The sequence below is a fragment of the Burkholderia sp. Bp8994 genome (genome assembly GCF_003853805.1).
Classification (GTDB): domain Bacteria; phylum Pseudomonadota; class Gammaproteobacteria; order Burkholderiales; family Burkholderiaceae; genus Burkholderia.
Window position 1 is genome coordinate 1 of the sequence record NZ_QTQH01000018.1, and the last position, 113,024, is coordinate 113,024.

The 113,024-nt window shown below is 68.0% G+C and carries 106 protein-coding genes (1 of these 106 running past the window's edge); 71 read left to right on the forward strand and 35 right to left on the reverse strand.

The window, feature by feature from the left end; translation table 11 throughout:
* Positions 1–888: isocitrate dehydrogenase kinase/phosphatase AceK regulatory subunit (locus DIE04_RS20210; RefSeq protein WP_185500390.1), on the reverse strand; the 888-nt coding region annotated here is incomplete at its 3' end.
* A 337-nt stretch (positions 889–1,225) separates the two neighbouring features.
* On the opposite strand from DIE04_RS20210, the gene DIE04_RS20220 reads away from it, so the two are divergent.
* Positions 1,226–2,302 carry an MBL fold metallo-hydrolase gene (locus DIE04_RS20220; protein WP_124520654.1) on the forward strand — a complete coding sequence of 359 codons (1,077 nt, stop codon included), beginning with the start codon at positions 1,226–1,228 and terminating at the stop codon, positions 2,300–2,302.
* A 175-nt stretch (positions 2,303–2,477) separates the two neighbouring features.
* On the opposite strand, the gene DIE04_RS20225 is transcribed toward DIE04_RS20220, so the two are convergent.
* From DIE04_RS20225 to argS, 6 genes are all read right to left on the reverse strand, one after another.
* Positions 2,478–4,118: an ABC-F family ATP-binding cassette domain-containing protein gene (locus DIE04_RS20225; RefSeq protein WP_124520655.1), complete on the reverse strand. Its 1,641-nt coding sequence runs from the start codon at positions 4,116–4,118 to the stop codon at positions 2,478–2,480.
* A gap of 192 nt (positions 4,119–4,310) precedes the next feature.
* Positions 4,311–5,906 (reverse strand): ABC transporter substrate-binding protein, encoded by a 1,596-nt coding sequence (locus DIE04_RS20230; RefSeq protein WP_124520657.1) that lies wholly within the window; start codon positions 5,904–5,906, stop codon positions 4,311–4,313.
* Positions 5,907–6,325: 419 nt separating this feature from the next.
* On the reverse strand, positions 6,326–7,099 hold the full coding sequence (locus DIE04_RS20235) for an SDR family oxidoreductase (protein WP_124520659.1): 774 nt from the start codon (positions 7,097–7,099) through the stop codon (positions 6,326–6,328).
* Positions 7,100–7,118: 19 nt separating this feature from the next.
* Entirely contained in the window at positions 7,119–7,760 is a 642-nt protein-coding gene (locus DIE04_RS20240; protein ID WP_124520660.1) for a thiol:disulfide interchange protein DsbA/DsbL, read from the reverse strand.
* Positions 7,761–7,829: 69 nt separating this feature from the next.
* On the reverse strand, positions 7,830–8,741 hold the full coding sequence (locus DIE04_RS20245; protein ID WP_044846189.1) for an SPOR domain-containing protein: 912 nt from the start codon (positions 8,739–8,741) through the stop codon (positions 7,830–7,832).
* Between the two features lie 113 nt (positions 8,742–8,854).
* Positions 8,855–10,636 (reverse strand): arginine--tRNA ligase, encoded by a 1,782-nt coding sequence (gene argS / locus DIE04_RS20250; protein WP_124520661.1) that lies wholly within the window; start codon positions 10,634–10,636, stop codon positions 8,855–8,857.
* Positions 10,637–10,836: 200 nt separating this feature from the next.
* On the opposite strand from argS, the gene DIE04_RS20255 reads away from it, so the two are divergent.
* Entirely contained in the window at positions 10,837–11,160 is a 324-nt protein-coding gene (locus DIE04_RS20255; RefSeq protein WP_044846191.1) for a DUF1840 domain-containing protein, read from the forward strand.
* A gap of 121 nt (positions 11,161–11,281) precedes the next feature.
* On the opposite strand, the gene metH is transcribed toward DIE04_RS20255, so the two are convergent.
* The 5 genes from metH to DIE04_RS20285 form a co-directional block, all read right to left on the reverse strand.
* Complete coding sequence (metH, locus tag DIE04_RS20260) at positions 11,282–13,999, reverse strand: methionine synthase (RefSeq protein WP_185500391.1); 2,718 nt, start codon at positions 13,997–13,999, stop codon at positions 11,282–11,284.
* A gap of 46 nt (positions 14,000–14,045) precedes the next feature.
* On the reverse strand, positions 14,046–15,113 hold the full coding sequence (locus DIE04_RS20265) for a homocysteine S-methyltransferase family protein (RefSeq protein WP_124486572.1): 1,068 nt from the start codon (positions 15,111–15,113) through the stop codon (positions 14,046–14,048).
* Between the two features lie 319 nt (positions 15,114–15,432).
* Complete coding sequence (locus DIE04_RS20270; RefSeq protein ID WP_006477667.1) at positions 15,433–15,690, reverse strand: DUF3567 domain-containing protein; 258 nt, start codon at positions 15,688–15,690, stop codon at positions 15,433–15,435.
* Between the two features lie 244 nt (positions 15,691–15,934).
* A complete protein-coding gene (locus DIE04_RS20280) occupies positions 15,935–17,218 on the reverse strand; it encodes a DUF3108 domain-containing protein (protein ID WP_124520663.1) in 1,284 nt (427 codons plus the stop codon).
* A 137-nt stretch (positions 17,219–17,355) separates the two neighbouring features.
* Entirely contained in the window at positions 17,356–18,231 is an 876-nt protein-coding gene (locus DIE04_RS20285; RefSeq protein ID WP_044846196.1) for an IclR family transcriptional regulator, read from the reverse strand.
* A 127-nt stretch (positions 18,232–18,358) separates the two neighbouring features.
* Between DIE04_RS20285 and DIE04_RS20290 the strand changes: the two genes are divergently transcribed.
* From DIE04_RS20290 to rfaE2, 6 genes are all read left to right on the forward strand, one after another.
* Complete coding sequence (locus DIE04_RS20290) at positions 18,359–19,351, forward strand: fumarylacetoacetate hydrolase family protein (protein ID WP_124520665.1); 993 nt, start codon at positions 18,359–18,361, stop codon at positions 19,349–19,351.
* Between the two features lie 130 nt (positions 19,352–19,481).
* Positions 19,482–20,309, forward strand: coding sequence for an enoyl-CoA hydratase/isomerase family protein (locus DIE04_RS20295; RefSeq protein ID WP_124520667.1), 828 nt, complete (start codon positions 19,482–19,484; stop codon positions 20,307–20,309).
* A 79-nt stretch (positions 20,310–20,388) separates the two neighbouring features.
* Positions 20,389–21,141, forward strand: coding sequence for a PhaM family polyhydroxyalkanoate granule multifunctional regulatory protein (locus tag DIE04_RS20300; protein ID WP_124520669.1), 753 nt, complete (start codon positions 20,389–20,391; stop codon positions 21,139–21,141).
* Positions 21,142–21,165: 24 nt separating this feature from the next.
* Complete coding sequence (locus DIE04_RS20305; RefSeq protein ID WP_044846772.1) at positions 21,166–22,392, forward strand: patatin-like phospholipase family protein; 1,227 nt, start codon at positions 21,166–21,168, stop codon at positions 22,390–22,392.
* Between the two features lie 486 nt (positions 22,393–22,878).
* Entirely contained in the window at positions 22,879–23,757 is an 879-nt protein-coding gene (locus DIE04_RS20315; RefSeq protein WP_059451551.1) for a ferritin, read from the forward strand.
* Between the two features lie 162 nt (positions 23,758–23,919).
* Entirely contained in the window at positions 23,920–24,405 is a 486-nt protein-coding gene (gene rfaE2, locus DIE04_RS20320) for a D-glycero-beta-D-manno-heptose 1-phosphate adenylyltransferase (RefSeq protein WP_060110665.1), read from the forward strand.
* Positions 24,406–24,421: 16 nt separating this feature from the next.
* Here the strand turns inward: rfaE2 and DIE04_RS20325 are convergent, their stop codons facing one another.
* The 3 genes from DIE04_RS20325 to DIE04_RS20335 all read right to left on the reverse strand — a co-directional run bounded on the left by DIE04_RS20325 (position 24,422) and on the right by DIE04_RS20335 (position 26,590).
* Entirely contained in the window at positions 24,422–24,664 is a 243-nt protein-coding gene (locus DIE04_RS20325; protein ID WP_044846779.1) for a hypothetical protein, read from the reverse strand.
* A 220-nt stretch (positions 24,665–24,884) separates the two neighbouring features.
* Positions 24,885–25,673, reverse strand: coding sequence for a type III pantothenate kinase (locus DIE04_RS20330; RefSeq protein ID WP_124486564.1), 789 nt, complete (start codon positions 25,671–25,673; stop codon positions 24,885–24,887).
* Positions 25,670–26,590 (reverse strand): biotin--[acetyl-CoA-carboxylase] ligase, encoded by a 921-nt coding sequence (locus tag DIE04_RS20335; protein ID WP_124520671.1) that lies wholly within the window; start codon positions 26,588–26,590, stop codon positions 25,670–25,672. Before DIE04_RS20335 ends, DIE04_RS20330 begins: the two co-directional genes overlap by 4 nt.
* 570 nt (positions 26,591–27,160) lie before the next feature.
* Here DIE04_RS20335 and DIE04_RS20340 point away from each other — a divergent pair.
* Positions 27,161–27,670: a hypothetical protein gene (locus tag DIE04_RS20340; RefSeq protein ID WP_124520673.1), complete on the forward strand. Its 510-nt coding sequence runs from the start codon at positions 27,161–27,163 to the stop codon at positions 27,668–27,670.
* 43 nt (positions 27,671–27,713) lie between these two features.
* Here DIE04_RS20340 and DIE04_RS20345 read toward each other — a convergent pair whose 3' ends face one another.
* Complete coding sequence (locus DIE04_RS20345) at positions 27,714–28,559, reverse strand: tetratricopeptide repeat protein (protein ID WP_124520675.1); 846 nt, start codon at positions 28,557–28,559, stop codon at positions 27,714–27,716.
* A 14-nt stretch (positions 28,560–28,573) separates the two neighbouring features.
* A complete protein-coding gene (locus tag DIE04_RS20350) occupies positions 28,574–30,643 on the reverse strand; it encodes a bifunctional 2',3'-cyclic-nucleotide 2'-phosphodiesterase/3'-nucleotidase (RefSeq protein ID WP_124520677.1) in 2,070 nt (689 codons plus the stop codon).
* A gap of 225 nt (positions 30,644–30,868) precedes the next feature.
* On the opposite strand from DIE04_RS20350, the gene DIE04_RS20355 reads away from it, so the two are divergent.
* The 10 genes from DIE04_RS20355 (at position 30,869) to DIE04_RS20400 (ending at position 39,979) form a co-directional block, all read left to right on the forward strand.
* Positions 30,869–31,993, forward strand: a complete 1,125-nt coding sequence (locus DIE04_RS20355; protein ID WP_044846763.1) for an ABC transporter permease — start codon at positions 30,869–30,871, stop codon at positions 31,991–31,993.
* Positions 31,990–32,919, forward strand: coding sequence for an ABC transporter ATP-binding protein (locus DIE04_RS20360; RefSeq protein ID WP_124486560.1), 930 nt, complete (start codon positions 31,990–31,992; stop codon positions 32,917–32,919). The genes DIE04_RS20355 and DIE04_RS20360 overlap by 4 nt, the downstream gene beginning before the upstream one ends.
* A gap of 27 nt (positions 32,920–32,946) precedes the next feature.
* Entirely contained in the window at positions 32,947–33,888 is a 942-nt protein-coding gene (locus tag DIE04_RS20365; protein ID WP_124520679.1) for an MlaD family protein, read from the forward strand.
* A gap of 89 nt (positions 33,889–33,977) precedes the next feature.
* A complete protein-coding gene (locus DIE04_RS20370; RefSeq protein ID WP_044846778.1) occupies positions 33,978–34,601 on the forward strand; it encodes an ABC-type transport auxiliary lipoprotein family protein in 624 nt (207 codons plus the stop codon).
* 19 nt (positions 34,602–34,620) lie between these two features.
* Positions 34,621–35,772 (forward strand): VanZ family protein, encoded by a 1,152-nt coding sequence (locus DIE04_RS20375; protein WP_124520681.1) that lies wholly within the window; start codon positions 34,621–34,623, stop codon positions 35,770–35,772.
* A gap of 146 nt (positions 35,773–35,918) precedes the next feature.
* Entirely contained in the window at positions 35,919–36,236 is a 318-nt protein-coding gene (locus DIE04_RS20380) for a ferredoxin (protein ID WP_044846759.1), read from the forward strand.
* Positions 36,237–36,249: 13 nt separating this feature from the next.
* Entirely contained in the window at positions 36,250–36,894 is a 645-nt protein-coding gene (locus DIE04_RS20385) for an alpha/beta hydrolase (RefSeq protein ID WP_124486557.1), read from the forward strand.
* Positions 36,895–37,379: 485 nt separating this feature from the next.
* Positions 37,380–38,696 carry a D-alanyl-D-alanine carboxypeptidase family protein gene (locus DIE04_RS20390; RefSeq protein WP_044846757.1) on the forward strand — a complete coding sequence of 439 codons (1,317 nt, stop codon included), beginning with the start codon at positions 37,380–37,382 and terminating at the stop codon, positions 38,694–38,696.
* Positions 38,697–38,744: 48 nt separating this feature from the next.
* On the forward strand, positions 38,745–39,671 hold the full coding sequence (locus DIE04_RS20395; RefSeq protein ID WP_124520683.1) for a D-amino acid aminotransferase: 927 nt from the start codon (positions 38,745–38,747) through the stop codon (positions 39,669–39,671).
* Positions 39,671–39,979, forward strand: a complete 309-nt coding sequence (locus DIE04_RS20400; RefSeq protein ID WP_044846755.1) for a YbeD family protein — start codon at positions 39,671–39,673, stop codon at positions 39,977–39,979. Before DIE04_RS20395 ends, DIE04_RS20400 begins: the two co-directional genes overlap by 1 nt.
* Here DIE04_RS20400 and DIE04_RS20405 read toward each other — a convergent pair.
* Positions 39,963–40,952 (reverse strand): transcriptional regulator GcvA, encoded by a 990-nt coding sequence (locus DIE04_RS20405; protein ID WP_044846754.1) that lies wholly within the window; start codon positions 40,950–40,952, stop codon positions 39,963–39,965. The two genes, DIE04_RS20400 and DIE04_RS20405, sit on opposite strands and share 17 nt — an antisense overlap.
* A gap of 102 nt (positions 40,953–41,054) precedes the next feature.
* Here DIE04_RS20405 and DIE04_RS20410 point away from each other — a divergent pair, with 102 nt between their 5' ends.
* The 3 genes from DIE04_RS20410 (at position 41,055) to lipA (ending at position 43,205) form a co-directional block, all read left to right on the forward strand.
* On the forward strand, positions 41,055–41,381 hold the full coding sequence (locus tag DIE04_RS20410) for a DUF2917 domain-containing protein (protein WP_044846777.1): 327 nt from the start codon (positions 41,055–41,057) through the stop codon (positions 41,379–41,381).
* A gap of 83 nt (positions 41,382–41,464) precedes the next feature.
* Positions 41,465–42,220, forward strand: a complete 756-nt coding sequence (gene lipB / locus DIE04_RS20415; RefSeq protein ID WP_044846753.1) for a lipoyl(octanoyl) transferase LipB — start codon at positions 41,465–41,467, stop codon at positions 42,218–42,220.
* The gene (gene lipA, locus DIE04_RS20420; protein ID WP_124486554.1) at positions 42,213–43,205 is read left to right on the forward strand and encodes a lipoyl synthase; all 993 of its coding nucleotides are present in this window, start codon (positions 42,213–42,215) and stop codon (positions 43,203–43,205) included. The genes lipB and lipA overlap by 8 nt, the downstream gene beginning before the upstream one ends.
* A gap of 134 nt (positions 43,206–43,339) precedes the next feature.
* On the opposite strand, the gene DIE04_RS20425 is transcribed toward lipA, so the two are convergent.
* Genes DIE04_RS20425 through DIE04_RS20435 form a run of 3 tightly spaced genes read right to left on the reverse strand, consistent with a single transcriptional unit; the run spans position 43,340 to position 45,483 of the window.
* A complete protein-coding gene (locus DIE04_RS20425; RefSeq protein WP_124486553.1) occupies positions 43,340–44,008 on the reverse strand; it encodes a hypothetical protein in 669 nt (222 codons plus the stop codon).
* A 12-nt stretch (positions 44,009–44,020) separates the two neighbouring features.
* Positions 44,021–44,935: a glycine zipper family protein gene (locus DIE04_RS20430; RefSeq protein ID WP_124486552.1), complete on the reverse strand. Its 915-nt coding sequence runs from the start codon at positions 44,933–44,935 to the stop codon at positions 44,021–44,023.
* Positions 44,932–45,483: a PAAR domain-containing protein gene (locus DIE04_RS20435; protein ID WP_124486551.1), complete on the reverse strand. Its 552-nt coding sequence runs from the start codon at positions 45,481–45,483 to the stop codon at positions 44,932–44,934. Before DIE04_RS20435 ends, DIE04_RS20430 begins: the two co-directional genes overlap by 4 nt.
* A 372-nt stretch (positions 45,484–45,855) precedes the next feature.
* On the opposite strand from DIE04_RS20435, the gene tauA reads away from it, so the two are divergent.
* The 3 genes from tauA to DIE04_RS20450 are packed head-to-tail and all read left to right on the forward strand — an operon-like array spanning position 45,856 to position 48,675.
* Entirely contained in the window at positions 45,856–46,872 is a 1,017-nt protein-coding gene (gene tauA, locus DIE04_RS20440; protein ID WP_124486550.1) for a taurine ABC transporter substrate-binding protein, read from the forward strand.
* 40 nt (positions 46,873–46,912) lie between these two features.
* A complete protein-coding gene (locus DIE04_RS20445) occupies positions 46,913–47,710 on the forward strand; it encodes a taurine ABC transporter ATP-binding protein (RefSeq protein WP_044846750.1) in 798 nt (265 codons plus the stop codon).
* Complete coding sequence (locus DIE04_RS20450; protein WP_124520764.1) at positions 47,710–48,675, forward strand: ABC transporter permease subunit; 966 nt, start codon at positions 47,710–47,712, stop codon at positions 48,673–48,675. The genes DIE04_RS20445 and DIE04_RS20450 overlap by 1 nt, the downstream gene beginning before the upstream one ends.
* A gap of 38 nt (positions 48,676–48,713) precedes the next feature.
* Here the strand turns inward: DIE04_RS20450 and DIE04_RS20455 are convergent, their stop codons facing one another.
* From DIE04_RS20455 to DIE04_RS20465, 3 genes are all read right to left on the reverse strand, one after another.
* Positions 48,714–49,349, reverse strand: a complete 636-nt coding sequence (locus DIE04_RS20455; RefSeq protein ID WP_124520685.1) for a LysE family translocator — start codon at positions 49,347–49,349, stop codon at positions 48,714–48,716.
* A gap of 64 nt (positions 49,350–49,413) precedes the next feature.
* On the reverse strand, positions 49,414–51,306 hold the full coding sequence (gene ggt, locus DIE04_RS20460; protein WP_124520687.1) for a gamma-glutamyltransferase: 1,893 nt from the start codon (positions 51,304–51,306) through the stop codon (positions 49,414–49,416).
* Positions 51,307–51,377: 71 nt separating this feature from the next.
* The gene (locus tag DIE04_RS20465; RefSeq protein ID WP_124486547.1) at positions 51,378–52,340 is read right to left on the reverse strand and encodes a LysR family transcriptional regulator; all 963 of its coding nucleotides are present in this window, start codon (positions 52,338–52,340) and stop codon (positions 51,378–51,380) included.
* Between the two features lie 244 nt (positions 52,341–52,584).
* Between DIE04_RS20465 and DIE04_RS20470 the strand changes: the two genes are divergently transcribed.
* The 9 genes from DIE04_RS20470 (at position 52,585) to DIE04_RS20510 (ending at position 65,550) form a co-directional block, all read left to right on the forward strand.
* Positions 52,585–54,720, forward strand: coding sequence for a 3-hydroxyacyl-CoA dehydrogenase NAD-binding domain-containing protein (locus DIE04_RS20470; protein WP_124520689.1), 2,136 nt, complete (start codon positions 52,585–52,587; stop codon positions 54,718–54,720).
* 29 nt (positions 54,721–54,749) lie between these two features.
* On the forward strand, positions 54,750–55,946 hold the full coding sequence (locus DIE04_RS20475) for an acyl-CoA dehydrogenase family protein (RefSeq protein WP_124520691.1): 1,197 nt from the start codon (positions 54,750–54,752) through the stop codon (positions 55,944–55,946).
* 14 nt (positions 55,947–55,960) lie between these two features.
* Positions 55,961–57,106, forward strand: a complete 1,146-nt coding sequence (locus tag DIE04_RS20480) for an acyl-CoA dehydrogenase family protein (protein ID WP_124520693.1) — start codon at positions 55,961–55,963, stop codon at positions 57,104–57,106.
* A 30-nt stretch (positions 57,107–57,136) separates the two neighbouring features.
* Positions 57,137–58,342 (forward strand): CaiB/BaiF CoA-transferase family protein, encoded by a 1,206-nt coding sequence (locus DIE04_RS20485; protein ID WP_124520695.1) that lies wholly within the window; start codon positions 57,137–57,139, stop codon positions 58,340–58,342.
* A gap of 97 nt (positions 58,343–58,439) precedes the next feature.
* Positions 58,440–58,745, forward strand: coding sequence for a DUF485 domain-containing protein (locus DIE04_RS20490; protein ID WP_014895931.1), 306 nt, complete (start codon positions 58,440–58,442; stop codon positions 58,743–58,745).
* Positions 58,746–58,756: 11 nt separating this feature from the next.
* Positions 58,757–60,442 (forward strand): cation acetate symporter, encoded by a 1,686-nt coding sequence (locus tag DIE04_RS20495; RefSeq protein ID WP_124520697.1) that lies wholly within the window; start codon positions 58,757–58,759, stop codon positions 60,440–60,442.
* Between the two features lie 361 nt (positions 60,443–60,803).
* A complete protein-coding gene (locus DIE04_RS20500) occupies positions 60,804–62,093 on the forward strand; it encodes a dicarboxylate/amino acid:cation symporter (RefSeq protein ID WP_044846742.1) in 1,290 nt (429 codons plus the stop codon).
* Positions 62,094–62,097: 4 nt separating this feature from the next.
* Entirely contained in the window at positions 62,098–64,122 is a 2,025-nt protein-coding gene (locus DIE04_RS20505) for an ATP-binding protein (protein WP_124486543.1), read from the forward strand.
* A gap of 72 nt (positions 64,123–64,194) precedes the next feature.
* Positions 64,195–65,550: a sigma-54 dependent transcriptional regulator gene (locus DIE04_RS20510; RefSeq protein ID WP_044846740.1), complete on the forward strand. Its 1,356-nt coding sequence runs from the start codon at positions 64,195–64,197 to the stop codon at positions 65,548–65,550.
* 103 nt (positions 65,551–65,653) lie between these two features.
* Here the strand turns inward: DIE04_RS20510 and DIE04_RS20515 are convergent, their stop codons facing one another.
* A complete protein-coding gene (locus DIE04_RS20515) occupies positions 65,654–66,190 on the reverse strand; it encodes a peroxiredoxin (RefSeq protein WP_044846739.1) in 537 nt (178 codons plus the stop codon).
* Between the two features lie 163 nt (positions 66,191–66,353).
* Between DIE04_RS20515 and DIE04_RS20520 the strand changes: the two genes are divergently transcribed.
* Positions 66,354–66,926 (forward strand): hypothetical protein, encoded by a 573-nt coding sequence (locus DIE04_RS20520; protein ID WP_124520699.1) that lies wholly within the window; start codon positions 66,354–66,356, stop codon positions 66,924–66,926.
* Between the two features lie 334 nt (positions 66,927–67,260).
* Here the strand turns inward: DIE04_RS20520 and DIE04_RS20525 are convergent, their stop codons facing one another.
* Both DIE04_RS20525 and DIE04_RS20530 read right to left on the reverse strand, forming a co-directional pair.
* Positions 67,261–68,925, reverse strand: a complete 1,665-nt coding sequence (locus DIE04_RS20525) for a YifB family Mg chelatase-like AAA ATPase (RefSeq protein WP_124520702.1) — start codon at positions 68,923–68,925, stop codon at positions 67,261–67,263.
* A gap of 309 nt (positions 68,926–69,234) precedes the next feature.
* On the reverse strand, positions 69,235–69,486 hold the full coding sequence (locus DIE04_RS20530; protein ID WP_006398174.1) for an accessory factor UbiK family protein: 252 nt from the start codon (positions 69,484–69,486) through the stop codon (positions 69,235–69,237).
* A gap of 365 nt (positions 69,487–69,851) precedes the next feature.
* On the opposite strand from DIE04_RS20530, the gene DIE04_RS20535 reads away from it, so the two are divergent.
* From DIE04_RS20535 to ptsP (DIE04_RS20565), 7 genes are all read left to right on the forward strand, one after another.
* Entirely contained in the window at positions 69,852–70,190 is a 339-nt protein-coding gene (locus DIE04_RS20535) for a P-II family nitrogen regulator (protein ID WP_006398175.1), read from the forward strand.
* Between the two features lie 33 nt (positions 70,191–70,223).
* Positions 70,224–71,741, forward strand: coding sequence for an ammonium transporter (locus DIE04_RS20540; protein WP_124486541.1), 1,518 nt, complete (start codon positions 70,224–70,226; stop codon positions 71,739–71,741).
* 241 nt (positions 71,742–71,982) lie between these two features.
* Positions 71,983–73,272: a glutamate--cysteine ligase gene (gene gshA / locus DIE04_RS20545; RefSeq protein ID WP_044848231.1), complete on the forward strand. Its 1,290-nt coding sequence runs from the start codon at positions 71,983–71,985 to the stop codon at positions 73,270–73,272.
* Positions 73,273–73,297: 25 nt separating this feature from the next.
* Positions 73,298–74,254: a glutathione synthase gene (gene gshB / locus DIE04_RS20550; protein ID WP_124520704.1), complete on the forward strand. Its 957-nt coding sequence runs from the start codon at positions 73,298–73,300 to the stop codon at positions 74,252–74,254.
* Positions 74,255–74,485: 231 nt separating this feature from the next.
* The gene (locus DIE04_RS20555; protein ID WP_044848229.1) at positions 74,486–74,956 is read left to right on the forward strand and encodes a PTS sugar transporter subunit IIA; all 471 of its coding nucleotides are present in this window, start codon (positions 74,486–74,488) and stop codon (positions 74,954–74,956) included.
* Between the two features lie 74 nt (positions 74,957–75,030).
* Positions 75,031–75,300 carry an HPr family phosphocarrier protein gene (locus DIE04_RS20560; RefSeq protein ID WP_006752075.1) on the forward strand — a complete coding sequence of 90 codons (270 nt, stop codon included), beginning with the start codon at positions 75,031–75,033 and terminating at the stop codon, positions 75,298–75,300.
* Positions 75,301–75,507: 207 nt separating this feature from the next.
* Positions 75,508–77,280: a phosphoenolpyruvate--protein phosphotransferase gene (gene ptsP, locus DIE04_RS20565; RefSeq protein ID WP_044848237.1), complete on the forward strand. Its 1,773-nt coding sequence runs from the start codon at positions 75,508–75,510 to the stop codon at positions 77,278–77,280.
* A 100-nt stretch (positions 77,281–77,380) separates the two neighbouring features.
* Here the strand turns inward: ptsP (DIE04_RS20565) and DIE04_RS20570 are convergent, their stop codons facing one another.
* The 3 genes from DIE04_RS20570 to gpmA all read right to left on the reverse strand — a co-directional run bounded on the left by DIE04_RS20570 (position 77,381) and on the right by gpmA (position 80,800).
* Positions 77,381–78,133 (reverse strand): HesA/MoeB/ThiF family protein, encoded by a 753-nt coding sequence (locus DIE04_RS20570; protein WP_124520706.1) that lies wholly within the window; start codon positions 78,131–78,133, stop codon positions 77,381–77,383.
* Positions 78,134–78,265: 132 nt separating this feature from the next.
* Entirely contained in the window at positions 78,266–79,807 is a 1,542-nt protein-coding gene (locus DIE04_RS20575) for a S41 family peptidase (RefSeq protein ID WP_124486538.1), read from the reverse strand.
* A 246-nt stretch (positions 79,808–80,053) separates the two neighbouring features.
* On the reverse strand, positions 80,054–80,800 hold the full coding sequence (gene gpmA, locus DIE04_RS20580) for a 2,3-diphosphoglycerate-dependent phosphoglycerate mutase (protein ID WP_044848226.1): 747 nt from the start codon (positions 80,798–80,800) through the stop codon (positions 80,054–80,056).
* A gap of 136 nt (positions 80,801–80,936) precedes the next feature.
* Between gpmA and DIE04_RS20585 the strand changes: the two genes are divergently transcribed.
* The 5 genes from DIE04_RS20585 (at position 80,937) to DIE04_RS20605 (ending at position 83,862) form a co-directional block, all read left to right on the forward strand.
* Positions 80,937–81,359, forward strand: coding sequence for a rhodanese-like domain-containing protein (locus DIE04_RS20585; protein WP_050014781.1), 423 nt, complete (start codon positions 80,937–80,939; stop codon positions 81,357–81,359).
* Complete coding sequence (gene grxC, locus DIE04_RS20590) at positions 81,356–81,616, forward strand: glutaredoxin 3 (RefSeq protein WP_044848224.1); 261 nt, start codon at positions 81,356–81,358, stop codon at positions 81,614–81,616. The genes DIE04_RS20585 and grxC overlap by 4 nt, the downstream gene beginning before the upstream one ends.
* A gap of 107 nt (positions 81,617–81,723) precedes the next feature.
* Entirely contained in the window at positions 81,724–82,206 is a 483-nt protein-coding gene (gene secB, locus DIE04_RS20595) for a protein-export chaperone SecB (RefSeq protein WP_014895954.1), read from the forward strand.
* A gap of 26 nt (positions 82,207–82,232) precedes the next feature.
* Positions 82,233–83,231, forward strand: a complete 999-nt coding sequence (locus DIE04_RS20600; protein WP_044848223.1) for an NAD(P)H-dependent glycerol-3-phosphate dehydrogenase — start codon at positions 82,233–82,235, stop codon at positions 83,229–83,231.
* 106 nt (positions 83,232–83,337) lie between these two features.
* The gene (locus DIE04_RS20605) at positions 83,338–83,862 is read left to right on the forward strand and encodes an O-acetyl-ADP-ribose deacetylase (RefSeq protein WP_124486536.1); all 525 of its coding nucleotides are present in this window, start codon (positions 83,338–83,340) and stop codon (positions 83,860–83,862) included.
* A 24-nt stretch (positions 83,863–83,886) separates the two neighbouring features.
* Here the strand turns inward: DIE04_RS20605 and trmL are convergent, their stop codons facing one another.
* Together trmL and DIE04_RS20615 are read right to left on the reverse strand one after the other, a co-directional pair.
* Entirely contained in the window at positions 83,887–84,357 is a 471-nt protein-coding gene (gene trmL / locus DIE04_RS20610) for a tRNA (uridine(34)/cytosine(34)/5-carboxymethylaminomethyluridine(34)-2'-O)-methyltransferase TrmL (RefSeq protein ID WP_044848221.1), read from the reverse strand.
* 106 nt (positions 84,358–84,463) lie between these two features.
* Positions 84,464–85,276 carry a ComF family protein gene (locus tag DIE04_RS20615; RefSeq protein WP_124520708.1) on the reverse strand — a complete coding sequence of 271 codons (813 nt, stop codon included), beginning with the start codon at positions 85,274–85,276 and terminating at the stop codon, positions 84,464–84,466.
* An 83-nt stretch (positions 85,277–85,359) separates the two neighbouring features.
* Between DIE04_RS20615 and DIE04_RS20620 the strand changes: the two genes are divergently transcribed.
* From DIE04_RS20620 to DIE04_RS20650, 8 genes are all read left to right on the forward strand, one after another.
* Positions 85,360–86,325, forward strand: coding sequence for a methyltransferase domain-containing protein (locus DIE04_RS20620; protein WP_124520710.1), 966 nt, complete (start codon positions 85,360–85,362; stop codon positions 86,323–86,325).
* Positions 86,326–86,520: 195 nt separating this feature from the next.
* Entirely contained in the window at positions 86,521–87,042 is a 522-nt protein-coding gene (locus tag DIE04_RS20625) for a DUF2244 domain-containing protein (RefSeq protein ID WP_044848219.1), read from the forward strand.
* 56 nt (positions 87,043–87,098) lie between these two features.
* Positions 87,099–88,694, forward strand: a complete 1,596-nt coding sequence (gene coxB / locus DIE04_RS20630; RefSeq protein ID WP_124520712.1) for a cytochrome c oxidase subunit II — start codon at positions 87,099–87,101, stop codon at positions 88,692–88,694.
* A 43-nt stretch (positions 88,695–88,737) separates the two neighbouring features.
* Positions 88,738–90,345: a cytochrome c oxidase subunit I gene (ctaD, locus tag DIE04_RS20635; RefSeq protein ID WP_044848217.1), complete on the forward strand. Its 1,608-nt coding sequence runs from the start codon at positions 88,738–88,740 to the stop codon at positions 90,343–90,345.
* Positions 90,346–90,436: 91 nt separating this feature from the next.
* On the forward strand, positions 90,437–90,577 hold the full coding sequence (locus tag DIE04_RS29830) for a cytochrome oxidase small assembly protein (protein WP_027789063.1): 141 nt from the start codon (positions 90,437–90,439) through the stop codon (positions 90,575–90,577).
* 37 nt (positions 90,578–90,614) lie between these two features.
* A complete protein-coding gene (locus DIE04_RS20640; RefSeq protein WP_044848216.1) occupies positions 90,615–91,223 on the forward strand; it encodes a cytochrome c oxidase assembly protein in 609 nt (202 codons plus the stop codon).
* Between the two features lie 16 nt (positions 91,224–91,239).
* Positions 91,240–91,440: a DUF2970 domain-containing protein gene (locus tag DIE04_RS20645; RefSeq protein WP_006760730.1), complete on the forward strand. Its 201-nt coding sequence runs from the start codon at positions 91,240–91,242 to the stop codon at positions 91,438–91,440.
* Between the two features lie 138 nt (positions 91,441–91,578).
* Positions 91,579–92,436 carry a cytochrome c oxidase subunit 3 gene (locus DIE04_RS20650; protein ID WP_044848214.1) on the forward strand — a complete coding sequence of 286 codons (858 nt, stop codon included), beginning with the start codon at positions 91,579–91,581 and terminating at the stop codon, positions 92,434–92,436.
* A 186-nt stretch (positions 92,437–92,622) separates the two neighbouring features.
* On the opposite strand, the gene DIE04_RS20655 is transcribed toward DIE04_RS20650, so the two are convergent.
* Positions 92,623–92,832 (reverse strand): twin transmembrane helix small protein, encoded by a 210-nt coding sequence (locus DIE04_RS20655; protein WP_044848213.1) that lies wholly within the window; start codon positions 92,830–92,832, stop codon positions 92,623–92,625.
* 84 nt (positions 92,833–92,916) lie between these two features.
* Here DIE04_RS20655 and DIE04_RS20660 point away from each other — a divergent pair, with 84 nt between their 5' ends.
* From DIE04_RS20660 to DIE04_RS20680, 5 genes are all read left to right on the forward strand, one after another.
* Positions 92,917–93,627 (forward strand): SURF1 family protein, encoded by a 711-nt coding sequence (locus DIE04_RS20660; protein ID WP_260426278.1) that lies wholly within the window; start codon positions 92,917–92,919, stop codon positions 93,625–93,627.
* A gap of 62 nt (positions 93,628–93,689) precedes the next feature.
* The gene (locus DIE04_RS20665) at positions 93,690–94,316 is read left to right on the forward strand and encodes a cytochrome C oxidase subunit I (protein WP_124486530.1); all 627 of its coding nucleotides are present in this window, start codon (positions 93,690–93,692) and stop codon (positions 94,314–94,316) included.
* Between the two features lie 25 nt (positions 94,317–94,341).
* Entirely contained in the window at positions 94,342–95,454 is a 1,113-nt protein-coding gene (locus tag DIE04_RS20670; protein ID WP_124486529.1) for a heme A synthase, read from the forward strand.
* A gap of 8 nt (positions 95,455–95,462) precedes the next feature.
* Positions 95,463–96,365, forward strand: coding sequence for a heme o synthase (gene cyoE / locus DIE04_RS20675; protein ID WP_124520716.1), 903 nt, complete (start codon positions 95,463–95,465; stop codon positions 96,363–96,365).
* Positions 96,366–96,383: 18 nt separating this feature from the next.
* The gene (locus DIE04_RS20680; RefSeq protein ID WP_124486528.1) at positions 96,384–97,001 is read left to right on the forward strand and encodes an SCO family protein; all 618 of its coding nucleotides are present in this window, start codon (positions 96,384–96,386) and stop codon (positions 96,999–97,001) included.
* 158 nt (positions 97,002–97,159) lie between these two features.
* On the opposite strand, the gene DIE04_RS20685 is transcribed toward DIE04_RS20680, so the two are convergent.
* Positions 97,160–97,450 carry a YciI family protein gene (locus tag DIE04_RS20685; protein ID WP_044848209.1) on the reverse strand — a complete coding sequence of 97 codons (291 nt, stop codon included), beginning with the start codon at positions 97,448–97,450 and terminating at the stop codon, positions 97,160–97,162.
* A gap of 245 nt (positions 97,451–97,695) precedes the next feature.
* On the opposite strand from DIE04_RS20685, the gene DIE04_RS20690 reads away from it, so the two are divergent.
* From DIE04_RS20690 to DIE04_RS20700, 3 genes are all read left to right on the forward strand, one after another.
* A complete protein-coding gene (locus DIE04_RS20690; protein ID WP_044848208.1) occupies positions 97,696–98,511 on the forward strand; it encodes a MetQ/NlpA family ABC transporter substrate-binding protein in 816 nt (271 codons plus the stop codon).
* 437 nt (positions 98,512–98,948) lie between these two features.
* Complete coding sequence (locus DIE04_RS20695; protein WP_124520718.1) at positions 98,949–99,404, forward strand: STM2901 family protein; 456 nt, start codon at positions 98,949–98,951, stop codon at positions 99,402–99,404.
* Positions 99,398–99,730, forward strand: coding sequence for a DUF1493 family protein (locus DIE04_RS20700; protein WP_124520720.1), 333 nt, complete (start codon positions 99,398–99,400; stop codon positions 99,728–99,730). Before DIE04_RS20695 ends, DIE04_RS20700 begins: the two co-directional genes overlap by 7 nt.
* A gap of 100 nt (positions 99,731–99,830) precedes the next feature.
* On the opposite strand, the gene DIE04_RS20705 is transcribed toward DIE04_RS20700, so the two are convergent.
* Positions 99,831–100,139, reverse strand: a complete 309-nt coding sequence (locus DIE04_RS20705; RefSeq protein WP_124520722.1) for a VF_A0006 family four-cysteine protein — start codon at positions 100,137–100,139, stop codon at positions 99,831–99,833.
* 318 nt (positions 100,140–100,457) lie between these two features.
* Here DIE04_RS20705 and imuA point away from each other — a divergent pair, with 318 nt between their 5' ends.
* From imuA to nagE, 8 genes are all read left to right on the forward strand, one after another.
* Entirely contained in the window at positions 100,458–101,165 is a 708-nt protein-coding gene (gene imuA, locus DIE04_RS20710) for a translesion DNA synthesis-associated protein ImuA (RefSeq protein ID WP_124486526.1), read from the forward strand.
* On the forward strand, positions 101,098–102,594 hold the full coding sequence (locus tag DIE04_RS20715; protein ID WP_124520724.1) for a DNA polymerase Y family protein: 1,497 nt from the start codon (positions 101,098–101,100) through the stop codon (positions 102,592–102,594). Before imuA ends, DIE04_RS20715 begins: the two co-directional genes overlap by 68 nt.
* A gap of 6 nt (positions 102,595–102,600) precedes the next feature.
* On the forward strand, positions 102,601–105,816 hold the full coding sequence (locus tag DIE04_RS20720) for an error-prone DNA polymerase (RefSeq protein ID WP_124520726.1): 3,216 nt from the start codon (positions 102,601–102,603) through the stop codon (positions 105,814–105,816).
* A 306-nt stretch (positions 105,817–106,122) separates the two neighbouring features.
* Complete coding sequence (locus tag DIE04_RS20725) at positions 106,123–106,857, forward strand: GntR family transcriptional regulator (protein ID WP_124486523.1); 735 nt, start codon at positions 106,123–106,125, stop codon at positions 106,855–106,857.
* A gap of 97 nt (positions 106,858–106,954) precedes the next feature.
* Complete coding sequence (gene nagA / locus DIE04_RS20730; RefSeq protein WP_124486522.1) at positions 106,955–108,058, forward strand: N-acetylglucosamine-6-phosphate deacetylase; 1,104 nt, start codon at positions 106,955–106,957, stop codon at positions 108,056–108,058.
* Positions 108,051–109,058, forward strand: a complete 1,008-nt coding sequence (locus DIE04_RS20735) for an SIS domain-containing protein (protein WP_124520766.1) — start codon at positions 108,051–108,053, stop codon at positions 109,056–109,058. Before nagA ends, DIE04_RS20735 begins: the two co-directional genes overlap by 8 nt.
* Before the next feature lie 15 nt (positions 109,059–109,073).
* Positions 109,074–111,656 carry a phosphoenolpyruvate--protein phosphotransferase gene (ptsP, locus tag DIE04_RS20740; RefSeq protein WP_124520728.1) on the forward strand — a complete coding sequence of 861 codons (2,583 nt, stop codon included), beginning with the start codon at positions 109,074–109,076 and terminating at the stop codon, positions 111,654–111,656.
* 87 nt (positions 111,657–111,743) lie between these two features.
* A protein-coding gene (nagE, locus tag DIE04_RS20745) for an N-acetylglucosamine-specific PTS transporter subunit IIBC (RefSeq protein WP_124520730.1) crosses the window boundary here: on the forward strand, positions 111,744–113,024 show its 5' portion. The gene runs 483 nt beyond the window's last position; 1,281 of the gene's 1,764 nt are visible here — the first part of the coding sequence; it begins with the start codon at positions 111,744–111,746; the stop codon falls past the right edge of the window.

Here is a 113,024-nt window from a genome sequence, read left to right on the forward strand (position 1 = left end):
GTAGATCTCGGCCTTCGGCTTGCCCGGCATGATCGTGCAGAGAAAATCCACGTACGCGGACGGCACGCCCATGTCGACGAGGAAATACGAGTGCGAGAAGCTGAAGATGATCTGCAGCAGGTCGCGGCGCAGCAGCACGGTGTCGAGCGCGAGCAGGCCCGGGCGCACGTGGCGGATCGGCACCGCGAACGGCAGCACGCGATCGGCGTTGATGATGCGGCCGACGATGTACGCGCTCTTGTTGCGGAAGAACAGCGACGACAGCACGTGGATCTGGAAATTCGGCGCGGCGTCGAACTGGCCGAATTCGTCGCTGATCGCCTGCATCACGCAGCCGATGTCGCGCGTGAGATCCTCGAACGGCGGCTCGAGCTGGAAGTTCGTGACGATGCGCTCGAGCGTGGCCGCGAGCCCGTCGGTGCCCGGGTAGTACGCGCGATAGGTCGGCTTTGCGGCCGGCTCGTCGTTCTCGAGGTATTCGGTCGAGATCGCGGGCCGCACGAAGATGAAATCGTTGCTGAAATACGAGCGGTGCAGGATCTTGCAGCACACCGAATTGAAGAACGTTTCCGCGCACTCGGGCTGGCGGTGCGACGTGAGCAGGCCGATGTAGTGCAGCTTGATCTGCTGCCACACCTCGTCGTCGATGTTCTCCGCGTCGTATTCGTCCTCCAGCAGCTCGACGCACTCCTGCACGCGATCGTCGTACGACGTGATCCGCTCGCGCGCGAGCCGCTGCAGGCCGTGCCAGTCGGCGCGCTCGAATAGCGTCTTCGCCTCGACGGCGGCTTCCCGGAAGATCCGGTAGTGGCGGTCGAAGTATTCGAGCATCGTCTGCGCGACGTCGAAGCCGATTTGCGACGACAGCAGTTTGGGGAAGTGATTCATCGCGTGCAGGCTCGTTGAAGAGGGGCTGTAAGCACTCGCCATTTTAGCGCCCAAGTCGGCGTTTCAATGACTTTCGGGGTCCCGCGCCCAAGCGCCGTCAATGGGCGGGTTGCTCGCCGTTGCATGCCGTTCGATGCATCTTCGCGTAAAGATACGGGTACGGAACCGATTCTGACACGAACTTTTTTTGACCGTCCGGCGCGCGCCGGCACGCGTTTCGCGCGACGGCGATAGAATCGACGCGATGCCCGCCGCGGCATGCCGCGCGCTCCTGCACTTGCATTCGCACCCGCGCCCGCATTCGCATTCGCACCGATAACGACGAGACACCCCACCGATGAACGCACTGGAACACCAACTCGACTATCCCTTCGCCGACACGCTGCCCGTCGCGGGCGACACGTTCGAGGTCGCGCCCGGCGTGCGCTGGCTGCGCATGCCGCTGCCGTTTTCGCTCGATCACATCAATCTCTGGCTGCTGCGCGACGAGATCGACGGACAGGCCGGCTGGACGATCGTCGACTGCGGTATCTCGTCGGATGCGATCCGTACGCACTGGGAACAGATCTTCGACACGCATCTCGACGGGCTGCCGGTGCTGCGCGTGCTCGTCACGCATTGCCATCCCGATCACTTCGGCCTGGCGAACTGGATCTGCGAAGGCGGCGACCGGCGCCGCTGGAACGTGCGGCTGTGGATGACGCTCGGCGAATACATGTTCGGCTGCCTGATGGCGGCCGGCAACGGCTCGAACGCCGGCGGCGCGGCCGCCGCCGATCACTTCGCGCGTCACGGGCTGACCGATCCGGCCGCGCTCGACAAGCTGCGCAACCGTCGCAGCTATTACTCGGACCTCGTGCCGGCCGTGCCGCCGCGCTACCGGCGCCTGCGCGAAGGCGACCCGGTGACGATCGGCGCGCGCACGTGGCGCGTCGTCACCGGCTACGGCCATTCGCCTGAACATTGCGCGCTCTACAGCGAAGCGGACGGCGTGCTGATCTCCGGCGACATGGTGCTGCCGCGCATCTCGACCAACGTGTCCGTGTTCGATCTCGAACCGGAAGCGAACCCGCTCGCGCTGTACCTCGAATCGCTCGGCCGCTACGAGACGATGGCGCCCGACACGCTCGTGCTGCCGTCGCACGGCAAGCCGTTCCGCGGCGTGCGCACCCGCATCGCGCAACTGCGCGCGCACCACGACGCGCGGCTCGACGAAGTGCGCGTCGCCTGCGCGGAGAAGCCGGCGAGCGCCGCCGACATCGTGCCGATCATGTTCCGCCGCCGCGAGCTCGACATCCATCAGATGACGTTCGCGCTCGGCGAGGCGCTCGCGCACCTGAACCTGCTGTGGCTTGCGGGCGAACTCGTGCGCGAGCAGGGCGACGACGGCGTGATTCGCTTCGCGCGGGCCTGAGCGCTGCCGGCCCGACGTTCCCTCGTTTTCAGCGTTCAACCCGGTCCGTGCCGTTCCAACAACGCGAAATCCGTCGTCCCTATCGGCAAAGGCCTGCTCGAATCGGAGCGGCTCGTCAGGCAGCGGTTCGTCGAATCGGACATCACGCGAAACGACGAACGACCGTGAGCGTCAATCACGCGACGGGTTCGTAACGCCACCCGTCGCGCTGCCATTGCATCGTGTGCGTCGGCGCGAGCGCCGCGAGAAACGCGGCGTCGTGCGACGCGACCACCAGCGCACCGGGGAAGCCGGCCAGCGCGGCTTCGATCGCGCGCACCGATTCGAGATCGAGGTGATTGGTCGGCTCGTCGAGCAGCAGCAGCTGCGCGGGCGTGCCGCGCCACAACGCGCACGCGAGCGCGGCTTTCAACCGCTCGCCGCCGCTCAGGCGCTGCACCGGCTGCGTCGCGCGCGCGGCATCGAGCTGCAGCAGCGCGAGCCGGCTGCGCAGCTCGCCTTCGGCGAGCGGCGTAGCGAGGCTGCCCAACTGGTCGACGATCGAGCGCTCGGGATCGAGCAGCGCGAGCCGCTGGTCGAGATACGCGGCGCTCACGTGCGTCGCGCAGGTGCCCGCGCGCGGCGCGAGTTCGCCGGAGAGCATGCGCAGCAACGTCGATTTTCCGCAGCCGTTCGGGCCCGTCAGCGCGATGCGCACCGGGCCGCTGGCCGACCACGTGATCGCGTCCGCGCGCCCGGCGGTGCGCCACGGCAGTCGGGCGCGCTCGAGCGTGAACAGCTGGCGGCGCGCGCTGACCTCGGTGCCCGGCAGCGACACGAGCACCGGCGCGTCGGCTTCGACGCGCGCGGCTGCGTCCTGCACGCGTTCGTCGAGCGTCGCCTTGAACGCGCTCTGGTCGCGGCGCACCTGCCCCATGATGTTGCGCGCGGCGCCCTTGCGCCGCTGCTTCGCGCCCGACGACAGGTTGGCCGTCTTCGCATCGCGCAGCGAGCCGGCCGCGTGGCGCTGGATCGTGTCGTGTTCCTGTTCGAGCCGGCGCCTGGCGCGCCCGCGCTCGGTGCGCGCATGCTCGAGCGCGGCCTGCGCGGCATCCTGTTCCGCGTCGCGTTGCGCGCGATACAGCGCGTAGTTGCCGCCGTAAGTACGCACGCCGTGCGGCGTCAGCTCGACGATGCGCTGCACGTGCGCGAGCAGCGCGCGGTCATGGCTGACGATCACGATGCCGCCGCGCCAGCCGTCGAGTGCCGTGCGCAGCCACGCGCGGCCCGGCGCGTCGAGGTGGTTGGTCGGTTCGTCGAGCACCAGCAGCCCGGCCTCCGAGAGCAACGCGCCGATCAGCGCGACGCGCGCCATCTGGCCGCCGCTCAACGCATGTGCCGGTGTATCGGCGCGCACGTCGTGCAGGCCGGCTGCGTCGAGCGCCGCGCGCAGCCGCTCGGCGAGGTCCCAGCGATCGCCGATCAGGTCGAAGTCGTGTGCGCTCGCGCGGCCGTCCGCGAGGCGCGCGAGGGCCGCGAGCGGCGCATCGAGCGTGGCGAATTCCGCGACGGTCCGCGTGGTGTCCGGTGCGTCGTCGTGCTGCTGCGCGACGTAGGCGACGGGCGTGTGCCGGTCGATCGCGCCCGCGCTCGGCGTGCGCCGGCCGGCGATCAGTTGCGCGAGCAGGCTCTTGCCGGCGCCGTTGCGGCCGACGATGCCCGTCGGCGTGCGGTCGATGGAAAGGTCGAGCGAATCGAACAGCGTGACGCCGTCGTCGAAGCGGAAGGAAACGTGATGAAGCGCGACGAGCGCGCCGGTCGGCGTGGCAGCAGCCATAAGCACCTCCGAAAATGCGTGAAACCCTTCGCGCGCGGCGTGCGAGGCACGGCGGCGAAAACATTTTTGGGAAGGCTTAGTTGTTCACTTCGGCTGGCGTCCGGTATGAGGAATGAGCGCGCAGTGTAGCAAGCGCGGCGCGCGGGCCGCAAGCGACGGGCCGGGGCGCCGTCGCTTGCGCGCCACGCGCGGTTACTGCACGGCGACTGCCGCGAAGTTCTGCCGGCCGAACGGGCTGACGTGATAGCCGCTCACGTTCGCACGCGTGAGCGCGGCCGCGGTCGGGTAGCCGAGCGGAATCCACAGCGCCTCGTCATGGATGATCTTCTGCGCCGATTCGTACAGCTTCGCGCGCTTGCTCTGGTCGGCGGTCGACTTGCCGTCGGCGATCAGCTTGTCGAGCTGCGCGTCGCAGAAGCGCGCGAAGTTGATGCCCGACTTCACCGCGTTGCAGCTGAACAGCGGCGACAGGTAGTTGTCCGGATCGCCGTTGTCGCCGGCCCAGCCCATGAACAGCATGTCATGCTGGCCGAGCTTCGCCTGCTTGATCAGCTCGCCCCACTCGATCACCTTCACCTCGGCCTTCACACCGATCTTCGCGAGGTCGGCCTGCAGCAGTTCCGCGCCGGCCTTCGGGTTCGGGTTCAGCACGCTGCCGGTCGGGCGCGTCCAGATCGTCGTCGAGAAGCCGTTCGGGAAACCGGCCGACGCGAGCAGCTGCTTCGCCTTCGCGGGATCGTACGTATACGGCGCGACGTCCTTCGCGTAGCTCCACGTGTTCGGCGGATACGGGTTGTTCGCGGCCGTCGCCGTGTTGTCGAACACCACCTTCAGGTAGGTCGCGCGATCGAACGCGAGGTTCAGCGCCTCGCGCACCTTGTCGTTGTCGAGCGGCTTCTTCTGCGTGTTCAGCGCGACGAACGCGGTCATGAACGCGGGCGTCTGCACGACCTTCAGCGCGCCTTCGCCCTTCGCGGCGAGCACGTCCTGCGGTTTCGGCGACAGCGCGATCTGGCATTCGCCGGCCTTCACCTTTTGCATGCGCACCGACGGGTCGGGCGTGATCGCGTAGATCAGCCGGTCGACCTTCGGCTTCGCGCCCCAGTAGGCCGGGTTCACGTCGTAGCGGATCAGCGCGTCCTTCGTGTAGCTCTTCAGCACGAACGGGCCGGTGCCGATCGGCTTCGCGTTCAGGTCGGCCTGCTTGCCGGCCTTCAGCAGCTGGTCCGCGTATTCGGCCGAGTAGATCGACGCGAAGCCCATCGTCAGGATCGGCACGAACGTCGCGTTCGGCTCGTTCAGCACGAACTTCACCGTGTTGTCGTCGACCTTCGTGACCGACTTCACGAGTTTCACGAGGCCCATCGACTGCGCGTGCGGGAAGCCGCTCGCGCCGGCCACCTTGTGCCACGGGTTCGCATCGTCGAGCATCCGCGAGAACGTGAACACGACGTCGTCCGCGTTCAGCGGGCGGCCCGGCTTGAAGTAGTCGGTGGTCTGGAACGCGACGTTCGGGCGCAGATGGAACGTGTACGTGAGGCCGTCGGCGCTCGCTTCCCATTTGTCGGCGAGCGCGGGCACGACCTTCTTCGCCGCTTCGTCGTACGACACGAGCGTGTTGAAGATCACGTCGGCCGATGCGTTGGTCGTGACGAGCGAGTTGTACTGCACGACGTCGAAGCCGTCCGGGCTCGATTCCGTGCAGACGGTGAGCGGCTTGGCGGCGGCGAGGCCGGGGGCGGCGAGGGCGGCGGCGACGGCGGCCGCGGCGAACAGCTTGACGTGCATAGGTTCTCCCACGTTGCTTGTGATTTTTGCTGGGTGTCGGAATGCGGGCGTGGCCCGGTAACAGGCGGGGCCGGCGCGGCTGGCGGATAGCATACCGTCAAAGCGCGCGGTGCGTGAAAAAAGGCGCCGGAACGCAGCGAATTGAGCGAGAAACGGCTGCGTTCGCGACGGAATGCGTGCTGGGGCGGCGCAGCGGCGGGGAGATGAGACAGGCGCGACGGCGAACGACCGGCGGCCGAGATGGGGGGCGGGGAAAGCGCAGGCCAAAGCGGATCGGCGAGGATCGGTGCTGATCGACGCGAATCGGCTGGATCACCGAATCACCGAATCACCGAATCACCAGAATCGGCAGAATCGCCGCGCCGGCTGCGGCGAGTCGTGTGGAAGGAGGAGCGGTGCGTGCGACGTTGGCGCCGCACTCAATGCGCGCCGGCCTTCGGCTTGCGCGGTGCCTTCTCGAACAGGCGGTCGTAGAGCCAGCGCGGCAGCACGTGCAGCACCTTCGCGACGACGCCCATCTGCCACGGAATCACGCGGAACGCGTGCTGCCGCGCGATCGCGCGCGCGGCGCGGGCCGCGAAGCGGTCGGCGTCCATCAGGAACGGCATCCGGTACGGGTTGTGCGCGGTCATCGGCGTGCGGATGTAGCCGGGCGCGATCGTCACGACGCCGACACCGGCCGGGCGCAGTTCGACGCGCAGCGCCTCGAGATACTTGATCGCGGCCGATTTGGACGCGCTGTACGCACCTGACCCGGGCAGGCCGCGCACGCCGGCGACGCTCGCGACGCCGACCAGCGTTCCGTGGCGCGCGGCCGTCATCGGGCCGACGAACGGCTCGAACGTCGCGACCATCCCGTAGTAGTTGATGTCCATCACGTTGCGGAACGTGGCGAGATCGCCCTGGCCCGTGACGGCGCCCTGGCTGATGCCAGCGTTCGCGATCACGACGTCGGGGCAGCCGTGCGCGGCGATGAACGACGCGGCGGCCGTCGCGAGCGCGTCGGCGTCGCGCACGTCGGCGGAATAGACGGAGACGGACAGCTTGGGAAAGCGTCGCGCGAACGTATCGAGGGCATCAGTGCGGCGCGCGACGAGGGCGAGCGTGGCGCCCTGGCGGGCGTATTCCTCGGCCATCGCGAGGCCGAGCCCGCTCGACGCGCCGGTGATGAAGACCTTCAGCGGAGTAGTCATGCCGGCGCGCGGGCGGGGATCAGAGCTTCTTGTCCTGAACCTGCTTCACGAGGTAGTCGAGCACCTGCGCGGTACCCGGGATGCTGTTCGTGTAAGCCGGGCCCGTCTTGTACTTGCCCTGGACCACGATCGTCGGCACGCCGTCGATCGCGTAGTTCTTCAGCAGCTCGGCCGACTGCTTCACCTGGCCCTGCACGCTGAACGAGTTGTACGCGTCCATGAACTGCTTCTTGTCGACGCCCTGCGTCGCCAGGAAGTCGGCCTGCGCCTGCGGCGTCAGCAGGTAGTTCTTCTGCTTGTGGATCGCGTTGAAGATCGCCGGCGTGACCTTCTCCGAAATGCCGAGCGCCGACACCGCGTAGAACAGCTTCGAGTGCGGGAGGAAATCGTCGCGGAAGGCGACCGGCACGCGCTTGAAGTCGATGTTGTTGCCCTGCTTCTTCACCCAGGCCTCGACCGTCGGCTCGAATTCGTAGCAGTGCGGGCAGCCGTACCAGAAGAACTCGATGACTTCGACCTTGCCGGCCGGCGCGGACACCGGCTGCGGCGACTTCATCACCTCGAAGTCCTTGCCGGACACCGGCGCCGTGGGCGAAGCCTGGGCGAAGCCGGCTGCGGCCAGGCCGAGGGACAGAAGGAGCGTGCTAAGCAGTTTTTTCATGTTGTGGACGTCGAATCAGTTGCTCGGGTTACGAAACGTAACGGGTTCTGCGTGGGCGCGGCCGGTTGCTTACTGCTTCGTGAAACGGATCACCGCCGTGTCGACACCTGCATCGGACAGGCGCTGGCGGGCCGAGTTCATATCCTCGAATTTCGAGAACGGGCCGACGCGCACGCGGAAATAGGTCACGCCGCTGACATCGCGCTTCGACACCTTCGACTCGAAGCCCTGGAAGCCCAGCCGCGCGCGCTGCTGCTCGGCGTCGCCTTCCGTCTTGTACGCACCGACCTGCAGGAAGTAGCCGGTGTTCGCGTCGCTTGCGGTCGGCGGCTTCGCTGCCGCGGCGGACGTCGCGGACGGCGCCGGCTTCGGCGTGTTCGCGGCCAGTTGCTGTTGCTGCTGTTTCTGCGCGGCAGCCTGCTGCGCCTGCTTCTGCGCGGCGAAGCGCGCGAGGTCGTCCTCGCCGCCTTGCTGCTGCTGTTGCTGCTGTTGCTGCGCCTGTTGCGTCTTCTTCGGCGGCGGCGGGTTGTCGGCCGGCTTCGGCGCGACGGCGACGCCATTGCCCGACGACGCGTTGTTCGATGCGGTGGTGTTGCTCGAGCCGCTGGTGTTGCCGGAGCCGTTCGTGTTGCCCGACGGCGGCACTTCGACGATCTGCGGTTCGGGCAGCAGGCCGCCCTGGGTCTGGTTCGCGGCCTGGCCCGGCGCGGTGTTGGGCGGCGCGGATTGCGCGGCCTGCGGCACCGGCTGGCCGGGCGTCTTGCCTTGCAGCGCGCGGTTCGGGTCGAACTGCTGCGGCTGGCTCGCGGCGTTGTCGGCCGGCGGCGGCGCGACCTTCGACACGAACGGCGACGGCGACCGCGTGATGTAGAGCGCCACCACCACCGCGATCGCGAGGCCGACGATCAGGCCCAGCACGATTCCAAGAAATGTCCCTCCGGCTTGTTTCGATTGCTTCGAAGTTCGGCGTGGTTGTGCCATTGCTTGAGTCACCTGCAAAAAGAATCGTGAAAAGGCTGCGACGGGCATCCGGCGGCGGGTGCTCCCGTCGCAGGCGCGCCTGCCGCAGCCATTCGCTGCCCGGTCCGGGCCGCTTACATCTTGGCGGGCGCGGACACGCCGAGCACCGCCAGGCCGTTCTCGAGCACTTGCCGGGTCGCGGCGAGGAGCGCGGCGCGCGCGTTGCGCGGCGCTTCGTCGTCGACCAGCACGCGCTCCGCATTGTAGAACGAGTGGAATTCACCAGCGAGATCGCGCAGGTAGAACGCGACCGCGTGCGGCGCCAGTTCGTTCGCCGCGTGCGTGAGCATGTCCGGATACTCGGCGAGCTTCTGCATCAGCGACACGGCCTGCGGGCTCGTGAGCTGCGACAGGTCGGCACCCGGCAGCTGCGCCGCTTCGACGTTGTAGCGGGACTTCAGTTCGTTGAGCACCGAGCAGATCCGCGCATGCGCGTACTGGACGTAATAGACCGGGTTCTCGTCGTTCTGTTTCAGCGCGAGGTCGATGTCGAACACGAATTCGGTGTCGGCCTTGCGGGAGATCAGGAAGAAACGGACCGCGTCGCGGCCGCGCGTGATGGTCGCCTCGTCGATCAGGTCGGGGGCTGCTTCCTGGCCCGGCGTCGCGCCGCCCGACCATTCGATCAGGTCGCGCACCGTCACGTAGCTGCCCGCGCGCTTCGACAGCTTCACTTCCTGGCCGTCGCGCATCACGGTGACCATCTTGTGCAGCACGTAGTCGGGATAGCCCTTCGGGATGCCGATGTGCAGGCCCTGCAGGCCCGCGCGCACGCGCGCGATCGTGCCATGGTGGTCCGAACCCTGGATGTTGATCACCTTCGAGAAGCCGCGCTCCCACTTCGTCACGTGGTACGCGACGTCCGGCACGAAGTACGTGTACGTGCCGTCCGTCTTGCGCATCACGCGATCCTTGTCGTCGCCCTCGTCGGTCGTGCGCAGCCACAGCGCGCCGTCCTGCTCGTAGGTCATGCCGGCCTTGATCAGCGCGTCGACCGTCTTCTCGACCCGGCCTTCGCTGTACAGCGACGACTCGAGGTAGTACTGGTCGAATTTCACGCCGAACGCCTGGAGGTCCATGTCCTGCTCGTGACGCAGGTACGCGACCGCGAACTTGCGGATCGCGTCGAGATCGTCGATGTCGCCCGCGCCGGTGACCGGCTCGCCGTCCTTCGCGGCAACCGTCTCGCGGTTCAGGTAGTCGCGTGCGATGTCGGCGATGTATTCGCCGTTGTACGCGGCTTCCGGCCAGCCCGCGTCGCCCGGCTTCAGGCCGCGCGCGCGCGCCTGCGTCGAGATCGCGAGGTTGCCGATCTGCACGCCGGCGTCGTTGTAGTAGAACTCGCGGTGCACCGCGTAGCCCTGGCTCGCGATCACGTTCGCGAGCACGTCGCCGAGCGCCGCCTGGCGGCCGTGGCCGACGTGCAGCGGGCCGGTCGGGTTGGCCGACACGAATTCGAGCAGCACCTGCTTGCCCTTTTCGCGATCCGACGTGCCGAACGCGCGGCCCTGGTCGAACACGGCGGCGATCACCGCCTGCTTCGCGGCGGCCGTCAGGCGCAGGTTGATGAAGCCGGGGCCGGCGATTTCGGCCGCGTCGACGAGCCCTTGCGCGGCCGGCTGGGCCGTCAGCGCGGCGACGATCTGCTCGGCGAGCTGGCGCGGGTTCGTGCCGAGCGGCTTGGCGAGCTGCATCGCGACGTTGCACGCGACGTCGCCGTGCGCGGCGACCTTCGGGCGCTCGAGCGTGATGGCCGGGGCGACGAACGCTGCGTCGGCGCCTTTCAGCGCGTGTGCGACCTGCGTGACGCTATCCGCGAGCAGGGCTTCGAGGGTCTGTTTGTGAGCTGGCAGCATGCTGGTAGAAGGCTTCGTTGGTGGCGGCCGGAAACGCCGGCCGGCCGGCGCGCTTTTTAAGCGCGCGTTTCAGGGATCGCAGAATTTTAACAGGTGCTAATATGCCGCTCAGGCGCCCCGCGTCCGCGAGGCCGGACGCCGGCCTGCCGGCGTCCCCCAACCGCGCCGCGCAGGCACAACAAGATGAAAAGGGAATAGTCATGATTACGTTCAAGAGCAAGGCGGCACAGGATCTCGACGTGCTGAAGGATTTCGCCGTATACGTGCTGGGCCTCGTCGGCAAGCAATTGGGCGAACGCGGTGTCATTACGCACGACGAACTGGACCACGCGATCGCGAAGCTGGAAGGCGCGGTCGCGCAGGCGAAGCAGGAGCGTGCCGAGCACGCCGGCCATTTCCACGAGGACGAAGACGACCACGCGCACCACGAAGTGCCGCCGAGCTTGGCGCAGCGCGTCGCACCGTTCCTGACGATGCTGCGCGAAGCGAAGGCCGGTCAGGCCGACGTGCACTGGGGCTTCTGAGCCGCGTTGCCCGCCTGACCCGATCGCGAGATCGCAAAGGCGCATGAAAAAGCCCGCTCGATGCGGGCTTTTTGATTTCGTCTGATCAAAAGGGCGGCGAACCGCCCCGGTCGTGCCCGGATCAGAGTTGCGGCGCGAGCGCGCGGCGCGCGTCGTCGAGCGACAGCTGCATTCGTTGCGCGTAGTCGTCGAGCTGATCCTGCCCGATTTTGCCGACCGAGAAGTAGCGGCTGTCCGGATGCGCGAGGTAGAAGCCCGACACGCTCGCCGCCGGCAGCATCGCCAGCGAATCGGTCACGCTCATCCCGATTTCGTCCGCGTGCAGCGCGGCGAACATGTCGCGTTTCACGAGATGGTCGGGGCAGGCCGGGTAGCCGGGCGCCGGGCGGATGCCCGCGTACTTTTCGGCGATCAGCGCGTCGTTGTCGAGCGTCTCGCCGCTCGCGTAGCCCCACAGCTCGCGGCGCACGCGCGCGTGCATCGCTTCGGCGAACGCTTCCGCGAAGCGGTCGGCGAGCGCCTTCAGCATGATCGCGCTGTAGTCGTCGTGGTCGGCTTCGAACTGCCTTTCCTTCACGTCGACGCCGAGGCCGGCCGTCACCGCGAACATGCCGATGTAGTCGGCGACGCCCGATTCCTTCGGCGCGATGAAGTCGGCAAGCGAGCGGTTCGGGCGCATCACGCCGTCGACCACCGGACGCACGCTCTGCTGGCGCAGGTTGCGCCACGTCATCAGCACTTCGGAGCGCGACTCGTCGGTGTAGATCTCGATGTCGTCGTCGTTGACCGTGTTCGCCGGCAGCAGCGAGATCACGCCGTTCGCGGTCAGCCAGCGGCCCTGGATCAGGCGCGCGAGCATCGACTTCGCGTCGGAGAACACGCGCCGCGCCGATTCGCCGACGATCTCGTCGTTCAGGATCGCCGGGTACGGGCCCGCGAGATCCCAGGTCTGGAAGAACGGGCCCCAGTCGATGTAGTTCGCGAGTTCGTTCAGGTCGTAATTCTTGAACACGCGGCGGCCGATGAACTTCGGCTTCACGGGCTGGTAGCCCGCCCAGTCGATCTTCGTCTTGTTCGCGCGCGCCTGCTCGAGCGTGACCATCGGCTGCGCCTTGCGGTTCGCGTGCTGGTCGCGGATCCGGTCGTAATCGGACTTCAGCTCGTCGAGGTACTTCGCCGCGCCTTCGTCCGACAGCAGGTTCGACGCGACCGACACGGAGCGCGACGCGTCCGGCACGTAGACGACCGGGCCTTCGTAGTGCGGCGCGATCTTCACGGCCGTGTGCACGCGCGAGGTCGTCGCGCCGCCGATCAGCAGCGGGATCTTCTTCACGCGGAAGTAGTCGTCGCGCTGCATTTCGGACGCGACGTACGCCATTTCCTCGAGACTCGGCGTGATGAGGCCCGACAGCCCGATGATGTCCGCGCCCTCGACCTTCGCCTTCGCGAGGATCTCGTTGCACGGGACCATCACGCCCATGTTGACCACTTCGAAGTTGTTGCACTGGAGCACGACCGACACGATGTTCTTGCCGATGTCGTGCACGTCGCCCTTCACGGTCGCGATGACGATCTTGCCCTTCGCGCGCACGTCGCCGCCCGCTTCCGCGAGCAGGCGCTTTTCTTCCTCGATGAACGGGATCAGGTGCGCGACGGCCTGCTTCATCACACGCGCCGACTTCACGACCTGCGGCAGGAACATCTTGCCCTGGCCGAACAGGTCGCCGACGATGTTCATCCCGTCCATCAGCGGGCCTTCGATCACGTTGATCGGACGGCCGCCGGCCGCGGCGATCTTCGCGCGGACTTCCTCGGTATCCTCGACGATGAAGTTCGTGATGCCGTGCACGAGCGCATGCGAAAGCCGCTTCTCGACCGGCTGGTTGCGCCACTCGAGGTTCTCTTCCTTCTTCGCGCCGCCCGCCTTGAACTTGTCGGCGATCTCGAGCAGTCGGTCGGTCGAATCGTCGCGGCGGTTCAGGATCACGTCCTCGACGCGCTCGCGCAGCTCCGGGTCGAGATCGGCGTACACGCCGAGCTGGCCCGCGTTCACGATACCCATGTCCATGCCCGCCTGGATCGCGTGATACAGGAACACGGTGTGGATCGCCTCGCGCACCGGGTCGTTGCCGCGGAACGAGAACGACACGTTCGACACGCCGCCGCTCACCTTCGCGTACGGCAGGTTCTGCTTGATCCAGCGGGTCGCCTCGATGAAGTCGACCGCGTAGTTGTTGTGCTCCTCGATGCCGGTCGCGACCGCGAAGATGTTCGGGTCGAAGATGATGTCTTCCGGCGGGAAGCCGACTTCGTTCACGAGGAAGTCGTACGAGCGCTTGCAGATCTCGGTCTTGCGTGCGTAGGTATCGGCCTGGCCCGTCTCGTCGAATGCCATCACGACCGCGGCCGCGCCGTAGCGGCGGATCAGGTTCGCGTGGCGGCGGAACGCGTCCTCGCCTTCCTTCAGCGAGATCGAGTTCACGATCGCCTTGCCCTGCACGCACTTGAGGCCGGCTTCGATGACTTCCCACTTCGACGAGTCGATCATGATCGGCACGCGCGCGATGTCCGGCTCGGACGCGATCAGGTTCAGGAAGCGCACCATCGCCGCCTTCGAATCGAGCATCGCCTCGTCCATGTTGATGTCGATCACCTGCGCGCCGTTCTCGACCTGCTGGCGCGCCACCGCGAGCGCCTCGTCGAACTGGCCGTTGAGGATCATCCGCGCGAATGCCTTCGAGCCGGTGACGTTGGTGCGTTCACCGACGTTGATGAAGAGCGTTCCGGACGTGACGTTGAACGGCTCGAGGCCGGCAAGGCGCATCATGTGATCGGTCATGGCGGTGCGAATTCGTATGAGGTAGGGCGGGCGTTGATGCGGTCGGTCAGGCGGCGTCGCTGTACTGGCTCGGCCAGCGGCGCGGTTTCACGTCGGCGAGCGCCTTCGCGATCTCGGCGATGTGCTCGGGCGTCGTGCCGCAGCAGCCGCCGGCGAGGTTCACGAGCCCGGCCTGCGCGAATTCCTTCAGGAGGCCCGACGTGACGTCCGGCGTCTCGTCGAAGCCGGTGTCGCTCATCGGGTTCGGCAGGCCCGCGTTCGGGTAGCACGACACGTAGGTGTCGCACAGCTTCGCGAGCTCGGCGATGTACGGACGCATCAGCGCCGCGCCGAGCGCGCAGTTCAGGCCGAACGTGAGCGGCTTCGCGTGGCGCAGCGAATTCCAGAACGCCTCGACCGTCTGGCCCGACAGGATGCGGCCAGATGCGTCGGTCACGGTGCCCGAGATCATGATCGGCAGGCGCTCGCCGGTGTCCTCGAACAGTTCGTCGAGCGCGAAGAGGGCGGCCTTCGCGTTCAGCGTGTCGAAGATCGTCTCGACGAGGAACAGGTCGACGCCGCCGTCGAGCAGCGCCTTCGCCTGCTGGTAATACGCGTCGCGCAGCTCGTCGAACGTGACGTTGCGCGCGCCCGGGTCGTTGACGTCCGGCGAGATGCTCGCCGTCTTCGGCGTCGGCCCGATCGCGCCCGCGACGAAGCGCGGTTTGTCGGGCGTCGCGTAGCGGGCCGCCGATTCGCGCGCGAGCCGCGCCGATTCGACGTTCATCTCGACGACGAGGTCTTCCATCCCGTAGTCGGCCTGAGCGACCGTCGTCGCGCCGAAGGTGTTGGTTTCGACGATGTCCGCGCCGGCCGCGAAGTACTGGTCGTGGATCTCGCTGATGATCTGCGGCTGCGTGAGCGACAGCAGTTCGTTGTTGCCCTTGATGTCGCGCGGGAAATCCTTGAAGCGCTCGCCGCGATACGCGGCCTCGTCGAGCTTGTAGCGCTGGATCATCGTGCCCATCGCGCCGTCGAGGATCAGGATGCGCGATTTCAGCAGCGCGGGCAGTGCGGCGCCACGCGTGTAGGGCGCGTCGAGCGGGGTGGAAGCGGCGAGAGGAGTCGCAGACATGGGCGAGAGACCGGCGAAGACGGGAAAACCGTCATTGTAGCCGGTGCGCCGGGGCGCCGCCCGGCCTCGCGCGGCGCGCAGCCGGCCGGCGCGGCATGCGGGTGGCGCGCACGGTCGTGGTGCAGGCAACGGTGCGGGCCCGATGCCTGCGTGCGTGCGGTCTGCGCGCAATGAACGTGCGTACCCGTATGCGGGTCGCGCACCGGCCGCATCAAACGAAAACCCCCGCCCGGCGAACCGGACGGGGGCTTGGATCGGAGTGCTCGCGGCGCCGCTTCAGTGCGGCGAATGGCCCGGCGATGCGCCGGGCCGCGGGTCGTCAGTGCAGGACGACGGGCATCATCATCAGGCTGTCGAACTGTCCGAGGAATTCGTCCACTTCGTCGAGCGACGGTTCATCCTCGATCAGCTGCTTCACGTGTGCGCGGAATCGTTCGGCGAGCTCGCCGTCGATGAAGATCTCGCGCTGGGCGTTCTTGTCGACGATTTCGTATCCGCCGGCATTCATCAGATGGTGGCCGGCCTGCGGCGCAAATTCGACGACGCAGTAGTTGGGGCTGTTGTAGATCATTTGCATGGCGGCACTCCTCTTCGCAGTGGCATCTGGCCTTGTTGTCCCGTAGGTGGGGCGGGCTGTGCCGGTTTCAAGGGGCTTGCGCTGCACACCCCGTTCTCCCGTTTGCGTGGGGTGTATCGGTTAGAAACCAATGTCTATCAAACGTTTCTTATTGTGATCCGGTGGACTGAAATAGTTGTTAAAGAGTGTCATCGGCCATTTCGGCGAGTCCTTTAATCGGTCGAAATTGCCGATTGGTCGACCGTCACGGCGCGGACGGCGCCGAGGCCGGCAGTGCAGACGCTGGCGCTGGCGGTTGCACGGCGGGCGGCGGCGCGGGTTGTGCCGGCTCCGCGGCCGGTGTGCTGGCAGGCGCGTTGGTTGCGCCTTCCTTCGTTGCGCCTTGCGTCGCGCCGGCGGTCGGTGCATCCGGCGGGGCGAGCCGGCCGTGCCACAGCAGCTCGATCTGCGAACCATTCGGTTCCGATTGTACGAGCCTCGCGGGCAGCCAGTCGAGCGACGGCGCGAGCCACATGTCGATGCGGCGCGTGTCGCCGTCGCGGCGTGGCAGCCGCATGAAATGGCGTGCCCGGATGATGCCGGCCTGCGTCTGCACGTCCTCGTCGCCGATCACCGTGATCGGCCAGGTCTCGCCGCTGTTGTTGTCGATCACGAAGAACTGTTGCGTGACGCCCGGCTTGTACATGGCCGGATTGCCGCGCACGAGCCCCGACAGCTGCATCAGCATGCTGAAGCGATCCTGCACGCCGTCGGGCAGCGGCGCGTTGTTCGGCGTGCGCGTGAAGACCACCTGGCGGATCTCGCGGTTGAAGATCGCGATGTCCTCGGGCCGCTTGCCGCGCTTCTCGATATAGCGGTCGGGCGCGACGCCGAATGCGTCGATGCGGCCTTCGCTGCGGTAGGAGAACGGGCCGACGAACGGCACCGGCATCGACACCGACAGATCGTAGGTGCGCCCGTCGGTGCGCCAGTGGATCGTGCCGATCATGTTCTGCATCCCGTTGTAGAACGTGTCGTACTGCAGGTCGCCGGGCGGCGGCGCCGCGAACTTCACGCCGCTCGTCGCGGGGCCCGGCGTCGCGGCACTGGCGCCACCGGCGGCATCGCCGGACGATGCCGCGTGCGCGCCCGATGCGCCTGTCGTGCCGCTCGCGGCGGAGGCGGCGGCCGGCGGCGGCTCGCCGTGCTCGGCCGTCTGCGTCGACGTGAGGACCGGCTCGGGCGACGGCGCGGGCTTCGGTGCAGGCTTCGGCGTGGCGGGAGCCGGTTTCGCCGGCGCCTGCTCGGCCGGATGTTCTATCGGATGTTCGGCCGGCTTGGGCGCAGGCTGGCGCTCGATCGGTTGCGGCTTCAGCAATTCGATCTGCACCGGTATCGCGGCGGGCGCGGGCGGCGTGAACGCGTCGCGGCTGCGCGTCAGCCACAAGGCCGCAAGCGCGTGCAGCACCAGCACGACCACGAGCGCGATGCCCACGCGCAGCCAGCGGCGGGGCGGGGCGTGACGAGGACGGGTGTCGGCAGGCGGCATCGGCGAAACGGTACAGGGTTGGGGCGGTCGCGGCGCGCAGCGCGCGTCACAGCCGTCGGACCGCCGGATGCGCCGCGCGTTCGCGGTACATCGCGCGGGTGTCGCACGTGTGTTGCGCGCCCGGCGTGTCCGGCGTGTCAGGCGTCGCGCGCGTCCGGACTATAGCCGAGTTCGTAGGACAGTTTCTGCGCGCAGGCACGCAGCGCGGTGTCGATTTCGCCGCCCCACGCGATGTCGAACATGCCTTCCTGGCCGAGCGCGACGATCGCGAGCGCGAGTTCGCCGACCGCGTCGAACACCGGCATGCAGAACGCATGGATCGTCGGCAGCAGCATCCCTTCGACGCGCGCGGCCTGATGCGCACGCACGTCGGCGAGCACCGCCTCGACCTCGTCGAGCGTGCGCGGGCCGCCGTGATGCGGCGAGCGGCGCGTGTCGGCGAGCTCGCGTTCGAGCATCGCCGCGGTCTTGCTGCGCGGCAGGTACGCGGCGAACAGCAGGCCCGTCGCGGAGCCGAGCAGCGGCATCACGTCGCCGAGCTTCAGCGACGCCTTCGCGGGATGGCTCGATTCCATCCAGTGCACGATCGTCGGCCCCTGGTTGCCCCACACCGCGATGCCGACCGTCTGGTCGACGCGGTCGCGCAGCTCCGTCAGCGCGATCCGCGCGAGCTTCACGCCGTCGACGCGCGCGAGCCGCGCGAGCCCCATTTGCAGCGCGAAGCCGCCGAGCTCGTAGCGGCCCGACACGGGATCCTGCGACACGACGCCGAGCCGCGAGAAGCTGACCAGGTAGCGGTGCGCCTTCGCCGGGCTCATGCCCGCGCGCTGCGCGAGGTCGCGCAGCATCATCGCGCGCGGCTCGCTCGTGAGCACATCGAGCAGGCGGAAGCCGACCTCGATCGACTGGATGCCGGAACGGAGCTTCTCGCCGCCTTCACCGTGTTCGCCGGCGCCGGTGTCGTCGGTGTCGGAATCGGCGGGATCGTCGTCGGGAAGCGGGCTGGCAGGCATGGGCAACGGGGGCGCGACAAGGCGGCAAGGGTCGGGACGAAAACGGCGCGCACGATCGTGGCGCGCCGCACGGATTCACCATCGTAAAATAGATTCCCTCCATCGTCACTAAAACGGCAGATACCCCATGAAACTTGCATCGCTGAAGGACGGCACGCGCGACGGCCAGCTGATCGTCGTGTCGCGCGACCTGCACACCGCGGCGATCGCCGATGCGATCGCGCCGACGCTGCAGCGCGTCCTCGACGACTGGGCGTTCTACGCGCCGCAACTGCGCGACCTTTACGACGCGCTGAACCACGGCCGCGCACGCAACGCGTTCGCGTTCGATGCGGCGAACTGCATGGCGCCGCTGCCGCGCGCGTTCCAGTGGGCCGACGGCTCCGCGTACGTGAACCACGTCGAGCTCGTGCGTCGCGCGCGCGGCGCCGAGATGCCGCCGGAGTTCTGGACCGATCCGCTGATGTACCAGGGCGGCAGCGACGATTTCCTCGGCGCGCGCGACGACATCGTGTGTCCGTCCGAGGAATGGGGCATCGACTTCGAGGCCGAAGTCGCGGTGATCACCGGCGACGTGCCGATGAGCGCGTCGCCGGACGACGCGCTGAAGGCCGTGCGGCTCGTCACGCTCGTGAACGACGTGTCGCTGCGCAACCTGATTCCGGCCGAACTCGCGAAGGGCTTCGGCTTCTTCCAGAGCAAGCCGGCCACCGCGTTCGCACCGGTCGCGGTGACGCTCGACGAGCTCGGCGACGAATGGCGCGAAGGCCGCGTGCACCGGCCGATGATCGTCCACTGGAACGGCAGGAAGGTCGGCCAGCCCGACGCGGGCACCGACATGGTGTTCCACTTCGGCCAGTTGATCGCGCACGCGGCGAAGACGCGTAACCTGCGTGCCGGCTCGATCGTCGGCTCGGGCACGGTGTCGAACAAGGACGCGAAGCGCGGCTACTGCTGCATCGCCGAGAAGCGCTGCCTCGAGACGATCGAGCACGGCGCGCCGCAGACCGAATTCATGCGCTACGGCGACACCGTGCGCATCGAGATGTTCGACGCGGCCGGCAAGTCGATCTTCGGCGCGATCGAGCAGGCGGTCGCGCCGCCCGACGGCGCGGCCTGACGCAAACGCGCCAGTCGACGCGAAACCCGGCCCCGGCCCGCGCGCCGGGTTTCGCCTGATGTTTGCCCGCGCGGGCTTGGCTACACTCGATTCAGGCGCTTCAGGCGTCTCGAGAACCCGGGAGCTGCGCATGGCCGATCTCGCCGCATACGGCGGTTACGAAGCACTGAAGGTGACACGCCGCGATCACGGCGTGCTCGACATCGTGATGAGCGGCGAGGGCGCGAACCGCAGCGGTCTCGCGACTGCGAACGAGCACATGCATCGCGAGCTCGCCGACATCTGGCGCGACGTCGACCGCGATCCCGACACGCGCGTCGCGGTGATCCGCGGCGAGGGCAAGGGCTTTTCGGCGGGCGGCGATCTCGCGCTCGTCGAGGCGATGGCGAACGACTTCGACGTGCGCGCGCGCGTGTGGCGCGAGGCGCGCGACCTCGTCTACAACGTGATCAACTGCAGCAAGCCGATCGTGTCCGCGATGCACGGCCCGGCCGTCGGCGCGGGGCTTGTCGCCGGACTGCTCGCCGACATCTCGATCGCCGCGAAGGACGCGCGCATCATCGACGGCCATACGCGGCTCGGCGTCGCGGCCGGCGATCACGCGGCGATCGTGTGGCCGCTGTTGTGCGGGATGGCGAAGGCGAAGTACTACCTGCTGCTGTGCGAACCGGTGAGCGGCGAGGAGGCCGAGCGGATCGGCCTCGTGTCGCTCGCGGTCGAGCCGGCCGACCTGCTGCCGAAGGCGTACGACGTTGCCGAGCGGCTCGCGCACGGATCGCAGTCGGCGATCCGCTGGACCAAGTACGCGCTGAACAACTGGCTGCGCAGCGCCGGGCCGACGTTCGATACGTCGCTCGCACTCGAATTCATGGGCTTCTCCGGGCCCGACGTGCAGGAAGGCATCCGCTCGCTGCGCGAGCGGCGCCCGCCCGACTTCCCCGGCGACGCACCGTTCTGACGCGCGTTATGATCGAACCAAAGGCGGCCGCTCGATCCGTGCCGGCCGCTTCGCTCCCCCAGTCAACCAGGACGCCCGTATGACGACCGATGCCCCCGGCTCCAATCCTTTCGCCGGCTTTGCCGGTTTCAAGCCTGCCGACATGCTCGACCGGATGTGGGACATGATGCGGATGACGCCGTTCGGCGGGATGGCGTCGTTTCCCGGCACCGCGTCGGGGCTGCCGCCTTCGCTGTCGAGCATGTCCGACATGATGGCGCCGCTCACGAGCGTCGAGGAACTCGACAAGCGGATCACCGATCTGCGTGCGGTCGAGCAATGGCTCAAGCTCAATCTCGGGATGCTGCAGTCCGCGATCCAGGCACTCGAGGTGCAGCGCGCGACGCTCGCGACGCTGCGCGCGTTCGGCGCGTTCGCGCAAAGCTCGATGTCGGCGGCCGAGGAGGCCGCGGTTGCGGCCGCGCAAGCGGCGTCCGCGCCGCGCGCCGACGCGCAGCAAGCGCCGGACGCCGCCGCCGCGGACGCGCCGCCGGCTGGCGACACCGCGCAACAGGCGTTCGATCCGGCCGGCTGGTGGAATCTGCTGCAGGCGCAGTTCAACCAGCTCGCGAGCCTCGCGATGACGCAGCCGGGGGCGCAGCCCGCGGCACCGGACGACGCCGCACCGCCCGAGCAGGCCGCACCGGCCGCGCGGACGGCACAGCCCGCGCCGGCCGCGGCCGCCGCGCCGCGCAAGCCGGCCGCGAAGCGCGCGAAGCCGGCCGATTCGGCCGCGGCGCGCGCGGCAGCCGCTTCGTCGCCCGAAACGCGTCCGCCGAAGCGCTCGACGTGACGCGAACCGGATAGCAGGTCGATCATGCGGCTCGCGCTCGTGCTGATGGGAGGCGGCGCACGCGCCGCCTATCAGGTCGGCGTGCTGAAGGCGCTGGCCGAAATCGCGCGCGAGGCCGATCCGAACCGGCAGACGGTGCCGTTCACGGTGGTCTGCGGGTCATCGGCCGGCGCGATCAATGCGACGTCGATCGCAAGCCACGCGGACGACTTTTCGCACGGCGTGCGGCGCCTGCTCGAATTCTGGGAGCCGCTGCGCGCCGACTACGTGTATCGCACCGACTGGCTCGGCATCGCGGCGGCGGGCGCACGCTGGCTCGCGACGATGACCTTCGGCTGGGCGGCGCGCCGCTCGCCGCGCGGGCTGCTCGACAACGCGCCGCTCGCGCACCTGCTGCAGCGCGAGCTGAGCTTCCACCGGATCGAGCAGATGCTCGAGGCCCGCCTGCTGCATGCGCTGTCGGTGACGGCGCTCAGCTATTCGAGCGGCCGGCACCTGACCTTCTACCAGGCCGCCGAGCCGATCCAGGCATGGCGGCGCGCGCAGCGCACCGCACGGCTCGTCGATCTGTCGGCGTCGCACCTGCTCGCGTCGTCGGCCATTCCGTTCGTGTTCCCGGCCGTGCCGCTCGTGCTCGACGGCCAGATCGAATACTTCGGCGACGGGTCGATCCGCCAGGTCGCGCCGCTGTCGCCGGCGATCCACTTCGGCGCGGACCGGATCGTCGTCGTCGGCGCGGCCGATCCGCGGCCCGAAATTCCCGCCGCGAACGGCTCGGGGCTGGTGCGCGGTTACCCGACGCCCGCGCAGATCGGCCAGCAGGTGCTCGCGAGCGTGTTTCTCGACTCGATCGGCTCGGACATCGAGCGGATCGAGCACATCAACCGGATGATCGAGCATTTGCCGCACCAGGTCGAAGTCGACAGCGGCTGGCGGCACGTCGACGTGCTCGCGATCGCGCCGTCCGAGCGCATCGAGCTGATCGCCGCGAAACACCTGAAGCAGATGCCGGCGACGATGCGCGGGCTGCTCGGCGCAATCGGCGGCAGCCAGCCGGCCGGCGCGTCGTTCGCGAGCTACCTGTTGTTCGAGGAGGCGTTCACGCGCGAGCTGATCGAACTCGGCTACCGCGACGGACGCGCGCAGCGCGACACGCTGGCGGACTGGATCGCCCGGGCCGACGGCGGCAGCGCGCCGGCGGCCGGCACGCCGCCCGAAGGCGGTCTCGCGACAGGCGAAATACGGGTCTGACCGACAGGCCCGGGCAGGCCCGAAAGCGACTCAGCTTACATTTCGGTTGCGTTTTCGCGACGGGGCATGCGACCGATCGCCGCACCGCCGTTGGCGGCCCGCGACCGGTTCCGCGTCTCGGAACCGTCATGTGTGCGTGCTATCATGGCCGCCGCCGTATACACCATATCGAGCAGCCCGCCGGTCCGGCGGTCGCACGGGAACCCGTCCGGGGACCGCGTGGCGCCGGGCGGGCTCGCCACCGAGCCGGCCTGCGCCGGCCCCCACATCAGGCACGCGCGGTCGGTTCCGTTCGAGTGGAGCGGGGTCGCGGCGTGCTTCAAGGCGGCTACGCGGCCGCCCGGCTGCCGAACGCGGAATCTGCGTCCGGGGGCTGGATTCACGCGTAAAATTAGAGTCTTGGCTGCAAAAAGCGCGTTCGCGCGCCCGCGCGGCAACAGTCACGTTTAGAGAAGTCGCATTGCGCAGAACAGGGGTGGGACCATCATGAACACCATGCTTTATCCGGAACTTTACAGGTCGCTCGAAGCTGTCCGCTGGGACATGGAGAAGGACATTCCGTGGGACAAGTTCGACGCTTCGCTGCTCACCGACGAGCAGGCGAAGACGATCAAGATGAACGCGATCACCGAATGGTCGGCGCTGCCCGCGACGGAAATGTTCCTGCGCGACAACCAGCACGACAGCGATTTTTCCGCGTTCATGAGCGTGTGGTTCTTCGAGGAGCAGAAGCACTCGCTCGTGCTGATGGAATACCTGCGCCGCTTCCGGCCGGAAATGGTGCCGACCGAAGAGGAACTGCACGCGGTGCGCTTCGAGTTCGACCCGGCGCCGCCGCTCGAGACGCTGATGCTGCACTTCTGCGGCGAGATCCGCCTGAACCACTGGTATCGCTGCGCGGCCGACTGGCACACCGAGCCGGTCATCAAGCACATCTACGAAACGATCTCGCGCGATGAAGCGCGCCACGGCGGCGCTTACCTGCGCTACATGAAGAAGGCGCTGAACAACTGCGGCGACGTCGCGCGCGCGGCGTTCGCGAAGATCGGCGTGCTGATGGCGTCGGCGCGCCGCACCGAGAAGCCGCTGCACCCGACCAACCTGCACGTGAACCAGGCGCTGTTCCCGCGCGACACCGTGCAGTCGCGCCTGCCCGATCCGGAATGGCTCGAGCGCTGGCTCGACGAGCAGATCCGTTTCGACGGCGAGTGGGAAAAGAAGGTCGTCGAGCGGATCCTGCACAACCTGTCGATCCTGTTCGAGCGCACCTTCGCGACCGCGCAGGAACTGAACCGCTATCGCAAGGAAGTCACCGGCCGCCTGCAGTCCGAAAGCGGCCCGTCGTCGGCCGCGCAACCGGCCTGAGGCCGCGCGGCGTCGCAGCCGGCGTGAAGCGCCGCCGGCCGCGCTCGCCGCCCCGTATTCCCGCATGAAGCCCGCCCGGCGATCCGGCGGGCTTTTTATCTGGCGCCGCCGTGTTCCGTCGCGACGTGCACCGCGCGCCGCTCACGCCATCCGAAATCCATCATGTCCGCTACCTTCGAACGCAAGCTGATCACCCGTGACGCCCTGGTTGCGCTGCGCGCTTCGCTGCCTTCGCCCGTCGTGTTCACGAACGGCGTGTTCGACATCCTGCACCGTGGCCACGTCACCTATCTCGCCGATGCGAAGGCGCTCGGCGCATGCCTGATCGTCGGCGTGAACAGCGATGCGTCGGTGCGCATGCTCGGCAAGGGCGACGACCGGCCGATCAACCGCGAGGACGACCGCATGGCGCTGCTCGCGGCGCTGGAAAGCGTCGACTGGGTCGTGAAGTTCGAGGAGAAGACGCCGGTGTCGCTGATCGAGGCCGTCCGTCCGGACATTCTCGTGAAGGGCGGCGACTACGACATGGACGCGCTGCCGGAATCGGCGATCGTGCGCGGCTGGGGCGGGCGGGCGCTCGCGATTCCGTTCGAGCACGACCGCTCGACCACCGCGCTGCTGAAGAAGGTGCGCGCGCAGCAGTCCTGATGCGGGTGCCGCGCCGTCAGGGCGCGGATGCCGCGAACGGCTCGGCCGGGACGGCCGGCGCGCCGATCGGGCCGCCGATCACCGGCTGATCGGCCGCCTGCGCGAGCGGCATCGCATGCAGCGCCTCGGGCCGCACCTGCCGGGACAGCACGCCCGGTTCGCGCGGACCGGCCGCCGGCAGCGGCCCGAACACGCCGCGCACGGCGACGAACGCGAGCAGGTTCGCGAGAAAGAGAACAGCGATCAGCCAGCGCAGCATCGTCGACACTCCTCGTCGTTGTTCAGTCGTTCAGTCGGGACGGTCGCACGGCGGGCGTCGTCGTCGTCGCCGGCGATCGTTCGCGTCGACCGGGGCCGCATGCGGCCGGGCTCTCCGCAGGGGCGCCAGGCACCGGCGCCCGTTTTTCCATCGTCACCGCGACGAAGCCCGCAGCCGGGCATCCGTCGATGCGGCCGGCGCGATGCCGGCCGGTTTTACGTCAATCCTGCGCCGCCGCTTCCACGGCGATCAGCGCAAGCCCGGACAGGATCAGCGCATCGTGCCGCGTATGCGGCAGCGTCAGCGCACGCGCGACGTCGTCGGCCGCACCGCCTGCCAGCACGAGCCGCACGGGGGCCTGCCACGCATCGGCGAGATCGCGCCACGCGCGTTCGATCAGCCCCGCCTGCGCGTACAGGCAGCCGGCCGACAGCGAGCGCGGCGTATCGACCTGGAACGGCTCGGCCTGCGCGCCCGCGAGCAGCCCGCTCGCGATGTCGGTGGTCAGCGTCGGCAATTGCGCGGTGTGCGTGCCGAGCGCGCGCATCATCAGCGCCCAGCCCGGCGCGATCAGCCCGCCGGTGAAACGACCGTCCGCCCGCAGCGCTTCGAGCGTCGTCGCCGTGCCGAACGTCGCGATCAGCAGATGCTCGCCCGGAAACGCCGCATGCGCGCCGATCAAACCGGCCCAGCGATCGCTGCCGAGCTGTTCGGGCGTCGTATAGCCGTTCGTCACGCCGCATTGCGCGGGCCGCGAGCGGATCGTCGTGCGCGGCAGGCCGGGCCAACGGGCGTCGAGCAGCGCGTCGAGCCGGGCGGCCACGTCGGCACCCGCGACGTTCGAGATCCATGCGCCGCGCGGACGCGGCACGGCCGACCAGTCGGGGTCGGCGCCGCCGTCGCGCGTATGGCCGAACGCGCCGGTGTCGACGAGCGTGCGCTGCGCGTCGGCGAGCGCCCACTTGATCCGGCTGTTGCCGGCGTCGATCAGCAGATGCGGTTCGTTCATTGCGCTTCGCGCAGCGATACGTCGCCGGCCGCGATCGCCCGCACGCCATCGGGCGTGTCGAGCAGCAACTGGCCGGTCGCGTCGATGCCGGTCGCGATGCCGCGCGCGCGTTCGACACCCTGTTCGAGCAGCACGACTTCGCGCCCCGCGTACGCGTGCAGCGCGTGCCAGCGCGGCAGGAACGGCGCGAGCCCGTCGGTGCCGAACTGCGCGAGGGCGGGGGTGAGCGCGTTCAGCGCCGCGGCGAGCGTATCGGTGAGGTTGGCCGATGCGCACGCGGCCGACAGCGCGGCCGGCGGCAGCCCGCTCGCGAGCGTCGCTTCGCGCGCGCGCAGCGCGTCGACCTGCGCGGCGACGGCTTCCGCGCCGCGCACGTTGATGCCGAAGCCGATCACGACGGCGGTCGCGTCGGCGGTGGTCCAGACGGTTTCGATCAGGATCCCGGCGAGCTTGCCGACGATGCGCGGCGTGCCGTCGTCGGTGACCGTCAGCAGCAGGTCGTTCGGCCATTTCAGCGCGACGCGCGTGCGGGCGTCGAGCGGCAGCGCGGCGAGCCCTTCCGCGAGCGCGACGCCGATCGCGATGCTGAGGCCGCCGAGCGCGTCCACGGGGCGCGGCACGATGCAGCCGACCGAGCACAGCAGCGCGTTGCCGGGCTGCGCGAACCACGGGCGGCCTTGCCGGCCGCGGCCGGCCGTCTGCTCGAACGCGACGCGCACGAGCGGCGCGGGCAGCGCGTTCGCGGCGCGCGGCAGCGCCTTGAGGCGCGTCGCGACGTCGGCGTTGGTCGAGCCGGTGGCGGCAACGATGTCGAGCGGCCACGCGCGCGGCGCGGCATCCAGGTGCGCCTCGAGCCGGTTGCGCGCGATGTGCGCGTCGCCGGAATCGGGCGTGTCGGAGGAGGTGGGGGCGTTCATGGTGGCTATTGTAGCGACAGGGGCGGAAGCGGCGCTTGGATGCACCGGCAGCGAGATCGACGGTGACGGCCGCGCATCCGGCTCGGCTATCTGTTTTTCAGGCTCGGCTTGCACGGGCGCGCGCGAATGCTCGCAGTCTGTGTCCTGCTTGACCGCGGGCCTGTTGCCGCTTGCGCCTGCCGAACCCGGCACAGTCGCGTACCGCCGCCGGCCGGCATCTTGAATTTGGCGACCGGCACGACTACGTTCGAAGTATCCGCTCTGGCGGCGCGTTCGACGGTGTTGCCGGCAGTAACGCAGACGAATCGGCGCGCGCCGGCGCGTCCTCGTCGTTGCCGCATCGACGGAAATGGCGATGAACCCGCTTCATTCGGGTTCGAGCCCGTCCAGCCTGTTCGCGCGCCTTCACCGCAAGACGCGCCGGATCGCCGATGCCGCCGGGCTCCCGACGACGTGTGCCTGTCGCCGGCTGATGAACTCGCTCGAGTCGGCATGGTCGGCGGTGCGAGCGGGTACGTAGCATAGGCACCGGCGCTGATGCGGCGGCCGACCGTTTTCAAGGAGGTGGCCATGCAACTCCACATGCATTCGCACCATTACGTGCGCCGCATTCCGGTGTGGCGAGCCGCCGTGATCGGCGGGTTCGTGGCCGGTGCGGTTTTCCTCGTCGTCCAGGTCGTCGCGGCGGCAATCATCGGACACGACGCGTGGGCGCCGCTGCGCATGATCGCGGCCATCTACTTCGGCGATGACGCGCTCGCGCCGTCGGCCACGGTCGAAGTGGGGACGCTGCTGGCCGCGCTGGGCGTGCACTTCGCGTTGTCGATCGTATTTGCGCTGGTCCTGGCCGTGATCATTGCGTGTTTCAGCCTGGATTCGAGCATCGGGATGGCCAGCGTGGCGGGGGCCGTGTTCGGCGTGCTGCTGTACGTCGTCAACTACTACGGGATGACGCAGTTGTTTCCGTGGTTCGCCGACGCGCGAGGCTGGGTGAGCGCGCTCGATCACATCGTCTTCGGACTGATCGTGTCCGACTCGTACATGCGCCTGGAACGACCCGCGCGGAGCGGCGCCGCCTGACGCCGGATGCCGCGACGGCACCCGGCCAGGCGGCTCGCGCGCATCACGGCGCGATGACCGGGTGCTTCAGCGCATGCGCGGTTTCGATCCACTGCGCGTGGAATTCGTCCGCGTCGGGCTTGAGCCCCAGCTCGCCGTTGCGATACGCCATCGCGAGCGTCTGCACGGCTTCCGGCAGCTCGTGTTCCGCCGCCCGGCGATACAGCGCGAGCGCGCGCGCTTCGTCGCGCGGCACGCCGCTGCCTTCGCGGTACGCGTTCGCGAGCATGAAGTCCGCGGCCGGGAGGTCCGCGCGCGACGCGAGCTCGAACCAGTGCGCGGCCTGCACGGCGTCCGCGGCGGTGCCGTAGCCGCTGCGATAGATCAGCCCGAGGTAATACGCGGCGGCCGGATCGCCCTGTCCGGCCGCTTCGCCGAGCAGCGCGCGGGCGCGTGCGTAATCCTTCGGGATGTCGCCGCTGCCGAGCAGCAGAGCCTTGCCGAGTGCCAGCTGCGCACGCCGCGCGGCCGGCGTGTCGGCACGGCCGTCCGCCTGCGCGGCGGTTTCCAGCCAGCCGCGTCCCTCGTCGCGCAGCCCCGGCTCGCGCGCATCGACGAGCGCGATGCCGAGCGCCGCCTGCGCGTCGCCCGAACCGCGGCGCGCGAGGGCGCGCAACTGCGCGAGCGCATGCGGCTCGACGGCCTGCGCGACCATCGCCTGCCATTCGTCGAGCTGCGCGGCGCTCGGCGAGGGGCCGGCGGCGCGCCAGCCGGTCGCGGCGACCACGGCCGCGACGGTCACGGCCGCCGCCGCGAGCAACGCGGCCGGCGGGAGTTTCGCGCGCAGCACGCGCCGCGCGGCGGCGGCGAAGCCGGCCTCGGCCGGCCGCATCGTCCGGATCGGTTGCATCGCGGGTCTCATGGTCATTGCGTGATGTCGATCTCGTAGACGGCGAGGTTCTTGCCCGAGCCGTCGTCGGCCGCAACCTGCGTGAGGCCGCTCAGGCCGGCAGCCGCCGCGTCGCCGAGCCGGTTCGGCGCGGACGTGAACCGCACGTGCGCGACCGAGCTCGCGAGCTTCGTGAAGCGCCAGCTGCGCTGCGCGCCGTCGGCCGCGCGCGTGATCGCGCCGCGTTTCTTGATGAATGCGATCAGCACGTCGCGGTTCGCGTCGGGCGACGCGAAGATCGTCTTGCTGCCGTCGAGGCCCGGGAAGTTGCCGCCGCCGCTCGCGCGGTAGTTGTTGGTCGCGACGATGAACTGCGCGTTCGGGTCGATCGGCGCGCCCTTGTACGTCAGGTTCCTGATGCGGCTGCCGACCGGCTGCGTGACGTCGATCTCGTACGCGAGATCGGCGGACGTGAACATGTCGAAGTTGTAGCCGGGGAAGCTGCTGACGAGCGGCTGCACGGTCGCCTGGGTCGGGTCGATCGTGTTGAAGCGTTTCGCGGCCGTCTCGAGCCAGTTCTTCACGTCGCTGCCGCTCACCTTCACCGCGTACACGGTGTTCGGATACAGGTACAGGTCGGCCGCGTTGTTGATCGCGAGCGCGCCGGGCGCGACGTCGGTGTAGTCGCTGCCGCCGCCGAAGCCGCTCTTGAACGGCGCGCTGACCGACAGCACCGGCAGCGACGCGTATTGCGGCAGGTTCGCCTGCACGTAGGTCTTCACGTAGTCGGCCTGCGCCTCGTTGACGATCTGGATCGCGCCCGGATCGCCGACGTCGGCGAAGTACGAGTTCATCCGGTAGTCGGTCGAGCCGATCGGCGTCTTCACGTAGTCGATCGTCGCCTGGTGCTCGGCGGCGATCGCGGCGGACACCGACGGATCGGCGGCGACGTAGCTCTTGTCCGCGTTCTGGATCGGCCGCGCCTCGACGGTCGTCTGCGACTTGTCGACGCTCCAAGTCTTGCCGTCGAACTCAAGACCGAGCTTGATCACGCCGAGATGCTTGCCCCAGTAGTTGGCCATCACGGTCGGCACGCCGTTGACGGTGCCCTTCGCCTTGTCGACGCCCGGCAGGTTGAACTGCGCCACGGTGCTGTTCGCGTCCGGGAACACCTGGTGCGAGTGGCCGATCAGCATCGCGTCGATGCCGGGCACCTTCGACAGCCACCAGCTGCCGTTCTCCATCGTCGGCGAGTACGCGGTGTTGTCGAGGCCGCCGTGCGAGATCGCGACGACGAGGTCGGCGCCCTTCGCGCGCATCTCCGGAACGTACTTCTCGGCCGCTTCCTTCAGGCCGGTCGTGTAGACCTTGCCGTCGAGCCAGCGCTTGTCCCAGCTCATGATCGCGGGCGGCGTGAAGCCGATGATGCCGATCTTCACCGGCGCGCTGACGGTCTTGCCGTCGGGCGTGACGGCCGTCACCGTGCGGGTGAGGATCGTGTACGGCGTGAACAGCGGCGCGTTGGTCCTCGCGCTGATCACGTTCGCGAGCACCTGCGGGAAGTTCGGGCCCGCGCACTTCTTCTGCTGAGCGGGGGCCGGCAGCCCGTCGACGTCGAACGTGTTGCCGGTCACCTGCGACAGGTACGGCAGCCCGTAGTTGAACTCATGGTTGCCGATCCCGCCGCCGTCGAACTTCGCGGCGTTCATCACCTTGTAGATCGCGAGCGTCTGGTCGCAGCCGATCGGGTTCACGAGCGCCTGGTAGTCCGACAGCGCGGTGCCCTGGATCGTGTCGCCGTTGTCGAGCAGCAGCGTGTTCGGGTACTGCGCGCGCGCCTGCGCGATCAGCGTCGACACGCGCTCGAAACCGAGCGACTTGTCGGCGGCGAGCTTGAAATAGTCGTACGACAGCACGTTGGTGTGCAGGTCGGTCGTTTCGAGCAGCGCGAGCGTGGCGGTCGTGCCGGCGGGCGCCTGGGCCTGCGTCTGCGATGACGGCGGAGCGGTGACGTCATCGCCGCCGCAACCGGCGAGGGCGAAGGCGAGGCTGGCGAGTGCGGCGGCGGCGGTCGCGCGGCGGCGGGAAAGCGGGGGGAGACGCATCGATTGTCCTGTTCGGTGTTCTGTTCTATGAATCGCGAGGCGCGCCGCGAGATGGCGGCGCGGGCGCCGACGGCCTGATGTGCGGCGCGTGAGAGTATCGAAAGGAAACGTGACGGAAGAATGAAAGGTCGCGCCCGGCCGCGCGCCCCGGCGGCAATCCTCACGTCGCGGCGCCGGGCGGTTCGCTACAATGGCCGCTGTCATCCTTTTGCAAACAATCCGCCCTTGGACTTCGAGACTCCTCCCGGCCTGTCGGTCGACGCCGGCGGCCAGGGTCAGACGGTGCGCCTGTACGGCCAATGGACCGCACTCGCGCTTGCGCGCAACCGCGGCGCGGTCGCGCGCCGCATCGCGGGCATCGCGTCCGGGCGCGTGAACGAATGGGATCTGTCCGGCATCGAGCGACTCGACCACGTCGGCGGCCAGGCGCTGTGGCGCGTGTGGGGCCGCAAGCTGCCGGCCGGCGTCGAGCTGTCCGCCACGCAGCGCACGATCTTCGAGCGGATCGAACGCCTCGACAGCCAGCGCGAGGCGCCCGAGCGCGTCGTGCGGTTCGATCCCGTCACGCGCCTCGGCCAGGCGATCTTCGCGTTCGCCGAACACCTGCAGGGCGGCATCGCGATGTTCGGCCTCGTGATCCTCGATGCGCTGTCGGTGCTGCGCCGCCCACAGACGATGCCGTGGAAGGAAACCTCGGCAAACATCTACAGCGCCGGCGCGCAGGCGCTGCCGATCACCGCGCTGGTCGCGTTCCTGATCGGCATCGTGCTGAGCTACCTGTCCGCGCAGCAGCTGCAGATGTTCGGCGCGAACCGCTACATCGTGAACATCCTCGGGCTGTCGGTGATCCGCGAGCTGGGGCCCGTGCTGTCGGCGATCCTCGTCGCGGGCCGCTCGGGCTCGGCGATCACCGCGCAGATCGGCGTGATGCGCGTGACCGAGGAGCTCGACGCGATGCGCGTGATGGGCATCCCGCACGGGTTGCGGCTGATCCTGCCGCGCGTGCTCGCGCTCGGCGTCGCGATGCCGCTGCTCGTGATGTGGACCAACATCATCGCGCTCACCGGCGGCGCGCTCGCCGCGAAGCTGGTGCTCGGCATCGACGTCAACTATTTCGTGCGCTCGCTGCCGGGCGTCGTGCCGATCGCGAACCTGTACATCGGCATCGGCAAGGGTGTCGTGTTCGGCATGCTGATCGCGCTGGTCGCCTGTCATTTCGGTTTCCGGATCAAGGCGAACTCGCAGAGCCTCGGCGAAGGGACGACGACCTCGGTCGTCTCGTCGATCACGGTCGTGATCCTGGCCGACGCGGTGTTCGCGATCCTGTTCCAGAACGTGGGGCTCGGATGAATGCGTCGAACGAACCGGCGGCCGGTGCCGCCAGCGCACATGCCGCGGCAATCGGCGCAGGCTCGGTCGGCACGCCGCCGGGCGCCGCCGTGCCCGGCGACGACCTCGTGATCGAGGTGCGCAACCTGACGAAGCGCTACGGGCGCAACATCATTCACCAGAAGCTCGATTTCGACGTGCGGCGCGGCGAGATCGTGGCGATCGTCGGCGGCTCGGGCTCGGGCAAGACGACGCTGGTGCGGCAGATCCTCGGCCTCGAGCGGCCGACGTCGGGCACGATCAAGGTGTTCGGCGAGGACACGTCGAAGATCGACGACGCGACCGCGCGGATGATGCGCACGCGCTCGGGGATGCTGTTCCAGCAGGGCGCGCTGTTTTCGTCGATGACGGTGTTCGACAACGTCGCGCAGCCGTTGCGCGAGCTCGGCCGCGTGCCGCCCGACCTGCTGCACGACATCGTGATGCTGAAGCTCGAGATGGTCGGGCTGCCGTGCAAGCACGCGTCGAAGATGCCGGCCGCGCTGTCGGGCGGGATGGTGAAGCGGGTCGGCATCGCGCGCGCGATCGCGCTCGAGCCGGAGCTGCTGTTCCTCGACGAGCCGACCGCCGGCCTCGACCCGCAGGCGTCCGACGAATTCGTCGAGCTGATCGCGACGCTGCACCGCACGCTCGGGCTGACGGTCGTGATGGTGACGCACGATCTCGACACGATGGTCGCGCTGTCGACGCGCGTCGCGGTGCTGGCCGACCGCAAGGTGCTGGTCGCGGCCCCCGTCGAGGAGGCCGCGAACGTCGACCATCCGTTCATCCACGAATATTTCCTGGGGCTGCGCGGGCGCCGCGCACTGCAGGCGCTGCCGCCCGAGCGGCGCGCGAAGCTGCCGAAGGCGGCCCTCGAACCGGCGCCGTCGAGCGTCGATCTGTAAGCAAGGCAAGAAGCAAGGAACCCGCGAATGGAAAACAAATCACATGCGTTCTGGGCCGGCCTGTTCACGATCGCGCTGACGCTCGCGATCGCGGGCACCGTGTTCTGGTTCAACGTCGACCGTACCGTGCGCGTGCCGTACGACCTGCTCGCGCGCACCAACGTGACGGGCCTGTTCCCCGATGCGGCCGTGCGTTTTCGCGGCCTCGACGTCGGCAAGGTGCAGTCGATCGGCTTCGATCGCGCGCATCCGGGCCAGATCCGGATCCGGATCCTCGTCGATCGCGACGCGCCGATCACGCAGTCGACCTACGGCAGCCTCGGCTTCCAGGGCGTGACGGGCATCGCGTTCGTGCAGCTCGAGGATACGGGGCGCGACCTGGCGCCGCTGCCGTCGTCGCCGAAGGCGATCGCGCAGATCCCGATGCGGCCGAGCCTGTTCGACCAGATCCAGGAGCGCGGCGACGTGCTGCTGCGGCAGCTCGAGCTGGCGGCGAAAAGCGCGAACGCGCTGATGTCGCCGGAGATGCGCGAGCAGCTGCGCGCGACGGCCGAAAGCCTGCAGCACGCGGCGGACGGCGCGGCGACGCTGTCGAAGCAGCTCGCGCCGGCGGTGGCCGCGCTGCCGGAGACGATGCACCAGGTCGATCGCGCGATGGCATCGGCGAACACGCTGCTGCAGCCGAACGGGCCGCTCGTGTCGAACCTGAACAAGGCCGGCTCGGCTGCCGAGCAGGTCGGCGTCGCGCTGAACGACCTGAACGCGCGGGTCCAGTACGACACGCTGCCGCGTTTCAACGCGCTGGCCGGCAGCGTCGGCGATGCGTCGCGGCAATTGAAGGACGTCGCCGGTGAACTCGGCCGCAACCCGCGCAGTCTGTTGTTCGGCTCGCCCGGCTCCGCGCCCGGGCCCGGCGAGGCGGGCTTCGTCTGGCCGGGGGCCGGGGCCGGGGCCGCGGCCGGGAAATGAAGCGCATCGCCAGCCCGCCGCTCGACCGGCCCGGCGCGAGACCGGGCCATCACGCCATCGAAACCGGAAACATCATGCAGGAACATGCCATGCCACGAATCCTTGACCGCGCGCTGCGTCCGGCAGCGACCGCGCTCGCGGTGCTGACGCTCGCGTTCGCTGCCGGCTGCGCCGGCAACGCCGCGGCGCTGTCGAACGTCCGCTACGACCTCGGGCCGGCCGCATCGGTCGTCACGGCCGGCACCGGGCCCGCGCTGAAGGTGCTCGACGTCGCCGCGCCCGACGCGCTCGACACGGACAAGTTCGTCTACCGCCTCGCGTATGCGGATGCGCAGCGCATGGCCGTCTATCGCGACAGCCGCTGGACCGCGCCACCCGCGCAACTGCTCACGCAGCGGCTGCGCGGCGCGCTGTCGTCGCGCGGCGCGGTGCTCGAAGGTACCGACGGCGTGCGCGCGCCGACGCTGAAGGTCGACCTGAACGAATTCGAGCAGGTGTTCGACGGGCAGTCGCAGAGCCACGGCGCGGTCACCGCGCGCGCGACGCTGATGCAGGACGGCAAGGTGCTCGGCCAGCGCACCTTCGTCGCGCGCGCGCCGTCGAGCACGCCCGATGCGGAAGGCGGCGCGCGTGCGCTCGCGGCCGCGAGCGACGAGCTCGTGTCGCAGATCGCCGCGTGGGTCGGCGTGCAGGCGTACGCGGGCAACCCGTGACGCACCACGCGCAGCCGCGATGAGCGCGCCGGGCACGTCGCGCGCGTCGTCGCTGGCGCGGCAGGCGTTCGCCGCGTATGCGGCGCTCGTCGTCTATGCATCGCTGTATCCGTTCGACGGCTGGGTGTCGCTCGGCATCGGGCCGTTCGACTACCTGTTCGCGCCGATGCAGCGCTATGTGACCGCGTTCGACGTGGTCACCAACGTGCTCGGCTACCTGCCGTTCGGCGCGCTCGGCGTGCTCGCGCTGCATCCGCGCTGGCGCGGCGTGGCCGCGACGCTGATCATCGGCGGCCTCGGCGTGCTGCTGTCGGGGTCGATGGAGGCGCTGCAGACCTACCTGCCGACGCGTGTCGCGTCGAATCTCGACCTCGCGGCCAACGCGCTCGGCGCGCTGCTCGGCGCGGCGCTCGCGGCACCGGCCACCGGCGCGCTGCTCGAGCGCGGCGCGCTGCGCCGGCTGCGCTTCGCGTGGTTCGAGCCCGACGGCGCGACGCCGCTGCTGCTCGCCGGACTGTGGCCGTTCGCGATCCTGTTTCCGTCGCCGTTCCTGTTCGGCATCGGCGACTGGCCGGCCGCGCTGTGGGAACGCGCCGAGGGCTCGATGCAGGACGCGCTGCTCGCGTGGCTGCCGGCCGCGTGGCGCGTGAGCGAATGGCCCGAGCGTGTCGACGGCTGGCTGTCCGACTCCGCGTGGGAAGCCGCGCTCGGTGGCCTGATGCTGTTCGCCGCGCTGGCGATCGCGTCGCTCGCGATGCGCGAGCGCGCGCCGCGCGTGCGGCTCCTGATCGGGTTCGTCGTCGCGACGCTCGCGCTGAAGGCGGCCGCGACCTTCATGCAGTCGAGCACCGGCCTCGTCGTCGTGTGGGCGACGCCCGGTGCGCGGCTCGGCATCGAGCTCGGCTTCGCGGCGGCCCTGCTCGCATTGCGCGTGCCGGCCGCGTGGCGCGCGCTGCTCGCGGCGCTCGCGCTGCTGGCCGGCGTGGCGCTCGTCAACCTGCTGCCCGTCAACCCGTTCTTCGACTTCACGCTGTCGGGCTGGCGGCAGGGCCGCTACGTGCACTTCAACAGCATCGCGCGCTGGCTCGCGTGGATCTGGCCCTACGCGGCGCTGATCTGGCTCGGCCAGCGCGTCGAGCACGCGTGGCTGCCGGCCGCGCCGCGGCGCTGACGCGGCACGCCGGGCAGGGCGGCCACGGTTCGGTCGCGGGCAGCGGCGCGCGCCGCTCGTTATAATCGTCCGCACATCCGTTGCCGCGCGCAACGGCGATCGCCCCTCTTTCCGCCCGGCACCGCGCCGGGCCGCTCGTCACCATCATGGATTCCTACTACCAGCACCACGTCTTCTTCTGCCTGAACCAGCGCGACCCGGGCGCCGAGCGTCCGAGCTGCGCGCAATGCGATGCGCAGACCATGCAGGAATACGCGAAAAAGCGCGTGAAGGAACTCGGCCTCGCGGGGCCCGGCAAGGTCCGCATCAACAAGGCCGGCTGCCTCGACCGCTGCGAGGAAGGGCCCGTGATGGTCGTGTATCCGGAAGGCACGTGGTACACGTACGTCGACCAGGCCGACATCGACGAGATCGTCGAATCGCACCTGCGCGACGGCAAGGTCGTCGAGCGCCTGAAGATCTGAGCGGGCCGGCAGAATGAACGTTCATACGCAGAAGTCGCTGATCGCCGGCCCGGTCGGGCAGATCGAAATCGCGGTCGACCTGCCGGACGCCATGCGCGACGGCAGCGCCGCGCCGCGCGGCATCGCGCTCGTCGCGCACCCGCATCCGCTGTTCGGCGGCACGATGGACAACAAGGTCGCGCAAACCCTTGCGCGCACGCTGGTCCAGCTCGGCTACGTGGTGTACCGGTCCAACTTCCGCGGCGTCGGCGCGACCGAGGGCGTGCACGACAACGGCATCGGTGAGGCCGACGACCTGCTTGCCGTGCTCGCGCACATGCGCGCGCAGCCCGCGTGTGCGGACCTGCCGCTCGTGCTCGCGGGCTTCTCGTTCGGCACCTTCGTGCTGTCGCATGTCGCGAAGCGGCTGCGCGACGCGGGCGAGACGATCGAGCGGATGGTGTTCGTCGGCACGGCCGCGAGCCGCTGGCAGGTCGCCGAGGTGCCGGAGAACACGCTGGTGATCCACGGCGAAACCGACGACACGGTGCCGATCGCGTCGGTGTACGACTGGGCGCGGCCGCAGGAACTGCCGGTCGTCGTGATCCCCGGCGCCGAGCATTTCTTCCATCGCAAGCTGCACGTGCTGAAGCGCATCATCGTCGACGCGTGGCGTTGATGCGCTGAACCCGGCGTGCGGCGCCGCTGCCGCACGCGTGCGATGTCGCCGCTCGCGCGACATCGCGCCGCATCGTGTCACGGCACGGTCGCACATGCCCGCTGCGGCGCGGCGCAATCCGACTTGCACGGCGCCTGCGCACGCCTTTCGCGCGGCTTCGATCACCCTCTCTCGCAGCGAAGCCTCGCCATCCTCTCGAAGTCGGCGTGCGGCCGCCCGGGCCACGGTTCCCGAAAACGCCGTTCGCAGCCACGTATAATGGCCGCAATTCGCGTCGCCCGCGGCCCGGCTGGGCCCATGCGGCGCTCGTTTCGCCGCCTGTCCGCCCGCTCGCGACGGCCGCGAACCGAACGCGTCCGCACGAGTCCAACCGGCGCGTTTCGCGCCGTCCGACGCAGTCGGACGAACGCCGGAACGCCCGCCGCCTTGCCGTTCAACCCTTGCGCGTTTCGCGCCGCACTTTCTGCCATCAGCCTGAATCGATCATGCGTCTGTCTCCCCAAGGCCTCAAGTCCCTCGCTTCTTCCATCGCCTTCGGCACCGCCGCGCGCAACGTCGCGCTCGGCGTGATGCTGCCCGTCGCGCTCGCGTCGACGATCGTCGTCGCCGAGGCGAAGCCGGCCGCCAAGGCCAAGGCCGCGCATGCCGCGCCGGCCGCCGCCGCCGAGCAGTTCACCGGCGCGCCCGCGACCTTCATGCCGGGCGCGGTGCCGCCGCCGGGCGTGAACGCGCGCTCGTGGGTGCTCGTCGATGCGACGAGCAACACGGTGCTCGCATCGGGCAACGCCGACGAACGCGTCGAGCCCGCATCGCTGACGAAGCTGATGACGGCCTACCTGGTGTTCGAGGCGCTCGACAAGAAGAAGATCTCGATGGAGCAGATCGTCACGCCGAGCGTAGCGGTACGCCGCGTCGGCACCGACGAGTCGCGCATGTTCATCGAGGCGAACAAGCCGGTGTCGGTGCACGACCTCGTGTACGGGATGATCATCCAGTCGGGCAACGACGCCGCGATCGCGCTGGCCGAACTCGTCGGCGGCAGCGAAGGGCAGTTCGTCACGCTGATGAACGACGAGGCGGCGCGCCTCGGCATGAAGGGCACCCACTTCGCCGACGTGAACGGCATGCCCGACCCGAACCACTACACGACGGCCGGCGACCTCGCGAAGCTGTCCGCGCACCTGATCCGCGATTTTCCGCAGTACTACAGCATCTTCTCGGAGAAGGAATTCAAGTACAACAACATCCGCCAAGGCAACCGCAACCGCCTGCTGTGGCTGGATCCGACGGTCGACGGCCTGAAGACGGGCCATACGCAGGCGGCCGGCTACTGCCTGATCGCGTCGGCGAAGCGCGCGATCCCGGGTGTCGACAGCCAGCGGCGTCTCGTGTCGGTGATGATGGGCGAGCAGAAGGAAGGCGAGCGCACGCAGGACAGCATGAAGATGCTGAACTACGGCTATAGCGCGTTCGACGCGGTGCGCCTGTTCAAGGGCGGCCAGGCGATGTCGACGCCGCGCATCTACAAGGGCAAGGAAAACACCGTGCAGGTCGGCGTGAAGGGCGACCAGTGGGTGACCGTGCCGCGCGGCCTGGGCGACAAGGTCAAGCCGGAAGTCGAGGTCAACGCGCCGCTGATCGCGCCGCTCGCGGAAGGCCAGCAGGTCGGTACCGTGAAGATCGTCGCCGATGGCAAGACGCTGTCGGAGTTCCCGGTCGTCGCGCTGCAGGCCGTGCCGGAAGCGGGTATCTTCGGCCGTATCTGGGACTCGATCCTGCTGATGTTCAGCAAGAAGAAGTAAGCGCGACGGGCCTTTGTTTTCACGACTTCATCCCCATCTGTCATTGCCATGAGCCAAGCCGAATTCGAACCGATCGTCTACCTCAGCGTGTCGTCGCACGAGGAACTGGTGCCGCTGTCGGAAGCCCGCGTGCCGGTGCTCGACCGCGGGTTCATCTTCGGCGATGGCGTGTATGAAGTCGTCCCCGTTTATGCGCATGACGGCGCGCACGTGCCGTTCCGGATCGAACAGCATCTGGACCGGCTCGCGCGCAGCCTGAAGAAGATCGGCATCGACAATCCGCATGACGCGGCCGGCTGGCGCGCGCTGATCGAGCGCGTGGTCGCCGCGAATGCGGAAGGCCTCGGCGACGGCCATGCGCTCGTCTACCTGCAGGTGACGCGCGGTGTCGCGAAGCGCGGCCACGCGTTCCCGGCGAATACGGTGCCGACGGTGTTCGCGATGACGAGCCCGCTGCGCCTGCCGTCGGACCAGGAGCGCGCGCAGGGCGTGCGCTGCGTGACGGCCGAGGATCGCCGCTGGCTGCATTGCGACATCAAGTCGATCTCGCTGCTCGGCAACGTGTTGATGGCGCAGCATGCGGCCGAACGCGACGCGTTCGAGACGATCCAGCTGCGCGACGACAACGTGACCGAAGGTTCGTCGTCGAACGTGTGGGTCGTGAAGAACGGCGAGCTGTACGCGCCGCCGCGCAGCAACAGGATCCTCGAAGGGATCCGCTACGCGCTGGTCGAGCAGCTGGCCGACGAATGCGGCATTCCGTTCGTCGCGCGCGAGATCAGCGAAGCCGAGCTGCGCTCGGCGGACGAGATCATGATCACGTCGGCCACGAAGGAGATTTTGCCCGTCACGTCGCTCGACGACCTGCCTGTGCAGGGCGGCAAGCCGGGCCCCGTGTTCGCGGCGTTGTACGACGCGTACCAGCGTGCGAAGGCACGCGAGTTTGAACAGTTTGACCTAACCCGGAGAAAGTGATGAGCGAACCGACCAAAACCATCGAGGTCACCGGCGCGATCGATGCCCGGAAGGAGTCGCTGCTGGAGTTTCCGTGCGACTTCCCGATCAAGATCATGGGCAAGGCGCACCCGGAGTTCAAGGATACGATCTTCAAGGTCGTGGCCGTCCACGACAACGAGATCGACGTCGAGAAGATCGAGGAGCGTGCCTCGAGCGGCGGCAACTACACCGGCCTCACGATCACCGTGCGCGCCACGAGCCAGCAACAGCTCGACGACATCTACCGCGCACTGACCGGCCATCCGATGGTCAAGGTCGTGCTCTGAGCGCCGCTTTCCATCCTCCTTCCTGCGCGCACTCGGCGGGGGTTTTCCCCGCCGCGCGCCGCGCGTCCAGCTCGTCGCACAGCTGCTGGTACTCCGCGACTTCCTGAAGCAGCCAGGTCCTGAACGCCTGCACGCGCGGCGTGTTCACGAGCGGCGGCGGACACACGAAAAAATAGTGCCACGGGCTCTGCCCGTCGATGTCGAACAGGCGCACGAGGCGCCCGTCCAGCAGGTCGTGCACCGCGAGCGAGCGGCGCACCAGCGCGATGCCCTGGCCGTCGATCGCGGCCAGCAGCAGGTTCGACGAATCCTGGTACAGAATCCCGCGTTTCGGCTCGGTGAGCGTATCGAGCCCCGCCGCGTCGAACCACGGCCGCCACAGCTCGTCGTCCGAGCGCAGCAGGTTGTAGTGCACGAGATCGGCGGGCGTCTGCGGCAGCTTGCCGCCGTTCAGCGTCGGCGAGCACGCCGGAAAGAACACTTCCTCGAACAGCGGCTCGACGTGCAGCCCCGGATAGCTGCCGGAGCCGAAGCGGATCGCGAGATCGACGTCGTCGCGCGCGAAGTCGGTGAGCGAGTTGGTGGACTGCAACTCGACGTCGATTTCCGGATGCCGCTCGATGAACGTGCCGATGCGCGGCGTGATGAAGCGCGCGGCGAACGACGACAGCATCGACACCACCAGCCGCCGTCCGCGGTCGCTCGCGCGCACCTCGCGCGTCGCATCGGCGATCTGCATCAGCGCGGTGCGGACCTGCTGCGCGTAGCGCATGCCGGCGTCGGTCAGGCACAGCCGCTTGCCGTTGCGCGTGAACAGTTGCACGCCGAGCTCCTCCTCGAGCGCGCGAACCTGGTGGCTGACCGCGCCGTGGGTGACGTACAGCTCGTCGGCGGCGCGGGAGAAATTCTCGTGACGGGCGGCGGCTTCGAACGCGCGAATCGCGTTCAGCGCAGGCAGCTGGCGGAGGTCCATTTGCTAATTTTCCTCACATCGACGTGAAAATTGGTCGTTTTGTCGGGTGCCTTGAAGTGACTACGATTGTAGCCATCGAAGCATTTATTGGCGGAGTCGATCATGCAAGAAATTTCTTCAAGCATCACGTTCGAAATCCCCGCGGGCGAGACCGTGCCGATGAAGGTGCAGCGCAGCACGCGTCTGACGGTGCAATGCGGGCCGGTGTGGGCGACGCGCAGCAACGACGTCGAAGACTACTTCCTGGTCGACGGCGAGACGCTCCGGCTGCGTCGCGGCGAGCGGCTGTGGCTCAGTGCGGAAGGCCGGCAGGGCGCGCAGGTCGCGTTCTCGGTGTCGCGGCCGGCCGGGGAAGTCGCGCGCGGCGCGCTGGCGCGGCTGCGCAACCGCGTGAACGCGCTGTTCCACGACGGCTGGCGCACCGTCTGACCGACCTTTCCTCCGACGGATGCTCGCGATCCGTCCCCTTCCCGGGCCGGCGAGACGCATGGGTTTTCGGTAAACTAGCGCCCATGTCCGTCTCGCCGGTTGCCATCGTGTCCACGCCTGTCGCTGTTTCCGAATCGCCCGCCGGGTCTCCGGTCCGGCCCGTCGTGCCGGTCACCGTGCGTTGGCGGGGCAGCGAGGCCTACGAGACGAGCTTCGACGCGATGCGCGCGTTCACCGACACGCGCACGGCCGACACCGGCGACGAAATCTGGGTCGTCGAGCATCCGCCCGTCTACACGCTCGGCCAGGCCGGCGACCCGGCCCACCTGCTGGTGGCCGACAGCGGCGTGCCGCTCGTGAAGGTCGACCGCGGCGGGCAAATCACCTACCACGGCCCCGGCCAGATCGTCGCCTACCTGCTGCTGGACCTGCGCCGGCGCAAGCTGATGGTGCGCACGCTCGTGACGAAGATCGAGGAGGCCGTGATCGAAACCCTCGCGGCGTATAATCTCGCTTCGGTCCGCAAGGCGGGCGCGCCGGGCATCTACGTGGCATCCGGCGTGCACGAAGGCGCGAAGATCGCGGCCCTCGGCCTGAAGATCCGCAACGGCTGCAGCTATCACGGTCTGAGCCTGAACGTGAAGATGGATCTGCGCCCGTTTCTCGCGATCAACCCGTGCGGCTATGCCGGACTGGAAACCGTCGACATGGCGAGCCTCGAGGTTGCCGCCGACTGGAACGACGTCGCCCACACGCTGGTGGGTCGTCTGATTGCCAACCTCGATGGCGCATCCGCGGCCGCCGACAAGCCGCAGGCACTGGAACATTCGAATGACTGACGTTACCGCTTCCCCCGCACCGGCCGACTCGGCCGCGACCGCTGCCTACGATCCCACCGCCAAGCAGAAGGCGCAGGCGAAGACGGCGCGCATCCCGATCAAGGTCGTTCCGATCGAGAAGCTGAAGAAGCCGGAGTGGATCCGCGTGAAGGCGGCCACCGGCAGCTCGCGCTTCAACGAGATCAAGACGATCCTGCGCGAGCACAACCTGCATACCGTGTGCGAGGAAGCGAGCTGCCCGAACATCGGCGAGTGCTTCGGCAAGGGCACCGCGACGTTCATGATCATGGGCGACAAGTGCACGCGCCGCTGCCCGTTCTGCGACGTCGGCCACGGCCGTCCCGATCCGCTCGACGCGGACGAACCGAAGAATCTCGCGCGCACGATCGCGGCGCTCAAGCTCAAGTACGTGGTGATCACGAGCGTCGACCGCGACGACCTGCGCGACGGTGGCGCCGCCCACTTCGTCGAGTGCATCCGTGAAGTGCGCGAGCAGTCGCCGGACACGCGCATCGAGATCCTGACGCCGGACTTCCGCGGCCGTCTCGACCGCGCGATCTCGATCCTGAACGCCGCGCCGCCCGACGTGATGAACCACAACCTCGAAACGGTGCCGCGCCTGTACAAGGAAGCGCGCCCGGGTTCGGACTACGCGCACTCGCTGAAGCTGCTGAAGGACTTCAAGGCGCTGCATCCGGACGTCGCGACGAAGTCGGGCCTGATGGTCGGCCTCGGCGAGACCGAAGAGGAAATCCTGCAGGTGATGCGCGACCTGCGCGCGCACGACGTCGACATGCTGACGATCGGCCAGTACCTGCAACCTTCCGAGCACCACCTGCCGGTGCGTGCGTACGTGCATCCGGATACGTTCAAGATGTACGAGGAAGAGGCGTACAAGATGGGCTTCACGCACGCGGCCGTCGGCGCGATGGTGCGTTCGAGCTATCACGCCGATCTGCAGGCGCATGGGGCCGGGGTGGTCTGATTGCTCCAGACGCTCGATGCATAAAAGAACCCGCTACGCGGGTTTTTTTATGCAGTTCTTCGTCTCGATATCCTGACGAAGTGAAGCAACGGCTTCTGGCGCAAGAGCGATTTCGTCAGCGCTTCCACGGGCTTTTAGTCCTCAAGCTTGCGAAACCGGACATCGCGCATTCTGATACTCTCGACCCACAGTTCCCAATCCTCGGCTGAGATATAAGCGCCGGTCTCTTTCCTGCCCTCTTCCAGAAAGCTCGTCTGTTCATCCAGGCTCAGGCTTTCCCAGAACGAGTCCCATACATGGTTCAGCCAGTAGTGAGGATCACCCTGACTGATATGCAGAATCGGTCCAAACTCATACAACGTGATCCACGGAGCGGCGGGGTGGAAGCCTTGCTCCGAGAGCTTGGCAATCAGTTCAACATCGTTGGAGAGCAAGCGCACGTCGCGCCCTGAAAACCTCCATGTGGCGGAGATGATGGTACTCAGCGACTGCCCGTCGACTTCGCGCATGAACTGAAAATACGCAACCTCTTGTCTGCCTTGCCGCACCAGATTGAGCAAAGTCGGAAACTGACTGGGCTGAACGTGATGAACCAGCCCAAAAGCATTGATACCCGCATCGCCTTGATATATCGGCTTGGGGTAGGCAGGAAGTTGCTGCTTTTTTGGGTCGAGCGAGCCGGAACCGAAAATGGCTTGCAATTCACCGAGTGGCTTTCCAAAGGCGTCTTCCAGACTCTTCAGACTTTCACGCTCTGCCCGCTTCGTTTGCAACTCTTCAACCTTGCGCCTGAAGAAAGACACATCCCCTCCTCATCATTTATCTGGAATCTGATCGGCAATCATCGAGCCGCCGAAATAGCCGACAGCACCAAAGAGGATGCCACCGATGGCACCGGTTATTACGGCGCCAGGCCCGAGTTCAACACCGACCAGCGCGCCCGCTGTAGCACCGACTCTGGCTCCAGCAACGGCGCCGGCCCAACTACCTGCCCACCCGCCAGCCTGGCGAATGACTTCCTTTTCCAGAGGACGAATGGACTTTAGACGAATCGATTCATTGGATGCAACCGAGAGGTCATAGCCTGTAAAAGCGAGCCCGACAACCCGCACAACACGAGCATATTTGACGATGCCGAGGCTGATAGCCAAGCCACGCTGCGAGAACACGCCTTCACCGGGCACCATGGGCCGTGGCTGAACCAGAACCTCCTTGTCCATGGCCAGGACTTTTTGCTTGATATGCTCCGCCCACCGCTTGTCTTTTGAGCGAGCCTCGGCCGCATACTTATCGATGGCTTGAACGATCTCATCGGTTGTCACGAGCTTCGCGCCTGCTCGCTTGGCTTTGGCGATGTCGACATACACGGTCTTGCCCGCCATTCTCCCCGTGCCTGTAGGATAGATGCTACTGGTAGATGCATAGGAAGTTAGCTTGTCGTATTCCAGCACGTGGTCAACGACACTGCCTGGAGCTTTGGGACCGCCCTTGCTCCACAGACCATATTTTTCTGGATAGACTTCGCGCATCTCGCCAAGTGGCGAGAGTTCAAGTTGCTTCAGATATGGATTGTCGATCGTGCTGTACGTGTGACGGACCAGCATGCCATCCTTGCCGACTTCTTCAACAGTAACAAAGAAGAAAATGCGAGCAGGCATGTGATGCCCGAGCACGTCATACTTGGAGTCAGCGGTAGCGTTTGTCGTTGTTCGATAGACGAAGTTGCTCATTGTTCCCACCGCTCCAGAGCTTGCAGACCTACTGCAATGTCCAGCTTTGACACATCCTTCGTGTAGACACGAGGACAGTAACCTTGGGAATCCGTCAGTCCCTTATAGACCGCCCCTGCTGACGTGCGAATGTGATATGGGGAACTGCAAACAGGTTGATTGTTACCGTCGAGCACGCGCACGCGCTCATCGCAGTTGCCTCGATACTCTTCCGTCAGAGATTGCCCGGAAGGTCCGTACCCCATCTCGGTGAGATTGTGAGACTCGAAGCTATGAAAGCTATCGGTTTGGGAGGCAATCATCACGGGAGGAGGATGGCATTTGCAAAGGCACAAGTCGCCATCAAGAGCCTGTTCTTTGCCCATCTTATGATCGGGCCAACGAGGACCTTGAGCCGCGATGACACCCGTGGACTGGCACGCATTACAAACGACTTGAGCGCCAACAAAAGTCAGGGCTGTACCGTGATGCGTGCAACTGTCTACCCCCTCGATGACGATGCCACCCGTAGTTGACTTGTCGCCTACCTTAAGCAAGTACCGTTTCATGCTCATTATCCGTTTTTCGCAACGGACAAAGAAATATCATCGTGGCATTGGGCGCAGCAATTAGACGGGTACTAAAAACCCTGTAATCCGAATTTTTTTGAAGTATCGTGGTTTTGACCGATTTTTCATCCCTGGATCCGCGGAGCGTGAGACGTCCCGCAAGTTGGCTACGATCTCGAATCGACCGACGCGCGGCAACGGCCCGTCCCCGCACCACAATCGTCACCCGACCGGACACGCAATCCGGTCGAGCATGGAAAGCAAAGCTGAAACGGCATCGATAGCTTCGCAGGATAAGTTCGCTCCCGCCGCGCGCAAAGCTCGTAAAGTCGGCTCTCCCGCAGCAATGCCCGCATTCCGAAGGAGAGTCGCATGTCCCGTTTCAGCTTCGTCCGCCGCGCCGTCGTCGCGCTGACCGCCTTTGCCGCGCTGGGCGCGGCGCACGCCGAATCGCGCGAGGTCGTGATCGCGTACCAGGACATGGTCGTGCCGTGGCGCTATGCGCAGGCGAGCGGTGAAGTCGAAAAGGCGACCGGCTACAAGGTCACGTTCCGCAAGCTCGACAGCGGCGCCGACGTGATCCGCGCGCTCGCGTCGGGCTCCGTGCAGCTCGGCGAGGCCGGTTCCAGCCCGATCGCGGCCGGCCTGTCGCAGGGGCTCGACATCTCGCTGTTCTGGGTGCTCGACAACATCAACGACGCCGAGGCGCTCGTCGCGCGCAACGGCTCGGGCGTCACGAACGTCGCCGGGCTGAAGGGCAAGAAGATCGGCGTGCCGTTCGTGTCGACGTCGCACTTCCATACGCTCGTCGCGCTGCAGGCCGCGGGCGTCAATCCGAACGACGTGAAGATCGTCAACCTGCGTCCGCCCGAAGTCGCGGCTGCGTGGGCGCGCGGCGACATCGACGCGACCTACATCTGGGATCCGGTGCTCGCGAAGGTCAAGCAGTCGGGCACCGTGCTCACGACGTCGGGCCAGGTTGCGAAGGAAAGCGGCAAGTCGACCTTCGACGGCTTCGTCGTGAGCCGCAAGTTCGCGCGCGAGAACCCCGAGTTCGTCACGCGCTTCGTGAAGGTGCTCGCGGCGGCAGACGCCGACTACCGCGCGCACGCTGCCGCGTGGAAGGTCGGTTCGCCGCAGGTCGCGGCGGTCGCGAAGGTGTCCGGCGCGAACGCGCAGGACGTGCCGGCCAGCCTCGCGCTCTACGCGTTCCCGACGGCGGCCGAGCAGGCTTCGCCGACGTGGCTCGGCGGCGGCGCGCAATCGGGCGCCGCGAAGTCGCTCGCGGCCACGGCCACGTTCCTCAAATCGCAAGGCACGATCCAGACGGTGCTGTCCGACTATTCGGCCGGCGTCGATCCGCAGTTCGTGCAGAAGGCCGCGCGCTGAGCGCGGCCGTTCAGCCCTCTCGTCGCGGAGCCCTTCGATCATGAGCACGCTGGAAGTCCGTCAGGTATCGGTCGACTATCCCGGCGAACGCGGCCGGCCGACGACGCAGGCGCTCGCGCGCGTCGACCTGCGCATCGAAGCCGGTGAATTCGTCGTCGCGCTCGGCGCGTCCGGGTGCGGAAAGACGACGCTGCTGAACTGCATGGCCGGCTTCGTCGCGCCGACGACCGGCGACGTGCGCGTCGACGGCGTGCCGGTCACGGGCCCCGGCGCCGATCGCGGCGTCGTGTTCCAGAAATACGCGTTGCTGCCGTGGCTCGACGTGCTCGAGAACGTCGCGCTCGGGCTGCGCTTCGCACGCGTGTCGAAGGCCGAACGCGAAGCGCGGGCGCGGGAGATGCTCGCGCTGGTCGGGCTCGACAAGCATGCGCACGCGCGCGTGTACGAGCTGTCGGGCGGGATGCAGCAGCGCGTCGGCATCGCGCGTGCGCTCGCGAGCGATCCGCGCGTGCTGCTGATGGACGAGCCGATGGGCGCGCTCGACGCGATGACGCGCGGCACGATGCAGGCGCTCGTGCTCGACGTGTGGGCACGCACCGGCAAGACGGTGTTCTTCATCACGCACGACGTCGAGGAGGCGCTGTTCCTCGCGACGCGTCTCGTCGTGATGACGCCCGGCCCCGGCCGGATCGCGGAGACGTTCGAGCTGCCGTTCGCGCGGCGCTACGTCGAATCGCGCGATGCGCGCGCGGTGAAGTCGTCGCCGGAATTCATCGCGTGGCGCGAGCGGCTGATCGCGTATCTGCATCGCGACGAGGCGGTGGCGGAGCGCGCGTGATGCATGAGTTCGCGCGACGGGGCGCGTCCGTCGGGCGCGGCCGGATCAGTACTTTGCACAGGCAGGTCGACATGAGCACGCAGGAATCGTTGGCAGCCGATCGAGCAGCCTCGGAGTTCGGGCAGGATCAACGCGCGACGCGACAGCGTCACGCGGTGCGTCCGGCTCGCGCATCGCATCGCTACCGGTTGCCGGGGCAGGGGCGGACGGCCGCGCTCAGCGCGGCGACGGTCGCGGCGCTGGCCGTGCTGTGGTGGGTCGCGACGCACCGGCAGTGGTTGCCGCCGTTGTTCCTGCCCGCACCGGAAGCGGTGTGGGCCGCGTTCGTCGACGCGTGGCATGGCCGCATCCAGGGCGGCCTGCCGTTGTCGGAGCATTTGTTGTGGAGCGCCGCGCGCGTGTTCGGCGCCTTCGTGTTCGCCACTGCGATCGGCGTGCCGGCCGGCATCCTGATGGGCGTGAGCCGCATCGCGCGCGGCGTGCTCGATCCGCTGCTGGAGTTCTACCGGCCGCTGCCGCCGCTCGCGTATCTGCCGCTCGTCGTGATCTGGTTCGGCATCGACGAGACGGCGAAGCTCGTCGTGATCTTCCTCGCATGCTTCGCGCCGATCGCGATGGCCGCCCGTGCCGGCGTGCGCGCGGCAACCGTCGAGCAGATCAACGCCGCGTATTCGCTCGGCGGCAGCTTCCCGCAGATCGTGCGCCATGTCGTGCTGCCGGCCGCGCTGCCGGAAATCCTCACCGGCTTGCGGATCGCGATCGGGTTCGGCTGGACGACGCTGGTCGCGGCCGAGATGGTCGCCGCGACGGCCGGGCTCGGGCAGATGGTGCTCAACGCATCGAGCTTCCTGCGCACGGACATCGTTGTGATGGGGATTCTGATCATCGGCGCGATCGCGTGGCTGTTCGATCTCGCGATGCGATGGGTCGAGCGGCGGGTGGTGCCGTGGAAGGGGCGGGGGTGAGCGGAGGGGTGTTGCGACGCGGCGAGGTCGTCGTCGCATCAGGTCGCGGTGCCGCGTCGATAGAGGCTGAGGGCGACCGCCAGCCCGGCCAGCATGCCGGCGCAGCCGCGATTGAGCCATTTCAGGGCTTTGCCGGACATGACCTTCATCGCGTGATAGCCACTTGCCGCGTAAATTCCCATCAACAGGACGTCGATCATGGCCGTCAGGATCGCCAGCGTTGCGTACTGGGCCGAGACGTTCGATTGGGGCTGGATGAACTGCGGCAGGAATGCCGAAAAGAACAGCAAGCCCTTTGGATTTGACAGTGCAACAAGCAGCGAGCGCTTGAATGCGGAGCGGCCGTCGCGTGCGCCGTCCGCTTGCACGGCGTCGGCCGACGGCAGGGACATAGGGGCACGCCAGAGCACCCAGGCGAGGTAGAGCAGGTACGCGGCGCCCGCCCACTTCAGCATGACGAACAGGTGTTCCGACGCTTGCATGAGTGCGCCGAGCCCACATCCGACCGCGCCGATCAGAATCAGGTCGGACAGCGCGGCGCCAGCGATGCCGTAAGCCGCGATGCGCATGCCGCGTGTGGCGCCGTTGTTCAGCGCCAGCAGCATCGTCGGGCCGGGCGTGACCGTGACGGCGGATACGGTGATGACATACAGCAAGAGTGTCGTCGAATTCACGTCGCGGCTCCTCGAGGGCAGAGGGTGCCAGTCTACGCGAGATCGAGGCGCCAGCCTGCCGGCGTCATTCGCCCATCGCGACGCCTTCCCGCCGCGGGTCGGCCCCGCCGAACCACACCGTCTGCCCCTGCACGTTCAGCCGCTGGATCCCCTGCAGTCCCGAATTCATCTCGACGACCCGCACGTCGTGCCCGCGCCCTTTCAACCCGTCGACGAGCGCGTCCGACACGCGGCCGCGTTCGAGCTGCGTCGGCCCGTTCATCGACCCGACGTTCGGCAGCGCGATCGCCTGCTGCATCGTCATCCCCCAGTCCATCACGCCGATCATCGTCTTCGCGACGTGGTTGATGATCGCGGGGCCGCCGGCCGAGCCGACGATCATCGTCACCTGCTTCGTCTTCTGGTCGAACACGAGCTCGGGCGACATCGACGAGCGCGGCCGCTTGCCTGGCTGCACGCGGTTCGCGACCGGCCGCCCGTTCTCGTTCGACACGAACGAGAAATCGGTCAACTGGTTGTTCAACATGAACCCGCGCACCATCAGCCGCGAACCGAACGCGTCCTCGACGCTGGTCGTCATCGACAGCGCCTGGCCGTAGCGGTCGACGATCGCGATGTCGGACGTCGACGGCAATTCGGGGCTGCGGTCGTCGGCCAGCGCGAGCGTCGCGCCCTGCGGCGTGCCGGCCTGCGCGACGCCCATGCTGGTGTCGCCGATCAGGCGCGCGCGCTGCGCGAGATAGGTCCGGTCGACGAGGCTCGCCCAGCTGCCGCCCGGCAGCGGCGCGAAATCCGGATCGGCGACGTAGCGCGCACGGTCCGCATACGCGAGGCGTCCCGCTTCGCTGAACAGGTGCGCGGCGAACGGCGTCGGCTCGTAGCCGACTTCGTTGCGCACCGGCTTCTGCGCGCCGATTTGCTGCCAGTCGGGCATCGCCTCGAGGATGCCGAGCATCTGCGCGATCGCGAGGCCGCCCGACGACGGCGGCGGCATCCCGCACACCACCGAGCGCCGGTAGTCGGTGCACAGCGGCGCCCGCACCTTCGCCTTGTAGCGCGCGAGATCCTGCAGCGACAGCAGGCCCGGATTGGTCGGGTGCTTGCGCACCTTCGTGACGATGTCGCGCGCGATCGCGCCGGTGTAGAACGCATTCGCGCCGCGATCGGCAACCTGGCGCAGCACGGTCGCGAGCGCGGGGTTTTTCAGCACCGTGCCGGCCCCCTTCGGCGTGCCGTCCTTGTTGTAGAAGTACGCACGCGCGGCCGGGTCGTTCATCAGGTACTTGTCGTTCGCGATCAGCATCGCGAGGCGCGGGCTGATCGTGAAGCCGTGCTCGGCGAGCCGGATCGCGGGCTGGAACAGCCGGCGCCACGGCAGCTTGCCGTGCGCGCGGTGCGCGGCGTCGAGCATCCGCAGCACGCCCGGCGTGCCGACCGAACGGCCGCCCACGACACCTTCGTAGAAGCCCATCGGCTGGCCGGTCGGGCCGTAGAACAGCCGGTCGGTCGCGGCGGCCGGCGCGGTCTCGCGGCCGTCGTACGCCTGCGTCGCACGGCCGTCGAAGTACAGCATGAACGCGCCGCCACCGAGCCCCGACGATTGCGGCTCGACGAGCGCGAGCACCATCTGCGTGGCGATCGCCGCGTCGATCGCGGTGCCGCCGGCCTTCAGCATCTCGTAGCCGGCCTGCGTGGCGAGCGGGTTCGCGGCCGCGATCATGAAGCGCTGCGAGGTCCAGCCCGGCTTGTCGGTCCAGCCGGACGCCAGTTCGGGCGCGTGAACGCCGGGCAGCGGCACCGCGGCGCCGGACGCGGCAGCGACCGGGACGACGGCGCCCGACGGCGCGGACGGCGCGGACGGCGATGTGCAGCCGGCGCCGAACGTGACGAGCGCGACGAGCGCGAGCGTGGCGACGAGCGTCCGGGGACGCGAATGCGGACGGATCCGGTCGAACATTGAAACCCTCGGCGACAGTGAATTCGAAGGAGGCGGCGTGTGCGCGGCACGCGCTCCGCACGGACGGCGCGCTATTGTCGCCGTGCGGCCGGCGGATTGTCATCCGACAGGAAACCCTGACGCATCCCGCCGGGCCCGCCCCGGCCGGCCTTTCCGGCCTGTTCGAGGATGAACTCTATGAACGTCGCGGTCGCACGCGTGTGGTGCCGGTTCGGCATGTAGAGCATGTACATGTGCGTGCCGAAGATGCTGAGACGATACGCGTCGAGCGACGTGACGACCGTGCCGCGCCGCATGTCGTCCTGCATCACGTAGTCGGGCACGATGCCGACGCCGATTCCGGCGAGGATCGCCTGGCGCAGGAACAGGAAGTTCTCCGAAATCAGCGTGGGCTCGAGCAGCACCTCGTGGCGCTCGTCGCCGAGGTACGCGGCGATCCGCAGCTGCCGCCCCAGCACCGTCGCGGTGACGACCGGCGCGGCGGCCAGCGCGCCGAGGCTCGCGGGCATGCCGTGCGCGGCCGCGAACGCGGGCGACGCGCACGCGACGTAGCGCACCGCGCCCATGTCGCGCGCGACGAGGTTCTGCGGCGGCTCGGACATCACGCGAATCGCGATGTCGACTTCGTCGCGCATCAGGTCCTCCACGCGATTCTCGAACACCACGTCGAGCACGATGCCCGGATGCAGCCGCTTGAACGCGAGCAGCCAGTCGGACATCACCATCTGCCCGTAGCCGCTCGGCACCGACAGCCGCACGCGGCCCTGCAGGTCCTGGCCGAGCGTCGTCACCGATTCCTGCGCGGCGAGCAGCTCGTTGCGGATGCGCCGGCCGTGCTCGTACAGCTTCAGCCCGATTTCGGTCGGCTCGATGCGGCGCGTCGTGCGGCGCACGAGCTGCTGGCCGATCGAGCGCTCGAGCTGGTTCAGCCGATAGCTGACGTTCGCGCGGCTCATCTTGAGCCGCTGCGCGGCCTTGCTCAGGTTGCCCGCGTCGAGGATCTCGACGAGCAGCGTCAGCGCGTTCAGGTCCATGCCCGGTGTCTCCTGATCCGTCCCGCTTAAGGACCCGAAGCGGTCCGAAAGCATTCAATGTCAAGCCAGACTTGACAGCTTGTAAAGCCGGGCGGGAATTGTCAATGAATCTCGATCAATCGAGAATCGAGTCATGCCCGGCACATGCGCCGGATCGTTTCCCGCCGCGCGGGATCGGGAAGCGGCGCCGCTCGCCGGCCTGGCGACCGGTCCCGCCCGCATGGCGCACCGCAATGGAGACACGATGAATTCAACCGCTTCCCCCGAACCCGCCCAGACCGGCGCCGTCACGCGCGAACGGCGCGACAAGGTGCTCGTCGTCACGATCGACCATCCGCCCGTCAACGCGCTGTCCGCCGATGTGCGGCGCGGCCTTGCCGACGCGCTCGACGCCGCGCAGGCCGACGCCGCGATCCGCGCGGTGCTGATCGTCGGCGCCGGCCGCAACTTCATCGCGGGCGCCGACATCCGCGAATTCGGCAAGCCGCCCGTGCCGCCGTCGCTGCCCGACGTCTGCGAGCGGATCGAGTCGAGTGCGAAGCCGGTCGTGGTGGCGCTGCACGGCGCGACGCTCGGCGGCGGCCTCGAAGTCGCGCTCGCCGCGCATTACCGGCTCGCGGTGCCCGGCGCGAAGCTCGGGTTGCCCGAAGTCACGCTCGGCCTGCTGCCCGGCGCGGGCGGCACGCAGCGCGCGCCGCGCCTGATCGGCGCCCAGGCCGCGCTCGACCTGATGCTGACGGGGCGTCACGCGAGCGCCGACGAAGCGCTCGCGCTCGGCCTCGTCGATCGCGTCGCGCACAGCGACGACACGCTCGCCGAAGGCCTCGCCTATGCGCAGGAACTCGTGTCGCTCGGCGCGCCGGCTCGGCGCACGCGCGATGCGCAGGGCCTCGCCGACCGCGCGGCCGCGCAGGCCGCGATCGACGCGGCGCGCGCCGAGTTGCCGAAGAAGTCGCGCGGCCTGTTCTCGCCGGCGAAGATCGTCGACGCGGTCGAGGCCGCGCTCACGCTGTCGTTCGACGCGGGGATGAAGCTCGAACGCAGCCTGTTCCTGCAGTGCCTCGACAGCCCGCAGCGCGCGGGCCTCGTGCACGCGTTCTTCGCGGAACGCGAGGCCGCGAAGGCGCCCGAGGCGCGCCGCGCGAGCGCGCGCCCGGTCGAGCGGATCGGCGTGGTCGGCGGCGGCACGATGGGCGCGGGCATCGCGGTCGCGGCACTCGACGCCGGGTTGCCGGTGACGATGATCGAACGCGACGAAGCGTCGCTCGCGCGCGGCCGCGCGCATGTCGAGAAGGTATACGACGGGCTCGTCGCGAAGGGGCGGATGACGCCGGCCGCGCACGCGGCGCGCCTCGCGCGCTTCAAGGGCAGCACGTCGTACGACGCGCTCGCGCAGGCCGACGTCGTGATCGAGGCGGTGTTCGAGGACATGGCCGTGAAAAAGGCAGTGTTCGCCGAGCTCGCGCGCGCGTGCAAGCCGGGCGCGATGCTCGCGACCAACACGTCGTATCTCGACATCGACGAGCTGGCCGCCGGCACCGACCGGCCGGCCGACGTGATCGGCCTGCATTTCTTCTCGCCGGCGAACGTGATGAAGCTGCTCGAGATCGTCGTGCCGGCGCGCGTCGCCGATGACGTCGTCGCGACCGCGTTCGCGCTGGCCAAACAGCTGAAAAAGACGCCGGTGCGCGCCGGCGTGTGCGACGGCTTCATCGGCAACCGGATCCTCGCCGTCTATCGCACCGCGGCCGACTACCTGATGGAGGACGGCGCATCGCCGTACCAGATCGATCGCGTAGTGCGCGAATTCGGCTTCCCGATGGGGCCGTTCCAGGTCGTCGACCTCGCGGGCGGCGACATCGGCTGGGCGACCCGCAAGCGCCGCGCGGCCACGCGCGACCCGCGCGCGCGCTACGTGGAGATTTCCGACCGGCTGTGCGAGCGCGGCTGGTTCGGCCAGAAGACGGGGCGCGGCTACTACCTGTATCCGGACGGCGCGCGCGTCGGCACGCCGGACCCCGAAGTCGAGGCAATCGTCGCCGACGAACGCGCGAAGAAGGGCATCGCACCGCGCACGTTCACCGACGACGAGATCCTGCGCCGCTACCTTGCCGCGATGATCAACGAAGGCGCGAACGTCGTGCACGAGAAGATCGCGCTGCGCCCGCTCGACGTCGACGCGGTGTTCCTGTACGGCTACGGCTTCCCGCGCCATCGCGGCGGCCCGATGCACTACGCGGACACGGTCGGCCTCGCGAACGTGCTCGCCGACATCCGCGCGTTCGCGCAGGAGGATCCGCTGTTCTGGAAACCGTCGCCGCTGCTCGTCGAGCTGGTCGGGCGCGGCGCGGATTTCGCGAGTCTGAACCGTATCGACTGAACGCCCACCGCATTCGCAACGGACCCACGATGGACCTCAATTTCACTCCCGAAGAGGAAGCGTTCCGCACCGAAGTGCAGCGCTTCCTCGCCGCCGAACTGCCCGCGCGCACCGCGCGCAAGGTGAAGGGCGGCCTGCACCTGACGCGCGACGACATGCGCGAATGGCACGCAATCCTGAACGCCCGCGGCTGGCTCGCGAGCCACTGGCCGCGCGAATACGGCGGCCCCGGCTGGAGCGTCGCGCAGAAGTTCCTGTTCGACAACGAATGCGCGCTCGCCGGTGCGCCGCGCATCGTGCCGTTCGGCGTCAACATGCTTGGGCCCGTGCTGATCAGGTACGGCAGCGAAGCGCAGCAGCGCCACTGGCTGCCGCGCATTCTCGACGGCACCGACTGGTGGTGCCAGGGCTATTCGGAGCCGGGCGCCGGTTCCGACCTCGCATCGGTGAAGACGAGCGCGGTGCGCGATGGCGATCACTACGTCGTGAACGGCCAGAAGACTTGGACCACGCTCGGCCACTACGCGAACATGATCTTCTGCCTCGTGCGCACCGCGACCGACGTGCGCAAGCAGGAGGGCATCAGCTTCCTGCTGATCGACATGAACACGCCGGGCGTCGAGGTGCGCCCGATCATCACGCTCGACGGCGAGCACGAAGTGAACGAAGTGTTCTTCACCGACGTGCGCGTGCCCGTGGCGAACCTCGTCGGCGAAGAAAACCGCGGCTGGACCTGCGCGAAATACCTGCTCACGTACGAGCGCACCAACATCGCCGGGATCGGCTTCTCGACGGCCGCGCTCGAGCGGCTGCGCGCGGTGGCCGCGAAGGTCACGAAGAACGGCCGGCCGCTCGCCGACGATCCGTTCTTCGCGGCGCGCATCGCGCGCGTCGAGATCGAACTCGAGAACATGCGCACGACCAACCTGCGCGTGCTCGCCGCGGTCGCGGGCGGCGGCGTGCCGGGCGCGGAAAGCTCGATGCTGAAGATCCGCGGCACGCAGATCCGCCAGGAGATCACCGCGCTGATGCGCCGCGCGATGGGGCCGTACGCGCAGCCGTTCGTCGACGCAGCGCTCGATGCCGATTACGACGGCGAGCCGGTCGGCCCGGATGAGGCCGCGAGCGCCGCGCAGCAGTACTTCAACAATCGCAAGCTGTCGATCTTCGGCGGCTCGAACGAGATCCAGAAGAACATCATCGCGAAGATGATGCTCGGGCTGTAACGAGGGACGCGACGATGGATTTCCAGCACACAGAAGACCGCCGGATGCTGGCGGACACGTTGAACCGCTTCATCGCCGAACGGTATGCGTTCCCGGTGCGCGACCGCATCGCGCAGTCGGTCGAAGGCTTCGATCGCGCGATGTGGCGGCGCTTCGCCGAACTCGGCGCGGTCGGCGCGCTGTTTGCCGAAGCCGACGGCGGCTTCGGCGGCGCGGGTTTCGACATCGCCGTGGTGTTCGAATGCCTCGGCCGCGGGCTCGTGGTCGAGCCGTTCCTCGGCACGCTGCTCGCGGGTCGCGCGCTGGCGCTGGCCGGCGGCGACGCGCATCGCGCGCGGCTGGCCGCGCTGATCGACGGCAGCGCGAGCGCCGCGTTCGCGCACGACGAGCCGGGCTCGCACTACGAACTGACGACCGTGCGCACGCGCGCCGAGCGTGCCGGCGACGGCTGGGTGCTGACGGGCGCGAAAGGCGTCGTCGACCAGGCCGCGCAGGCGGCGTTCTTCGTCGTCAGCGCGCGCGTGTCCGGTCAGGACGACGACGCGGCCGGCATCGGCCTGTTCGTCGTGCCGGCCGACGCGCCGGGCGTGTCGCTGCGGGACTACAAGAAGATCGACGGCGGCCGCGCGGCCGAGATGCGCTTCGAGCGCGTCGTGCTGCCGGGCGATGCGGCGCTCGGCGTGCCGGAAACGCAAGACGACGAAGCAGGCGCCGCATTGCTCGAACGCGTGCTCGGCTACGGGCTGCTCGCGCTGTCGGCGGAGGCGCTCGGCGCGATGGACGTCGCGAAGGAAGCGACGCTCGACTACCTGCGCACGCGCAAGCAGTTCGGCATGCCGATCGGCAGCTTCCAGGCGCTGCAGCACCGGATGGCCGACCTGCTGCTCGAAGTCGAGCAGGCGCGCTCGGCGGTGATCAACGCGGCCGCGCAGCTCGATGCGCCGCGCGCGGTGCGCGAACGCGCGCTCGCGGCGGCCAAGTACACCATCGGCCGGATCGGCACGCTGGTCGCCGAGGAGAGCATCCAGTTGCACGGCGGGATCGGGATGACGTGGGAGCTGCCGCTGTCGCATTACGCGAAGCGGCTCGTGATGATCGATCACCAGCTCGGCGACGAGGATCACCATCTCGCGCGCTACATCGCGCTGTCGAAACAATAAAGACGAACGACGCGAATGGAGGAGACAAGGATGACGAACGAATCGCGCGCGTTGCCCCTGGCCGGCGTGAAGGTGCTCGATTTCTCGCGCGTGCTGGCAGGCCCGTGGTGCGCGATGGTGCTTGCCGATTTCGGCGCGGAAGTGATCAAGGTCGAGCATCCGGCGCGCGGCGACGACACGCGCGACTGGGGCTTGCGGATCGGCGACACCGAAACGACCTACTTCAACAGCGTGAACCGAAGCAAGCGCTCGATCTGTCTCGACCTGCAGACCGACGAAGGGCGGCGGCTCGCGCGCGAGCTGGCCGCGCAGGCCGACGTGGTGCTGCACAACTTCAAGTTCGGCGGCGCGGAAAAACTCGGGCTCGGCTACGACGCGCTGGCCGCGCTCAATCCCCGGCTCGTGCATTGCGCGATTTCCGGCTACGACCGCTCGGGCCCGGAAGCCGCGCGGCCCGGCTACGACCTCGTCGTGCAGGGCGAGGCCGGGCTGATGGCGCTGAACGGCGAGGCCGGCCAGCCACCGCTGAAATTCGGTGTCGCGGCGGTCGACTTGTTCACCGGCATGTATTCGGCGCAGGCGGTCCTCGCCGCGCTGTACGAGCGTCATGCGACGGGGCGCGGGCGGCGCATCGAGATGGCGCTGTTCGACTGCGGGCTGATGATCACCGCGTACTACGGGCTCGATGCGCTGCTGATGGGCGAGGATCCGCCGCGCTACGGCAATGCGCATCCGTCGATCGTGCCGTATGGCGTGTTCGACGCGGCCGACGGCCCGCTCGTGATCACGGTCGGCAACAACACGCAGTTCGCGCGTTTCTGCGATGCGATCGAGCGGCCCGACCTCGCCGCGGACGAACGCTACAAGACCAATCTCGGCCGCTCGGAGAACCGCGCCGCGCTGCTGCCGGAGATTCGCGGCGAACTTGCGCGGCGGCCGCGCGCGACGCTGCTCGCGGCGCTCGCCGCCGGCGGCATTCCGTGCGGCGAAGTGCTCGGGCTGCACGAGGCGCTGACCTCCGAGCGCGCGACCCGGGCGGGGCTCGTCACGCGGCAGCCGCACCCGGTCGCGGGCGGCGTCGACGTGCTGGCGCCGCCGTATCGCTTCGACGGTGCGCGGCTGCCGGTGCGCGGCGCGCCGCCGGTGCTCGGCGCGGATACGGAAGACGTGCTCGGCGGCTGGCTCGGGATGTCGGCGGACGAGGTCGCGCGACTGCGCGCGGATCGCGTCGTGTAACGCATTGACGTGCCGCCACGGCGCGGGCGGATCGATGGGCGCGCCGGCCATCCACAAGACACTTCTCGCGAAACGACGAGGAGACATTGGAGACACCATGGAGCTTTCCGTCATCGAATCGGTCACGGCGCGCCGTGACTACCAGCAGCTCGTGCGCGCACGGCGCCGCTTCAGCTTCACGCTCACGGCACTGATGATCGCCACGTACTACGGCTTCATCCTGCTCGTCGCGCTCGCGCCGCACGTGCTTGCGGCGCCGCTGTACCGCGGCGCGACGACCACGGTCGGGATCGCCGCGGGCGTCGCGATCATCCTGGTCGCGATCGGGCTGACCGCGTGCTACGTGCTGCGCGCGAACCGTGCGTTCGACCGCCGCGTCGACGCGATCCTGCAGCGTTCGTGACGGAGGCCGACATGCGACGCACTTCGAGCGCGCTCGGCGCGCTGGCCGTTCTCGTTTCCTCCACCGCGCACGCGACCGGCGTCGCGGGCCCGATGCCCGACAAGGTCGAGCTGAACCCGGTGGCGATCGCGATGTTCTTCGCGTTCGTGTTCGCGACGCTCGCGCTCACGCGCTGGGCCGCGCGCCGCACGCGTTCGACGCGCGACTTCTACACGGCCGGCGGCGGTATCACCGGGCTGCAGAACGGGCTCGCGATCGCGGGCGACTACATGTCGGCCGCGTCGTTCCTCGGGCTCTCCGGGATGGTGTTCATGTTCGGCTTCGACGGGCTGATCTACTCGATCGGCTTCCTGGTCGGCTGGCCGTTCGTGATGTTCCTGATCGCCGAGCCGCTGCGCAATCTCGGCAAGTTCACGTTCGTCGACGTGGTCGCGTACCGCTTCGCACAGCGGCCGATCCGGCTCCTGACGTCCGCGAACGCGCTGACGATCGTCGTGCTGTACCTGGTCGTGCAGATGGTCGGCGCGGGCAAGCTGATCCAGCTGCTGTTCGGGCTATCGTACGGCACGGCCGAGCTGATCGTCGGCGTGCTGATGGTCGTCTACGTGTTCTTCGGCGGGATGACCGCGACCACCTGGGTGCAGGTGATCAAGGCCGTGCTGCTGCTGTGCGGCGCGACGCTGCTCGTCCTGCTCGCGCTCGCCGAATTCGGCTTCAGCGTCGATGAGATGTTCCGTCGCGCGGTGGCCGTGCATCCGGGCGCGCTGTCGATCATGGGGCCCGGCAAGCTGATCCGCGATCCGGCCAACGCGCTGTCGCTCGGCATCGCGCTGATGTTCGGCACGGCCGGCTTCCCGCACATCCTGATGCGCTTCTTCACGGTGCCGAACGCGAAGGAAGCGCGCAAGTCGGTGCTCTACGCGACCGGCTTCATCGGCTATTTCTATCTGCTGACGTTTGTGATCGGTTTCTCGGCGATCGTGCTGCTCGCGCAGCATCCGGAATTCTTCCGGCTCGGCGCGAACGGCACGTTCAACCTGACGCACGACCTGCTCGGCGGCTCGAACATGGTCGCGGTGAAGCTCGCGCAGGCGGTCGGCGGCAACTGGTTCTACGGCTTCATCGCGGCCGTCACGTTCGCGACGATCCTCGCGGTGGTCGCCGGGCTGACGCTCGCCGGCGCGACCACGATCTCGCACGACCTGTATGCGCAGATGTGGGCGCGCGGCAAGCCCGACGAGCGGCTGGAAATGCGCATCTCGCGCGCGGCGACGATCGGCTTGTCCGCGGTCGCGATCGCGCTGTCGATCCTGTTCGAGCACGTCAACGTCGCGTTCATGGTCGGCCTCGTCGCGGCGGTGGCCGCCAGCGCCAATTTCCCGGTGCTCGCGATGTCGATCTTCTGGCGCGGGATGACGACGCGCGGCGCGGTGCTCGGCGGCGGCCTCGGCCTCGCGTCGGCGGTGGCGCTGACGGTGCTGTCGAAGTCGGTGTGGGTCGACGTGCTGCACCACGCGCACGCGCCGGTGTTTCTCGACAACCCGGCGCTCGTGTCGGTGCCGCTCGCGTTCGTCGGGATCGTCGTCGGCTCGTTCGCGGACCGCGGCGAGCGCGCGCGTCGCGAGCGCGACGCGTTCGCGCAGCAGGAGTTCTATGCGCAGACGGGCGTGCTGGCCGGTGAAGCCGTGCAGCATTGATTCGTCATATGAAACAATCGCTCCGTCCGGATCGCCGGACGGATATTTTCCGGAAATCCGGAATCCCGGATTTCCTTGCCTGCCGCATTATGAGAAATACAATGAAAACAACGGCTTGAGGGGCTCCGGAAACCTGGCATCGACCTTGCGATATAAAGCGCACGGCCATCCCCCGGCCGAACTACTACAGCAAGCAAGGAGACAACCGATGACCAATGCCTTCCTCCCCCTCCGGATGTCCTGAGGCATCGCTTGTTGCGGCACGGCAGCCGCGCGGGCGAATGCCTCCTCCCCTGAGACATTCGCCTGCGCGCGTGACGCCGTTTCCACCGGCTCATCATCTACTTCAGCAGGAACCATCGTGAAGAAGAAACCCTTCTACAAAGTGCTCTATGTGCAGGTGATCTTCGCCATCATCGTCGGCGTGATCCTCGGCCACTTCTATCCGTCGCTCGCCACCGAGATGAAACCGCTCGGCGACGGCTTCATCAAGCTGATCAAGATGGTGATCGGACCGATCATCTTCTGTACGGTCGTCACCGGCATCGCCGGCATGGAGGACATGAAGAAGGTCGGCCGCGTCGGCGGCAAGGCGCTGCTGTACTTCGAGATCGTGTCGACCTTCGCGCTGCTGCTCGGCCTCGCGGCCACGCACATCCTGCGTCCCGGCGTCGGCTTCAACATCGATCCGGCGACGCTGAACGGCAAGGAAGTCGCGTCGTACGCGGCGAAGGCGCACGGGCAGTCGACGGTCGACTTCCTGATGCACATCATCCCGAACACGATGGTCGACGCGTTCGCGCAGGGTGAAATCCTGCAGATCCTGCTGATCGCGCTGCTGTTCGGCAGCGTGCTCGCGCACCTCGGCGAACGAGGCAAGGTCGTGACCGACTTCATCGACGGCCTCACGCGCGTGCTGTTCGGCATCGTGCACATCGTCACGAAGCTGGCGCCGATCGGCGCGTTCGGCGCGATGGCGTTCACGATCGGCAAGTACGGCGTCGGCTCGCTGGTGCCGCTGCTCAAGCTGATCGGCACGTTCTACCTGACGTCGGTCGTGTTCGTGCTGGTCGTGCTCGGCGCGATCGCGCGCTTCACGGGCTTCTCGATCATCCGCTTCGTGTCGTACATCAAGGAAGAGCTGCTGATCGTGCTCGGCACGAGCTCGTCGGAAGCCGCGCTGCCGCAACTGATGGAAAAGCTCGAGAAGGCCGGCTGCTCGCGTTCGGTCGTCGGCCTCGTCGTGCCGACCGGCTATTCGTTCAACCTCGACGGCACCAACATCTACATGACGATGGCCGTGCTGTTCATCGCGCAGGCGACGAACATCGAACTGACGTGGATGCAGCAGCTCACGCTGCTCGCGGTCGCGATGCTGACGTCGAAGGGCGCGAGCGGCGTCACGGGCGCGGGCTTCATCACGCTCGCCGCGACGCTCGCCGTCGTGCCGACGATCCCGCTGTCGGGCATGGTGCTGATCCTCGGCATCGACCGCTTCATGAGCGAATGCCGCGCGCTGACCAACATCGTCGGCAATGGCGTCGCGACGGTCGTCGTGTCGGCCTGGGAGAAGGAACTCGACCGCAACAAGCTGCGCCAGGCGCTGAAGGGCGGCGGCGAGGTCACGCCGACCGAGACGGCCGGCGTCTGACGTCATGAAGGAGCAGGCGGCGGCACCGCCCGCGGGCGGTGCGCCGCGCGGCGGCCGGGGCAGCGACGAGGCGCCCTATGACACAATAGGCGATCCGCATCGCCAGGAAGTCACGTCCGTGAAGCGCCGCCTGCTCATCCTCGTCGTGCTTGCCGCCGCGCTCGCGGCGGCGTGCGCGCTGACGTGGACCATCACGTGGCAGCGCGGCGTCGCCGAGCTGCAGCGCAACGCTGCGGTGCGGGTCGACCGCACCACCAACGCGCTCAAGAGCACGCTCGACCGCTACGAATCGCTGCCTTATCTGCTCGGCAGCCATCCGTACGTGCTGGACCTGCTCGCCGAGCCGAAGCGCGCCGATTTCACCGCGCGCGCGAACCGCTATCTCGAAGACCTCAACGAACACGCGCACGCAACCGTCACCTACGTGATCGGCGCGGACGGCCTGTGCGTCGCCGCCAGCAACTGGCGCGCGCCGGACAGCTTCGTCGGGACCGGCTACCAGTTTCGTCCATATTTCATCGACGCGATGAACGGCCGGGTCGGCCGCTTCTTCGCGATCGGCACGATCTCCCGCGACCCCGGCTACTACATCTCGCAGCCGGTGTGGCGCGACGGCAGGATCGCGGGCGTCGTCGTCGTGAAGCTCAATCTCGAATGGTTCCAGGGCGCCGACGCGTCCGAGCCGCTCGTCGTCGCGGACGATCACGGCGTCGTGTTCCTGTCGTCCGTGCCCGCCTGGAAGTACCACACGCTGCATCCGCTGACGGGGCCCGTCGCCGCGTCGATCTACGAGACGCGCCAGTACGCGCAGCAGCCCGTCACGCCGCTGCCGCTGCGCGTCGAGCAGGTGCTCGGCGCCGATGCGGAGATCGTGCGCCTCGGTGCGGCCGGCGTAGGCCCCGGCCTGCGCGCGCCGCGTTTCCTCGCCAGCAAGCGGCGGATCGGCGAGCCCGACTGGCTGCTCGTCACGCTCGCGCCGATCGCGCCCATCGACGCCGACGCGCGCAACGCGACGATCGTCACGGGCTTCGGCTTCGTGTCGGTCGCGTTGCTCGCGTTCTACTGGCGCATGCGCCGCGCGCGCGTGCGCGAGATGATCCGCGGCCGCGCGCTGCTGCAGCAGGCGTATGCGGAGCTGAACCGGCGCGTCGAGGAACGCACGGCCGACCTGTCGGAAGCGAACGAGCAATTGCAGAAGGAAGTCGGCGACCGGATCCGCGCGGAGCAGGAATTGCGCGCCGCGCACGACGAACTGATCCAGGCGAGCAAGCTCGCCGCGCTCGGCCAGATGGCGGCCGGCATCACGCATGAACTGAACCAGCCGCTCGCGGCGTTGCGCAGCTTCTCGGACAACACGCGCGTGCTGCTCGATCGCGGCGAGCAGGCGGCCGCGCGCGAGAACCTCGAGGCGATCGCCGCGCTGACCGAGCGGATGGGCAAGATCACCAACCAGCTGAAGCTGTTCGTCGGCCGCGCGAAGCCGCGCAACGAACAGGCGCTCGTCGTGCGCGCGCTGCGCAGCGTGCTGTCGCTGCTCGGCGACCGGCTGCGCGGCGTCGCGCTCACGCTGACGCTGCAGGATGCGACGGTGTCGCCCGCGCAGGATGCGCCGCTCGACCTGGCGCGCGACTATCCGGAACTCGTCGCCCGCTGCGAGGACCTGCGCCTCGAGCAGGTGCTGATCAACCTGCTCGGCAACGCGCTCGACGCGGTCGCGGGCGTCGCCGCGCCGGCGATCGAAGTGACGATCGCGGTGTCGGTCGCGACGCTCGCGGTCGAGGTGCGCGACAACGGCTCCGGCATCGCGCCCGAGCTGCTGCCGCGACTGTTCGAACCGTTCTTCACGACCAAGGAAATGGGGCGCGGGCTCGGGCTCGGGCTCGCGATCTCGTCGTCGATCGCGAGCGACGCGGGCGGCGCGCTGACCGCGCGCAATGCGCCGTCCGGCGGCGCGCTGTTCGTCTTGACGCTGCGGCGCGCGCGCACGCATCATCCGGACGCCGTGTCCGAGCCGGCGGGCTCGCGCTAGGCACCGCACGACCGCATCAACGAGAGCCGCGCGCACCACCGCCGCGCGGTCTGTCAGGAGCAAGTGACTACGATGGCCAACCGGCTGCAAGTGATCTATATCGAAGACGATGCGCTCGTTCGCCGGGCGAGCGTGCAGAGCCTCCAGCTCGCCGGGTTCGACGTCGTCGGGTTCGAATCGGCCGAGGCGGCCGACAAGGCGATCGTCGCGGAAACCGCGGGCGCGATCGTCAGCGACATCCGGCTGCCCGGCGCAAGCGGGCTCGACCTGCTCGCGCAGTGCCGCGAGCGCGTACCCGACGTGCCCGTGATCCTCGTCACCGGCCACGGCGACATCTCGATGGCCGTGCAGGCGATGCGCGACGGCGCGTACGACTTCATCGAAAAGCCGTTCGCGGCCGAGCGGCTGATCGAGACGGTCCGCCGCGCGCTCGAGCGGCGCGAGCTCGTGCTCGAGAACCATGCGCTGCGGCGCGAGCTGGCCGGCCAGAACATCGTCGCGCCGCGCATCATCGGCCGCAGTCCGGCGATCGAACAGGTGCGCAAGCTGATCGCGAATGTCGCGCCCACCGACGCATCGGTGCTGATCAACGGCGACACGGGCGCCGGCAAGGAACTGATCGCGCGCAGCCTGCACGAGCTGTCGCCGCGCCGCGACAAGCCGTTCATCGCGGTGAACTGCGGCGCGCTGCCCGAGCCGATGTTCGAGTCGGAGATGTTCGGCTACGAGCCCGGCGCGTTCACCGGCGCCGCGAAGCGCCGCGTCGGCAAGCTCGAATATGCGTCCGGCGGCACGCTGTTCCTCGACGAAATCGAAAGCATGCCGCTCGCGCTGCAGGTGAAGCTCCTGCGCGTGCTGCAGGACGGCGTGCTCGAGCGGCTCGGCTCGAATCAGCCGATCCGCGTGAACTGCCGCGTCGTCGCGGCCGCGAAAGGCGACATGAGCGAACTCGTCGCGGCCGGCACGTTCCGGCGCGACCTGCTGTACCGGCTCAACGTCGTGACGATCGCGCTGCCGCCGCTCGCCGAGCGCCGCGAGGACATCGTGCCGCTGTTCGAGCACTTCATGCTCGACGCGGCCGTGCGCTACGGGCGGCCGGCCCCCGTGCTGACCGACCGGCAGCGCGCGAGCCTGATGCAGCGCGACTGGCCCGGCAACGTGCGCGAGCTGCGCAACGCGGCCGACCGCTTCGTGCTCGGCGTCGCCGACATGCCGCAGGAAGCCGGTGCGAGCGGCGACGATGCCGAGAGCGACCAGACGCTGAAGGAGCGCATCGAGCAGTTCGAGCGCGCGGTGATCGCCGAGGCGCTGAACCAGACGGGCGGTGCGGTCGCCGCGACGGCCGACCGGCTGCATGTCGGCAAGGCGACGCTGTACGAGAAGATGAAGCGCTACGGGCTGTCGGCGAAAGGCGAAACCGAGCGCTGAAAAAGAGACGGACCGCGGAACCGGGCTGGCCGGTCGTGCGATCCGTCATGTGGAGCAGGGCGCGGCGGGCGGCCCTGCGCGTCGTGTCGTGCGGAGGCGGCGCTCAGGCCGCGTTGCCGTCGAGCGCCTTCTTGAGCAGCGCGTCGAGTTCCGCGAATTGCGGGGCGCCGACGTAGCGCTTCAGGATCTTGCCGTCCTTGTCGACGACGAAGGTTGTCGGCGTAAGCTGCACGTTGCCGAACTGCTTCGCGACGCTGCCGTCGTCGAGTGCGACCTTGAACGGCAGCTGGCGCGTCTGCGCATAGTTCGCGACGTACATCGGCGGATCGTAGTTCATCGCGACCGCGACGAACTCCAGCCCCTGACCCTTGAAGCGATTGTAGGTATCGACCATCTGCGGCATTTCCTGCATGCAGGTCGCGCAGCTCGTCGCCCAGAAGTTCACGAGGTAGACCTTGCCCTTCAGGTCGCCGGCCGTCGACACCTTCTGACCGGACAGCAGCGTGAACGTGGCGTCCGGCACGGTGGACTTGCCGTTGAACGCGAAGAAGCCGGCAACGGCGATGGCCGCGACGACGACGGCCGCGACGATATAGCGGGCGGGGCCGGTGCGGCGCTGGGCGGGAGGCGTGGTGTTCATCTGCGGTGCTCTCGGAGTCGGTCGATGACGCGGATCGATGCAAAGGACGTCGAAATTCGGCGATTATTTTAGCGCGAATGCGGCGCACGCACCGGCGGCCGCCACACATCCCGGGTGTCGGCTTCGTCGGATAATGGGCCTTTTGCCTGTCCCCATCACTGCCATGCCGAAGGAAGTCATCGATTCGTTGTGCCCCCTTTTTCGTCCGCTGCGACACTTCGCCGCGCTCGCGTGCGTGAGCGCGGCGCTGGCCGCGTGCTCGCCGTCATATGACTGGCGTACGCTGCACAACGACGCCGGCTACACGATCGACCTGCCGGCGAAGCCGACCGTCGAGAACCAGCCGGTGGCGGTCGGCGGCGCGTCGATGCCGATGCGGATGCAGGCCGCGCACGTCGACGGCGCGGTGTTCGCGGTCGGCACGCTGACGCTGCCCGACGACCGCGACGACACGCGCCGCGCGGCGCTCGAGTTCCTGCGTTCCGGGCTGTCGCGCAATCTCGAAGGCGTGCCGCAGACGGCCTCGGTGCCGGTGCCGCTCGCGGCCGGCGGCGCGGTGAACGGGCTCGAGCTGCGCATCGCGGGTGCGGCGAGCGGCGGCGACCGCTCGCGCAAGACGATCGTCGCGCGGCTCGTGGCGCGCGGCCGGCACGCGTACCAGGCCGTTGCGATCGCCGACGGGCCGCTCGCGCAGGAGCAACTGGACCAGTTTTTCGGCTCGTTCAAGCTCGACTGAACAGCGGCCGGCGAGGGCGCTCAGACACTTCATGACAATTGAAAGTTCATTCGCAGCTTTCGACGCTAATCGCCGGATTTTGCGGGGATTTTTCGGCTATCCACAGCGCATGTGGATAACTTTGTTGAAAAGTTGACCGAATCGCCCGCAAAGCCGCGCCGGACGGCCTTCCGGCGCATTTGACGGTTGGCCATTCATTTCGGAAAAATCAATAAAAACAAAGGGATACGAATCTCGCGACGAAGAGGTGCCCGCGCCGGGTGATCAGGGGCCGGATTCGTGAAATTGTGCATAAGTCAAGTCTTGACAGTCATATTTTGTCCTCCGCGAGCATTCACAGCGCCGTGAGCGCACGCCGGTAGCGGATCGCCTCGGCGATCTGCGCGGCCGTCGGCAATGGGTCACCGGCCAGGTCGGCGATCGTCCGTGCGACCTTCAACACGCGGAAATACGCGCGTGCCGACCAGCCGAAGCGCTCGCCGGCCTCGCGCAGCAGCCGCTCACCATCGTCGGTCGGCCGAGACAGGTCGTCGGTCTCGCGCCCGCTCAGCATGTGATTGGTCTTGCCCTGCCGGTCGAGCTGCAGCGCACGCGCCCGGGCGACCCGCGCGGCGACCGCGGTGCTCGGCTCGCCGGGCGCCGTCGCGCGCGACGCGAGTTCGGCCGGCGATAGCGCGGGCAGGTCGATCTGGATGTCGATGCGGTCGAGCAACGGCCCCGACAGCTTGCGCAGATAGCGCGTGGCGAGCTCCGGGGTGCAGCGGCAGCGCCCGGACGGATCGCCGTGCCAGCCGCACGGGCACGGATTCATCGCGGCGATCAGCTGGCACGCGGCGGGGAAGTCGGCCTGCTGCGCCGCGCGCGAGATCGTGATGCGGCCGACTTCCAGCGGCTCGCGCAGCATCTCCAGCACGTGCCGGTCGAATTCGGGCAACTCGTCGAGAAACAGTACGCCGAGGTGCGCGAGCGTGATCTCGCCCGGCTGCGGCGGGTTGCGGCCGCCAACCAGCGCGGCGGCGCTCGACGAGTGGTGCGGCGCGCGGAACGGGCGCCGCCGCCAGTGCGCGGGCGAGAAGCCGATGCGGCTCGCGGAAAGGAGCGCGGCCGACGCCAGCGCCTCGTCGTCGGTCAGCGGCGGCAGGAGGCCGGGCAGGCGCGCGGCGAGCATCGACTTGCCGGCGCCGGGCGGCCCGATCATCAGCATGTGGTGCCCGCCCGCGGCGGCGACTTCGAGCGCGCGCCGGGCGCCGCGCTGGCCGACGACGTCCGCGAGATCGGGGGCGGCAGGCGCCGGCACGCCGTCGAGGCCGGGCGCCTCGACCGGCGCGAGCCGGGCATCCGGCGCACCGGCCAGGTGCGCGCACAGCGCGGGCAGGTCGGGCGCGCCGAACACGGTGACACCCGGCACCAGCGCGGCCTCGGCCGCGCTGTCGAGCGGCAGGTACAGCTCGGGCGGACGGGCTGCGGCCGCCGGCCCGCACGGCGCGACGGCCGCGGCGCGAGACCCGAAGCCCGCGCCGGTCCCCGCGGCGGCGGGCCCGAAGCCGGATCCGGTCTCCGTGGCGCAGGACTCGAAGCCCGCTCCAGTCGCCGCGGCGCGCCAGTCCCGTGCCGCGCCGCACGCCATCGCGAACGCGCCCCGCATCGGCCGCAGCGCGCCGGTCAGCGACAGTTCGCCCGCGAATTCGCGGCCGGCCAGCGCGTCGGCCGGGAGCTGGCCGTTCGCGGCGAGGATGCCGAGCGCGATCGGCAGGTCGAAGCGGCCGGACTCCTTCGGCAGGTCGGCCGGCGCGAGATTGACGGTGATGCGCCTGACGGGGAAGTCGAATCCGCAGTTCTGCAGCGCGGCGCGCACGCGCTCGCGGCTTTCGCGGACTTCGAGATCGGGCAGGCCGACGATCGAGAACGACGGCAATCCGTTGGCAAGATGGACTTCGACGGTGACGTCCGGCGCGCGGCCGGCCGCCGGCGCGCGACTGCGCACCACGGCGAGCGACATGGCGAGGCTCCTTTAAATGAATCGGACGGGCAGCGGCCATTCGGGCCGCATGCCTCGGGAATCGGAGGAATCGGTGCGCGCTTGCCGGCGTGGCGCGGAAAAGAACGAGGAACGACGAACAGCGAAGCGCTACAAACAGCGAAGAGCGAAGAGCGAAGAGCGAAGAGCGAAGAGCGAAGAGCGAAGAGCGAAGAACAGCGAAGAGCGGGAATTGCGAGGAACGACGGAACGACTGACCGGCCGACTTCGGATGTCAGGCGCGGGCCGCACGAGGCGGCCCGCGCCCGGACCTGTCGGTCGGGTTGGGCGTCAGGCCTGGGACGCTGCGAGCTTCTGCTCGAGTTCCGCGACGCGCTTCTCGAGTTCCTCGAGACGCACGCGGGTGCGGGCGAGCACCTGTGCCTGCGTGTCGAACTCCTCGCGCGTGACGAGATCGAGCTTCGAGAAGCCTTGCGACAGCATGGCCTTCACGTTGCGCTCGACATCCTTGGCCGGCGAGTTTTTCAGCAGGTCGCTGACGCGCGACTGCAGGTCGTTGAAAACATCGCTGGGTTGCTTCATGAGATTTCCTTCCTTGCACAAAAAGTGTGCATCTTCAGTTGCGCACGTGCCCATGATGCACGCATGACCGGAAATGGTGCGCGCGTGGCGCGAATTCCGGGCATGGCGCCCGCATGGGTGAATGGCCCGGAGATCCGGGACGTGCGTGCACTCTAGCAATGATCCTTTCGGCGCGCCAGCAAACCTGGGCCACGTTGGCCATTCGGCCGGGCTTCCGCATCTTTCCGTACCTTTCAGCACCCGATGCAACCCCGTTTCGGAGCCATTCGAGGCGGTGCTCGCGCGAACATGGCATGCGAGTTGCTGAGGAGAGACGGTCACACCATTCCAACCAATTCGACGGGATCAACCTGCGAGAGGACTCCATGAAACTGATTACCGCAATCATCAAGCCGTTCAAGCTCGATGAGACGCGCGAAGCGCTCTCCGCGCTCGGCGTCTCGGGCATCACGGTCACTGAGGTGAAAGGGTTCGGGCGCCAGAAGGGGCACACCGAGCTGTACCGGGGCGCCGAGTACGTGGTCGATTTCCTGCCGAAGATGAAGATCGAGGCGGCCGTGTCCGACGATCTCGTCGACCAGGCGGTCGAGGCGATCGAGCGTGCAGCCCGCACCGGCAAGATCGGCGACGGAAAGATCTTCGTCACGCCGATCGAGCAAGTGATCCGGATCCGGACCGGGGAGACCGGCGCAGACGCGCTGTAACAGACCAAGACAAGCGACAAGAGGAAACCCGAGATGCGCAAACTTCTGATGTCCCTGCTGATGGCTGGCTCGCTGATCGCGGCTGGCGTCGGTCCCGCGCTCGCCGACGACGCGGCCTCCGCCGCGGCAGCGTCCGCGCCCGCCGCCACGGCGTCCGATGCATCGGCAGCCGCGGCTCCCGCCGCTTCGGCGCCGGCCGCCACCGACGCATCGGCACCTGCCGCTGCCGCCGCACCCGCTTCGGGCGCCGCCTCCGACGCATCGGCCGCCGCCGCCGCGTCCGCGCCGGCCGCACCCGCCGCGCCGACCGAGCCGTTCTCCGTCGATTCGTCGAAGATCAGTGCCGGCGACACCGCGTGGATGCTGACGTCCACCGCGCTCGTGCTGTTCATGACGATCCCCGGCCTCGCACTGTTCTACGCGGGCATGGTCCGCAAGAAGAACGTGCTCGCGACCGTGATGCAGAGCTTCGCGATCACCGCCGCGATCACGGTGCTGTGGACGGTGGTGGGCTACAGCCTCGCGTTCACGCCGGGCAACGGCTTCATCGGCGGCCTGTCGCGCGTGTTCCTGCACGGCATGAACTACATCAAGGGCGACAAGGCGACCACGCTGACCGTCAGCCATCTCGCGACGACGATTCCGGAATCGGTCTACTTCGTCTACCAGATGACGTTCGCGATCATCACGCCGGCGCTGATCTGCGGCGCGTTCGCCGATCGCATGAAGTTCTCGGCGATGCTCGTGTTCATGACGCTCTGGTCGCTGATCGTCTATGTGCCGATCGCGCACATGGTGTGGGAGCCGACCGGCTGGCTGTCGGCCGACGGCGTGCTCGACTTCGCGGGCGGCACGGTGGTGCACATCAACGCCGGTATCGCGGGCCTCGTGTCGTGCCTCGTGCTCGGCAAGCGCGTCGGCTACGGCCGCGAATCGATGGCGCCGCACAACCTGGTGCTGACGATGATCGGCGGCTCGATGCTGTGGGTCGGCTGGTTCGGCTTCAACGCGGGCTCCGCGGTCGCGGCCGACGGCCGTGCCGGCTTCGCGATGCTGACCACGCAAGTGGCGACCGCCTGCGCGGCGCTCGGCTGGATGTTTGCGGAATGGGTCGCGAAGGGCAAGCCGTCGGTGCTCGGCATCGTGTCGGGCGCGGTCGCGGGTCTCGTGGCGATCACGCCGGCTGCCGGCTTCGTCGGCGTCGCCGGTGCGCTCGTGATCGGCATCGCGGCGGGCGTGATCTGCTTCTGGTCGGCCACGTGGCTCAAGTCGAAGCTCGGCTACGACGATTCGCTCGACGCGTTCGGCGTGCACGGCATTGGCGGGATTCTCGGCGCGCTGCTGACGGGCGTGTTCGCGGTCAAGGACATCGGCGGCGCCGACGGCAGCCTGCTGCTGCAGGCGAAGGGCGTGCTGATCACGCTGGTCTACAGCGGCGTGCTGAGCTTCGTGCTGCTGAAGCTGATCGACCTGACGATTGGCCTGCGCGTGTCCGAAGAGGAAGAGCGCGAGGGCCTCGACGTGATCCTGCACGGCGAACATGTCGAATAAGTCACAAGGATGACGGCGGGCCGCCGCGCAGACGGCGCCCGCCACGAATGAGCGCAGCGACTTCGGCCCGCCACCCGGCGGGCTTTTTTTCTCCTGCCGCGTGCTGCCGTAGCGCATAACCCTTCAGGCTATCGGGTCAATAGCCGAAAACTTCCTCCATATCCTTGTGAAGCCGGGAACAATCCCCAAATGGGCAAGGCAATTGCTCTACAATCTTCATTCTCCCGCTCGCGAGTGATTCATGGTTCCCCACCTCGTTACCGCGTTGAACGGTCCGCTGCTCGAGCTCGAGCAGAAGATCCTCGACGCGACGCCTGCGATCGAACGCTGGTTCAGGCTCGAATGGCAGGAACACACCCCGCCGTTCTATTGTTCGGTGGACCTGCGCAACGCCGGTTTCAAGCTGGCGCCCGTCGACGCGAACCTGTTCCCCGGCGCGTTCAATAATCTGCCGTCCGAAGTGCTGCCGCTCGCCGTCCAGGCCGCGATGGCGGCGATCGAGAAGATCTGCCCGGACGCGAAGAACCTGCTCGTGATTCCCGAGCTGCCGACCCGCAACGCGTTCTACCTGGAAAACGTCGCGCGGCTCGCGACGATCATGCGCCAGGCCGGCCTGAACGTGCGCTTCGGCTCGCTCGACCCGAGCATCACCGACATGACGCCGATCACGCTGGCCGACGGCCAGAAGATCGTGCTCGAACCGCTCGAGCGTTCGCAGCGCCGCCTCGGCCTGAAGAATTTCGATCCGTGCTCGATCCTGCTGAACAACGACCTGTCGGCCGGGATTCCCGCCGTGCTGGAGAACCTGCACGAGCAGTACCTGCTGCCGCCGCTGCACGCGGGCTGGGCCGTGCGCCGCAAGTCGACGCACTTCTCGTGCTACGACGACGTCGCGAAGAAGTTCGCGAAGATGGTCGGCGTCGATCCGTGGATGGTGAATCCGTATTTCGCGCACGTCGAAGGCGTCGACTGGCAGGCGCATGAAGGCGAGCAGGCGCTCGCCGACGCGATCGACGGCGTGCTGAAGAAGATCGCGCGCAAGTATCGCGAATACGGCATCAGCGAAAAGCCGTACGTCGTCGTGAAGGCCGACGCGGGCACCGCCGGGCGCGGCGTGATGACCGTGCACGACGCGGCCGAGATCGGCCGCATGTCGAAGGCCGAGCGCGCGCAGATGGCCGAGTCGAAGGCCGGCCTCGCGGTGCGCGACGTGATCGTCCAGGAAGGCGTGTACACGTTCGAGCGCGTCGGCGACGAAGTGGCCGAGCCGGTCGTGTACATGATCGACCGCTACGTGGTCGGCGGTTTCTACCGCACGCACGGCGGCCGCGAGCGCGACCAGAACCTGAACGCGCCCGGCATGCACTACGTGCCGCTCGGCTTCGAGCACACCGCGCTGCCGGATGCCGGCGCGAAGCCGGGCGCCGCGCCGCCGAACCGTTTCTACATGTACGGCGTCGTCGCGCGCCTGTCGCTGATCGCGTCGTCGATCGAACTGGAAAAGACCGATCCCGAAGCCATCCAGGTGTAACGGCTTCGCTACGTACAGGACCCGCATGGACATTCTCTTTATCGCCGACCCGCTCGAGCGCTTCAAGATCTACAAGGATTCGACCTACGCGATGATGGCGGAGGCCGCGCGGCGCGGGCATGCGGTGTACGCGTGCCAGCCGCACCAGCTCGCATGGACGGGCTCGGGCGTCGAGGCTGACGTGCAGCGCGTGACGATCGTCGGCGACACGGCCGACCTGCATCGCCATCCGTGGTTCGAGGCGGCCGCGCACGAATCGCGTCAGCTGACGTCGTTCGGCGCGGTGCTGATGCGCAAGGATCCGCCGTTCGACATGGAATACGTGACGGCCACCTGGATGCTCGAGCTTGCCGAACGGGCGGGCGCGCGCGTGTTCAACAAGCCCCAGTCGATCCGCGATCACTCGGAGAAGCTCGCGATCGGCGAGTTTCCGCAGTTCGTCGCGCCGACGCTCGTCACGCGCGACGCCGCGCGCCTGCGAGCGTTCCATGCCGAGCATGGCGACGTGATCGTGAAGCCGCTCGACGGCATGGGCGGGATGGGCGTATTCCGCGTGAAGGCCGACGGGATGAATCTCGGCGCGATCATCGAGATGCTCGGCCACGACGGCACGCGCTCGCTGATGATCCAGAAGTTCATTCCCGAGATCACGGCGGGCGACAAGCGCATTCTGCTGATCGCCGGCGAGCCGGTGCCGTATTCGCTCGCGCGGATTCCGCAGGGCAGCGAGGTGCGCGGCAATCTCGCCGCGGGCGGGCTCGGCGTCGCGCAGCCGCTGACGCCGCGCGACCGCGAGATCGCCGCGACGCTCGGGCCGGTGCTCGCCGCGCGCGGGCTGCTGCTGGTCGGGCTCGACGCGATCGGCGACTGGCTGACCGAGGTGAACGTGACGAGCCCGACGTGCTTCCGCGAAATCATGGAGCAGACGGGTTTCGACGTCGCCGCGATGTTCATCGACGCGCTGGAGCGGGCGGCCGCGTAGCCCGCTTTCCGCGCAAGCCCGGCGGCGGCCGCGCAGGCCCCCCGTCGCCGGAGCGGTTCGACCGGCCTGCTACAATGCCCGCTTGCCCGGTGCCGCGACCAGCGCGCCGAAGGCCCGGCGGTCGGGCCGAAACCGTTGCAAGGCTGAACATGAAACGTTTCCCATACTCGCTATGCTCGTTGCCCCGCTGCGGGGCGTCGGCCCGCCAAGGGCGGCCGGGGGCAGTCTGACATGGCCGGGATTCTGATCATCGCGCACGCGCCGCTCGCCACCGCGCTGCGGGACTGCATCGCGCACATCTACGGCGGCGTGCCCGCGCGCATCGGCTGCATCGACGTGCTGGCGGACAGCGACCCGACCCAGGTGATGGCGTTCGCGCACGCGGAGCTCGCGCGGCTCAGGGAAGAGAACGGCGTCGTCGTGCTGACCGACATGTACGGCGCGACGCCCGCGAACATCGCGGGCCAGCTCGCGAAGCTCGACAACGTGCGCGTGCTGGCGGGCGTGAACCTGCCGATGCTGGTGCGCGCCGTCTGCTACCGTACCGTGCCGCTCGACAAGCTCGTCGACAAGGCGCTGTCCGGCGGCGCGAAGGGCGTCCACGAGGTGTCTGCCGGCACGCCGCCGCCGCCTTCGGAAACCGGCTGCGGCCAGTGCGCGCCGATTCCGCCCGAGCCGCAACCGCGCACCGAATCGCACTGACCGTCCCGTTTTCCGTTTTAGACCGACCCGCCGACGCACGTCGCCGGCGGCCTCGACCGACCCGACCGAGAACCATGCTTCAACAAGAAACCACCATCGTCAACAAATTGGGGCTCCATGCGCGCGCATCGGCCAAGCTTACGCAACTGGCCGGCAACTTCCAGTCGGAAGTCTGGATGACGCGCAACGGACGCAAGATCAACGCGAAAAGCATCATGGGCGTGATGATGCTCGCGGCGGGCATCGGCAGCAGCGTGACGATCGAGACCGAAGGTCCGGACGAGCGCGAGGCGATGGACGCGTTGCTCAAGCTGATCGCGGACAAGTTCGGCGAAGGTCAGTGATCCGGGGCCTGCCCCGCGATCGTTGCCGTTTCGAAGCAGAATGCCGCGTATGTCGCGGCATTTTTTTCGTCCGTAGCATTGATGCGGAAATCGCAATGCTGCGCTGCATGCAGCCAGCACGGAGGTGCGGAATTTATAATCGCTAACCGGGGTCATAAGCGCATCGCAGCAGTGTGCCGCGGCTTTACATGTACAGAGGAGGTGCGCGTGTCCTTCACGCTGCATGGCATTCCCGTCTCACGTGGTATCGCGATCGGGCGAGCGTATCTGATCGCGCCGGCGGCGCTCGACGTCGCCCATTACCTGGTCGAGGCGAACCAGATCGACGCCGAGGTCGAGCGTTTCAGCACGGCGCGCGAGGTCGTGCATCGCGAACTCGAGGCGCTGCGCGCCGACCTGACCGACGACACCCCGACCGAAGTGGGCGCGTTCATCGACGTCCACGCGATGATCCTGAGCGACGCGATGCTCGTGCAGGAAACCATCGACCTGGTCCGCACGCGACGCTACAACGTCGAATGGGCGCTGACCGAGCAGCTCGAGCTGCTCACGCGCCACTTCGACGATATCGAGGATGAATACCTGCGCGAGCGCAAGGCCGACATCGAGCAGGTGGTCGAGCGCGTGCTGAAGGCGCTCGCCGGTGCGCCGTCGGCGTCGCAGGCGCTCGATCGCGCGGCCAAGAACGGTACGAACGAGATGATCGTCGTCGCGCACGACATCGCGCCGGCCGACATGATGCAGTTCAAGACGCAGTCGTTCCAGGCGTTCGTCACCGACCTCGGCGGCCGCACGTCGCACACGGCGATCGTCGCGCGCAGCCTCGGCATTCCGGCCGCGGTCGGCGTCCAGCATGCGAGTTCGCTGATCCGCCAGGACGACCTGATCATCGTCGACGGCGACCAGGGGATCGTGATCGTCGATCCCGCGCCGATCGTCCTCGAGGAATATTCGTACCGCCAGTCCGAGAAGCTGCTCGAACAGCGCAAGCTGCAGCGCCTGAAGTTCTCGCCGACGCAAACCCTGTGCGGCACGAAGATCGACCTCTACGCGAACATCGAGCTGCCCGACGACGCGAAGGCGGCGGTCGAGGCCGGCGCGGTCGGCGTCGGGCTGTTCCGCTCCGAGTTCCTGTTCATGCATCAGAAGGAGATGCCCGAGGAGGAGGAGCAGTTCGCCGCGTACAAGCGCGCGGTCGAGTGGATGAAGGGCATGCCGGTGACGATCCGCACGATCGACGTCGGCGCGGACAAGCCGCTCGAGGCGCTCGACGAAGGCTACGAGACGGCGCCGAACCCGGCGCTCGGCCTGCGTGCGATCCGCTGGAGCCTGTCCGAGCCGCAGATGTTCCTCACGCAGCTGCGCGCGATCCTGCGCGCGTCCGCGTTCGGGCAGGTGAAGATACTGATCCCGATGCTCGCGCACGCGCAGGAGATCGACCAGACGCTCGACCTGATCCGCGAGGCGAAGCGCCAGCTCGACGACGCGGGGCTCGCATACGATCCGAACGTGCGCGTCGGCGCGATGATCGAGATCCCGGCCGCGGCGATCGCGCTGCCGCTGTTCCTGAAGCGCTTCGATTTCCTGTCGATCGGCACGAACGACCTGATCCAGTACACGCTCGCGATCGACCGCGCGGACAACGCGGTCGCCCACCTGTACGACCCGCTGCATCCGGCGGTGCTGCACCTGATCGCCTATACGCTGCGCGAAGCGAAGCGTGCAGGCGTGTCGGTGTCGGTGTGCGGGGAGATGGCGGGCGATCCGGCGCTCACGCGCCTGCTGCTCGGGATGGGGCTCACCGAGTTCTCGATGCACCCGAGCCAGTTGCTGGTCGTGAAGCAGGAGATCCTGCGCGCGCACCTGAAGGCGCTCGAGAAGCCGACGGCCGACGTGCTGGCCGCGTTCGAGCCGGAGGAAGTGCAGGCGGCGCTCAAGCGCCTGTCGGTCGCGGAACCGCGCGCGGACGCGGCCGCCTAGGCGGCGCGGACTGCGCGGCGAAACCGTCGCGCGCGTCGCGAAGGTAGCGAAACGTCGCGCATGCGCCGCCCGGCGCATGCGTTTATGCATCCCGCGCGCGTCAGTGCCGGCCCTGGCACACGGGGCAGTCGGCCTGGCGCGCGATCTTCATCGTCGCCCATTCCATCCGCAGCGAATCGAGCATCATCAGCCGCCCGTTGAGCGTCGTGCCGATCGCGCCGATCACGCGCAGCGCTTCGGCGGCCTGCATCGCGCCGATGATCCCGACCGTCGGCGCGAACACGCCCATCGTCGCGCACGCGACTTCCTCGAACGGCTGGTCCTCCGGAAACACGCACGCGTAACAGGGCGCGGCCGGGTCGCGGAAGTCGAAGGTGCTGATCTGGCCGTCGAAGCGCAGCGCGGCGCCCGACACGAGCGGCACGCCGTGCGCGACGCACGCGCGGTTGATCGCATGCCGCGTCGCGAAGTTGTCGGTGCAGTCGAGCACGACGGTCGCCTGCGGCACGTGCGCGTCGAGCCATGCATCGTCGACGCGCGCCGCGACCGCATGCACGGTCACTTCCGGGTTCAGCTGCCCGAGCGTGTCGCGCCCCGATTCGACCTTGCTGCGGCCGACCGAGGCCGTCACGTGCAGGATCTGTCGCTGCAGGTTCGTGAGGTCGACCGTGTCGGCGTCGACGAGCGTGATCGTGCCGACCCCGGACGCCGCGAGATACATCGCGGCCGGCGAGCCGAGACCGCCGGCACCGACGACGATCGCATGCGCGTCGAGGAAGCGCTGCTGCGCCTCGATGCCGATTTCGTCGACGAGGATGTGGCGGGAGTAGCGGAGGAGTTGATCGTCGTTCATGGGAGAGGTCGGGTGAGGCATGCCGCCGGCGGCGGCGCGGACGCCTCTGCGTCCATCTGCGTATTCTAGGCGCACATGAAAAACGGGCCATCGCGGTCTTCCCGCGATGGCCCGTCGGATGCCGGCCGGCGCTTACTGCGGCGCCGACGCGGGCTTCGGTGCGGCGGCCTTCGTGCCCGACGCCTTCGCGGGGGACGCGGCCTTGGTCGCAGGGCTCTTCGTCGTGCTCTCGGCGAGCAGCGACTTCGATTCCTGCACCGCCTTGCCCTCGAGCTTGTTGAGCGCCTGCTGCATCATGAAGTCGTCGGCGCTGCCGAACTCGATCGGCTTGCGATCGCGGTCCTTCTGGCGTTGCTCCGGCGTCTTCTTGTCGTTCTGCTCCTCGAGGACGCGCAGCTGATCCATCCGGCGCTGCTCGCGCTCTTCCTGTTCCTTCTTCTCATTCGGATCCTGCGTGTTCGCGAGGTGGTTCGTGTAGTCGACCTCGCGCGTCACGAGCACGTCGTCCGGATCGCCGTCCGCATACTGATCGACCGGCACGTCGGGCGTGATGCCCTTGTTCTGGATCGAACGGCCGCTCGGCGTGTAGTAGTAGGCGGTCGTCAGGCGCAGCGCGGTGTCGGCCGTCATCGGACGGACCGTCTGCACCGAGCCCTTGCCGAACGTCGTCTTGCCCATGATCTGCGCGCGCTTCGAATCCTGCAGCGCGCCGGCGACGATCTCCGACGCGGACGCCGAGTAAGCGTTCGTCAGCACGACCATCGGCACGGTCTTGAAGATCGGCGGCAGGCTCTTCAGCGGATCGCCGTCGAAGGACGGCAGGCGGTAGTTGTCGTAGGTGTCGCGGTAGACCTGCTTCGAATCCGGGATCTGGCCGTTGGTCGACACGACGACGGAGTCGGGCGGCAGGAACGCGCCGGCGACGCCGACCGCGCTCTGCAGCAGGCCGCCGCCGTTGTTGCGCAGGTCGACGATCAGGCCCTTCAGGTTCGGCTGCTGGCGCGCGATGTCCTGCAGCTTCGCGGCGAGATCGGGCGTCGTGCGCTCCTGGAAGCTCGTGATCCGGATATATGCGTAGCCCGGGTCGAGCAGCTTCATCTTCACGCTCTGGACCCTGATGATCGCGCGCGTGACCGTGATCGGGAACGTGCGGTCGTCGCTCTTGCGGAAGATCGTCAGCGTGACCTTGGTGCCCGGCTCGCCGCGCATCTGCTTGACGGCCTTGTCGAGCGTCATGCCGCGCACCGGCTTGTCGTTGATGCGCGTGATCAGGTCGCCCGGACGGATGCCGGCGCGGAACGCGGGCGTATCTTCGATCGGCGAGATCACCTTGACGAGGCCGTCTTCCTGCGAGATCTCGATGCCGAGGCCCGCGAAGCGGCCCTTGGTCTGCTCCTGCAGCTCGTCGTAGTCGGTCTTGTCGAGGAACGACGAGTGCGGGTCGAGGCTCGACACCATGCCCTTGATCGCCGCCGTCAGCAGCTTCTTGTCGTCGACCGGCTCGACGTACTCGCGCTTGATCTGGCCGAACACTTCCGCGAACAGGCGGAGCTGGTCGAGGGGAAGCGGTGCCGTGGCGGTCTGCTCGGCCGATGCCGAAACCTGCAGCGTGGCGAATACGCCCGTGGCGAGGCCCGCGGCAATCAGGCCGATGTTCTTCAATTTCATTCGCATAGAGAGTCTGGTGCGGTCGGGAAGCGCGTGGCGGTAGCGGGGATGTAGCGGACAAGTATAACTGTTCGCCCGATTGCTCAGTGGACCGGTGCGAAATGGTCCGGGAGCCCGGTCCCGGCGGGGGCGCCGGATGCGCAGCGGATTCGAAAGCGGGTTCGACAGCACCGGGGCCGCGAAGGTTCGCGCCCGCGCGCCGGAGCGGCCGGGCAGGCCGCGCGCGAGGCGGCCCGCCCGGCACGACGGGTATCAGCCCGCCTTGCCCTGCTTCGCGACGGCGGCCTGCGCCTTCGCGATCGCGTCCTGGTCGCCCAGGTAGTAGTGCGTGATCGGCTTCAGGTTCTCGTCGAGCTCATACACGAGCGGCACGCCGTTCGGGATGTTCAGGCCGACGATGTCGCTGTCCGAGATGCCGTCGAGGTACTTGATCAGCGCGCGCAGCGAGTTGCCGTGCGCGGCGATCAGCACCTGCTTGCCCGCACGGACGGCCGGCGCGATCGACTCGTTCCACAGCGGCAGCACGCGCGCGACCGTGTCCTTCAGGCATTCGGTGAGCGGCAGCTGCTCGCGCGGCACCTTCGCGTAGCGCGGGTCGTCGAACGGCGCGCGCTCGTCGGTCGGCTCGAGCGCCGGCGGCGGCGTGTCGTAGCTGCGGCGCCACACGAGCACCTGCTCGTCGCCGAACTTGGCGGCCGTTTCCGCCTTGTTCAGGCCCGACAGCGCGCCGTAGTGGCGCTCGTTCAGGCGCCACGAGTGGACGACCGGCAGGTACATCAGGTCCATCTTGTCCTGCACGTGCCACAGCGTGCGGATCGCGCGCTTGAGCACCGACGTGTAGGCGATGTCGAACGTGTAGCCGGCCTCCTTGAGCAATTCGCCGGCCTGGTAGGCCTCGTTGCGACCCTGTTCGGTCAGGTCGACGTCGACCCAGCCGGTGAAGCGGTTTTCCTTGTTCCACGTCGATTCGCCGTGGCGGATGAGAACGAGTTTGTACATGGATCTTGCGGTCGGTAGTGATAGGGAAGCGGGGCGCGTCGCGCGGTACCCGGCCCGGGTCCGCCATCGCGCAAGGCGGTTATTTTATAATGGCGCGATTGTCCTCATCCGATTTCTCTTTTTCCGGCGGCATTCCGTGACGTTCTTTACCAATTACACGAACCTGGCCCTTATCGCGATCCTTCTGGTTTCCGGCGGCCTGCTCGCATGGCCGGCCCTGCGCCGCGGCCGCGGCGGCCTGTCGGCCGCGGAGGCGACGCAGCTCATCAATCGCCGCAACGCGGTCGTGATCGACCTGCGTACCGCGTCCGACTTCGCCGCCGGCCACCTGCCGTCGGCGCGCCAGGTCGCCGCCGGCGAGATCGGCGCGAAAATTGCGCAGGTCGCGAAAAACAAGAGCACCCCCGTGCTGCTCGTCTGCCAGAACGGCCAGCAGTCGCAGAAGGCGGCGCGCGAGGTCGAGGCGGCAGGCTATGCCGAGGTACACGTGCTCGAGGGCGGCGTCGCCGCCTGGCAGCAGGCCGGGATGCCGGTCGTCAAACAAGGAGTGGCGAAGTGAGCAAGGTTTTGATGTACAGCACGCAGGTGTGTCCGTATTGCATTCAGGCCGAGCGCCTGCTGAAGCTGCGCGGCGTGGAGCAGATCGAAAAGGTGCTGATCGACCGCGATCCGGCCCGCCGTGAGGAAATGATGACGCGCACCGGCCGTCGCACGGTCCCGCAAATCTACATAGGCGACACGCACGTCGGCGGCTACGACGATCTGTCGAAGCTCGACCGCGAAGGCGGGCTCGTGCCGCTTCTGCAAGCGGCCTGATTAGGGCAGAATGGCCGCCGGCCGCGCCGCGGCATGAGCGCGCAGGATTCAACCGAGGCGGCCGGCGTGAAGCCGGGCCGCCGCGTCACCACTTTTAGGGAAACACCATGTCCGACGTCGAAAACCAACCGTTCTTCAACATCCAGCGCGTCTACCTGAAGGATATGTCGCTCGAGCAGCCGAATTCGCCGGCGATCTTCCTCGAGCAGGACATGCCGTCGGTTGAAGTCGAAGTCGACGTCAAGGCCGAACGTCTCGCGGAAAGCGTCTTCGAAGTCGTCGTGTCGGGCACCGTCACCGCGAAGGTGAAGGACAAGGTCGCGTTCCTGATCGAAGCGAAGCAGGCCGGCATTTTCGACATTCGCAACATTCCCGACGAACAGCTCGACCCGCTCGTCGGCATCGCCTGCCCGACGATCCTGTTCCCGTACCTGCGCTCGAACATCGCCGACGCGATCACGCGTGCGGGCTTCCCGCCGATCCACCTGGCGGAAATCAACTTCCAGGCGCTGTACGAGCAGCGTCTCGCTCAGCTTCAGCAGCAGCAGGCCGGTGCGGCAGGCGCGCCGAACGGCACGACGCTGAACTGACGTTTCACTCCGGACCGGTGCTGGGTATGAAAGTAGCCGTTCTCGGCGCCGGTGCCTGGGGCACCGCGCTCGCGGGCCATCTGGCCGCGCGGCACGATACGCTTCTCTGGGCGCGCGACGCCGCGCTGATCGCCGGGCTGCAGGCCCGGCACGAAAATTCCCGCTATCTGGACGGCATCGCGCTGCCCGATGCGCTGCGCTACGACGCCGATCTCGGCGCGGCGCTCGCGCACGGCGCCGCGGACGACGCACTGTGCGTGATCGCAGCACCCGTGGCCGGGCTGCGCACGCTGTTCGGCGCGATGCGCGACGCGGGCTGCGTGCCCGCGCATGTCGTGTGGGTCTGCAAGGGCTTCGAGGCCGACACGCATCTGCTGCCGCACCAGGTGATCGCGGCCGAGCTGCCGGGGCAGCACAGCAACGGCGTGCTGTCGGGGCCGAGCTTCGCCCGCGAGGTCGGGCTCGCGCTGCCCGTCGCGCTGACGGTCGCGAGCACGTCCGCCGAATGCCGCGAGCGCACGCTGGCCGCGTTCCATCACGGCGCGATGCGGATCTATACGGGTGACGACGTGGTCGGCGTCGAGGTCGGCGGCGCGGTGAAGAACGTGCTGGCGATCGCGACCGGCATCGCCGACGGCCTCGGCCTCGGGCTGAACGCGCGCGCCGCGCTGGTCACGCGCGGTCTCGCCGAAATGTCGCGGCTCGGCGTCGCGCTCGGCGGCCGCGCGGAGACCTTCACGGGCCTCACGGGCCTCGGCGACCTGATCCTCACCGCGACGGGCGACCTGTCGCGCAATCGCACGGTCGGCCTGCAGCTGGCGGCCGGCCGCTCGCTGAACGACATCCTCGGCGCGCTCGGCCATGTGGCCGAAGGCGTGCGCTGCGCACAGGCCGTGCTCGCGCTCGCGCGCGCGCAGGCGATCGAAATGCCGATCACCGAAGCCGTGTGCGGTGTGCTGTTCGACGGCGTCGCACCGCGCGATGCGGTCAGCGGCCTGCTGCGGCGCGACGCGCGCGCCGAATAACGCCGACGAATCACACCGATTTTTTGCGGCCGGGCCCGCTCGCGCAAAGCGGGCGGCGCCAAAGCGCACTACGCTTGAACCGTCTCCGGCGTTTCGGGAGGGTGTCATGCTGCAGATCGGTTCCACCACGCTCGACGCGCAACGCGTCGACATCACGACGCTCGACGTCGACGTGATCGTCAATGCTGCGAACGGTTCGCTGCTCGGCGGCGGCGGGGTCGACGGCGCGATCCATCGCGCGGCCGGCCCGGGCCTGCTCGCCGAGTGCCGCACGCTCGGCGGCTGCGAGACCGGCGACGCGAAGCTCACGCGTGGCCACGGGCTGCCGGCCCGGTACGTGATTCATGCGGTCGGCCCGGTGTGGCACGGCGGCGGGCGCGGCGAGCCCGAGTTGCTCGCGGCATGCTACCGGCGTGCGATCGAGCTGGCCGAGGAGGTTGCGGCAACCTCGATCGCATTCCCGGCGATCAGCTGCGGCGTGTACCGCTATCCGGCCGAGGAGGCCGTCGACATCGCGGTCGGCACGGTCGCCGAAATGCTGCCGCAGGCGCCGAACCTCGCACGCGTGGTGTTTGCGTGCTTTTCATCCGACATCTACGACCTGTATCGCGCGCGGCTCGCGCGTATCTAGCGCGTGAGCGGATCCGGCCGCGCGTCAGGCGCCGCCTTCGAAGCCGGCCTGGCGCCACGCCTCGAACACGACCACCGCCACCGTGTTCGACAGGTTCAGGCTGCGGTTGCCCGGCCGCATCGGCAGGCGTACGCGCTGTTCGTTCGCGAAGCGTTCGAGCACCTCGGCCGGCAGGCCGCGTGTTTCCGAGCCGAACACGAACCAGTCGCCCGGCACGAATGCATGGTCATGGAAGCGGCCCGAGCCACGGGTCGTGAACGCGAACATCCGCGCGGGATCGGGTGCTTCGGTCGCGACGAACGCGTCCCAGTCGCGATGCACGCGCATTTCCGCGTACTCGTGATAGTCGAGGCCCGCGCGGCGCATCTTCGCGTCGTCGAGCGGAAAGCCGAGCGGCTCGATCAAATGCAGGCGCGCGCCGGTATTGGCACACAGGCGGATCACGTTGCCGGTGTTCGGCGGAATTTCGGGGGCGACGAGGACGACGTTGAACATGGTTGGGTCTGGCTGGGCCGGCCGGGACGGAGCGACGTGCACTCGTCCTGGCCGGCCGGTTCGTGACGGCCGGCGCCGCGCGCGGGCGGCCGGCCTCTCTATCTAATTAATCCCTGGCGGTGCGCAGCGCAACCAGATTCGTCACGCGTGCGGCGCCCGCCGCCTTCAATGCCTGCGCGGCCGCCGCGAGCGTCGCGCCGGACGTCATCACGTCGTCGACGAGTGCCACGTGGCGGCCGGTGAGGTCGCCCGCCACCGCGAACGCCGCGCGCACGTTGTCGCGCCGCGCGCGCCGGTCGAGCCGCGACTGCGGCGCGGTTTCGGCCACGCGTGCCAGCAGCGCCGCGTCGGCGCGCACGCCGAGCCGGCGCGCGAGCGGCCGCGCGATCGCCCACGCCTGGTTGTAGCCGCGCGCGACGAGCCGACCGTGCGACACCGGCACCGGTGCGATCACGTCGAAGCCGCCGGTGGCGCGCAGCGCGTCCGTGTCGTCGATCCGCTGTGCGAGCCGGGCCGCGAATTCCGCGCCGAGCGCGAGCCGCGCATGAAACTTCAGGCCGCGCGCGAGCCCGTCGAGCGGGGCGCGGTAATCGGCGAGCGCGAGCGTCGCATCGAACGGCGGCGGCGTCGCGCGGCATGCTTCGCACCGGTACGCGGACGCGGAACCGGCGCCGCCGTGCCCGCCGCGGGCTGCGCGCGGCCGCGGCCGCCCGACGCCCAGCGGCACGGCGCAGACGTCGCAGCGCAGCCGCGCTTCGTTCCAGTACGCGGCGTCGCAGGCGCTGCAAATCACCGGATGTGACAAATTGCCGCACAGCGCGCACCGATTCGGCAAGGCGAGTGCGACGACGCGCACGGCCAGCGCGCGAACCTGCGACAAAACGACGCGCATCGGGCGCGGGGCGGAACTGCGATCCATCGCGAACACTCCTGGCGGCCCCGCCTCGATGAAGGCTGCGAGGCGAGCGAGTATACTTCGGGCTCTTCGCCAGTGTGCCCGACATGTCCCCAGCTTCGACTTCAACCGGCCGTCCGGCCAATGACGCCCGGCGTCTGCGGCGGATCTTCGATCGCCGCGCCGCCACGTTCGACGCGGTCGCGTTCCTGCCGCGCGAGATCGCGCAGCGGATGAACGAGCGCCTCGAATACATCAAGGTGAGCCCCGCGGCCGTGCTCGACGCAGGCTGCGGCCCGGGCGACGACCTGCCGGCGCTGCGCGCGCGCTTTCCCGAAGCCCCGGTGTTCGGCGTCGACCTGTCCGGCGCGATGCTCGCACGGGCGGGCCAGCGCGAGGTCGAGCAGGCGAGCTGGCGCCGCTGGCTGCCCGCGTCGCTCGGCCGGGCGCTGGGCCAGCGCGGCCCGCGCGTCGCGCAGGCCGACTTCTCGGTGCTGCCGTTCGCGGCCGGCGCGTTCGACCTGATCTGGTCGAATCTCGCGCTGCACTGGCATTCGCGTCCCGATACGGTGTTCCCTGAATGGCAGCGCGTGCTGCGCGTGAACGGCCTGCTGATGTTCAGCACGCTCGGCCCCGACACGCTGCGCGAGCTGCGCGCGGCCTGCGCGGACGCCGAAGCGGCGCTCGGCATCGCGCCGCCGGCCGCGCGCGTCGTCGATTTCGTCGACATGCACGACCTCGGCGACATGCTCGTCGAGAGCGGCTTCGAGATTCCGGTGATGGACCAGGAAGTGCTGACCGTCACGTACAAGACCCCCGATTCCCTGCTGGCCGACGTGCGCCGCTGGGGCGCCTATCCGTTCGACCGCGCGGTGCCGCAGCATGCGGCGCGGCGCTTTCGCGCGGCGCTCGGCGACGCGCTGGAAGCGCGCCGGCGCGCGGACGGCACGATTGCCCTGACGTTCGAGGTGATCTACGGCCACGCATGGAAGGCCGTGCCGCGCACGACCCCCGAGGGGCACGGCATCGTGCGCATCGAAGATATCGGCAAGGGGCGTCCGAAGAATCGGTAAAGCGGTAAAGAGGGGTTTTGTTATGTCTGAAATTAGCGGCGCAAAGCGGGGTCGAATAGACGCCAAAAACGGCCGGGAAGCTTGTGGCGCTTGGCTCGCGGGCCGATAGCCGCTTGCTTGTGGATGCCATTGAACCCGCCTATAATGCGTCAGCTTGTCGTCCCGGGGTCCCCGCAATACGGGCCGACGAGTCCGATGCAGGCATGCATCGCATGCCATTCGCGTGAGGCGGCGATGGAAGCAGCAAGGGTGTCGGCGGAGACGAACGATGAACCGGTCCTCGAAGACTGGCTCATGAAACGCAACTGTTCGGTGTCGCCGCGCCAGTTCGTGCTGTTTTACGCGTCGCTCGCGGGCTTCTCGCTGGTGATCGCGGCAGTGCTGATGTGGCGGGGGGCCTGGCTCGTCATGCCCTTCACGGGAATCGAATTGCTGGCGGTCGGCGTCGCGTTTGCGATCCATGCCCGTCATGCGGTCGATTACGAGCGCATCAGGCTGTTTCCGCACCGGCTCGTGATCGAGCGGATGGATGCGGAGCGGCTCACGCAGATCGAATTCAATCCGCGCTGGGTGCGGGTCGAGCCGGGTGCGACGCCACGCGATCCGATTCGACTGGTATCGCGCGGGCAGACCGTCGTAATCGGGCAGCATCTCGCGCAGCACAAGCGTGCGCAGTTCGCCGACGAACTGCGCGTGTCGCTCAGGCGCTGCGGCTGACGAGGCGCGGGCACCGGCCGGAACAGGCCGGCGCCTTGCGACGGGGGAGGGTTTGAATGGAAATTTTGGGTAAGGATGCTATGAAAACAATCAAGCGAGCCCTCACGGGCGTGCTGGCATGCAGCGGATTGCTCTTTGCCGGCGCGGCTCTGGCGGTCGGTGATAGCCCGGGCGGCCCCCGCGTCAACGAGATCAACTTTCAGCCGCCTGTCACGAAGATCGCCGAGGAGCTCTACGATCTCCACACGATGATGCTGATCCTGTGTACGGTGATCTTCGTCGGCGTGTTCGGCGTGATGTTCTATTCGATCTTCGCGCACCGCAAATCCAAAGGCCACAAGGCCGCCAATTTCCATGAAAGCACGACCGTCGAAATCATCTGGACGATCGTGCCGTTCATCATCGTCGTGCTGATGGCGCTGCCGGCCACGAAGGCCGTCGTCGCGATGAAGGACACGACCAACGCCGATCTCACGATCAAGGTCACCGGCTACCAGTGGAAGTGGGGCTACGACTACGTGAAGGGTCCGGGCGAGGGCATCAGCTTCCTGTCGACGCTCAGCACCCCGCGTGACGAAGTGATGGGCAAGAAGCCGATCACCGAGACCTACCTGCAGGAAGTCGACAACCCGCTCGTCGTGCCGGTCAACAAGAAGATCCGCATCATCACGACCGCGAACGACGTCGTTCACTCGTGGTACGTGCCGGCGTTCGGCGTGAAGCAGGATGCGATCCCCGGCTTCGTGCGCGATACGTGGTTCAAGGCCGACAAGGTCGGCACGTTCCGCGGCTTCTGTACCGAACTGTGCGGCAAGGAACACGCGTTCATGCCGGTCGTGGTCGTGGTGCTGTCGGACGACGACTACGCGAAGTGGGTGAGCGCGCAGAAGGCCAAGCTGGCCGGCGCATCGGTCGATCCGAACAAGGTTTACACGATGGCCGAACTCGTCGCGCACGGCGAGGAAGTCTACAAGGCGAACTGCGCGGCCTGCCACCAGGTGAACGGCAAGGGCCTCGGCGCCTTCCCGGCGATGGACGGCAGCCCGATCGTGAACGGCCCGATCGCCGGCCACGTCGAGCGCGTGCTGCACGGCAAGGGTGCGATGCCGTCGTGGGCGTCGCTGTCGGACCTCGACATCGCATCGGTCATCACGTACGAGCGCAACTCGTGGGGCAACCACAAGAACGACCTGCTGCAGCCGAAGCAAGTGACCGACGCGCGCAACGGCAAGATGCCGGAAGACGTGGCGGGCGCCGCGGCGCCGGCCGAAGCGGCCTCGGCACCGGCGCAAGCCGCGTCGGGTGCGGCCGAGCAACCGGCGGCAGCGTCGGCATCGGCGGCTGTGTCGACGATCTACTTCGAAACGGGCAAGAGCGTGCTGCCGGCCGACGCGAAGGCGGCGATCGCCGCAGCGGCCGACTATGCGAAGGCACATCCGGACGCGAAGCTCGCGCTGTCGGGTTTCACCGACAAGACGGGCTCGGCCGACGCGAACGCCGAACTGGCCAAGCATCGTGCACAGGCCGTGCGCGACGCGCTGAAGGCAGCAGGCGTGGCGGAAGACCACATTATTCTCAAAAAGCCGGAAACGATCACGGGCGGGGCTGACGCGAAGGAAGCCCGGCGGGTCGAGATCGGGCCGGCGGCTTGACGTGTCGCTGAGTTAGTCGACGTATTCGCATTAGGAGATTCTCATGTCTAGCATCGGGCACGACGTAGCCGCGGACCACGCGCACGACGACCACGCGCACGAAATGCCGCACGGCTGGCGGCGCTGGCTGTTCGCCACCAACCACAAGGACATCGGTACGCTGTACCTGCTGTTCTCGTTCATCATGTTCCTGTCGGGCGGCGTGATGGCACTCGGCATCCGTGCCGAGCTGTTCGAGCCGGGCCTGCAGATCATGCGTCCGGAGTTCTTCAACGAACTCACGACGATGCACGGCCTGATCATGGTGTTCGGCGCGATCATGCCGGCGTTCGTCGGCTTCGCGAACTGGATGATTCCGCTGCAGATCGGCGCGTCCGACATGGCGTTCGCGCGGATGAACAACTTCAGCTTCTGGCTGCTGCCGGTCGCGGCCGTGCTGCTGGTCGGTTCGTTCTTCGCGCCGGGCGGCGCGACGGCCGCCGGCTGGACGCTGTACGCACCGCTGTCGACGCAGATGGGCCCGGGCATGGACTTCGCGATCTTCGCGGTCCACATCATGGGCGCGTCGTCGATCATGGGCGGGATCAACATCGTCGTGACGATCCTGAACATGCGCGCACCGGGCATGACGCTGATGAAGATGCCGATGTTCGCATGGACCTGGCTGATCACCGCGTACCTGCTGATCGCCGTGATGCCGGTTCTGGCAGGCGCGATCACGATGGTGCTGTTCGACCGCCACTTCGGCACGTCGTTCTTCAACGCGGCAGGCGGCGGCGACCCGGTGATGTACCAGCACATCTTCTGGTTCTTCGGCCACCCCGAGGTGTACATCATGATTCTGCCGGCGTTCGGGATCGTGTCGCAGGTGATCCCGGCGTTCGCACGCAAGACGCTGTTCGGCTATAGCTCGATGGTGTACGCGACGGCGTCGATCGCGATCCTGTCGTTCATGGTCTGGGCGCACCACATGTTCGCGACGGGCATGCCGGTCACCGGTCAGCTGTTCTTCATGTACGCGACGATGCTGATCGCGGTGCCGACGGGCGTGAAGGTGTTCAACTGGCTCGCGACGATGTGGCGCGGCTCGATGACGTTCGAGACCCCGATGCTGTTCGCGATCGGCTTCCTGTTCGTGTTCACGTTCGGCGGCCTGACGGGCCTGATGCTGGCGATGGCGCCGCTCGACATCCAGTACCACGGCACCTACTTCGTGGTGGCGCACTTCCACTACGTGCTGGTGGCAGGCTCCCTGTTCGCGCTGTTCTCGGGCTGGTACTACTGGGCGCCGAAGTGGACGGGCTGGATGTACAACGAGACGCGCGGCAAGATCCACTTCTGGTCGTCGATGATCTTCTTCAACCTGACGTTCTTCCCGATGCACTTCGTCGGTCTCGCGGGCATGCCGCGTCGTTATGCGGACTACCCGGCGCAGTTCACGGACTTCAACCAGGTGGCGACGATCGGCGCATTCGGCTTCGGCCTCGCGCAGGTGTACTTCCTGTTCGCGGTCGCGCTGCCGGCCTACCGTGGCGGCGGCGACCTGGAAAAGGCGTCGGACAAGCCGTGGGATGGCGCGACGGGCCTCGAGTGGACGGTGCCGAGCCCGGCTCCCTTCCACACGTTCGAGCAACCGCCGCACGTCGAATAAGTTTCACCCGGCGTTCCGCCGCTGCCTGCCGCGCAGGCAGGCGCGGCGGGCGCCGAATCGATGTTTCAGCGAAGTTTCAGCGAAGTTTCAGATGAACCGGAATCCACAACAAAGACGAACGCCCGAGCAGATTCGCGCGGGCAACAAGCGGCTCGGCCTCATCCTGCTCGTCATCGCCGCCGTTTTTTTTGTGGGTGTCGTGATCAAGCAGTGGTGGCTGTCCACTCACTGATATGCAGTAACTGACGCAGTAGCGAGGAAGTCGTCGTATGTCGAAGCCGGAAGAGGGCGCCGTCGATCGCGCATTCAATCGTTCGATGCTGGTGAAGCTCTTCGTCGTGGCCGGACTGATGTTCGGCTTCGGCTTCGCGCTGATTCCGATGTATCGCGCGATCTGCCAGATCACCGGCATCAACAACCTGGTGCAGCGCGATGTCAGCGAACGCGAGGTGAAGAACTCGCAGGTCGACATGAGCCGCACGGTGTCGGTCGAGTTCGATGCGAATGCGCGCGGCCCGCTCGGTTTCAAGCCGGAGCGCAACAGCCTCGACGTGCATCCGGGCGAACTGACGACGATCGTATACGACGTGACCAACGGGCAGGGCCGGCCGGTGGTGGCGCAGGCGATTCCGAGCTACGCGCCGAAGCAGGCGACGGAGTTCTTCAAGAAGATCGAGTGTTTTTGCTTCACGCAGCAGACGCTGGCTGCGAACGAGTCGCGCAAGATGCAGGTGGTGTTCGTGATCGATCCGAAGCTGCCGAAGGACGTGAAGACGATCACGCTGTCGTACACGTTCTTCGAGCTGAACACGCCGGCCGCGCCGGCGCCGGCACCGCGCAAGACGGCGGCGCAGGGCGACGCGAAGCCGGACGCATGACGACGGAGACGGGGCAGTGACAGAGACCAAGCGGAGCGGGTCGTTCGGCCAGGCGTTGCGAGCGGTGTTGTGGTCGTTCTTCGGGGTGCGCAAGCGGCGCGACCTGGAGGCCGACGCGACGCAGCTCAATCCGCTGCACGTGCTGATCGTCGCGTTGATCGCGGCCGGTGTGTTCATCGGCGTGCTGATCCTGATCGTGCGTGCGGTCGTGGGCTGAGGCTCGCGGCCACGAAAGAATGCAGTGCGTAGCGCCCGGGCGCTGCGTGCGGGAAAGAGCGGCGGCGGTCGTGCCGTGCAAGAAATAAAGCCGGAGCGGTTTCCGGTACACAAATTGGACTGAAGTGGAGAATCAAGCATGAGCGGTCAAAACCAGACCCCGTACTATTTCGTGCCGCATCCGTCGCAGCATCCGATCAGCGCGGCCTGCGGCCTGCTGGTCATGCTCGCGTCGGTGGCGCTGTGGATCAACGGTCACGACTGGGCTCCGTACACGGCGCTGCTTGGCCTGCTGTGGTTGCTCTTCACGCTGTACCACTGGTTCGGCGATTCGATCGCCGAGTCGGAAGGCGGTCATTACGGCAAGAACGTCGACAAGTCGTACCGCTGGAGCATGAGCTGGTTCATCTTCTCCGAAGTCATGTTCTTCGGCGCATTCTTCGGCGCGCTGTTCTACGCGCGTGAAATCGCGCTGCACCAGCTCGGCAGCCTCGACTACAAGCTGATCTGGCCGGATTTCTCCGCCGTGTGGCCGAACGAAGGCCCGGCCGCGCTCGCCGGTCACTTCAAGACGATGGGCCCGTGGCCGATCCCGACGCTGAACACGGCGCTGCTGCTGTCGTCGGGCGCGACGCTGACGGTGTCGCACCACGCGCTGCGCGACAATCATCGCAACAAGGCGATCGCGTGGCTGGCCGCGACGCTCGTGCTCGGCGTCTGCTTCCTGTTCACGCAGGGCTTCGAGTACTACCACGCGTACAACGAACTGAACCTGACGCTGAACTCGGGCGTGTACGGCTCGACGTTCTTCCTGCTGACGGGCTTCCACGGCTTCCACGTGTTCCTCGGCGGCACGATGCTCGCGGTGGTGCTGGTGCGGATGATCCGCGGCCACTTCAAGCCTGATCACCACTTCGCATTCGAAGGCGCCGCGTGGTACTGGCACTTCGTCGACGTCGTCTGGCTCGGCCTGTACGTCGTCGTCTACTGGCTGTAAATGCAACAACGGCCCGCGCAGCGATGCGCGGGCCGTTTTCATTGGCGGGGACGGGGCAGCGGCCGGCTGCTTGCGCTCAACGCCAATCCGGCGCCGCCGCGACTCAGTCAGGCGGCGCTTTTGCTTGGTAGCTCCGCTGTGCGGCGAAATGTCACAGCGATTACAGAGGCCGGCGCGGTGAAGGCATCAACGCCCGATCGGCAGGCCGGTCGAATGGATCCAGCCCATCCAGTTCGCGAACAGGATGAACAGGAACAGCGAGATCGACAGCCCGACACGGGTGGCAAGCGACCACACCATGCGTTTCGTATGGCCGCGGTCTTGCATCATGAAGTAGAGCGCCGAGCCCATGCTGGCGACGATGAGGACGAAGGCGATGGGAACGAGGATGTGCATGACACGAACCGGACGACGGCAATTCGAAAGGAAGAGGATAATTATCGCACTTCGCTTTCGCGAATGCGCCTCGCGGGTGGCCCGATGAAGATCCGCTGGCTGCCTGCGCTGCTGATTCTCGTCGTCGTCGCGGTCACGATTCGCCTCGGGTTCTGGCAGCGCGACCGCGCGCACCAGAAGGAAGCGCTGCAGGCGAACGTCGTGCGTTACGAGCACGCGGTGCCCGTCGACGTCGGTGCGCAGCCGATTCCGCTCGCGTCGATCGAGTTCCACCGCGTGCGGGCGAAGGGCCGCTTCCTGCCGGAGCAGGCGGTGTTCCTCGACAATCGGCCGTATAACGACCAGCCGGGTTTTTACGTCGTGATGCCGTTTAAACTCACGGGCGGCGGCGTCGTGCTGGTGAACCGCGGCTGGCTGCCGCGCAACATCGCCGATCGCACGGCGATCGAGCCGTTCCCGACGCCCGGCGGCGAGATCGAGATCGAAGGCATCGCGCGCGCCGACGCGTCGCGCGCGTTCGAACTCGGCGAAGGCGGCTCGGCCGCGCACCAGAAGATCCGGCAGAACCTGGACGTCGCCGCGTATGCGAAGGAAACGGGGCTGCCGCTGCAGCCGTTCGTGATCCAGCAGACGAGCGACGACGGCGACAAGCTCGTGCGCGACTGGCCGGCGGCGACGACCGGCGTCGAGCGCAATTACGGTTACATGTTTCAGTGGTGGGCTATGGCGGCGGTCGCGCTCGGCTTTGGCCTGTACGCCGCGCGGCGTGCGGCGAAGAAGTCGGCCGGCGCGTGAGCGCCATGGCAGGACGCGGCGCACGCGCGCCGCGGGTTCGTTTCGAGAGGTCTGATTTGTCCATGCAATCTTCCCGTCAGGGTCCGGCCGCCGCGCCGATCTCGCCCGCCGCCCGCAAGCGCGGCCGCTGGATGCTCGTGCTGCTGGGTCTCGTGTGCGCGGCGCCGATCATCGCGTCGTACTTCACCTATTACGTGATCAAGCCGAAGGGCGGCTCGACCAACTACGGCACGCTGATCGAGCCGCAGCGGCCGATCCCGGCCGACCTGCAGGTCACCGACGAAACCGGCAAGACGGTGCCGCTGTCGTCGCTGCGCGGCGTGTGGCTGTTCGTGATGACCGACCGCAGCGCGTGCGACGATGCATGCGCGCAAAAGCTCTACTTCATGCGCCAGATCCGCGTCACGCAGGCGGGCGAGCGGCACCGGATCACGATGGTGTGGCTGCGCAGCGATGCGGGCGCGATTCCGCAGAAGGTTCTGGAAGCCTATCCGGACACGCGCCGGCTGGTCGCCGATCCGGCCGCGGTGGCTGCATGGCTGCCGGCCGACGCCGGCACGAAGGACAGCGACCACCTCTACATGGTCGATCCGAACGGCAACCTGATGATGCGTTTCCCGAAGGACCCGAATCCCAGCAAGATCAAGTCGGACGTGACCAAGCTGCTGAAGTGGTCGAGCATCGGCTAAGGCGAGACGACGAGGCAACCATTCGATGTCGTATCTACTGCAACTCGGCCTGATCGGCCTCTGCATCGCGCTGCTGCCGCTGTCGTACGTGTGGGTGAAGGCCGACGACGACAAGTTCCGCAAGCTGGTGTGGATCACCACGTTCCTGACCCTCGACCTGGTGATGTTCGGCGGCTTCACGCGGCTGACCGATTCGGGCCTCGGCTGCCCCGACTGGCCCGGCTGCTACGGCACGTCGTCGCCGTTCATCGCGCACGCCGCGATCACGGCCGCGCACCAGGCAATGCCGACCGGCCCCGTCAGCATGACGAAGGCATGGATCGAGATGATCCACCGCTATTTCGCGATGGCGATCGGCGTGCTGATCATCGCGCAGGTCGTGATCGCCTGGTCCGCGCGGCTGCGCCGCCGCCCGCTGCACGTGTCGCCGTGGTGGCCGACGAGCCTCTTGCTGCTGATCGTCGTGCAGGGCGTGTTCGGCGCGTGGACGGTCACGATGAAGCTGCAGCCGGTGATCGTCACGACCCACCTGCTGCTCGGCCTCATGCTACTCGGCACGCTCGGCTGGCTCGCGGCGCGGCAGACGCCGCTGCCGTCGCATGACCCGGAGGCCGGCCGCTACCGCGCGGCCGCGCTCGCGGCGCTGGTGCTGCTGGTCGTGCAGATCGCGCTCGGCGGCTGGGTGAGCACCAACTACGCGGTGCTCGCGTGTACCGACTTCCCGACCTGCAACGGCCAGTGGATTCCGCCGATGAACTTCGGCCAGGGCTTCCATCTGTGGCGCGCGCTCGGCATGACGAAGGACGGCGACGCGATCACGCAGGACGCGCTGGTCGCGATCCACTGGACCCACCGCACGTTCGCGTTCGTCGTCGTCGCATACCTGGTCGCGTTCGCGCTGAGGATGCGCCGCTTCGAGTCGCTGCGCCGGCCCGCGAACGGCGTGCTGCTGGTGGTCCTGCTGCAGTTCCTGACGGGCCTGACCAACATCGTGCTGCAGTGGCCGCTGCCGGTCGCCGTCGCGCACAACGGCGGTGCCGCGATCCTGCTGCTGCTCGTCGTCATGTTAAACTTTCGCATCCTTTCAAGCCGCCCCGGCCGTGTCGTGCAGCCCGCGCGCGACGCCGCCCCGGCGTGACCGTCCCCATGCAAAGCACCCTTTCCCAATCGCCCGGTAGCCGGTTCTCGCAGTACATGGCGCTGACGAAGCCGCGTGTCACGCAGCTCGCGGTGTTCTGCGCGGTGATCGGCATGTTTCTCGCGACGCCGGGCATGGTGCCGTGGCATGTGCTGATCGGCGGCACGGTCGGCATCTGGCTGCTGGCCGGCGCCGCGTTCGCGATCAACTGCCTCGTCGAGCAGAAGATCGACGCGATGATGCGCCGTACCGCGTGGCGTCCGTCCGCGCGCGGCGAGATCACGACTCCGCAGATCCTGCTGTTCTCGGCCGTGCTGGGCAGCGTCGGCGCATGGACGCTCTATACCTTCACGAACCCGCTGACGATGTGGCTGACGATCGCGACGTTCGTCGGCTACGCGGTGATCTACACGCTGCTGCTCAAGCCGATGACGCCGCAGAACATCGTGATCGGCGGCGCATCGGGCGCGATGCCGCCGGCGCTCGGCTGGGCCGCGGTCACCGGCGCGGTGCCCGGCGACGCGTGGATCCTCGTGCTGATCATCTTCGTGTGGACGCCGCCGCATTTCTGGGTGCTGGCGCTCTATCGCCGCAAGGACTACGAAAACGCGGGCCTGCCGATGCTGCCCGTCACGCACGGCGAGAAGTTCACGCGGCTGCACATCCTGCTGTACACGGTGATCCTGTTCGCGGTCACGCTGATGCCGTTCATCTCCGCGATGAGCGGCGCCGTCTACCTGACGAGCGCGGTGCTGCTCGGCGCGGTGTTCCTCGCGTATGCGTGGAAGATCCATCGCGACTATTCGGACGAACTCGCCCGCAAGGCTTTCCGTTACTCGATCGTCTACCTGTCGCTGCTGTTCGCCGCGCTGCTCGTCGATCACTATGCGCGCCCGCTGCTCGGCGTGTAACCGCACGGTTTGAACGCAATGCTCCATTCATGGTTCGGGCGCCGCGCGCGCCAAGGCTGGATGCTCGCGTGCGCATTCGCGGCAGCCACGCTGCTCGCCGGCTGCGACAACGCGCCGAAATTCCAGAATCTCGACATCACCGGCAACACGCAGTTCGGCAGCGATTTCTCGCTGCCGGATACGGCGGGCAAGGTGCGCACGCTCGGCGACTTCAAGGGCCGGGCGGTCGTGGTGTTCTTCGGCTATACGCACTGCCCGGACGTATGTCCGACGACGATGGCCGAACTGTCCGAAGCGCTGAAGCAGCTCGGCCCCGATGCCGCGAAGCGTGTGCAGGTGCTGTTCGTCACCATCGATCCGGAGCGTGACACGCCCGCGCTGCTCGGCCAGTACGTGCCTGCGTTCGATCCGTCGTTCATCGGCCTGCGGCCGGCCGACGAGGCGCAGCTCAAGAAGGTTACAAAGGATTTCCGCGTGTACTACGCGAAGGTGCCCGGCAAGACGCCCGGCAGCTACACGATGGATCACACCGCCGCGAGCTACGTGTTCGATCGCGACGGCAAGCTGCGCCTGTTCGTGCGCGACGGCCAGGGCCCCGGCCCGTGGGTCCACGACCTGAAGCTGCTGGTCGACTGAACGGCGTACGCCGCAGGTTCGCCCGGGCGCTCGCCTGGCGCTACGCGTGACGGCCGCGACGCGCCGTCACGCATTCCTCCTTCTCCCCCTCGATCTGCATGCGCCGCCTCGCGGGGCGGCTGCGTATGAACATTCGGGCGCTGATGCGCTTGCGCGCGTTACGGCAGCGCCGGCACGTTGAAGCCTTGCGCGGCACGCGTGATCCGGAATTCCGTCACGCGATACGTCGCGAGCCCTTCGGTCACGAACGGATCGGTCTCGAGGATCGCGTCCAGTTCGTCGCGGTCGATGCGGGCAGCGAGGATCACGCCGCCTTCGCGCGGTACCTTCGGCCCCGCCGCGATGAAGATGCCGCGCTCGAACAGCGGCTGAAGATACGCGCGGTGGCGTTCGAGTGCATCGTCGATGCGCTCGAGCGATGCGTTGTAATGGATGTCGATGACGTACATGGATCGCCCTGGAATTGTCGCCGGCGCGTGGTGTGCCGGTCGGCCGGTCTTTTTAGCACAGCGGCCGTTCCCTGTCGTGCCGGCCGTCGTCGCGCATCGTCCACCAGCACCGCCGCGGTGCATACCCATATGAGCGGGATGTATTTCACTTCCGGCCGATCCTGTGACACCATTTGCCCCTTCCTGCGAGTCCGGGGATACCCGTATCGCGCCCCATTTTCAGTTAGCAAGAAAGCGAGAAACAGATGAAGCGTCGCAGTCTCCTGAAGGTATTTTCCGTGCTGGCCACCGGTGCCGCGCTGACGCTGTCGGCGGGCGCGCACGCCGAGGACAAGGTCATCAAGGTCGGCACGGTGGCCGGCCCGGATGCGGAAGTTTGGCAGGTCGTGCAGAAGGTCGCGAAGGAGAAGGAAGGCCTGAACGTGAAGGTCATCGAGTTCAACGACTACGTGCAGCCGAACGCGGCGCTCGACTCGGGCGACCTCGACGCGAACAGCTTCCAGCACCAGCCCTACCTCGACAGCCAGGTGAAGCAGCGCGGCTACAAGATCGTCAGCGCGGGCCTGACCTACATCTCGCCGATCGGCGTGTACTCGAAGAAGTTCAAGGCGCTGAAGGACCTGCCGCAAGGCGCGAAGCTCGCGGTGCCGAACGATCCGTCGAACGAGAACCGCGCGCTGCTGCTGCTGCAGACGCAAGGCGTGATCAAGCTGAAGACGGGCGCCGGCACGGGCGGCAACAACGCGACGGTGCTCGACATCGCCGAGAACCCGAAGAAGCTGAAGATTTCCGAGCTCGACGCCGCGCAACTGCCGCGCGTGCTGTCGGACGTCGACGCCGCCGTGATCAACACGAACTACGCGCTCGCCGCGAACCTGCAGCCGACCAAGGACGCGATCGCGCTCGAATCGCTGACGAGCCCGTATGCGAACCTGATCGCCGTGCGCGCGAAGGACAAGGATCAGCCGTGGGTGAAGAAGCTGGTCAAGGCGTACCAGTCGGCGGAAGTGCGGGAGTTCATCAAGAAGCAGTTCAAGGGCTCGATGGTCGCGTCGTTCTGAACGCGATCGATTGACCGAACGAAGGCCTGCATGTGCGCAGGCCTTTTTTGTTTGTGCGGTGAGGGATGTTCTATTGACGCTGCGCAGGCGCCGCCTCGCTGGCTTTAACATGCCCGAGATTCGCCAGCGCAGGGAAGATCACACAACGCAATTGCTGCGTACTCGCTGGTAAGCGCCGTCTGGTAACGGTCTGTTACGTTGCCATCGAGCCGGTGCGTCGTTGCTCGAGTGCGGAACCGGTATGCCTTTTCTCGAGCCGGTATCCCGCTGTGCCCCGTCATTGCTCACGTCGAGCCGCATGACAAAAGTTTCGCGGGATATTCCACCGTCGTTGCATAGAGAGCGGCCGGAAGATCGGCAGGAATTTGTCCGCTCGGTAGCCATATGTCTTCGTTAGACTGAAAAACAGTTCTGGAAATTACACGCGAGGATATTGAATGGGGGCGGCCGAAAAGTTGGGCGGCGTTTACTATTATTATGGAATGGATAATCTGACTGCCGGGGAATTGTTCTTCTGGATAATGGTCGACGAATCCATGAATCAGTTGGGTGTCGACGATGCGGTGTCGGTTGGCATGCTTCTGCTTGGTAAAAACAATTTATCGACCCGTGTGAAACCCGGCGGAGCAATAAAAGGGACCTCGCGTGCAAGCCAGTTTTCGAGAAGGGTTTTTCAGAAGGCGCAGTTTCCGTTTGGTCTTAAGTTGCCCACCCTGGTGGGCGGGCCGGTGAAGGATCTGAAAGTCAGGATGGTGAGGAACATCGGCACTTTTGTGGGGAGAACGATACCCGTCGCAGGCTGGGTAATTCTCGCGAGTGACATTTGTATTATCGCTCATAAGGCAGCTAATCATTACAATAGGGTCGCGAGGGAGGGTGACAGGTTATGGTAGACATTGAGGATGAAGTAGTTGACTTCGTGAAGAAGAGGATTGGCTTCTCCATGTTGTCGAGGAATGTGGATATAACCGAAAATACCGATCTGGATGTTGACCTGGGCTTTGATGTTGCTGAAGTCGGAGAAATGATGAAGGAGTATTCGGAGGAGTTTGGTGTCGATATGAGTAGATTCGACATTAAAAAATATTACCCCGAAGAGGACTCTTCATTTCTTGACTTGATCAATCCGTTCAAGAAAAGAGTCGTTCATCATGTTCCGGACCTGAACGTCCGAATGTTGATTGCATCGGCCAAGGCTGGGCACTGGCTCTACAACTGACTGCTCACCGCTTTGCATTTGTCTGCGTCCGGGCGGCGGCATCGCGCCGACTCCTTTAGATGCGCTGCAGGCCCAGCGCCGGCTGACGCGCGCTACTCCCTCACATCTCGCCGCGCCGCGAGCAGATCGCCATGATCTGCTGGATCGCGTAGTTGTCGCGCACGCCCGGCAGCGACTGCACGACGCACTCGTGGAAGCGCCGCTCGCGCGGCAGCAGCATCGCGTTGTTGCGGTACAGCGCGTCGCACGAGCGCTGGATCAGCTGCGCGGCCACGCCGTTGCGGCTCTCACGCAGCGCGCCCAGCATGCAGTCGTCGTATTGCGCGTAGCCGTCGGTCAGTGCGAATGCCGCACCCGGCAGCGCCAGCGCGATGGCCGCGCATGCGATCGCACGGATCCCCCGTTTCATAGGCCCTCCGATGGTGTGGATCGGGTCGGCGGACAGCATAACGTAAAGCGGAAAGGGCGGCTGACGCGGTGCGGCGGGATCGGCGCGCCGGCGTCGCTTCGGAGCCGAGTTGCGGCGGGCGGTCGTTCCGCCCCGTCGGGTCGCGCGGTGGAAGCGGGCGACACGCGCCCGCCACGCCCGGGGCGGCTCGCCGTCACATGACGGGGGCGCCGGCTTTTCCTGCGCTTTTCATCTGACAAAACCCCCGTTTCGTACTAGTACTGTGCGACATGAACGCATTGCCATATACTGTATATCCATACAGTTGTGGGTGGCGTCATGCTCGCATCCTCCATTTCTCCCGAATCCCTTCATCCATCGCTCTGGCGCGGCTCGCAACTCGCGCGCGGCGGTGCGCGCACGATCGACACGGGTTTCGCGTCGCTGTCCGCCGAGCTGCCGGGCGGCGGCTGGCCGGTCGGCGGGCTCGTCGAACTGCTGGCCGCCCAGCCGGGCTGCGGCGAGATGCGGCTGCTCGCGCCGGCGCTCGCGCGCACCGTCAGCGCGCGGCGGCCGCTCGCGCTCGTCGCGCCGCCGCAGTCGCCGCATGCGACCGCGCTGGCCGCGCTCGGCGTGCCGGCCGACGCGCTGCTGTGGCTGCGCGCCGGCAGCCGTACCGATGCGTTGTGGGCCGCCGAGCAGGCGCTCAGGACCGGCTGCTGCGGTGCGCTGCTGCTCTGGCAGGACGCGCGGCCCGATGCGCTGCGCCGCCTGCATCTCGCTGCCGCGCGCACCGGCGACACGCTGTTCGTGATGCTGCGCCCGCTGTCGGCGGCCAAACAGCCGTCGCCGGCCGTGCTGCGCGTCGCGCTGCATCCGGTGCCGGGCGGCGTGTCGCTCGACATCGTCAAGCGTCGCGGGCCCGCGCGCGGCGAGCCGCTCGCGCTCGATTTGCCGTCGCCCATCGTGGAGAGCCGCTATGCGCGTCTTGCTCGGCATCCATCTGCCGCGCCTGCCGCTCGACGTGTGCGCCCCGCCGCCGTCTGACGGCGCGACGGACGACGCAAACGACGCAGGCTGCGCGGTGCTCGAGCAGGGTGTCGTGCTGATTGCCGACCCGCCCGCGCGCCGGCAGGGCGTGCGCGCGGGCATGAAGCGCGGCGGCGTGCTGACGCTTTCGCCCGACACGCGGCTCGTCGAACGCGATCCCGCCCGCGAGGCCGATGCGCTGCGCGCGGTCGCGCTCGCGTTGCTGCGCTTCTCGCCGTGCGTCGCGCTCGACGACGAAGCGACGCTGATCGTCGACGTCGGTCCGAGCCTGCGCCTGTTCGGCGGCCTGCCGTCGCTGTGCCGCCAGGTGCGCGCGACGCTCGCGGCGCTCGGCTATGCGGCGCGCCTGTCCGCCGCGCCGACCGGGCGCGGCGCGTGGCTGCTCGCGCGCACGTCGGCGCGTGCGCGCAGCCGGCGCCGCGTGGCCGGGCCGGCTTCGCTCGTTCGTACGCTCGATCGCTTGCCGTGCGTGCTGCTGCCCGACGCGCGCCCGTATGCGGGCTGGTTCGACGGCCTCGGCTGCCGCACGCTCGCCGATCTGCGCCGCCTGCCGCGCGCGGGGCTGCAGCGGCGCTGCGGTCCCGCGCTGCTGGCCGCGCTCGATCGTGCGTACGGCGATGCGGTCGAGCCGCTCGCGTGGATGGCGGTGCCGCCCGTGTTCGACGTGCGGCTCGAATTGCCGGAGCGCGTCGAATACGCGGAAGCCGTGCTGTTCGCCGCGCGGCGGCTCGTCGTGCAGCTCTGCGGGTGGCTGGCCGCGCGGCAGCTGTCGCTGGCCGCGATGACGCTCGATCTCGAGCACGAGCGCGGCCGCCAGGCGGTGCCGCCGACGCCGCTCGAACTCGCGTTCGCCGCGCCCGTGCGCGACGAGACGCACTTCATGCGGCTGCTCGGCGAGCGGCTCGCACGCGTCGAGTTGCCGGCCGCGGTGATCGCGGTGCGGCTGAAGGCCACGCGCGTCGAATCGGTCGCACCGCCGGCCGACGATCTCTTCCCCGAGCCGGGCGGCACGCGCGAGACGCGCGCGCGGCTGTTCGAACTGCTGGTCGCGCGGCTCGGCGCGGATAACGTGCTGCGCGCGGCGCCGGTGGCCGACTATCGGCCCGAGGCCGCGAACCGCTGGCTGCCGCTCGATGCACCGGCGGGCAAGCCGGCTGACGGACTGCCGGCTGCGCCGCCGCGTCCCGCGTGGCTGCTGGCCGAGCCGCTGCCGCTGCTGATGCGCGGGGAACGGCCGGTATTTCATACGCCGCTGAGAATGATGTCGTCACCCGAACGGATCGAGGCAGGGTGGTTCGACGGTCAGCACGTGGCGCGCGATTATTGCGTCGCGCAGGACGAAGAGGGCGCGTGCTATTGGGTGTTCAGGGAGCGGACGGGGAGCGAGGCCGAACCGCACTGGTTCCTGCACGGCCTGTTCGGGTGAGCGGCGATGGTTGCGGAATTCGGTTTGCTGCCCGATTACGCGGAGTTGTTCTGCCGCTCGAACTTCTCGTTTCTGCATGGCGCGTCGCATGCGGAGGAACTGGTCGAGCGCGCGGTGGAACTCGGCTATCGAGGGATCGCGATCACCGACGAATGCTCGCTCGCCGGCGCGCCGCGCATGCATGTCGCGGCAAAAGCGCAAGGGCTGCCGCTCGTCATCGGTTCGTATTTCGACGTCACGCCGGATGAAGTCGCCCCGGGTCACGATCCGGGCCCCGGTGCGTTCGGACTCGTGTTGCTGGCGCAGAACCGCGAGGGCTACGGCAACCTGTCCGAGCTGATTTCATGGCGGCGGATGGAGGCGCCGAAGGGAACCTACCGGCTGACGTCGAGGATGTTGTCGAGGCCGCCGGAGGCTTTCGCTCATCTGCGCGGCATGCCCGACTGTTTCGCGATTCTCGTGCCCGCGTATCCGGTGCGTGCGGAGGTACTCGATGCGCAGGTCGCATGGTTTCGCGCGACCTTCGGCGAGCGTGCGCGGCTCGGGCTCGTGCAGTTGCAGCGCGCGCTGGACGGCCCGCAGCGCGACGAGATTCGGGACGCAGGCGAGCGGCGCGGCGTACCTGTCGTCGCGCTCGGCGACGTGACGATGCATCGGCGCTCATGCAAGCCGCTGCAGGACGTGATGACGGCGATCCGCGTCGGGATGCCGGTGTCGGAATGCGGCTATGCGCTCGCGCCGAATGCGGAGCAGCATCTGCGTGCGCGCGGGCGGATTGCGAAACTGTTTGCGCCGGACGAGATCGCGGAGACCTGCGCGATTCTCGATGCGTGCGATTTCGAACTCGACTCGCTGCGCTACGAGTATCCGGACGAGATCGTGCCTGAAGGTCATACGCCGACGAGCTATCTGGAACAGGAAACCCTGGCGGGCGCGCGCCGTCGCTATGCCGGGGAGCCGCCGGCTCATGTCATGGAGCGGATCGGCTACGAGTTGACGCTGATCGCGAAGCTGAGCTACGAACCGTTCTTCCTGACGGTGTACGACATCGTCAAGTTCGCACGTAGCCAGAACATCCTGTGCCAGGGGCGCGGCTCTGCGGCGAACTCGGTCGTCTGCTATTGCCTCGGCATCACCGAAGTCGATCCCGACCAGAGCACGATGCTGTTCGAGCGCTTCATCAGCGAGAAACGTGGCGAGCCGCCCGATATCGACGTCGACTTCGAGCATCAGCGCCGGGAAGAAGTCATTCAGCATATCTACGAAAAATACGGCAAGCATCGCGCCGCACTCGCGGCGGCCGTTTCGACGTATCGCCCGCGCGGCGTGCTGCGGGAAATCGGCAAGGCGCTCGGCGTCGATCCGATGCTGGTCGATCGCGTCGCGAAGGGGCATCGCTGGTTCGACGGCAGCCGCGACCTGCTGCAGCAATTCGCGTCGACCGGGCTCGATCCGGCCACGCCGATCATTCGCGCATGGGCCGAACTCGCGGGGCGCTTGCTCAACTTTCCGCGCCACCTGTCGCAGCATTCGGGCGGCTTCGTGATCAGCCGCGGCAAGCTCACGCGGCTCGTGCCGGTAGAAAACGCGGCGATGGACGGGCGGCGCGTCATTCAGTGGGACAAGGATGATCTCGAATCGCTCAAGCTGATGAAGGTCGACGTGCTCGCGCTCGGCATGCTGTCGGCGCTGCATCGCGCGTTCGACATGCGCACCGCATGGCGCGGGCCAGAGGAGGACGGCGAGCCATTCACGCTGAAGCATATTCCGCAGGATGACGAAGCAACTTACGACATGATCTGCCGTGCCGATACGGTCGGCGTGTTCCAGATCGAATCGCGTGCGCAGATGTCGATGCTGCCGCGGCTGAAGCCGCGCAACTACTACGACCTCGTCGTGCAGGTGTCGATCGTGCGGCCGGGGCCGATCCAGGGCGGCGCCGTGCATCCGTATCTGAAGCGGCGCAGGATCGTGGCCGGCGAAGAGGAGGGGGAAGTCACGTATCCGAGCGAGGCGCTCAAGGAAGTGCTCGTTCGCACGCTCGGCGTGCCGATCTTCCAGGAACAGGTGATGCAGATCGCGATGGTCGCGGCCGGATTCACGCCAGGCGAGGCCGACCAGTTGCGTCGCGCGATGGCGGCGTGGAAGCGCAGGGGCGATCTCGACCCGTATCACGACAAGATCGTCGACGGAATGCTCGAACGCGGCTACACGCGCGAATTCGCCGAGCAGATCTTCGAGCAGATCAAGGGCTTCGGCGAATACGGCTTCCCCGAGAGCCACGCGGCCAGCTTCGCGAAACTCGCGTACGCGAGCAGCTGGCTCAAATGCCACGAACCCGCGATCTTCGTCGCGTCGTTGCTGAACAGCCAGCCGATGGGGTTCTACGCGCCCGCGCAGCTCGTGCAGGACGCGAAGCGCCACGGCGTGAAGGTGTTTCCGGCCGACGTCACGCGCAGCGGCTGGGAAGCGTCGCTCGAAGCGCTGCCCGGCCAGCCGCCGCCGCACGGCCAGCCCGCGGTGCGGCTCGGCCTGTCGCTGGTGCGCGGTCTCGGCGAGGCCGCCGCGCGGCGCATCGAGGCCGCGCGCGCGGCCGGCCCGTTCGAGAACGTCGACGCGCTCGCGGGCCGCGCGCAGCTCGAACGGCGCGATCTCGAAGCGCTCGCCGCCGCGAACGCGCTCGCGACGCTCGCCGGCCATCGCCGCGATGCATTATGGCAAGCCGTCGCCGCAGCCCCCGAACGCGACCTGCTCGCCGCCGCGCCGATCGACGAAACGGAGCAGCCCGTGCTCGGCGCGCCGTCGGAAGCCGACGACATCCTCGCCGACTATCACACCACCGGCCTCACGCTGAACCGCCACCCGGTCGCGCTGCTGCGGCCCGCGTTGCGCGCGCAGCGGCTGTCGTCCGCGGCCGAGTTGCGCGACCGTCCCGACGGCCGGCTCGCGCGCGCGTGCGGGCTCGTGATCGCGCGGCAGATGCCGGGCACCGCGAAGGGCGTGATGTTCATGACGCTCGAGGACGAGACGGGCTGCGTGAACGTGATCGTGCGGCCCGAACTGCTCGCGCGGCAGCGCCGCGAAACGCTCGATTCGCGGCTGCTCGCGGCGTCGGGCGTGTGGCAGGTCGTCAGCGACGTGCGGCACCTCGTCGCGCAGCATTTCGAGGACCTGACGCCGCTGCTCGGCGGCCTGCGCACGTCGAGCCGCGAGTTCCACTGACGCGGCGCGCCGGCACGCCGCCGGATGCATACCAGTCGACCGAACTGGTTCTATTCAGGTATCGATTCCAGCGCCCAAAACCCGTCAAATCTGGCACCGGAACTGTCCCCTTGCATACCAATCCGGGTAAATCCCTATTCTGCATCATGTTGTAAACAAAGGATTTCCCGCTACTAAACCGCTTGCCTGGCAAGGCTTCCGGCGATTTTCACCTCTCTAATACCAGTTCGTTGACTGGTATTATGGTGGTTATATAATGCGTTCACTTTCGACGGTCCGAGATCGTCGTCCGACACCCGGAGGCACATGGAAACCGGCTGGTCCGAACTGGCGCCCGATCCCCTCGACGACACGCCGCTGTATCTGCAGCTCGCCCGCAACCTGGCGCGCGCGATTCACGCCGGCGCGTGGCGCGCCGGCGAGGCGCTGCCGTCGGAGCGGCTGCTGTCGGGGTCGGTCGGCGTGTCGCGGATCACGGCCCGCCGCGCGCTCGCGCTGCTGGTGGAGCAGGGGCTGATCAAGCGGGTGCGCGGGGCGGGCAGCTTCATCACGCCGCGCGTCGCCGATCCGCTGTCGCGTCTCGTCGGCTTCACCGCGAAGATGCAGCAGCGCGGTTTCGTGCCCGATTCGGTGTGGCTGTCGCGCACGCTGCGCGCCGCGCGCCGCGACGAGATCACGCGTCTCGGCCTCGCGCCGGGCGCGACGGTCGCGCGGCTGGAGCGGTTGCGCCGCGCGGACGGCATCGTGATGGCCGTCGAGCATTCGACGCTGCCGGCCGCGGCGGTGCCGGATCCGCAGGCGCTCGGCGCGTCGCTGTACGAATACCTCGACGCCCGCGGGATGACCGTCGTGCGCGCGCTGCAGCACTTTCGCGCGTCGAACGCGACGCACGACATCGCGAAGTGGATGGCGGTGAAGCCGGGCTCGGCCCTGCTCGTGATCACGCGCATCGGCTACGGCGTCGACCAGCGCGCGATCGAAGTGACCGAAACGTATTGCCGCGACGACTATTACGACTTCGTCGCCGAACTGAAACGCTGACGCGCGAGACTGCCCGCGCGCCACGTGCAATGAAGCACAACGCATTTGCAAATCGCGACGCGGATGTCCGCGTCACCAGATCATCAAGAGAAACGTCATGCTGACTGGAAACATCCTCACCCCCGACGGCTGGATTCACGGCTCGCTCGACAGCGAGAACGGCCGCATCACCACGCTCGACGGCACGCCCGCCGATCCCGCGAAGAACGACGCGCCGTACATCCTGCCCGGCTTCATCGACCTGCACGTGCACGGCGGCGGCGGCGCCGACGTGATGGAAGGCGGCGACGCGATCGAGACGATCGCGCGCACGCACGCGCAGTTCGGCACGACGAGCCTGCTCGCGACGACGATGACCGCGCCGCGCGACGAACTGATGCAGGTCGTCGCGAACCTCGGCACCGTCGCCCGCACCCGCACGCAGGGTGGCGCGCGCGTGCTCGGCGTGCACCTCGAAGGGCCGTACATCAACCCCGGCAAGCTCGGCGCGCAGCCGGACGCGGCCGTGTCGGCCGTGCTCGACGAAGTGCTGACGTACCTGTCGATCGCGCCGATCCGCGTCGTCACGCTCGCGCCGGAAATCGCCGGCCACATCGAGATCATCGGCGAGATGGCCGCGCGCGGCGTGCGCGTGCAGCTCGGCCACTCGCTCGCGACCTACGACGACGCCGTCGCCGCGCTCAAGCACGGCGCGTGTGGTTTCACGCACCTGTTCAACGCGATGTCGCCGCTGCATCACCGCAACCCGGGCCTCGTCGGCGCCGCGCTCGCGCATGCCGAGTACGCGGAAATCATCCCCGACCTGCTGCACGTGCATCCGGGCGCGATTCGTGCCGCGCTGCGCGCGATTCCGCGCCTGTACGTCGTGACCGACAGCACGTCCGCCACCGGCATGCCCGACGGCGAATACCGGCTCGGCAGCCAGCACGTGACCAAGTGCCTCGGCGGCGTGCGGCTCGCCGACGGCACGCTCGCCGGCTCCACACTGACGATGGACCAGGCGCTGCGCAACCTCGTGTCGCTCGGCCTGCCGATCGCCGACGTGTCGAACCGGATGTCGCGCTATGCGGCCGACTACCTCGGCGTCACCGATCGCGGCCGCCTCGAGCGCGGCGCATGGGCCGACCTCGTCGTGTTCGATCGCGACCTGAACCTCACCGCGACCTACGTCGAAGGAGAATCGATTGTCGAATATGCTTAAGGAAGCGCGCGAGTCCGCCCAGGTCGTCGCCGCGCAACTCGCCGACACCACGCGCGTCGAAACGCTCGCCGCGCAACTGCTCGATCACCCGCCGGCCGTCGCGCTGACGGTCGCGCGCGGCAGCTCGGATCACGCCGCCAGCTATTTCGCGAGCCTGACGATGAGCCGCCTCGGCGTGCCCGTCGCGTCGCTGCCGATGTCGGTCGCGACGCTGCAGCAGGCGCCGCTGAAGGTGCAGGACCAGCTCGCGCTCGCATTCTCCCAGTCGGGCAAGAGCCCCGATCTCGTCAACACGATGGCCGCGCTGCGCGAAGCCGGCGCGCGCACCGTCGCCGCCGTCAACGTGCTGCCGTCGCCGCTCGCCGACGCGTGCGAGCACCAGCTGCCGCTCCTGGCCGGCCCCGAGCTGTCGGTCGCCGCGACCAAGAGCTACATCGCGATGCTGTCGCTGTCCGCGCAGATCGTCGCGTACTGGCAGCGCGACGCCGCGCTGATGATGGCATTGCGCGGCCTGCCCGACGTGCTCGCGCAGGCCGGCCGCCTCGACTGGTCGCCGGCCGTCGCCGCGCTCGCGGGCATCGAGCGGATGATCGTGATCGGCCGCGGCCTCGGGCTTGCGATCGCGCAGGAAGCCGCGCTGAAGCTGAAGGAAACCTCCGGCATCCAGGCCGAGGCATTCTCGAGCGCCGAAGTCCGGCACGGCCCGATGGAGCTGATCGACCGCGACTATCCGCTGCTCGTGTTCGCGCCGCCGGGGCCCGAGCAGGCCGGGCTGCTGCAGCTCGCGCAGGACATGCGCGCACGCGGCGCGGCCGTGCTGCTCGCGGCGCCCGCCGGCACGCCCGGCGCGACCTTGCCGCTCGCGCAGTCCGCCCATTCGGCGCTCGACCCGATCGCCGCCATTCTTTCGTTCTACGTGATGGCGGCGGATCTCGCCGTCGCGCGCGGCCGCAATCCCGACACGCCGCGCCACCTGAACAAAGTCACCGAAACGCACTGATAGCCGAGACAGCCGATGAGACGCGCCGAGGAGTCCCAGTTGAAGAGTTCCACCCATGATCAGATCGTCCTGCTCAGCCCCCTGACCGGGCCGATCGTCGCGCTGGCCGATGTGCCCGATCCGGTGTTCTCCGGCGGGATGTTCGGCGACGGCATCGGCATCGACCCGCTCGCGGGCCAGCTCGTCGCCCCGTGCGCCGGCGTCGTGTCGCATCTCGCGCGCACCGGCCATGCGGTGACGATCACGACGCCGCAAGGCGCGGAAGTGCTGCTGCATATCGGCATCGACACCGTCGAGCTGAACGGGCAGGGCTTCACCGCCCACGTCGAAGCCGGCGCACGCGTCGACGCGGGCGACCTGCTGATCGAGTTCGACCAGGACGCGGTCGCGCGCAGCGCGCATTCGCTGGTTTCGGTGATCGCGATCGCGAACTCCGACGCGTTCGACGTCGTCGAGCGCGCGAGCGGTTTCGCGACGGCCGGCGAGACGCCGATCCTGACGCTGCGCGGCAAGGGCGAAGCGGCCGCGCAGGCGGCGCAGGCCGGCGCCGCGGCGATGAACGAAGTGCGTCGCGAACTCGTGCTGACGCAGCCGGGCGGCCTGCATGCCCGGCCGGCCGCACGCGCACGCGAATCCGTGCGCGGCTTCGACGCGACGGTCGACGTGCAGTTCGACGGCCGCAAGGCGTCGATCGCGAGCGTCGTGGGCCTGCTCGCCCTTGGTGCCGGCGAAGGCGCGACGATCGAGCTGATCGGCCGCGGCGCGCACGCGCAGCAGGCCGTCGACGCGGTCGAGCACGAGCTGCTGCGCGAAGCGCACGGCGAAGTCGAGGAGAAGCCGGCGCGGCTGCGTTCGCCCGCACCGCAGCCGATCGTGCACGACACCGGCGCGACACTCGACCCGAACACGCTCGCGGGCGTGTGCGCGGCGCCCGGCATCGCGGTCGGCACGCTGGTGCGTCTCGACGATGTGGAGATCGTGCCGCCCGAACAGGCGAGCGGCACGCCCGCATCGGAAAGCCGCCGGCTCGACCAGGCGCTGACGGCGGTCGACGCCGAACTCGACGAAACGGTGCGCAACGCATCGGCGCGCGGCGCGGTCGGCGAGGCGGGGATCTTCGCGGTGCATCGCGTGCTGCTCGAAGACCCGACGCTGGTCGACGCGGCGCGCGACCAGATCAGCCTCGGCAAGAGCGCGGGCTTCGCGTGGCGCGCGACGATCCGCGCGCAGATCGACACGCTGTCGAAGCTCGACGATGCGCTGCTTGCCGAGCGCGCGGCCGACCTGCGCGACATCGAGAAGCGCGTGCTGCGCGCGCTCGGCCACACGAGCGGCGCGACCCGCACGCTGCCCGCCGAGGCCGTGCTCGCCGCCGAGGAATTCACGCCGTCGGACCTGTCGTCGCTCGATCGCCAGCGCGTGACCGCGCTCGTGATGGCGCGCGGCGGCGCGACGTCGCATGCGGCGATCATCGCGCGCCAGCTCGGCATTCCGGCGCTCGTCGCGGTCGGCGACGCGCTGTATGCGATTCCCGACGGCACGCAGGTCGTCGTCGATGCGAGCGCGGGCCGTCTCGAACATGCACCGACCGCACTCGACGTCGAACGCGCGCGCCACGAGCGCCAGCGCCTGGACGGCGTGCGCGAGGCGAACCGGAAGCTGGCCGGCGCCGCCGCCGCGACGGTCGACGGCCGCGCCATCGAGGTCGCCGCGAACATCGCGACGCTCGACGACGCGAACACCGCGGTCGACAACGGCGCGGACGCGGTCGGCCTGCTGCGCACCGAGCTGATGTTCATCCATCGCCAGGCCGCGCCGAGCGTCGTCGAGCACCAGCAGAGCTACCAGTCGATCGTCGATGCGCTGCAGGGCCGCACGGCGATCATCCGCACGCTCGACGTCGGCGCCGACAAGGAAGTCGACTACCTGACGCTGCCGCCCGAGCCGAACCCGGCGCTTGGCCTGCGCGGCATCCGCCTCGCGCAGGTGCGCCCCGATCTGCTCGACGATCAGCTGCAGGGCCTGCTCGCGGTGAAGCCGTTCGGCGCGGTGCGCATCCTGCTGCCGATGGTGACGGATGCCGGGGAACTCGTGCGGCTGCGCCAGCGCATCGACGAATTCGCGCGGGCGCAGGGCCGCACCGAGCCGATCGAGGTCGGCGTGATGATCGAGGTGCCGTCGGCGGCGCTGCTCGCCGACCAGCTCGCGCAGCACGCGGATTTCCTGTCGATCGGCACCAACGACCTGACGCAGTACACGCTCGCGATGGACCGCTGCCAGGCCGATCTGGCCGCGCAGTCCGACGGCCTGCATCCGGCCGTGCTGCGCCTGATCGACATCGCGGTGCGCGGCGCCGCGAAGCACGGCAAATGGGTCGGCGTGTGCGGCGCGCTGGGCGGCGATCCGCTCGCGGTGCCGATTCTCGTCGGCCTCGGCGTGACCGAACTGTCGGTCGACCCGGTGTCGGTGCCGGGCATCAAGGCGCGCGTGCGCCGTCTCGATTACCAGCTGTGTCGCCAGCGTGCGCAGGATCTGCTCGCACTCGACTCGGCACAGGCGGTAAGGGCAGCAAGCCGCGAGGTCTGGCCGCTCGACTGAACGTCGACGGCGGGCGCGCGACCCGTTTCACTACGCAAGCAATTAGGTCAACGACGCTTAATGACGAGACATGGATTGGAGGATTGAATGGACGGGAATCCGTTTCTGAAGATACAGGGCCTGGGCCGGGCGCTGATGCTGCCGATCGCGGTGTTGCCGGTCGCCGGCATCCTGCTGCGGCTCGGGCAGCCGGACGTGTTCAACATCAAGATGATCGCCGACGCCGGCGGCGCGATCTTCGACAACCTGCCGCTCCTGTTCGCGATCGGCGTGGCGGTCGGTTTCGCGAAGGACAACAACGGCGTGGCGGCACTCGCGGGCGCGATCGGCTACCTGATCGAAACCGCGATCATGAAGGACATCGATCCCAAGCTGAACATGGGCGTGCTGTCCGGGATCATCGCGGGTGTCGTTGCGGGCCTGCTGTACAACCGCTACAAGGACATCAAGCTGCCCGACTACCTCGCGTTCTTCGGCGGCAAGCGGTTCGTGCCGATCATCACCGGGCTCGTGTGCGTGGTACTCGGCATCGTGTTCGGATACGTGTGGCAGCCGGTCCAGCATCTGATCGACGCGGCCGGCCAGTGGCTGACGACGGCGGGCGCGATCGGTGCGTTCGTGTTCGGCTTCCTGAACCGCCTGCTGCTCGTCACGGGCCTGCACCACATCATCAACTCGCTCGCATGGTTCGTGTTCGGCAACTTCACGCCGCCGGCCGGCGGCGAGCTCGTGCACGGCGACCTGCACCGCTTCTTCGCGGGCGATCCGACCGCGGGCACCTTCATGGCCGGCTTCTTCCCGATCATGATGTTCGGCCTGCCGGCCGCGTGTCTCGCGATGCTGCACGAAGCGCCGAAGGAGCGCCGCGCGATGGTCGGCGGCCTGCTGTTCTCGATGGCGCTCACGTCGTTCCTGACCGGCGTGACCGAGCCGATCGAATTCAGCTTCATGTTCCTCGCGCCGGTGCTGTACGTGATCCACGCGGTACTCACCGGGCTGTCGCTCGCGATCTGCCAGATCCTCGGCGTGAAGCTCGGCTTCACGTTCTCGGCCGGCGCGATCGACTACGTGCTGAACTACGGGCTGTCGACGAAGGGCTGGATCGCGGTGCCGCTCGGCATTGCGTACGGCGTCGCGTACTACGGGCTGTTCCGTTTCTTCATCCGCAAGTTCAACATGGCGACGCCCGGTCGCGAGCCGGCCTCGGCCGACTCGGCAACCGAGTCGTTCGCGTCGGGCGGTTTCGTCGCACCGGCGGCCGGTGCCGCGGCGGCAGCGCCGCGTGCGCAGCGCTACATCGCCGCGCTCGGCGGCGCGGGCAACCTGACGGTCGTCGACGCCTGCACGACGCGCCTGCGCCTGAGCGTC

Coding starts and splice junctions, on each gene's coding strand:
- DIE04_RS20480 (WP_124520693.1), top strand. CDS start 55,961: ATGGATTTCCAGCACACAGAAGACCGCCGGATGCTGGCGGACACGTTG.
- DIE04_RS20255 (WP_044846191.1), top strand. CDS start 10,837: ATGATTACGTTCAAGAGCAAGGCGGCACAGGATCTCGACGTGCTGAAG.
- DIE04_RS20520 (WP_124520699.1), top strand. CDS start 66,354: ATGCCGAAGGAAGTCATCGATTCGTTGTGCCCCCTTTTTCGTCCGCTG.
- rfaE2 (WP_060110665.1), top strand. CDS start 23,920: ATGTCCGCTACCTTCGAACGCAAGCTGATCACCCGTGACGCCCTGGTT.
- DIE04_RS20705 (WP_124520722.1), bottom strand. CDS start 100,139: ATGAAACGGGGGATCCGTGCGATCGCATGCGCGGCCATCGCGCTGGCG.
- DIE04_RS20575 (WP_124486538.1), bottom strand. CDS start 79,807: ATGCGAATGAAATTGAAGAACATCGGCCTGATTGCCGCGGGCCTCGCC.
- DIE04_RS20265 (WP_124486572.1), bottom strand. CDS start 15,113: ATGTCTGCGACTCCTCTCGCCGCTTCCACCCCGCTCGACGCGCCCTAC.
- ptsP (WP_124520728.1), top strand. CDS start 109,074: ATGAGACGCGCCGAGGAGTCCCAGTTGAAGAGTTCCACCCATGATCAG.
- DIE04_RS20230 (WP_124520657.1), bottom strand. CDS start 5,906: ATGCACGTCAAGCTGTTCGCCGCGGCCGCCGTCGCCGCCGCCCTCGCC.
- trmL (WP_044848221.1), bottom strand. CDS start 84,357: ATGTTCAACGTCGTCCTCGTCGCCCCCGAAATTCCGCCGAACACCGGC.
- gshB (WP_124520704.1), top strand. CDS start 73,298: ATGGACATTCTCTTTATCGCCGACCCGCTCGAGCGCTTCAAGATCTAC.
- DIE04_RS20475 (WP_124520691.1), top strand. CDS start 54,750: ATGGACCTCAATTTCACTCCCGAAGAGGAAGCGTTCCGCACCGAAGTG.
- DIE04_RS20405 (WP_044846754.1), bottom strand. CDS start 40,952: ATGGACCTCCGCCAGCTGCCTGCGCTGAACGCGATTCGCGCGTTCGAA.
- DIE04_RS20345 (WP_124520675.1), bottom strand. CDS start 28,559: ATGCAACCGATCCGGACGATGCGGCCGGCCGAGGCCGGCTTCGCCGCC.
- DIE04_RS20600 (WP_044848223.1), top strand. CDS start 82,233: ATGAAAGTAGCCGTTCTCGGCGCCGGTGCCTGGGGCACCGCGCTCGCG.
- DIE04_RS20570 (WP_124520706.1), bottom strand. CDS start 78,133: ATGAACGACGATCAACTCCTCCGCTACTCCCGCCACATCCTCGTCGAC.
- DIE04_RS20525 (WP_124520702.1), bottom strand. CDS start 68,925: ATGTCGCTCGCCGTGGTGCGCAGTCGCGCGCCGGCGGCCGGCCGCGCG.
- DIE04_RS20450 (WP_124520764.1), top strand. CDS start 47,710: ATGCATGAGTTCGCGCGACGGGGCGCGTCCGTCGGGCGCGGCCGGATC.
- DIE04_RS20220 (WP_124520654.1), top strand. CDS start 1,226: ATGAACGCACTGGAACACCAACTCGACTATCCCTTCGCCGACACGCTG.
- DIE04_RS20690 (WP_044848208.1), top strand. CDS start 97,696: ATGAAGCGTCGCAGTCTCCTGAAGGTATTTTCCGTGCTGGCCACCGGT.
- DIE04_RS20665 (WP_124486530.1), top strand. CDS start 93,690: ATGCAATCTTCCCGTCAGGGTCCGGCCGCCGCGCCGATCTCGCCCGCC.
- ggt (WP_124520687.1), bottom strand. CDS start 51,306: ATGTTCGACCGGATCCGTCCGCATTCGCGTCCCCGGACGCTCGTCGCC.
- DIE04_RS20430 (WP_124486552.1), bottom strand. CDS start 44,935: ATGAGCAACTTCGTCTATCGAACAACGACAAACGCTACCGCTGACTCC.
- DIE04_RS20240 (WP_124520660.1), bottom strand. CDS start 7,760: ATGAAAAAACTGCTTAGCACGCTCCTTCTGTCCCTCGGCCTGGCCGCA.
- DIE04_RS20655 (WP_044848213.1), bottom strand. CDS start 92,832: ATGCACATCCTCGTTCCCATCGCCTTCGTCCTCATCGTCGCCAGCATG.
- DIE04_RS20325 (WP_044846779.1), bottom strand. CDS start 24,664: ATGCTGCGCTGGCTGATCGCTGTTCTCTTTCTCGCGAACCTGCTCGCG.
- DIE04_RS20360 (WP_124486560.1), top strand. CDS start 31,990: ATGAATGCGTCGAACGAACCGGCGGCCGGTGCCGCCAGCGCACATGCC.
- DIE04_RS20555 (WP_044848229.1), top strand. CDS start 74,486: ATGGCCGGGATTCTGATCATCGCGCACGCGCCGCTCGCCACCGCGCTG.
- DIE04_RS20385 (WP_124486557.1), top strand. CDS start 36,250: ATGAACGTTCATACGCAGAAGTCGCTGATCGCCGGCCCGGTCGGGCAG.
- DIE04_RS20650 (WP_044848214.1), top strand. CDS start 91,579: ATGAGCGGTCAAAACCAGACCCCGTACTATTTCGTGCCGCATCCGTCG.
- DIE04_RS20720 (WP_124520726.1), top strand. CDS start 102,601: ATGGTTGCGGAATTCGGTTTGCTGCCCGATTACGCGGAGTTGTTCTGC.
- DIE04_RS20365 (WP_124520679.1), top strand. CDS start 32,947: ATGGAAAACAAATCACATGCGTTCTGGGCCGGCCTGTTCACGATCGCG.
- DIE04_RS20435 (WP_124486551.1), bottom strand. CDS start 45,483: ATGAAACGGTACTTGCTTAAGGTAGGCGACAAGTCAACTACGGGTGGC.
- DIE04_RS20640 (WP_044848216.1), top strand. CDS start 90,615: ATGTCGAAGCCGGAAGAGGGCGCCGTCGATCGCGCATTCAATCGTTCG.
- DIE04_RS20315 (WP_059451551.1), top strand. CDS start 22,879: ATGAACACCATGCTTTATCCGGAACTTTACAGGTCGCTCGAAGCTGTC.
- metH (WP_185500391.1), bottom strand. CDS start 13,999: ATGACCGATCACATGATGCGCCTTGCCGGCCTCGAGCCGTTCAACGTC.
- secB (WP_014895954.1), top strand. CDS start 81,724: ATGTCCGACGTCGAAAACCAACCGTTCTTCAACATCCAGCGCGTCTAC.
- DIE04_RS20305 (WP_044846772.1), top strand. CDS start 21,166: ATGCGGCTCGCGCTCGTGCTGATGGGAGGCGGCGCACGCGCCGCCTAT.
- DIE04_RS20530 (WP_006398174.1), bottom strand. CDS start 69,486: ATGAAGCAACCCAGCGATGTTTTCAACGACCTGCAGTCGCGCGTCAGC.
- DIE04_RS20395 (WP_124520683.1), top strand. CDS start 38,745: ATGAGCCAAGCCGAATTCGAACCGATCGTCTACCTCAGCGTGTCGTCG.
- DIE04_RS20540 (WP_124486541.1), top strand. CDS start 70,224: ATGCGCAAACTTCTGATGTCCCTGCTGATGGCTGGCTCGCTGATCGCG.
- nagA (WP_124486522.1), top strand. CDS start 106,955: ATGCTGACTGGAAACATCCTCACCCCCGACGGCTGGATTCACGGCTCG.
- coxB (WP_124520712.1), top strand. CDS start 87,099: ATGGAAATTTTGGGTAAGGATGCTATGAAAACAATCAAGCGAGCCCTC.
- DIE04_RS20535 (WP_006398175.1), top strand. CDS start 69,852: ATGAAACTGATTACCGCAATCATCAAGCCGTTCAAGCTCGATGAGACG.
- DIE04_RS20295 (WP_124520667.1), top strand. CDS start 19,482: ATGGCCGATCTCGCCGCATACGGCGGTTACGAAGCACTGAAGGTGACA.
- DIE04_RS20465 (WP_124486547.1), bottom strand. CDS start 52,340: ATGGACCTGAACGCGCTGACGCTGCTCGTCGAGATCCTCGACGCGGGC.
- DIE04_RS20510 (WP_044846740.1), top strand. CDS start 64,195: ATGGCCAACCGGCTGCAAGTGATCTATATCGAAGACGATGCGCTCGTT.
- DIE04_RS20370 (WP_044846778.1), top strand. CDS start 33,978: ATGCCACGAATCCTTGACCGCGCGCTGCGTCCGGCAGCGACCGCGCTC.
- DIE04_RS20485 (WP_124520695.1), top strand. CDS start 57,137: ATGACGAACGAATCGCGCGCGTTGCCCCTGGCCGGCGTGAAGGTGCTC.
- tauA (WP_124486550.1), top strand. CDS start 45,856: ATGTCCCGTTTCAGCTTCGTCCGCCGCGCCGTCGTCGCGCTGACCGCC.
- DIE04_RS20375 (WP_124520681.1), top strand. CDS start 34,621: ATGAGCGCGCCGGGCACGTCGCGCGCGTCGTCGCTGGCGCGGCAGGCG.
- DIE04_RS20280 (WP_124520663.1), bottom strand. CDS start 17,218: ATGCCGCCTGCCGACACCCGTCCTCGTCACGCCCCGCCCCGCCGCTGG.
- imuA (WP_124486526.1), top strand. CDS start 100,458: ATGCTCGCATCCTCCATTTCTCCCGAATCCCTTCATCCATCGCTCTGG.
- DIE04_RS20685 (WP_044848209.1), bottom strand. CDS start 97,450: ATGTACGTCATCGACATCCATTACAACGCATCGCTCGAGCGCATCGAC.
- DIE04_RS20680 (WP_124486528.1), top strand. CDS start 96,384: ATGCTCCATTCATGGTTCGGGCGCCGCGCGCGCCAAGGCTGGATGCTC.
- DIE04_RS20330 (WP_124486564.1), bottom strand. CDS start 25,673: ATGAACGAACCGCATCTGCTGATCGACGCCGGCAACAGCCGGATCAAG.
- DIE04_RS29830 (WP_027789063.1), top strand. CDS start 90,437: ATGAACCGGAATCCACAACAAAGACGAACGCCCGAGCAGATTCGCGCG.
- lipB (WP_044846753.1), top strand. CDS start 41,465: ATGTCCGTCTCGCCGGTTGCCATCGTGTCCACGCCTGTCGCTGTTTCC.
- DIE04_RS20620 (WP_124520710.1), top strand. CDS start 85,360: ATGTCCCCAGCTTCGACTTCAACCGGCCGTCCGGCCAATGACGCCCGG.
- DIE04_RS20660 (WP_260426278.1), top strand. CDS start 92,917: ATGAAGATCCGCTGGCTGCCTGCGCTGCTGATTCTCGTCGTCGTCGCG.
- DIE04_RS20700 (WP_124520720.1), top strand. CDS start 99,398: ATGGTAGACATTGAGGATGAAGTAGTTGACTTCGTGAAGAAGAGGATT.
- DIE04_RS20350 (WP_124520677.1), bottom strand. CDS start 30,643: ATGCGTCTCCCCCCGCTTTCCCGCCGCCGCGCGACCGCCGCCGCCGCA.
- gpmA (WP_044848226.1), bottom strand. CDS start 80,800: ATGTACAAACTCGTTCTCATCCGCCACGGCGAATCGACGTGGAACAAG.
- DIE04_RS20515 (WP_044846739.1), bottom strand. CDS start 66,190: ATGAACACCACGCCTCCCGCCCAGCGCCGCACCGGCCCCGCCCGCTAT.
- DIE04_RS20695 (WP_124520718.1), top strand. CDS start 98,949: ATGGGGGCGGCCGAAAAGTTGGGCGGCGTTTACTATTATTATGGAATG.
- DIE04_RS20335 (WP_124520671.1), bottom strand. CDS start 26,590: ATGAACGCCCCCACCTCCTCCGACACGCCCGATTCCGGCGACGCGCAC.
- DIE04_RS20490 (WP_014895931.1), top strand. CDS start 58,440: ATGGAGCTTTCCGTCATCGAATCGGTCACGGCGCGCCGTGACTACCAG.
- DIE04_RS20400 (WP_044846755.1), top strand. CDS start 39,671: ATGAGCGAACCGACCAAAACCATCGAGGTCACCGGCGCGATCGATGCC.
- DIE04_RS20605 (WP_124486536.1), top strand. CDS start 83,338: ATGCTGCAGATCGGTTCCACCACGCTCGACGCGCAACGCGTCGACATC.
- DIE04_RS20270 (WP_006477667.1), bottom strand. CDS start 15,690: ATGCAAATGATCTACAACAGCCCCAACTACTGCGTCGTCGAATTTGCG.
- DIE04_RS20715 (WP_124520724.1), top strand. CDS start 101,098: ATGCGCGTCTTGCTCGGCATCCATCTGCCGCGCCTGCCGCTCGACGTG.
- DIE04_RS20495 (WP_124520697.1), top strand. CDS start 58,757: ATGCGACGCACTTCGAGCGCGCTCGGCGCGCTGGCCGTTCTCGTTTCC.
- DIE04_RS20300 (WP_124520669.1), top strand. CDS start 20,389: ATGACGACCGATGCCCCCGGCTCCAATCCTTTCGCCGGCTTTGCCGGT.
- DIE04_RS20245 (WP_044846189.1), bottom strand. CDS start 8,741: ATGGCACAACCACGCCGAACTTCGAAGCAATCGAAACAAGCCGGAGGG.
- gshA (WP_044848231.1), top strand. CDS start 71,983: ATGGTTCCCCACCTCGTTACCGCGTTGAACGGTCCGCTGCTCGAGCTC.
- DIE04_RS20505 (WP_124486543.1), top strand. CDS start 62,098: ATGAAGGAGCAGGCGGCGGCACCGCCCGCGGGCGGTGCGCCGCGCGGC.
- argS (WP_124520661.1), bottom strand. CDS start 10,636: ATGCTGCCAGCTCACAAACAGACCCTCGAAGCCCTGCTCGCGGATAGC.
- cyoE (WP_124520716.1), top strand. CDS start 95,463: ATGCAAAGCACCCTTTCCCAATCGCCCGGTAGCCGGTTCTCGCAGTAC.
- DIE04_RS20615 (WP_124520708.1), bottom strand. CDS start 85,276: ATGGATCGCAGTTCCGCCCCGCGCCCGATGCGCGTCGTTTTGTCGCAG.
- lipA (WP_124486554.1), top strand. CDS start 42,213: ATGACTGACGTTACCGCTTCCCCCGCACCGGCCGACTCGGCCGCGACC.
- DIE04_RS20725 (WP_124486523.1), top strand. CDS start 106,123: ATGGAAACCGGCTGGTCCGAACTGGCGCCCGATCCCCTCGACGACACG.
- DIE04_RS20390 (WP_044846757.1), top strand. CDS start 37,380: ATGCGTCTGTCTCCCCAAGGCCTCAAGTCCCTCGCTTCTTCCATCGCC.
- DIE04_RS20290 (WP_124520665.1), top strand. CDS start 18,359: ATGAAACTTGCATCGCTGAAGGACGGCACGCGCGACGGCCAGCTGATC.
- ctaD (WP_044848217.1), top strand. CDS start 88,738: ATGTCTAGCATCGGGCACGACGTAGCCGCGGACCACGCGCACGACGAC.
- DIE04_RS20235 (WP_124520659.1), bottom strand. CDS start 7,099: ATGACTACTCCGCTGAAGGTCTTCATCACCGGCGCGTCGAGCGGGCTC.
- DIE04_RS20735 (WP_124520766.1), top strand. CDS start 108,051: ATGCTTAAGGAAGCGCGCGAGTCCGCCCAGGTCGTCGCCGCGCAACTC.
- DIE04_RS20285 (WP_044846196.1), bottom strand. CDS start 18,231: ATGCCTGCCAGCCCGCTTCCCGACGACGATCCCGCCGATTCCGACACC.
- DIE04_RS20625 (WP_044848219.1), top strand. CDS start 86,521: ATGCAGGCATGCATCGCATGCCATTCGCGTGAGGCGGCGATGGAAGCA.
- DIE04_RS20560 (WP_006752075.1), top strand. CDS start 75,031: ATGCTTCAACAAGAAACCACCATCGTCAACAAATTGGGGCTCCATGCG.
- DIE04_RS20380 (WP_044846759.1), top strand. CDS start 35,919: ATGGATTCCTACTACCAGCACCACGTCTTCTTCTGCCTGAACCAGCGC.
- DIE04_RS20445 (WP_044846750.1), top strand. CDS start 46,913: ATGAGCACGCTGGAAGTCCGTCAGGTATCGGTCGACTATCCCGGCGAA.
- DIE04_RS20670 (WP_124486529.1), top strand. CDS start 94,342: ATGTCGTATCTACTGCAACTCGGCCTGATCGGCCTCTGCATCGCGCTG.
- DIE04_RS20470 (WP_124520689.1), top strand. CDS start 52,585: ATGAATTCAACCGCTTCCCCCGAACCCGCCCAGACCGGCGCCGTCACG.
- DIE04_RS20340 (WP_124520673.1), top strand. CDS start 27,161: ATGCAACTCCACATGCATTCGCACCATTACGTGCGCCGCATTCCGGTG.
- DIE04_RS20410 (WP_044846777.1), top strand. CDS start 41,055: ATGCAAGAAATTTCTTCAAGCATCACGTTCGAAATCCCCGCGGGCGAG.
- DIE04_RS20225 (WP_124520655.1), bottom strand. CDS start 4,118: ATGGCTGCTGCCACGCCGACCGGCGCGCTCGTCGCGCTTCATCACGTT.